79 protein-coding genes, 1 tRNA gene and 1 riboswitch are annotated in these 87,596 nt (G+C 42.3%); of the genes, 31 read left to right on the top strand and 49 right to left on the bottom strand.

Going from position 1 to position 87,596, the window contains the following annotated elements; translation table 11 throughout:
* The coding region (locus M9899_06960; protein ID MCO5113898.1) for a hypothetical protein at positions 1-756 on the top strand (756 nt) is incomplete at its 5' end.
* On the opposite strand, the gene ccsA is transcribed toward M9899_06960, so the two are convergent.
* The 3 genes from ccsA to M9899_06945 are packed head-to-tail and all read right to left on the bottom strand — an operon-like array spanning position 743 to position 4,625.
* Positions 743-2,416, bottom strand: coding sequence for a cytochrome c biogenesis protein CcsA (gene ccsA, locus M9899_06955; protein ID MCO5113897.1), 1,674 nt, complete (start codon positions 2,414-2,416; stop codon positions 743-745). The genes M9899_06960 and ccsA overlap by 14 nt on opposite strands.
* Positions 2,413-3,807: a cytochrome c biogenesis protein ResB gene (locus M9899_06950; protein ID MCO5113896.1), complete on the bottom strand. Its 1,395-nt coding sequence runs from the start codon at positions 3,805-3,807 to the stop codon at positions 2,413-2,415. The genes ccsA and M9899_06950 overlap by 4 nt, the downstream gene beginning before the upstream one ends.
* On the bottom strand, positions 3,807-4,625 hold the full coding sequence (locus M9899_06945; protein MCO5113895.1) for an N-formylglutamate amidohydrolase: 819 nt from the start codon (positions 4,623-4,625) through the stop codon (positions 3,807-3,809). Before M9899_06945 ends, M9899_06950 begins: the two co-directional genes overlap by 1 nt.
* Before the next feature lie 221 nt (positions 4,626-4,846).
* Here M9899_06945 and M9899_06940 point away from each other — a divergent pair, with 221 nt between their 5' ends.
* Both M9899_06940 and M9899_06935 read left to right on the top strand, forming a co-directional pair.
* Positions 4,847-5,443, top strand: a complete 597-nt coding sequence (locus M9899_06940) for a cob(I)yrinic acid a,c-diamide adenosyltransferase (protein ID MCO5113894.1) — start codon at positions 4,847-4,849, stop codon at positions 5,441-5,443.
* A 4-nt stretch (positions 5,444-5,447) separates the two neighbouring features.
* Positions 5,448-6,566 (top strand): hypothetical protein, encoded by a 1,119-nt coding sequence (locus M9899_06935; GenBank protein ID MCO5113893.1) that lies wholly within the window; start codon positions 5,448-5,450, stop codon positions 6,564-6,566.
* Positions 6,567-6,602: 36 nt separating this feature from the next.
* On the opposite strand, the gene M9899_06930 is transcribed toward M9899_06935, so the two are convergent.
* The 3 genes from M9899_06930 to M9899_06920 form a co-directional block, all read right to left on the bottom strand.
* Complete coding sequence (locus M9899_06930) at positions 6,603-7,265, bottom strand: hypothetical protein (protein ID MCO5113892.1); 663 nt, start codon at positions 7,263-7,265, stop codon at positions 6,603-6,605.
* Between the two features lie 256 nt (positions 7,266-7,521).
* Positions 7,522-9,855, bottom strand: a complete 2,334-nt coding sequence (gene gspD, locus M9899_06925) for a type II secretion system secretin GspD (GenBank protein ID MCO5113891.1) — start codon at positions 9,853-9,855, stop codon at positions 7,522-7,524.
* Positions 9,856-9,864: 9 nt separating this feature from the next.
* A complete protein-coding gene (locus M9899_06920; protein ID MCO5113890.1) occupies positions 9,865-10,809 on the bottom strand; it encodes a PDZ domain-containing protein in 945 nt (314 codons plus the stop codon).
* 206 nt (positions 10,810-11,015) lie between these two features.
* On the opposite strand from M9899_06920, the gene gspE reads away from it, so the two are divergent.
* Genes gspE through M9899_06885 form a run of 7 tightly spaced genes read left to right on the top strand, consistent with a single transcriptional unit; the run spans position 11,016 to position 18,105 of the window.
* The gene (gene gspE / locus M9899_06915) at positions 11,016-12,704 is read left to right on the top strand and encodes a type II secretion system ATPase GspE (GenBank protein MCO5113889.1); all 1,689 of its coding nucleotides are present in this window, start codon (positions 11,016-11,018) and stop codon (positions 12,702-12,704) included.
* 14 nt (positions 12,705-12,718) lie between these two features.
* Complete coding sequence (gspF, locus tag M9899_06910; GenBank protein MCO5113888.1) at positions 12,719-13,936, top strand: type II secretion system inner membrane protein GspF; 1,218 nt, start codon at positions 12,719-12,721, stop codon at positions 13,934-13,936.
* Positions 13,937-13,952: 16 nt separating this feature from the next.
* A complete protein-coding gene (gene gspG, locus M9899_06905) occupies positions 13,953-14,420 on the top strand; it encodes a type II secretion system major pseudopilin GspG (protein MCO5113887.1) in 468 nt (155 codons plus the stop codon).
* A 16-nt stretch (positions 14,421-14,436) separates the two neighbouring features.
* Complete coding sequence (locus tag M9899_06900; protein MCO5113886.1) at positions 14,437-15,120, top strand: prepilin-type N-terminal cleavage/methylation domain-containing protein; 684 nt, start codon at positions 14,437-14,439, stop codon at positions 15,118-15,120.
* Positions 15,120-15,725 carry a type II secretion system GspH family protein gene (locus tag M9899_06895; GenBank protein MCO5113885.1) on the top strand — a complete coding sequence of 202 codons (606 nt, stop codon included), beginning with the start codon at positions 15,120-15,122 and terminating at the stop codon, positions 15,723-15,725. The genes M9899_06900 and M9899_06895 overlap by 1 nt, the downstream gene beginning before the upstream one ends.
* A complete protein-coding gene (locus M9899_06890; protein MCO5113884.1) occupies positions 15,722-16,861 on the top strand; it encodes a prepilin-type N-terminal cleavage/methylation domain-containing protein in 1,140 nt (379 codons plus the stop codon). Before M9899_06895 ends, M9899_06890 begins: the two co-directional genes overlap by 4 nt.
* Positions 16,858-18,105: a type II secretion system protein GspK gene (locus M9899_06885; GenBank protein MCO5113883.1), complete on the top strand. Its 1,248-nt coding sequence runs from the start codon at positions 16,858-16,860 to the stop codon at positions 18,103-18,105. Before M9899_06890 ends, M9899_06885 begins: the two co-directional genes overlap by 4 nt.
* A 101-nt stretch (positions 18,106-18,206) precedes the next feature.
* On the opposite strand, the gene M9899_06880 is transcribed toward M9899_06885, so the two are convergent.
* The gene (locus M9899_06880; protein ID MCO5113882.1) at positions 18,207-18,548 is read right to left on the bottom strand and encodes a DUF393 domain-containing protein; all 342 of its coding nucleotides are present in this window, start codon (positions 18,546-18,548) and stop codon (positions 18,207-18,209) included.
* A 215-nt stretch (positions 18,549-18,763) separates the two neighbouring features.
* Between M9899_06880 and M9899_06875 the strand changes: the two genes are divergently transcribed.
* The 5 genes from M9899_06875 (at position 18,764) to M9899_06855 (ending at position 23,722) form a co-directional block, all read left to right on the top strand.
* On the top strand, positions 18,764-20,467 hold the full coding sequence (locus tag M9899_06875; GenBank protein ID MCO5113881.1) for a pilus assembly protein PilM: 1,704 nt from the start codon (positions 18,764-18,766) through the stop codon (positions 20,465-20,467).
* A gap of 24 nt (positions 20,468-20,491) precedes the next feature.
* Positions 20,492-21,157: a hypothetical protein gene (locus tag M9899_06870; GenBank protein ID MCO5113880.1), complete on the top strand. Its 666-nt coding sequence runs from the start codon at positions 20,492-20,494 to the stop codon at positions 21,155-21,157.
* Entirely contained in the window at positions 21,157-22,161 is a 1,005-nt protein-coding gene (gene gspN / locus M9899_06865; protein ID MCO5113879.1) for a type II secretion system protein GspN, read from the top strand. The genes M9899_06870 and gspN overlap by 1 nt, the downstream gene beginning before the upstream one ends.
* Before the next feature lie 139 nt (positions 22,162-22,300).
* Complete coding sequence (locus M9899_06860) at positions 22,301-22,759, top strand: single-stranded DNA-binding protein (GenBank protein MCO5113878.1); 459 nt, start codon at positions 22,301-22,303, stop codon at positions 22,757-22,759.
* A gap of 63 nt (positions 22,760-22,822) precedes the next feature.
* Positions 22,823-23,722: a porin family protein gene (locus M9899_06855; GenBank protein ID MCO5113877.1), complete on the top strand. Its 900-nt coding sequence runs from the start codon at positions 22,823-22,825 to the stop codon at positions 23,720-23,722.
* A gap of 166 nt (positions 23,723-23,888) precedes the next feature.
* Here the strand turns inward: M9899_06855 and M9899_06850 are convergent, their stop codons facing one another.
* From M9899_06850 to M9899_06800, 11 genes are all read right to left on the bottom strand, one after another.
* Entirely contained in the window at positions 23,889-26,102 is a 2,214-nt protein-coding gene (locus M9899_06850) for a bifunctional (p)ppGpp synthetase/guanosine-3',5'-bis(diphosphate) 3'-pyrophosphohydrolase (protein MCO5113876.1), read from the bottom strand.
* A gap of 90 nt (positions 26,103-26,192) precedes the next feature.
* Positions 26,193-26,441: a DNA-directed RNA polymerase subunit omega gene (gene rpoZ / locus M9899_06845; protein ID MCO5113875.1), complete on the bottom strand. Its 249-nt coding sequence runs from the start codon at positions 26,439-26,441 to the stop codon at positions 26,193-26,195.
* 46 nt (positions 26,442-26,487) lie between these two features.
* Positions 26,488-27,048: a guanylate kinase gene (gmk, locus tag M9899_06840; protein MCO5113874.1), complete on the bottom strand. Its 561-nt coding sequence runs from the start codon at positions 27,046-27,048 to the stop codon at positions 26,488-26,490.
* Positions 27,045-27,920 (bottom strand): YicC family protein, encoded by an 876-nt coding sequence (locus tag M9899_06835; GenBank protein MCO5113873.1) that lies wholly within the window; start codon positions 27,918-27,920, stop codon positions 27,045-27,047. The genes gmk and M9899_06835 overlap by 4 nt, the downstream gene beginning before the upstream one ends.
* Before the next feature lie 32 nt (positions 27,921-27,952).
* Positions 27,953-28,933, bottom strand: coding sequence for a tRNA (adenosine(37)-N6)-dimethylallyltransferase MiaA (gene miaA / locus M9899_06830; GenBank protein ID MCO5113872.1), 981 nt, complete (start codon positions 28,931-28,933; stop codon positions 27,953-27,955).
* A gap of 3 nt (positions 28,934-28,936) precedes the next feature.
* Positions 28,937-30,787: a DNA mismatch repair endonuclease MutL gene (gene mutL / locus M9899_06825; GenBank protein ID MCO5113871.1), complete on the bottom strand. Its 1,851-nt coding sequence runs from the start codon at positions 30,785-30,787 to the stop codon at positions 28,937-28,939.
* 9 nt (positions 30,788-30,796) lie between these two features.
* Positions 30,797-31,804 (bottom strand): hypothetical protein, encoded by a 1,008-nt coding sequence (locus M9899_06820; protein MCO5113870.1) that lies wholly within the window; start codon positions 31,802-31,804, stop codon positions 30,797-30,799.
* Positions 31,805-31,857: 53 nt separating this feature from the next.
* Positions 31,858-32,553, bottom strand: a complete 696-nt coding sequence (gene dut / locus M9899_06815) for a dUTP diphosphatase (GenBank protein MCO5113869.1) — start codon at positions 32,551-32,553, stop codon at positions 31,858-31,860.
* Between the two features lie 171 nt (positions 32,554-32,724).
* Complete coding sequence (locus M9899_06810) at positions 32,725-34,014, bottom strand: insulinase family protein (protein MCO5113868.1); 1,290 nt, start codon at positions 34,012-34,014, stop codon at positions 32,725-32,727.
* Between the two features lie 65 nt (positions 34,015-34,079).
* Complete coding sequence (locus tag M9899_06805) at positions 34,080-38,597, bottom strand: trichohyalin-plectin-homology domain domain-containing protein (GenBank protein MCO5113867.1); 4,518 nt, start codon at positions 38,595-38,597, stop codon at positions 34,080-34,082.
* Positions 38,584-39,747, bottom strand: coding sequence for a hypothetical protein (locus M9899_06800; GenBank protein ID MCO5113866.1), 1,164 nt, complete (start codon positions 39,745-39,747; stop codon positions 38,584-38,586). The genes M9899_06805 and M9899_06800 overlap by 14 nt, the downstream gene beginning before the upstream one ends.
* Before the next feature lie 447 nt (positions 39,748-40,194).
* On the opposite strand from M9899_06800, the gene M9899_06795 reads away from it, so the two are divergent.
* Entirely contained in the window at positions 40,195-42,420 is a 2,226-nt protein-coding gene (locus M9899_06795) for an NADP-dependent isocitrate dehydrogenase (GenBank protein ID MCO5113865.1), read from the top strand.
* Between the two features lie 79 nt (positions 42,421-42,499).
* Complete coding sequence (locus M9899_06790; GenBank protein ID MCO5113864.1) at positions 42,500-43,927, top strand: sodium:solute symporter family protein; 1,428 nt, start codon at positions 42,500-42,502, stop codon at positions 43,925-43,927.
* A 57-nt stretch (positions 43,928-43,984) separates the two neighbouring features.
* Here M9899_06790 and pnp read toward each other — a convergent pair whose 3' ends face one another.
* The 11 genes from pnp to M9899_06735 all read right to left on the bottom strand — a co-directional run bounded on the left by pnp (position 43,985) and on the right by M9899_06735 (position 56,751).
* Positions 43,985-46,093, bottom strand: a complete 2,109-nt coding sequence (pnp, locus tag M9899_06785) for a polyribonucleotide nucleotidyltransferase (GenBank protein MCO5113863.1) — start codon at positions 46,091-46,093, stop codon at positions 43,985-43,987.
* Between the two features lie 139 nt (positions 46,094-46,232).
* Positions 46,233-46,511 carry a 30S ribosomal protein S15 gene (gene rpsO / locus M9899_06780; GenBank protein MCO5113862.1) on the bottom strand — a complete coding sequence of 93 codons (279 nt, stop codon included), beginning with the start codon at positions 46,509-46,511 and terminating at the stop codon, positions 46,233-46,235.
* 395 nt (positions 46,512-46,906) lie between these two features.
* Positions 46,907-48,040, bottom strand: a complete 1,134-nt coding sequence (gene truB / locus M9899_06775) for a tRNA pseudouridine(55) synthase TruB (protein MCO5113861.1) — start codon at positions 48,038-48,040, stop codon at positions 46,907-46,909.
* A gap of 3 nt (positions 48,041-48,043) precedes the next feature.
* On the bottom strand, positions 48,044-48,406 hold the full coding sequence (rbfA, locus tag M9899_06770) for a 30S ribosome-binding factor RbfA (protein ID MCO5113860.1): 363 nt from the start codon (positions 48,404-48,406) through the stop codon (positions 48,044-48,046).
* Positions 48,406-51,246 (bottom strand): translation initiation factor IF-2, encoded by a 2,841-nt coding sequence (infB, locus tag M9899_06765; GenBank protein ID MCO5113859.1) that lies wholly within the window; start codon positions 51,244-51,246, stop codon positions 48,406-48,408. Before infB ends, rbfA begins: the two co-directional genes overlap by 1 nt.
* Before the next feature lie 86 nt (positions 51,247-51,332).
* Positions 51,333-52,808 (bottom strand): transcription termination factor NusA, encoded by a 1,476-nt coding sequence (gene nusA, locus M9899_06760; GenBank protein MCO5113858.1) that lies wholly within the window; start codon positions 52,806-52,808, stop codon positions 51,333-51,335.
* A gap of 16 nt (positions 52,809-52,824) precedes the next feature.
* Entirely contained in the window at positions 52,825-53,364 is a 540-nt protein-coding gene (locus M9899_06755; GenBank protein MCO5113857.1) for a ribosome maturation factor RimP, read from the bottom strand.
* A 200-nt stretch (positions 53,365-53,564) separates the two neighbouring features.
* Positions 53,565-54,125: a GNAT family N-acetyltransferase gene (locus tag M9899_06750; protein MCO5113856.1), complete on the bottom strand. Its 561-nt coding sequence runs from the start codon at positions 54,123-54,125 to the stop codon at positions 53,565-53,567.
* Positions 54,126-54,143: 18 nt separating this feature from the next.
* Positions 54,144-55,664, bottom strand: a complete 1,521-nt coding sequence (locus M9899_06745; protein ID MCO5113855.1) for a SulP family inorganic anion transporter — start codon at positions 55,662-55,664, stop codon at positions 54,144-54,146.
* Between the two features lie 80 nt (positions 55,665-55,744).
* The gene (locus tag M9899_06740) at positions 55,745-56,362 is read right to left on the bottom strand and encodes a hypothetical protein (protein ID MCO5113854.1); all 618 of its coding nucleotides are present in this window, start codon (positions 56,360-56,362) and stop codon (positions 55,745-55,747) included.
* A gap of 53 nt (positions 56,363-56,415) precedes the next feature.
* The gene (locus M9899_06735; protein ID MCO5113853.1) at positions 56,416-56,751 is read right to left on the bottom strand and encodes a hypothetical protein; all 336 of its coding nucleotides are present in this window, start codon (positions 56,749-56,751) and stop codon (positions 56,416-56,418) included.
* A gap of 121 nt (positions 56,752-56,872) precedes the next feature.
* On the opposite strand from M9899_06735, the gene M9899_06730 reads away from it, so the two are divergent.
* From M9899_06730 to M9899_06720, 3 genes are read left to right on the top strand one after another with little or no spacing between them, the layout of a single operon-like run.
* A complete protein-coding gene (locus tag M9899_06730) occupies positions 56,873-58,015 on the top strand; it encodes a hypothetical protein (protein ID MCO5113852.1) in 1,143 nt (380 codons plus the stop codon).
* On the top strand, positions 57,996-58,313 hold the full coding sequence (locus M9899_06725; protein ID MCO5113851.1) for a DUF167 domain-containing protein: 318 nt from the start codon (positions 57,996-57,998) through the stop codon (positions 58,311-58,313). The genes M9899_06730 and M9899_06725 overlap by 20 nt, the downstream gene beginning before the upstream one ends.
* Positions 58,310-59,263, top strand: a complete 954-nt coding sequence (locus M9899_06720) for an RsmB/NOP family class I SAM-dependent RNA methyltransferase (protein MCO5113850.1) — start codon at positions 58,310-58,312, stop codon at positions 59,261-59,263. Before M9899_06725 ends, M9899_06720 begins: the two co-directional genes overlap by 4 nt.
* A 55-nt stretch (positions 59,264-59,318) precedes the next feature.
* On the opposite strand, the gene M9899_06715 is transcribed toward M9899_06720, so the two are convergent.
* Positions 59,319-59,825, bottom strand: coding sequence for an HNH endonuclease (locus M9899_06715; protein ID MCO5113849.1), 507 nt, complete (start codon positions 59,823-59,825; stop codon positions 59,319-59,321).
* Positions 59,817-59,914: riboswitch (purine riboswitch) on the bottom strand. (Overlaps the previous gene by 9 nt.)
* Positions 59,915-60,249: 335 nt before the next feature.
* Positions 60,250-61,014, bottom strand: a complete 765-nt coding sequence (locus tag M9899_06710) for a protein-glutamine glutaminase family protein (protein MCO5113848.1) — start codon at positions 61,012-61,014, stop codon at positions 60,250-60,252.
* Positions 61,015-61,259: 245 nt separating this feature from the next.
* On the opposite strand from M9899_06710, the gene M9899_06705 reads away from it, so the two are divergent.
* Positions 61,260-62,365 (top strand): IS3 family transposase gene (locus tag M9899_06705; protein MCO5113847.1). Its coding sequence is split into 2 segments (ribosomal slippage): positions 61,260-61,521 and positions 61,521-62,365, totalling 1,107 coding nucleotides; the frame shifts between segments, so codons are not numbered across the junction.
* 121 nt (positions 62,366-62,486) lie between these two features.
* On the opposite strand, the gene M9899_06700 is transcribed toward M9899_06705, so the two are convergent.
* From M9899_06700 to M9899_06685, 4 genes are all read right to left on the bottom strand, one after another.
* A complete protein-coding gene (locus M9899_06700) occupies positions 62,487-63,785 on the bottom strand; it encodes a hypothetical protein (GenBank protein MCO5113846.1) in 1,299 nt (432 codons plus the stop codon).
* 61 nt (positions 63,786-63,846) lie between these two features.
* On the bottom strand, positions 63,847-64,572 hold the full coding sequence (locus M9899_06695) for a hypothetical protein (protein ID MCO5113845.1): 726 nt from the start codon (positions 64,570-64,572) through the stop codon (positions 63,847-63,849).
* A gap of 178 nt (positions 64,573-64,750) precedes the next feature.
* Positions 64,751-65,668, bottom strand: coding sequence for a hypothetical protein (locus M9899_06690; protein MCO5113844.1), 918 nt, complete (start codon positions 65,666-65,668; stop codon positions 64,751-64,753).
* Positions 65,669-65,799: 131 nt separating this feature from the next.
* Positions 65,800-66,144: a DMT family protein gene (locus M9899_06685; protein MCO5113843.1), complete on the bottom strand. Its 345-nt coding sequence runs from the start codon at positions 66,142-66,144 to the stop codon at positions 65,800-65,802.
* Between the two features lie 268 nt (positions 66,145-66,412).
* On the opposite strand from M9899_06685, the gene M9899_06680 reads away from it, so the two are divergent.
* The gene (locus tag M9899_06680; protein MCO5113842.1) at positions 66,413-66,892 is read left to right on the top strand and encodes a hypothetical protein; all 480 of its coding nucleotides are present in this window, start codon (positions 66,413-66,415) and stop codon (positions 66,890-66,892) included.
* Between the two features lie 116 nt (positions 66,893-67,008).
* Here the strand turns inward: M9899_06680 and M9899_06675 are convergent, their stop codons facing one another.
* Together M9899_06675 and M9899_06670 are read right to left on the bottom strand one after the other, a co-directional pair.
* Positions 67,009-67,452, bottom strand: a complete 444-nt coding sequence (locus M9899_06675) for a hypothetical protein (protein ID MCO5113841.1) — start codon at positions 67,450-67,452, stop codon at positions 67,009-67,011.
* Between the two features lie 27 nt (positions 67,453-67,479).
* Complete coding sequence (locus M9899_06670) at positions 67,480-67,815, bottom strand: hypothetical protein (protein ID MCO5113840.1); 336 nt, start codon at positions 67,813-67,815, stop codon at positions 67,480-67,482.
* Positions 67,816-67,933: 118 nt separating this feature from the next.
* Here M9899_06670 and M9899_06665 point away from each other — a divergent pair, with 118 nt between their 5' ends.
* A complete protein-coding gene (locus M9899_06665; GenBank protein MCO5113839.1) occupies positions 67,934-68,767 on the top strand; it encodes a LysR family transcriptional regulator in 834 nt (277 codons plus the stop codon).
* Here the strand turns inward: M9899_06665 and M9899_06660 are convergent.
* Positions 68,748-69,035 (bottom strand): YdeI/OmpD-associated family protein, encoded by a 288-nt coding sequence (locus M9899_06660; GenBank protein MCO5113838.1) that lies wholly within the window; start codon positions 69,033-69,035, stop codon positions 68,748-68,750. The genes M9899_06665 and M9899_06660 overlap by 20 nt on opposite strands.
* 51 nt (positions 69,036-69,086) lie before the next feature.
* On the bottom strand, positions 69,087-69,281 hold the full coding sequence (locus M9899_06655) for a hypothetical protein (protein ID MCO5113837.1): 195 nt from the start codon (positions 69,279-69,281) through the stop codon (positions 69,087-69,089).
* A gap of 57 nt (positions 69,282-69,338) precedes the next feature.
* Between M9899_06655 and M9899_06650 the strand changes: the two genes are divergently transcribed.
* The gene (locus tag M9899_06650; protein MCO5113836.1) at positions 69,339-69,539 is read left to right on the top strand and encodes a PepSY domain-containing protein; all 201 of its coding nucleotides are present in this window, start codon (positions 69,339-69,341) and stop codon (positions 69,537-69,539) included.
* Positions 69,540-69,590: 51 nt separating this feature from the next.
* On the opposite strand, the gene M9899_06645 is transcribed toward M9899_06650, so the two are convergent.
* Positions 69,591-70,469, bottom strand: coding sequence for a hypothetical protein (locus M9899_06645; protein MCO5113835.1), 879 nt, complete (start codon positions 70,467-70,469; stop codon positions 69,591-69,593).
* A 163-nt stretch (positions 70,470-70,632) separates the two neighbouring features.
* Entirely contained in the window at positions 70,633-70,752 is a 120-nt protein-coding gene (locus M9899_06640; protein MCO5113834.1) for a hypothetical protein, read from the bottom strand.
* A 124-nt stretch (positions 70,753-70,876) separates the two neighbouring features.
* Between M9899_06640 and M9899_06635 the strand changes: the two genes are divergently transcribed.
* Both M9899_06635 and M9899_06630 read left to right on the top strand, forming a co-directional pair.
* A protein-coding gene (locus tag M9899_06635) for an IS3 family transposase (protein MCO5113833.1) occupies positions 70,877-72,015 on the top strand; the annotation gives its coding sequence in 2 pieces (ribosomal slippage) (positions 70,877-71,144 and positions 71,144-72,015; 1,140 coding nt in all).
* A gap of 220 nt (positions 72,016-72,235) precedes the next feature.
* Positions 72,236-73,312, top strand: coding sequence for a hypothetical protein (locus M9899_06630; GenBank protein MCO5113832.1), 1,077 nt, complete (start codon positions 72,236-72,238; stop codon positions 73,310-73,312).
* Between the two features lie 26 nt (positions 73,313-73,338).
* Here M9899_06630 and M9899_06625 read toward each other — a convergent pair whose 3' ends face one another.
* From M9899_06625 to M9899_06615, 3 genes are all read right to left on the bottom strand, one after another.
* On the bottom strand, positions 73,339-73,641 hold the full coding sequence (locus M9899_06625) for a nucleotidyltransferase domain-containing protein (GenBank protein ID MCO5113831.1): 303 nt from the start codon (positions 73,639-73,641) through the stop codon (positions 73,339-73,341).
* Entirely contained in the window at positions 73,638-74,021 is a 384-nt protein-coding gene (locus M9899_06620; protein MCO5113830.1) for a nucleotidyltransferase substrate binding protein, read from the bottom strand. The genes M9899_06625 and M9899_06620 overlap by 4 nt, the downstream gene beginning before the upstream one ends.
* A gap of 130 nt (positions 74,022-74,151) precedes the next feature.
* Positions 74,152-74,238 (bottom strand) — tRNA-Leu (locus M9899_06615).
* Positions 74,239-74,385: 147 nt separating this feature from the next.
* On the opposite strand from M9899_06615, the gene M9899_06610 reads away from it, so the two are divergent.
* From M9899_06610 to nrdF, 5 genes are all read left to right on the top strand, one after another.
* Entirely contained in the window at positions 74,386-74,784 is a 399-nt protein-coding gene (locus M9899_06610) for a hypothetical protein (GenBank protein MCO5113829.1), read from the top strand.
* A 399-nt stretch (positions 74,785-75,183) separates the two neighbouring features.
* The gene (nrdH, locus tag M9899_06605) at positions 75,184-75,402 is read left to right on the top strand and encodes a glutaredoxin-like protein NrdH (GenBank protein MCO5113828.1); all 219 of its coding nucleotides are present in this window, start codon (positions 75,184-75,186) and stop codon (positions 75,400-75,402) included.
* A 90-nt stretch (positions 75,403-75,492) separates the two neighbouring features.
* A complete protein-coding gene (nrdI, locus tag M9899_06600) occupies positions 75,493-75,945 on the top strand; it encodes a class Ib ribonucleoside-diphosphate reductase assembly flavoprotein NrdI (protein MCO5113827.1) in 453 nt (150 codons plus the stop codon).
* Positions 75,903-78,230: a class 1b ribonucleoside-diphosphate reductase subunit alpha gene (nrdE, locus tag M9899_06595; GenBank protein MCO5113826.1), complete on the top strand. Its 2,328-nt coding sequence runs from the start codon at positions 75,903-75,905 to the stop codon at positions 78,228-78,230. The genes nrdI and nrdE overlap by 43 nt, the downstream gene beginning before the upstream one ends.
* Before the next feature lie 37 nt (positions 78,231-78,267).
* Positions 78,268-79,230: a class 1b ribonucleoside-diphosphate reductase subunit beta gene (nrdF, locus tag M9899_06590; GenBank protein ID MCO5113825.1), complete on the top strand. Its 963-nt coding sequence runs from the start codon at positions 78,268-78,270 to the stop codon at positions 79,228-79,230.
* Positions 79,231-79,318: 88 nt separating this feature from the next.
* Here nrdF and M9899_06585 read toward each other — a convergent pair whose 3' ends face one another.
* The 5 genes from M9899_06585 to M9899_06565 all read right to left on the bottom strand — a co-directional run bounded on the left by M9899_06585 (position 79,319) and on the right by M9899_06565 (position 87,497).
* Entirely contained in the window at positions 79,319-80,092 is a 774-nt protein-coding gene (locus M9899_06585; GenBank protein MCO5113824.1) for an HmuY family protein, read from the bottom strand.
* A gap of 23 nt (positions 80,093-80,115) precedes the next feature.
* Positions 80,116-82,125 (bottom strand): TonB-dependent receptor, encoded by a 2,010-nt coding sequence (locus M9899_06580; protein ID MCO5113823.1) that lies wholly within the window; start codon positions 82,123-82,125, stop codon positions 80,116-80,118.
* A gap of 11 nt (positions 82,126-82,136) precedes the next feature.
* Complete coding sequence (locus tag M9899_06575; protein ID MCO5113822.1) at positions 82,137-83,288, bottom strand: hypothetical protein; 1,152 nt, start codon at positions 83,286-83,288, stop codon at positions 82,137-82,139.
* A 418-nt stretch (positions 83,289-83,706) separates the two neighbouring features.
* Positions 83,707-85,536: a S8 family serine peptidase gene (locus M9899_06570; GenBank protein ID MCO5113821.1), complete on the bottom strand. Its 1,830-nt coding sequence runs from the start codon at positions 85,534-85,536 to the stop codon at positions 83,707-83,709.
* 407 nt (positions 85,537-85,943) lie between these two features.
* Positions 85,944-87,497, bottom strand: coding sequence for a SurA N-terminal domain-containing protein (locus tag M9899_06565; GenBank protein MCO5113820.1), 1,554 nt, complete (start codon positions 87,495-87,497; stop codon positions 85,944-85,946).
* Positions 87,498-87,596: the final 99 nt, after the last annotated feature.

Genomic DNA, 87,596 nt, shown 5'->3' with positions numbered 1-87,596 from the left:
GCATTTATGTTAGCCCTCACCCTTGGGTTTTGGCTGAGTGACTGGATGAATACCCGTTTTGGTGAAACACTTAGGGACACAGGGCGCACCACTGATGAAGCTCCCTTAAACACCTTACCCTTTGACGAAGACCAGTCTGAACCCACCGACAATGCAGAAGAACCTTCGCAGACCAGACCCCTTAAAAAAAGCGAGCCTAAAAAACTGATCGTTCAAGCAGACCCTATCACTACAGTCAAAGGCACCACCCCACTGAGTCCCCAAGACAAAGCTTTATTAAAAGATAAAGGTGAGTTTATGGATAACGAAACTCCCATCAAAAAAGAGGAAGACAGTGGTGAAGACTTTTTTGATACCAAATATGATTTAGGCCATCTCGTGGATAAAAGCTTACAGTCTAAATCCGAACAGGCTTTTAGAGAAAACATGGGAAAAATTATTGAGGCACAAAGTAAGCTGAACCCCACACAAGACTCTTTATCTGATTTGAATCGTTACCAGTTAAATAACCCCAACACTCAAAGATTTGCCATCAAACTGCAACTTCCAGAAAGTGACAGCCGCGAGCAGATGCAGCTGAAATTTCAGTACCGTGAAGCTCCACAGTTTGGGGCCAGTGCTCACCTGCCTGAACTGATTTTACCGCAAGTCACACCTGCCGAAGAAGGCTTCTTTAAGGTAGAGCGCTCAAAGACTTCAGAGTCACCATGGAACAATTTTGATCCAAGTCCTTATGGAGTCTCTACGACGCCTTGATGTGCTTTTCTTTAATAAACCAAGCAAAGCCCACAAGCAAAAAGTGCAAAAGGATAAAGACACTGACATACTCTACACCTCCTGCGCCAAATCCGTAGGAGTGAAGGCCTTTCCCTAGAACATAGTTGACCCCATACCAGGCCATGATCACCAAAGAAAAGGCCGCAACTGCTGAAGCACTCATTCCAAACTGCTTCACCCAGCCCACAAGCTTAGCGTGCAAGACCGCTAAGTAACCCAATAGGGCAATCAAAGCCCACGTCTCTTTTGGGTCCCAGCCCCAAAATCTACCCCAAGAGTAGTCGGCCCAAACTCCACCTAGCACGATTCCTATAGCAAGAAGCAACACTCCAATCTGCACGCTTCGATAAATCGAATCGTTGATGGTTCGGATTCTCTTGGCCCATTTTTTTGGACTTAAAATAAAGTACACCATATTGATGTCACCCAAAACAAAAGCCAAAAAGAAGGCCGAATAGCTGATGGTGATGGTGGTCACATGTGTGCTCAACCAGAAGTTACTTCTAAGTACGGCCTCTAAAGGCTGAATACTAGGATCTAAAATTGTAGGAGCCAAAGACGCCACAAGTAAACCTAAAAAAGCCGCAAGGTTTGCACTTAAAATCGTAAACTTATTTTTTAAATACATCTCTATGATCATTCCAAAAACCATAGCCCCCAGTGGCACCCAAATGACCGTCTCGTACATATTACTGACAGGTGCTCTTCCCGAAATTAGAGTCCTTAAGACAAAACCATAAGCATGAACGCCTAAACCCATAAAAGAAAAGACCCAGCTGATTTTATAAAGCCACTCTTGATTGAGAGTCCATGAAAAGAGAATCCCTAAAAAGGCGACCAAATAAAAAATCCAAGCTAAGCGAAAAGGTCTTAATTTATTATAAGTCAGTTCATAGTCTAAGATTTTTTCTTTGGGATACACTTCAGGATTATGAGCGCGAGCCGCTGTTTTAAAATCCTTAACTGCTGCCGTCAGTGCCACACGGCTGCTTTCGACCTGATCGTTTTGCTGAACTTTATTGGAAATGTACTCGATGAACATCGCAAGCACTTTTGAAAACTTCTCTTGCAGTTCAGGCTCTAGTTCATGAACATGCAGCCAGGTGTCACCTGTCTTGGGAGGCACAAAACGAAAGGCCTCTCCTGATTGAATGTAACGGATGTATCCCACTTGGGCTTCTAATTTTTGTAAGGCTTCAAAGAAAGGATTTAGAGTCTCTTCGTTTTTTCGTTTGTTGTCTAACTCTTGCACCAGAGGTTGTAAATGTTTGGAAGACAGAACGTCTTGCAAAGAAAAGTATTTCTCATCAAGTTCAAACCCCAGTGCTTTTTTTAATTTTAAATTGTCCACCACAATGATCTTATTTTGAATCCACTGTTCTGGGGCTAGCATAAAAGTCAGTAAGATTTCAGAGGCTTCGCGTTTAACCTTAGCTTGTTTTGCATCCTTACTGTCATGGGGTTTAATGGTTCGCTTTCCATGAATCAACTGCAAGGTCTCTTCAGCAAAAGACTGCAAAGGTTTGACTCGTCCCTTATCTTGAATGGCCAATTCATCCAGTGGAGAGGCGGCAAACACAGACTGCGCACCTAACACTAAAAGACTTGTCATGACCATTTTAAATAAAACGGTTTTCATTTCTCACCTACTTTTTTTTTAAAATAAACATCTTTAAACCAAAATAGCATGATGATCCCCAAAAAGATCACCAAAGAGCCTATATACTTTAAACTTCGACCTGGGTCTTTATTCACAGAAAGTACAGAATGAGTGGGTCTTCCTGTTTCATCCTCTTGAAAACTGGATTGATAAAATGTCAGTCCATTTTTTTTAAAAGGTTCGTTCATAGAGATCACATGAGTCTGCGGATCAGCATCAATAGAGATCGTGCTCTCATAGGTCATGGCTCTGTTGGTCCCTTGATAGCGGCCTACAGAAAAATCTTGCAGGTGCATGTCAAAGCCAATGTCATAACGCAAACTGCCCCACACAATCACATTGACTCTGTCCTTTTCAAAAATTTTTAAAGGAGCATTTAGCCCAATGTCATACTCTTCACCTTTATAGCGAACCTTGATGGCGTTCACGGCTACGGCTGAATAAGTATCGCGCGGTGTATAGATGGTGCGAACATCTGCTGTAGGTAAAAACTTAAGCACACGAATTTTAAAATCCATCCACCCTGTGGTGATCACTTGGCCTTCTTGCCATTTTCCTGTCGAGGTAGGTTTAGACTTATCTTTTTGATAAACTTCATAGAACAGCTCATCACCTTTGGCTCTAAAGATGATTTCATTTTCATCTGTACGTTCATAGTCGGCACCCGCAAGAGTCACACTGGCTGGACCCATTTGAAAATTATCTTTTAAGTTTTTACGATCTTTAAATAACCAACCCGATTGATTGGCCATTGAGCCTTCAAGCAGAAATTGCACAGCAGGAGTATAACTCTCCACGCTCTGTTCGGGCAAAGCTTGTCCAGGCACAAGGTCTCTTTGGGAAATCGCAAAATGATGATAAGCTAGGACCTCAAGATCGCCTTCAGAGAGTTTAACTTTGTAAGGAGCTTTAGAAAATTTATGGTGAAAGAAGTCCACAGGCTCTTGGTGGAGCAAAGAGTACTCGCTACCATCCATAGAGGTGTAAACAGAAAACTCATTTTGTTGCAAAAGCACATAACGATTTTTTCCGCCCACCTCTAAAATCATGCTGCCATCAATTCCAAACACATAAGTCAGCACCGAACCAAATAACAAAATCAAAATTCCCACGTGAGCCAGAACAAAAGCCACATGATGCCGTTTCCATGGCCAGCGATCAAAAAGAACGGCGGTAATATTGACCGCAAGTAGAGCCAACACCATCCACATCCAAAAGGAATGATAAATCAATTTTTGTGCATAGACCCTGTCGTACAAAGATTCATAGATGGTCCCCATGGCAGAGATCACACCCAGTCCTAAGATCACCACCACAGCCAATCGAATGGAGGCCATAAAATCAAAAATCTTTTCTAGCCATTTGATCATTAAGAAATATCCTTCATCCCTTGAGAAATTAATTCTATAGCCTGAGCTAACTTTTCTTGAGTCTTAGTAAAACCTTCATTTTTTTGTTTTGTATTTTCATCCATGTACAAATCACGACGCAGTTCGACCTGCACACAATGCTGTCCTTGCTCGGGTTGACCATAAGTTTGGGTAACACGTCCCCCAAAATATGGCCAATTATATCCCACATCAAATCCTGCTTGCGAGTAAGAATCAATAATCAATTTCACAAATTCAGGAGCCGCACTTTGACCCTTTTGATCACTCACTACAATCTCTTTGCGACGCTCCCCAGGGTCTCGATGAATGCGACCTGTGGGTTCGCCCACTGAAGGCATACTGTGTAAATCAATATGATAAACTCTCTCATCTGGAGAATCCTGAAAGAACTGCGCATACTTGGCCTTCACATCATTATGAAATTCAGAATAATAATTCTGTAAAAGTTTTTCATAGAACTCAGGCGAAATGGGTTCTTTTACCAGCACATCGCCTTTTGTAGTCACTTGCCAAATGAGTCCCGAAGGAAAAGTCCCCGCAGGATTTGCATGTCCCTTGACTGTAGATTGATCCACATCCCCAGGTAAGCGATTGGCATCAGAAAAATAACGATGCCAACGTGCACAGATCAAAGGCAAATCTAATTTTTGTAGGACAGGACGATAAAGCTGATCGACATAACGATCCACATCACACATTAAAACCGTTTCGTTTAGATCTTGTAACCAAGTGACTTCTTTAGGTACGGCTTCTCCTGAGTGAGGAGAAGACAAAAATAATCTGAGATCCTTCATCATGACCTTCCTACGTGTCCCACAGGGGTTTTCTAATTTAAAACTAGGTCACCTTACACTAAGTTTAGGGGATCGAAAAGATGGAATGAGCCAAGGTCCACGACTGAGAAGCGTGTCATTAAAAGATGGGAGCTTTTGTGCTAAAATGATCTTTAGAAGTTGATGTTTTTGGGCACTTTTGTAAGCTAGCAAAAGTATCAGTGTTAAAAAACAAAAGGCGGAATATGAAAGTCTATACCAAAACGGGCGACAAAGGCTCCACCTCACTGCTGGGTGGAAGCCGAGTTCCTAAAAATCACATCAAACTTGAAGCCTATGGAACGGTGGATGAGCTTAATTCTTGGCTTGGCAAAGTCAGGAGTGAGCTGCAACAATCCGTGGCACCCCCACCACCTTCTCCTCCTACTACCTCTTCAGCATCGTGGCCCCACGAGATCAACGACCTTCTTAAACGCATTCAATCCGAATTATTTTTATTGGGCAGTCACATTGCTTGTGCCACAGATGAACATCGTCAAAAATTTCAGCTGGCCGACTTTTCCTCTGCGCTGGTCCAAAACCTAGAGCAACAGATCGACCTTATGGATCAAAGTCTGCCTGCGCTTAAAAACTTCATTCTCCCTAGTGGACATCCTGCGGCTGCCAGTGCACACATCGCCCGCACTGTATGTCGACGCGCGGAACGTCTGATCTATTCCATCGAAGACCATAAACCTATATGGATCGCTTACATCAATCGCTTAAGCGACTACTGCTTTGTGCTGGCGAGATATATCAACTTTCAAGCTCAGGTGGCCGAAACATTGTGGGGAGCTGACTAAATTCATGGATATTCGAAAAGCGGTGACATTTGAAGATTACAAACGCGTGGAAGAGTTCTTAAGTCACCAAGTGGTTCCCCCACCTCCTATTGGCATCAAACACACCTTCAATCAGGGTTACCAAAATTTTTTAAATATGGTCAGTCCCGATCATGAAACATGGTATTTAAGTCACGAAGACAGTGTGAGTGCAGTTGGGTCTCTGTTGTTTAAAAAAATGATCATCGAAGGTGAAGAGCAAAATGTGGGAGTCACCAGTTTTATGAGGGTCAAACCCGATGCTAAATCCACTCTGCTTTGGACTAAAAATCTTTTACCGCAGTTTACTGAAAGCATGCAAAAGCATAACTGCAAATATATTTTTTCTTTTACATTTCACTCTTTAAGATCAGAAGTTCGTAGATTCAGACAAGCAGTCAAATTGCGAGATGAGATGCCTCGTTTTTATCTTGTGCGTAAAGCCAGTTACATCAATCTACACGGGCGCATTCCTTGGCGTTCCAAAGCTTTGAAGTCCGTGCATATTCGTAAAGCGACTCTCTCAGACATTCCACAGATTTTAGAATTCACCAACAGACAGCAACTGGGGCGTCAGCTAAAAGAAGTGTGGGATGAACACCGACTCACAAAACTGATCGAGCAAGGTTCTCACGATCGCAATTCATTTTGGATTGCACTGGATTTTAATGAGCACGTTGTAGGGCATTTCTTACCTCTTGAACTGGATCATTATCGCTCTGACATCATGTTAGAGGTCACCCCTGAAGTGGAAAACTATCACTATATCCAAAGGTTCTTTTCTTGGTTCAATTTGGCCACTCCACCCCCTAAAAAGAATCAACCTATTCCCAATTTATATCTGTCTAACATCGAGGCTTCCAATCAGGATATTTTTGAGACCTTACTTCGACACGTATATAAATTTATCCGCAAGAAAAAAGAGATCATCAGCTATACTCACTTTGCGGGGAACTTGATCTCTCGTCCGCCAAAGTGTTTTATGTACGGGGGCCTACCTATGGATTTTTATTTGATCCTGCCTCCACAGGAGAACCCTCCAGAATTTTTAAAATCTTATTGGCTGGCACCAACACCAGAATTTGAGGCACTCACTTTTGCTTAAAACAGAATTAAAGAATGAGGCTCTCTGTGAACAAAGTTATAGAATCAAGCTCTCTGTGAATTCTGGCATTTGCCCATTTGTTTGAGCGAAATCAAAAATCGGAACAGAGTTTTGATCTAAGAGAGTTTGAATCTGTGTAGAGTGACCTAAACTTAAATTATAAATGTCTGCATTTTCAAGATGGCTTTCCACGATTTGATTTATATCTGTGCTGATTTCCAATAATTTAAGTCCACAGTCTGATTTTCTAAAAATACGATACTGATTGGATTTACTAGGGGCAAGACCAATGAGTCTGATTTTATTTTGTGCTTCTTGAGAATACGCTTTCACAGCAGAACTCTTTTGCACCATCTCTTCGAAACTTAACTTTTTTAAATACACCAGATCGGCTTTGGTATTATCTAAAGAAGAAACCACGTATTTGAATTTTAACCCTTTAGCCTCTAAACGACACAGCATTCCCAGTTGAACAATGTCAGTCAAAAGATCAAAGACCTCTTTATGGGATTCAAAAAACTCTTCGCTACGATAAAAAGCATTATGAAAAGATAAAGATTTTACACCCTGTAATCTGTCCCAGACTTTTTGGGCTTTGCTTAAATAGTCATAAATTTCTGGAATTCTTACAAGGTTTTGGCGAATCAAAGAGGACTTCATAAAGACTTTATCACCAAATATGACAGCCGTATCCTTCAATGTTCTTCTCCCCGCAACCAAAATAGCATCTTGAGGCTGAAATAAGAGCTTAAGTCGCCCTCTTATAACCTCTTACTTGACCCATAATATGACAGAAGGCCTTTGAAACAAAGGCCTTCTTAAGCTTGTGAAATTTTTAATCTCTGGATTGAAGAGCTTACAGTAAAGCGTATTCTCAGAGAGCTAGATTTATAAAAACGATGCTGATCAAACCTTTACCGCAAAATCTAGTAACGCTCTTCGTTGAGTGCTAGATTTATAAGGACTCCCCTCCTGGAGATTCAGAAAAGAAGTCTTCAAAATCCTCGTCTTGATAACCATCATCAGAAGTACCTTCATCAAAAGGGATGTCTGTATTGTCTGGAGTGTTTTGAATTTCCCCATCCCAATTGTCATTAGGATTTAAGGGGTTGGCCACTCGGCTCAGCTCATCCACTTTGGCTCCGTAAGGATCCACACCACGAGCTTCTTTTTTGATAAAGTCAATACGTTTATCAAGCTCTTCTTTGACTAAACCTTGCATGACCGCAGGGTTTTTTACGATCTTAGGTGTGATGAACACCACAAGGTTCTTTTTACTGCTTGTCACTTTACGCGATCTAAAGAGCCAACCTAAAATGGGAATGTCTCCAAGCAGAGGAACTTTACTGGTGACCACGGCGTCCACATCATTGATCAGTCCCCCAAGCACGGCGGTGTCAGAATTGTTCACCACAATATTGGTTTCAATCCCTTTCTTTTCAATGATTCGGTTTTCGTTTTCATCCACACCACCAGGTTGATCGACAATTTGATTGAGCTTTAAGCGCACACTGTCTGAACCTGGGTTAATAGAAGGTGTAATCTCCAGTTTGATTGTTGCCGTCTTAGAAATAATATTGTTTTGAACCATGTTGTTCATGGTTGTTGTCCCACTCTTAATGGTGAACTCCTGTCCCACTTCAATCACGGCCTTCTCGTTATCCATAGCCACAATCTTAGGCGTAGACAAAACATGTCCAATACTTGAAGTCTGAATCATTTTAACTAAACCCAGAATAGAGGTCACAGAGAAAAGTTTATTTGTAGCAAGGTCTTTATATAAAAATTCTGTCCCAGCGCCAAAGGTGAACACACCCCCACCTGAAGGGTTATTCGTAGGATCTAAAATCTCAGCTAAAGCATTCGTCGTTCCTTGGAATCCTTGGCGAGCCACAATACTTTGTGAGCCATCGGGTTGCTTTTCACCAGGAATCAAGTTGAACGCACTCACCCCAATTTCGCGGGTTTTGTTCAAGTCAATTTCCATAATGATGGTTTCCACAAACACCTGATCTCTAGGAATATCAATCTTAGACAGAATGCTTGAAATGCGCTCATAGTCTTGCTTGCTAGCCGTGATGATCAAACTGTTGGTGTTTTTATCTGCACGAATTACCACATCATTCTTAAAGATCGCCGCAGAAGATGTAGGTAGAGCTGTTTCTGGTAAGACCATCATATTGTTATTAGCGTTACGACCTGGAGTGTTTTTTTCTGCAACTTTTTTAGACTCCTCAGCAATACCACTTAAAGTCTTTTCAATGTCTTCAGCATTGGAGTGCTTCACGTAATACACATACACTCCACCTTGGGCATCAGCATTGATACTGAAGTCCAATTGCTTGATCAAACCTTTCGCTTTTCCAATACCCTCTTGGTTCCCCACAACAATCACTGAGTTAGTACGTGGATCAGAGGTGACAAAAGACAGGTTCACAGAACTTGAAACTCCACTGTCGGTTTGGTTTCCTGCTCGACGGAATCTAGGCACTCCCCCGCCTGCACCAAATCTATTGTTACCCTCACCCTTATTGATGATGTCATTGATCAGGTCAGCAATATCTTTGGCCACAGCATACAAGATCGGGACCACTTCCATCTTTTCTTCAAACCCAGGAACATCGAGCTGTTCAATGATTTTCACCATACGATCCACGTTAGAACCATAATCCGAAATGATTAAAGAATTGGTGGGTTCATAGGGTTTAATGTCACCGTCTCTAGAGTATAAAGATCTTAAACTTTTATCTAACTCTGAGGCGGGAATATAACGAAGCTTGATGATCTTTGTGATCATTTGATCCGAGTTCGGAAAGTAAGCCCCAGAATAGGTCTCAATGCTGTCCTTAAGAGCTTCTTTGGCATTGACCACTTTTAAAAAAGGTCCGCTAGGAACCACTGTGATCTGGTTAATCGCTAAAGCCGACAAGAAGGCCTTATAGGCTTGAGCCACAGTGATCGGGGAACGGGCAATGATGGTGATCTTTTTACTGCGCACCGTAGGGTCAACAATAAAGTTTTTCCCTGTAAGTTCACTCATCACCTTCACTAGGTCTCTGATGTCCACATCAGGATAATCAAAGTTTTCAATCAGATCAGGGTAATTTTTATCCGTGATGTCTTCAGGATGGGCGCGGCTCAGAGGTACACCACCTGGTGACACGGGCACAGCAGCCTCTTCCGTATCTGGTCGATATTGATTAGGATCGTTAAATTGTGCGTGAGACACACTTGTCCCCACGAACAGAACAATGGCACTGAGAGCGCACATCCACATTTTGGCTAACATTGGATCCTCCTAATCCGAAACATTATAACTCAATTCTTGGTTACTGCCGTTTCTCTGAATACTGATTGAAACCTTATCCACAGAATCAACCTGGTTCTTTAACATTCCAAAAATTTCTAAAGCTTTATTGGCTGACGAAATGTTTTCGCCATTCACTCCCGTGACCACATCCCCAGGTTGCAATCCCAAAGTTTGAAACAGACTGCCTGGCGCCATACGTGTGATCTTAAAGCCTGTCATCTCGCCTGTACGCGGATCAATATGAGGAACCGCTCGAGCTGTACGTGCTAGACTCATGTAATCGTCCAACTGATTTTTCACATCCATACGATTCACTGTGAATTCATTGCCCTTGCGATCAATTTTAGGTCCACCTGCATTCATCACAGGCATCTTCGGAGCTTTACTGCGTTCTGCAATGATCTGATCTTCTGGGATCTCGATGTATTCTAAGCGTTGATTTTTTAAATTTCTAAAGACCACTCGTCGTCTAAAGATTCCTAAAACTTCAGCTAAGTCCTTTAAAGGATCGCCCACTTTGACGGCATCGGGTTCACTCTCTCCTTGCAAAAGCATACTGGCAATAGACCTGTAGGGGTTTGCATGCACAATGGTTCCTAGTAATTGAATTGGTAAATCTGTTTTCACAGGACCTGACTCGTTATCAACCTCAAGTCCTCCATCACCCGCTCCAATAGGAGGAGGAATTAAGCCATCAGCATTGAAAAGGTTGCGATCAGGAATGATTCTGTACTTATCAGGTGGTGTGGGTGTTCTTTGACTAGGCCCCCCCGCCATTCTCATGCTGGCACCAGCGCCTGTGGCAGGAGACTTTTGACCTTCCAAATACATTTGCATACGAATGACAGCAAGATCTGCCAGAACAAATGCGAGCAGAATAAGAAATATATAAATGTAAAGTCCTTCAAAAGGAGGTCTTTTTGTTTTACTCAAAGATGCGCGCCTCGTTGTTAATGTCTAAAGCCTCAAAAGTTTCTCTCAAACTTTAGTATTACACTCCCAAATAGATTACCAACTTATTGCCAGTAAAAAAAGTTTTAAGTTACACCAGACCATGGTCGTGTTACTTTTTTTTGGTCCCATTCTGGTCACACATGTAGGGGCTTTTCTTTTGTGAAGAATTAAGACACAATAGCCCTATGGCCAAAATGTCCCTTGATCAAATTTTGCTCCGAAGCACTAGCTTAAATAAAACACAGCTAGACTCCTTATTTAGGACTCGTCTTGCTAATGGGCAAACTCTCTTTAATGAACTCGAAGGCAAATCACTTAAAACTGCCGACGAAATAGTCAAACAACTTTGTGGTCTATTAAATTTTGAATATATGGAGGACATTCCGTACAACGACATTTCTGCTGATCTTGTACGCGATATTCCTATTAACTTCGCCAAAACCCATGAAGTTTTACCTTTTAAAGACGAGAAGACACATATTAAAGTTTTGGTGTCCAATCCTTTAAACTATCGCGTTCTAGATGATCTTAAAGTGATCTTTGGTCGTCCCGTAAAATCTATTGTGACCACAAGCCCTGTGATCAAAGAGGCGATCAACAAAGTTTATGAAAAAAGTACGGCTAACTTCAAAGGTTTAGAGGATATTGCTCAAGAAGAGTATGATCTTGATGATCCTGTGATTGATCTTTTAGATGCTGACGAAGACGACGCGCCTGTGATCAAACTGGTCAACTCTTTACTGTTCCGTGCCGTCAAAGAAAAGGCTTCAGATATTCACATCGAACCCTACGAAAAAGACATGGTAGTGCGGTTTCGTATTGATGGTGTGCTCTTTGATATTTTTAAGCCACCCAAAAAATTGCAAAATGCCATCACCTCTAGAATTAAAGTGATGGCCAACCTTAACATTGCAGAAAAGCGTCTTCCTCAAGATGGTCGGATTCCATTAAAACTTGCGGGAAAAGACATTGATGTGCGTTTAAGTACCGTGCCCACCGCTTTCGGAGAGCGCATCGTGATGCGTTTGCAAGACAGGTCCAATGTGATTTTAGATTTAAATCAATTAGGATTTTCTAAAGAGTCGCTGGTGCAGATTGATAAGGTGCTGCAAAAGACCTACGGCATTATGCTGGTCACAGGTCCTACGGGTTCGGGGAAGTCCACCACCCTTTACTCCTGCTTACAAAAGATCAACACCGTGGATAAAAACATTGTCACAGTCGAAGACCCTGTGGAACAAAGAATTCATGGCGTAGGTCAGATTCAAGTCAATCACCGCATTGGACTGACCTTTGCTCAAGGACTGAGAGCCATCTTACGTCAAGACCCTAACATCGTGATGGTGGGGGAGATTCGTGACCTTGAAACCGCAGAAATTTCCATCAACGCTTCTCTTACGGGTCACTTAGTGCTCTCGACCATTCACACCAACGACTCTTCTGGGGTGTTTCCCCGTTTGATTGATATGGGGTGTGAACCCTTTCTGATTGCCACTTCTCTTTTAGGTGTGATTGCCCAGCGTCTGGTGCGTGTTCTTTGCCCTAATTGCAAAGAGCATTATGAACCTACAGATGCTGAGCTGACCTCTTTAGAACTTAATCGTTCTGATGTGATAGGGGCCAAGTTCTGTCGTCCCGTAGGGTGCTCGCAATGCAATCAAAAAGGTTATTTAGGTCGTACCTTGATTCAAGAATTTTTGCTTGTAAATGATGAGATTCGTTCCTTGATCATGACTCGTGAAGATGGGGGAACCATTCGCAAACAGGCTATTAAAAACGGAATGATCACCTTTAGAGAGCATGGGATCAATAAAGCTATGGAAGGTGTGACTTCCATCGAAGAGGTTCTCGCTAATACACAAGTAGACACCTAAGGAGCCGTCTTTAAATGCCGATTTTTGAATACAAAGGAATCAACAAACAGGGACGCACGGTCAAAGGCCAAACTGACGCTGAGAATATTCGTGCGGCTCGTTTAAAACTCAAAAAAGACGGGATTTTTGCCAGCGAAATTAAAGACAAAACCAAAAAGAAAAGCAAAGGCAGCACGGCTACTGGCTCTAATGCCAAAGTGAACATTCAAGACCTATCGCAAACTACACGTCAGTTGGCTACACTGCTTAAAGCTTCCATTCCCCTAGTCGAAGCCTTAGGAGCCGTTGCAGAACAGTCTGAAAACCAAAAATTAAAATTGGCTTTTGCAGATATCCGCAATTTTGTGAACGAAGGGGGAAGTTTCTATAAAGGACTTTTAAAGTATCCCAAGATTTTTAATAAGATTTATGTCTCTATGTGTGAAGCGGGGGAAATGTCAGGAACTTTGGATGTGATTCTCATTCGTCTGGCCGAATTTTTAGAAGCACAGCATGAGTTAAGCAGCAAAGTTAAGTCTGCTATGATTTACCCCAGCATTATGATCAGCTTTACCATTCTAGTGATGATCGGTCTTTTTGTGTTCCTTGTGCCTAAAATGCGTGAAGTGTTTGATGCCGAAGAAGGACTGGAACTGCCATGGATCTCACAAGTGGTTTTTAATTTAAGTGATTTTGTTGTCGCTAACTGGTTGGGAATGCTGATTCTTATTGGTATTACTGTCGCCATCTTCATCTCGTGGAAACGCACTCCAAAAGGCGAAGAATCTTGGGACGCCATTGTCTTAAACTTACCTGTCATTGGAAAATTAGCCCGTATCATTGCTGTGAGTCGCTTCACTCGAACCCTCTCTACCCTACTGGCTGGGGGTGTGCCTATGCTAAATTCCCTAGCCATAGTGAGAAACGTGGTGAACAATGAAGTTCTGGCCAAAGCCGTGGACAAAGCCCGCGAAAACATTCGCGAAGGGGAATCCATTGCGGGTCCTTTAAAAAAATCAGGACAATTCCCCCCTATTGTGATCCACATGATCAACGTGGGTGAAAAAACTGGCGAGCTGGAAAATATGCTCAACCAAGTCAGTGACGCCTATGACTTTCAAGTCAAAAACGAGATTGAAGGGCTCACCTCTTTATTAGAACCTGTGATGCTCATCATGATGGGTGGCGTTATTGCTATCGTGGTTTTCTCAATCATTGTTCCAATGTTTGAAATGCAAAACTTTGCAGGCTAATATACATAAGACAAAAATGAAGTTTATCATAATATACACACTCGGAGGATTTACTGTGCAAAAAAACAAACCCACACTATCTCAACAAGGTTTTACTTTAGTCGAAATCATGATCGTTCTGGTGATCTTAGGCGGTCTTATGGCCTTATTATTACCCAACGTGACAGGTCAAAGAGACAAAGCCAATGTGCGTATGACAAAAATCTCTATGGGTAAAGTATCTACTGCTCTTGAATCTTTTTATGGAGATTGCAACCAATACCCTACCTCTTTAGATCAACTTATACAAAAACCTAGCGAAGATGTGTGCGACAACTGGGGCCCTACACCTTACATGAGAGGCGGCAAAGATCTTAAAGACGCTTGGAATAGAGATTTTATTTACGAGCTTGAAGGTGGCGGTTTTGTTTTGAAATCTTTTGGCAAAGATGGTCAAGAGGGTGGATCGGGTTATGACGAAGACATCTCTTTTGATGAAATCTAACAGTTAAAGGACCTCCATGTTTAAGAAGTCCACAGCTTACCCGCTTTACTCTTTGTTTAAGAACAGTAAAGTCTTTTCCGCTGTGGGCTTCACTTTAATGGAACTCTTAATTGTTCTGTTGATTGTGGGCGGCATTGCCGCCATTTTAGTTCCTACCATGTTTTCTAAAAGCGACCGTGAGATTCGTGCGGAAGTGCGCAGATTTTCACTTATGGCGCGTGAGATTCAAAATCAGGCTCTTCTAAAAAATGCCACTTATCGTTTGGTGTTTGATATCGAACCTCGTACACAAAGGACTTTTTATTGGGTGGACACAGCCCCACAAAAAGTGCTTTTAGATGATCCCGATGAACGGCTCAAATTCATTCAAAACCGCAAGGATATGCGTGAAGATCAAGAAGAAGAATATCAAAAGACCAACCCCTTTAAGGTGGATACGAAGTTCACTCCCCCTAATGGCAAAGATTTTCCTGGAAACCTCGTAGTCAAAAAAGTTCAACTGCAAGGGATTAAAGAGGATTTCACCGAGGGTGAGATCGCCATTCATTTTTTCCCTGAAGGCTTAGTTGAGTTCGCCGTCATTCAGGTTCAAACTGATGATGAGGCCCTTAAATGGACTCTGGCCACAGTCCCACTGACTGGAGCCATCAATATCTTTGACGGGCATATTGATATTGAAGAGCTGGAGGATCAAAAGTAGTGACCTGTACTTCTCAAAAAAAACCAATTTCATCTGGTTTCACATTAGTAGAAGTTTTAATTGCCGTGGCCATTCTGGCCACTTTATCTGCTTTGATTGCCAGCAGTTGGTCAGGTAACGTGCGCCGTTATCAAAAGTCTAAAATTAAAGAAGAAGTGGTTCAACTTTTACAACTTAAAATGCTCGAAGTGGAAGCCCGTTATGGACAAGATGTTCCTTCCTTACCTATTGAACAGTTGCAAAGCGGAACTTTTGAAGGCTCGCGGTATGAAGATTATCGTTGGGAGTGGGAAGCTAAAAACATTGAACTTCCTGACCTCACCTCTATTGTCAACACAGACGGTGAAGACCAAATGCTTGTGGCCGTGATGTCACAATTCCGAGATTACCTTGTGGCCTCGATCAAAGAAGTCAAAGTGACTGTGATCTATCAAAAGGGCAATATGGAACCCCTAAATTTTGATATTGCCACTTACTTCGTGGATTATGATCGCAACCTCACTATGGGACTTCCTGGTACAGGCGGGGGCAATGGTCTTCAACAAGGACTGGGTGGGGCATTAGGTGGAGGAAATCAAGGCGAAAGCAGCGGAGGTGGGTTTTGAAGGGGCCTAATGTTATATTTTTTACTTCCTCTGCAAAGCCCTACGCTTCCCTCCGCGCGCTACAAGGTTTTACTCTGATCGAGTTGATGATTGCGCTGACGATTTTAGCTTTTTTAGGTTACTTCACCAGCGAAATGATGAAGACGACTACACAACGCAGTCAAAAGATTCGCATTGAAGTGGAGCAGTCCAGAGAACTTAAAGCCGCAGCCCGCATCATCAAATCCGATATTAGTCGTGCCTTTAACACCAGAGATATTTACATTGCAGTTTACAACGAAGCCCAAAGAGAACGCATTCGTGAATGGCAGAAAAGCCAAGTGAATCAGGGGCAAACACAACAGACTAATCCCAATGATGGAAGCGATCCTGACCCCAATGATCAAGGTGCTGGTACTGGGCCCCAAAACCCTCTTCCTCCCCCAACTTACGAACCACGCGAAGAACTGATCGTCACCCAATTTTTAGGCGAAAAAAATAAAATTGATTTTACCTCCGTAAGTGGTGTTAAAATTCGCAAAAACGTCAAAGCCAGTGACCTTGTTGAGGTGGGATATTACACCGACACCTGTCGTCGCAGGGCCAATCGCAACGAAAGTACAAATTGTTTATGGCGACGTCTCTCCTACTTTTTGGACGGCGAGGTCAATGTGGGGGGCGATGCCAGCGTTTTGCTTGAAGACGTCACCAGATTTGAACTTAAATATCTTAGGGTGCGTGGTGAAAATATTGAGTGGATTGAACGATGGATGTCAGACCAAAACGGAGACGATGTCACCCGTGACTCTTTACCTTTAGCCGTACAACTTGAACTGGAAATAGAACGCGCTCTGGATAAAACAGGTCAAAATAAAAAGACCTTTGATATCATCAGTTATATCCCAATTTACTTTACTAATAATGTGAATGTAAAAACCATCATTCAGATGAACTCGCAAGGCAATCCTCTTGAATCTCCTTTAGCCCCTGGGGCCGCGGGAGGCAACACAAGCCCACTCGGAGGAGGACCAGGGATTGTTCCTCAAAACGGCACCTCCCCTTTTGGGCAAGGCCTGCAAAGAAACAACCAAGGCGGAGGTAATTTTACCCCCCGAAGACTTTTTCCTGGCAGTGGTACAGGAGGAGGCGGAAGATGATTTCACAAAATAAGGAAAACCAAAAAGGTGTTGCGATCATGATGGCCGTGTTTTTTGTGGCCTTGATGAGTTTTGTGCTGTTTGAAATCTCAAAAGAAACACTTTATGTTTCTATTGTGTCCTCGCAAGATGTGCATGAACTGAAAGCCTATTATGCGGCCAAGGCTGGCTTAGACGTGAGCCTCTTAAGAGTTAAGGCCTACCAACAGGTGCGCAATCAAATGGACCAACTCGGAGATGCAGCAGCTGGCTATGCACAAAAAGTAGATATTCTCTGGCAGTTTCCCTTTGTATGGCCACCTGTACTTCCTGATGAAGCAGGTATGGTGGCACAAAGCCAGCTCAACGACGCTTTAGCTGAAACCTTTTTAAAGAAAGTGCAGTATGCTCCTATGATTGAAGATATGGGGGCTAAAATTAACATCAATAACCTCGCCTCACCCTCTGAGGCCTTAGCACAAGCTACTAAGACTCAACTTTTAGAAGTCTTCAGACGCAAGATCAACGAAGACGAAGAGTTCTCTAGCCAATACGTCATCAACGAGATCGAAGAGATGATTGATCATCTGACAGACTGGATGGATGCAGGCAACGAATCTTTACGCGGAGGAGATGAGTCGTCTTACTATTCCTCACTAGGCGAAAAGAACTTGCCTCCTAATTTATTCTTTAAAACCAAAGAAGAAATGATGCTCGTACAAGGAATGAAAGAGGACATCTATCAGGTGCTTGAAGCCAATGTCACCATCATGGGTAACCCTGGTGTGAATATTAACCAAGCTGAAGAAGAGGTCTTATTGTCCTTAGACCCCAATATGACTCCTGAAATTGTTAAGGAGCTGATCAAACGCCGACAGGATCCTGAACACGGACCCTTTAACGAGTCTTTATTTAAAGGATTTGTAGAAAGTTATTTAGGCACTTACGCTAGTTTTAATCCCAATAAGATTCCTATTGTGTATTCGGCAGTCGCGAACTTTAAAATTGAAAGCACGGGCAACTCAGGACGCATCAGCAAAACCATCGAAGCCTATGTCTTTGATCAAAATGCTCTGCTTAACGACACCGTAGCACAACTTAAAGAAAAAGAAGAGAAAGAACAAGGAGGAGCCCCACAAAGTGGAACGGGTAACGACCCCCAAACTCCAGGCAGCAATCCCACCACTGGAGGGGCGGCAACTCAAAAGACTCCTCGGAATATTCCCAAAGGACCACCCACTGTCGTATTTATGAAGGTGTACTGAGCTTAATACGCATAGAGTTTGCTGGCGACTACCTTACTGTTTAGGGGTGCGGCCCCTCTCTCTCTGTCACGGTCAAAACACTGATTGAGACCCTTCCCTGCCTAATTTAAGAAGTAGACTTGCTGCTCTAGCGTGGGCAGCACACAGAAGTTCTTTTTCCCCCAAAGATGACGAGTGCAAGAGATGAATCTATAAACCCCATCACGCAAAAACCGAGGGACAAAACGGAAGTAAGCCGCCCAAGACAGTAGCGGGTCACATAAGGAAAAGAGATACAGAGCCGCAGTGGATCTGATTAAAATTTGATCTGTTTGGGTTTTCACCACCAAAGTGTTTAAACTACGGAGCAAAGGACTCTGTTCCCCCAGAGTCCTACGTGCCGTTTCGCCTTGTAAAGGGGCAAAATAAAATAGTCCTTTGTTACGCTTTAAAAAAAAACTCACCCACGCATTACAAAAACCACAATCCCTATCATAAAAAATGAGCACAGAGTTGTTTATAGCGCGGCCCTTGTCTCCAAAATTCATAGTGTCATTATGCCTAGAGGGCTCCCGATAGCCAACCCATGGTCTAGGTCTAGGCAATAACGCATTATTTAAAAATCAATAATGAATCTCTGAATAATTCTGCTTATACTAAAGGACAGAGGGTTAAATATTTGAAAGTAGTTGGAATAGACATTGGTTCATACAGCATTAAGGTGGTCGAGATCAAAAACTCGAACCAGCATATCTCTATTCTGAGTATGCAGGAGTACCCCCTCAGTGTCGATCCCACTAAAGACACTGCCATTGAGGTCATTGAAATTCTAAGAAAAGTTTCCGCTCATTATTCAGTGGACCCAGAAGTGAATTATGTCTGTGGCTTACCCTCACGACAGGTAAGCATTCATAAAATCATTCAACCCCCTGCTCCTCGTTTTAAAATTTTAGAGAGCATCCCTTTTGCTTTAGCTGATGTTTCGCCCTTAGACCCTGATGAGTCTTTGCATGATATTCGTATTTTAAAGACCCATCCCAATGGGCATGAAGTTTTAGCGGTAGCCAGTCGTAGGGAAAATATTAAAAAACTTTTGCAAACTCTAAGTGATGGTGGCATTGATCCCAGCGTCCTAACGGTGCAAGGGATTGCTACGAATAATATTTTTGACAATGTCTTTGCACCACCCCTTAAAGATCCTACACCTGTTGAATTTGAAGATCTTGACTTTGAAGATGAACAACCTCAGTCCCAACAAAGCTCTGAGCCTTTAACACCTAAAGAGTTCACCGCAGGGGAAGCCATTTTAACTTTGGGACATCTTTCCACCACCCTTATCGTGCGCCGAGAAGGTGAATTGATTGAATGTCGCGAGATCAGTTGGGGGGGGCACGATCTGATCACAGCCCTTTGCAATGAATATAAGATCCATTACTTAGAAGCAGTACAGATGCTCCACAAGTCTGGTGTGTTGATCCTTAAAGATCAAAGCCCTTCACCTGAACTGGGACGTTTATCCAATGTTCTTAAGGGGGCTATGATTCCTTTGTTAAAGGAACTGCAAATCTCCTTACTGGAAATCAAAAGCAAATACAGTGTGCAGGTGCGCGCAGTGGGATTACTAGGTGGAACTTCTCGTCTGCGTAACGTAGGACCTTATCTTACTCAGCATCTTCAAATTGCCACCAATGTCATCACCAGTGTTCATCAGTTCCCAGAACTGAATTTTAAAGCCGAAAATTCTCCGATCGCCCACATGACCTCATTAGGAATGGCCCTCGAGGGCTTACGCAAACCTCGCAACCCTGCTTTGGACTTACGTAAGCAAGAATTTTCTATCTCCAATGAAAACTTAAAAATCTTTTTTGAAAAATGGTCTTACACCCTTCGCCTCTTAGCTGTGGTTTTTATCCTGATGCTGGCTTGGGGAATCATGCGTTCAAAATGGAGTTATGAACTTTCTGAGCTGGCCCTAAAGAAAATGAAAGACGTAGGAAGTGAAGTGACAGGTTTACCTAAGGCTCAGTCCAATGTGAGCAACCTCAATCGCTACATTCGTGACTCCAAACAACGCCAGGATCTTCTAGCTAAACTGCAAAATATGGAAAAGTACCAGCAGGCGTCTTACTTTCTTCGGGAACTGCACGCTAAGGCCCCTCCTCGCGGTCGGCTTAAAATTGACATTGAATCCTTGAACATTGGTGATAAAAAACTTTTTATTTCAGGTTACGCAGAAAGCACGGCCCAACTTCTGTCTCTTGAAGAGACTCTGAAGTCTTTATCCTCACAAAATAAAATTGCTAAACGCGCAGTCTCGGGTCAAGACAGCCAAGGGCGCACCCCTTTTGAGTACGAAATTGTTATAAATCCTCTGCCAAGATAAAAACAGGAGCAACGAGAGTACACGATGGCATTTGAAAACATATCTGACCAACTTAAGGAATCTGTAAACACACTGAAGTCTCGTGTGACGGAGAGTGAGCTTTACAATAGATTCCGAGAGTTTTACTACACCCTACCCACTCGTCAGCAGACCTTATTAAAAGTGGGAGCTGTACTTGTAGTTTTATTTGTTGCCGTTAACATTCCTTTGCAACGCCTCAAAGAGTCCACCTACAATATGAACCATTATTCTGAGCGCAAAGACATCATCCGCAGAATCAAAACCATTGAGAAGCAAAAGGCCTCATTGTCTTTTTCTCCTGAGATGTTTAACTTTTCCAGATTTACCAGTGAAGCGGAAGGACGACTGATGTCGGTCCCTGTGACTCGTGAACAGATTAAAATCCAACCCGCCCAACCCGTGCAAAATTTGTTTCCAGCCCAAGCCCATGTGGAAACCTTTGAGGTCAATTTAAACAAACTTAATGTCAGACAACTGGCCCATAGCATGCGCGTACTTGAAAACATGAATGACTCACTGATCGTCACAGGTGTTCGCACGCAGGCCGATTCCGAAGACCCTCACTACCATAATGTTAAACTTTATATCACCAACTTTGCAGTTCCAGAGACAGCCCCTGTTGAGACTCCCCCAGCAGGACGTTCAAGTCGTGGGCGAGGGCGTAATTGATGGAAGATTTAAGAACCTACATCCTTCAGCCTATTATTAACGTATTTAAATTTCATAAATTTAAAATATTCTTGGTCTTCTTCTTTACGTTGATCTTTATTGTGGTCATGTTCCCTTATCGTGAAATCTCAGAGATCATCTCTAACCAAATCAGCAAGGCCACTCGCAACCAAGTCCAAATGTCTTTTGAAGATATCGGACTTAGTCTTTACCCTTTTGGAATTTCAGCAAAAAACGTGTACATCGCTACCCCTAATTTGACCACACCACTTTTTGTGCAACGAGTGTACATCACTCCCTCTATCCTTAGTCTTTTAAGTCTTAAACCAGGAGGGTCTTTTCGTGCGGAAAACATCTGGGGTGGGAACATCACCGCCACTCTCACTCACCAAGGTCAAGGGCACTCCAATAACAAAGACTCTAAGGTGGCTCGCATTGAACTGGCTTTGGATAAAATAGATGTGGGTGAAGTTCTAAACTGGATGCAAGCTCCTGCCAAACTCTCAGGCAAGATTTCTGGCAAAAGTGACTTACGTTTGGACCTGATGGCTTTAGATCATCCTCGTGGAAGTTTTAACTTTAGTGGCACCAATGTAGAGCTCCCCAGTGTGATTTCTATGCAAGGGATGGACTTAATGCTCCCCGAAGGTCAGTTCAAACGCCTAGCCCTTGTAGGGCAATTGCAAAACGGCAAAATGAATCTCACCGAAGGCGCACTAGGACAACCCAATGATGTCATCTATGGCAAGGTCAAAGGGCAAATGGACTTAACGACACGTAAGATGGGGGCCTCTATCACTTTTGTCCCTGGCCCCTATGATTTCAATTTTGATCTGAATTTTAATAAAGATGCCGAATCGAAATTAGGCACCATGATCGGAACGGTTTTACTGAATAATAAAGGTGGGCGAAGTGCGACTCTAGATGGAGGAGCGCGTTACATCTTCTCGCTCTCGGGCTATCCGAGAGGAGTTCCGTCCTTTCAGCCTTTAAATCAATTTTAAACTGCCTATTTTTTGTCACTTTTTATGCAGACTTCTGTCATTGCCTTGCGGTGATTTTGGGCGTTAAGCATTAAGCTTTTGCTTTTCAGAAAAACCCATAGGACAACTATATACTACTCTTCATTGCAAAGGGGGAACTATGTCTGGAGTGAATAAAGTTATTATTATTGGTCGTCTTGGAACTGATCCTGAAACAAAAACCGTATCCACAGGAAGTGCCGTGACTCGTATGAGTGTCGCAACAAGTGAAAACTGGGTGGATCGTGATGGTCAAAAACAAGAACGTACAGAGTGGCACCGTATCGTGGTTTGGGGCAAGCTTGCTGAAATTTGTGGGAAGTACCTTTCCAAAGGTCGTCAGGTGTTTGTAGAAGGTCGTTTACAAACTCGTTCTTGGGAAGACAATCAAGGTCAAAAGAGATACACCACGGAAATCGTAGCCACTAACATCCAATTCTTAGGGGCACAAAACTCAGCTTCGGACTCTATGGGAGCTTCATCTGGTAGCACTTATGGTGGTGGCAGTTCCAACTCCAACCCTTTTGATGACTTTGGTCCAGAGCCAAGCTTCGATAGTAGCGAAGAAATTCCGTTCTAAATTGATCTTATAGATCTTTTTTGATTCAATTAAAGGTGGATGTTTACCATTTAGGAGAGCAACATGAGGTCCACCTTTGCCCGCACGCAAAATCTAACGATTTTATTTATTTTTGTAAGCCTGTTTTTATTTAGCGTACCCAGCTTTGCAGCCTCTGTTGCAGCTGTTAAAAATAATAAAGTTTTAGTTAAAGGGAACGTTCAGCGCGGAAAACTATATTACACCACCTACAATGGGAAACGAACTGGTGTGATTAGAATCACAAAAGTGCAAGGCAACAAAGCTATCGGGATGCTGCTCAAAGGAAAAGCCATTAAAGGCGCAGAGCTTGCTCTTCGTCCTTCAAAGAAAAAATCAAACGTAGCCAAAAAAGCCGCTTACGAGCAGTACTCTTACGATGAGGGTGGTGGCAAAAAGAAAGCCATCCGACGTAACAAAGAGTTGGCTGTGGGTGGAGTACTGGGAATGGTACAAAGTTCTGCCAATGTGAGCTTTAACACTGGCGAAAAAGCCTCTTTAAGTGGAAGTGGTATTAGTATCAAGGCCATGGGAGATTACAGTCTCACCAATCACATCTTCCTTAGAGGATATGTGGGAACACAACCTTTTGAGGCCAAAGAAGGCAATAGAACATGTATTGGAGTGGTCAATTGTGTGATGTCCATCAACTATTTAGCTGCCGACATTTGGGGGCGCTATATTTTTAACCCTGACTCCAACATGAGATTTTGGGGTGGTGTAGGCGCAGGTCTTTTATTCCCTCTTAACACAGGCAACACCAACGCCGTAGTCAAGAGCGACATCTCTAGCACCATGGTCTTTCAAGTGGGCGGTGGCCTTGACTGGTTCATTAACGATAAGTTTTTTATTCCCGTCTTAGCCGAGTACAACCTCATTCCACCTAGTGACGATGTGAAGACGAGCATGATCTCTATCCGCGCAGGCCTCGGGATGAAGCTCTAGTCCTTTTAGTTGGGGTTTTGTTTTTAAGTATATATTCAAAATGCTCAGACAGTGACGTTTGGCATGCCTTTGCATTCGCAAAAGCACGCCAAGCCGAACTCGCATTTTGATTATATACTTAAAAACAAAACCCCAACTAAAAGGACTAGAGTCTTCTGTAGTAAAGTTAAGTGGAGGCGATTCTGGTTACACCTATGACGTCTGGGATTTTTTGTAGGTCGTTCATAACTTCTGCGAGGTGAGAGGTGTCTTTGACGGTGACGTCGAATAAACATATTGCTTTGTTGTCTCTGGTGGTGCGGATTTGGGCGTTGTGGATGTCGACACCTCTGGCGTTAAAGGCTTCGGTCATACGTATCAGTAGACCTCGTTTGTCTAAGCTGATCACTCTTACTCGCACTGTTCTTTGGATTTGATCAGGGCCTTTGTTCCACGCCACGTCTACACGACGGGCTTGATCCATTTCGAAAGCTCTGGGGCAATCCGCACGGTGAATGGTGATCCCACGTCCTAGAGTGATAAAACCAATAATACTGTCTCCAGGAATGGGGTTACAGCATTTTGCATAATGCACTAAGAATTCATCCATCCCATCCACGGTGACCAGTGAAGAGGTCTTTTTACGTTTTTGAATCGCAGATTTAAACGCCTTTTGAATGAAAGTCTCTTCAGCCTCGGGTTCTACAGTGGTGGGAGCAAAAGCTTCCACCACAGCTTTGGGAAGAATTTTTCCATAACCCACTTGCACTTTAAATTCGTCTAAAGTGCTACAACCCCTGTCTTTCATAAATTTGTCAAACTCGGGCTCTTTTGCCAATTTTGTGAGGTTGAGTCCTGCCCGTTTTAAAGTTTTATCTAAAAGGGCCGCTCCCACCTCTAAAGCTTTTTTGCGCTCTTCGGTTTTAATATAAGCACGAATTTTGGTTTTGGCTCTGGAGGTGACACACATCTTGAGCCAGTCTTTAGAGGGTTGCTGCACTTTTGAAGTCAAAATTTCAACAAAGTCCCCGTTTTGCAATTTGTATTTTAAAGGCACACCTTTGCCATTGACCTTTGCACCCACGCAACGAATGCCCACCTCTGTGTGCACAGAAAAAGCAAAGTCTATAGGTGTGGCCCCTTCGGGAAACTCTTTAACATCCCCATTAGGGGTAAACACATAAATTTCACTTTCAAAAAGATCTGACTTGATGTTTTCTAAAAATTCATTGGAGTCGTCTGTCTGTTGGTGTAAGGCCACAAGATCACGCAACCAATTGAACTTTTCAATAGAGTTCCCCGTCGAGCCACTGCCTCCCCCAACAGAATCCCCTTCCTTGTACTTCCAGTGGGCGGCAATCCCTTGCTCAGCGATCAGGTGCATCTCTTCTGTGCGAATTTGAATTTCTAAACGATTGCGATCAGGGCCAATCACAGTAGTGTGCAGACTCTGATAGTTGTTGGCCTTGGGCATGGCAATAAAGTCTTTAAACCGCCCAGGGATAGGACGCCAAATGGCGTGAATGTGCCCCAAAGCTTCATAACATTCAGAAATGGTCTGCACAATCACTCTAAAGGCCAGAACATCAAACACCTGTTCGTATTCGATATTGCTTGAGACCATCTTTTTATGAATCGAGTACAAGTGCTTGGGGCGACCCGTAACACGAAATTTAGTTTTTAATCTTTTAACCAGTTCCTTTGAAATTTCACGCTTTACATCCTCGATGTACTTTTCGCGTTCATTTTTTTTCTGCTGAACCTTTTGCACCAAAGCATAATAAGATTCGGGTTGAGAGAACCTAAAGCTTAAATCCTCAAGTTCCACCTTAAGCCAGTTGATCCCCAGACGGCTGGCAAGAGGAGCATAAATATCTAATGTTTCTTTAGCGATGCGCTCTTGCTTTTCAAAAGACATGTGGTGCAGGGTGCGCATGTTGTGCAGACGGTCCGCCAGTTTTACTAAAACCACACGCACGTCTTTACCCATAGACACAATCATTTTGCGAATGTTCTCGCCCTGCTTTTCATGGGTGTTTCTAAACTTCATCTGAGAGATCTTTGTGACCCCATCCACAAGATAAGCCACCGAGTCCCCAAAATTTTGTCGAATGTCCTCTAGAGTGGCTTCAGTGTCCTCGACGGTGTCGTGCAAAAGACCCGTGGCAATGGTGTCCATGTCCATGCGCAAATGGGTCAAAATGCCTGCTACCCCCAAGGGATGGGAGATATAGGGTTCTCCACTGCGTCGGATTTGACCCGCGTGAGCCTTTTCTGAGTACTCATAGACTCGACGTAACCATTCAATATTTGCTTTGGGATGAATGTAGCGAACAAGCTCGCACAGCTCGTCGATATTTTCTGGAGAATAGTTTCTGTCCTTTAAGTTCTCAGGCTGCATTTAATCCTTCATGATTAAACTACCTATCGGTAATATTTCAAAATCCTCAAGTATAATCAAAGAGTTAAGGACTTAAACTGAATCTAGACTTTAAGCTCTTTTTGAAAGATCGTTTTCAATCTCAAGCGCAGGAGTGGTCTCTACCCATTGCTTTTTATCAAAACCCACAGCACCCGTAGCCACTTCTCTAAGGGCCGTGACCACTTGCTTGTTGTTGACCTTTCTGATGGAGGGCTTAGCACCTTTAAGCAGCTGCTTGGCTCTTTTAGACACTAAAAGCACTAGAGCGAATCGATTTTCTACTTTTTCTAAACAATCTTCTACCGTTACACGAGCCATTAAGGACCTCCAAAGCACTATTAAGTAGCATTGTTTATTAAAGATTTCAACCGTTTAAGTAGGAGTCTAAGATGGTTTTAAACTGCTCAAAAGCCACCTCAAAGTCATCATTGACGATACGGTGGGTGAACTCATGGGCTCTAGCCATTTCTTTTTCTGCACTTTGCATGCGCACATCAATGTCCGTAGGCAGTTTGCCCTCTCGTTTGATGATCCTCTCTTTGAGCACGTCAATGCTAGGAGGCTCGATAAATAGGCTCAAGCATTGAGGAAATTTGTTCCTAAAGGTCTCTGCCCCCTGGACATCAAGGTCCATGATCACCCCATTGCCCTTCTTCCAATTGTCACGAATTTGGTCCCAAGGGGTGCCATAGTAGTAAACATGCACGGGGGCCCACTCTACAAAAAACTCTTGGGCAATCAGTTCTTTAAACTTAGCTTCAGTGACAAAATGGTAGGGACATCCTTCGCGTTCGCCTGTGCGCATTTCGCGGGTGGTGTAAGTGATGACGTCCTTAAGATTTGGAAAAATCTCAAGTGCTTTATCAATAAAAGTATTTTTTCCTGCTCCACTAGGAGCTGCTACCACCACGATCTTATCTGTCATTCTATATTCTGCACCTGTTGACGTATTTTTTCTATTATAGCCTTACCTTGCAAAACCTCTCCCGTTATTTTTACAGAACTCGACTTTGATCCCACGGTATTCATCTCTCTAAAAAGTTCTTGAGCATAAAAATCTAATTTCTTGCCTTCTGGACTCTTCGCTTGGACTAGGTCTTTGCACGCACGGATGTGCTCTTTTAAACGCACCAGCTCTTCTTTGATGTCTGACTTATCAATATAAAACAAAATCTCTTGTTGCAGTCGCATGGGGTCTACATCTTCTTTGAAGTTTTTAATTTTATCTTGTAAACGCTTTTGCACCTCGTCGGGCAGATCTTGGGCTAAAGCTTCAATGCGACCACGGATGGCTTCAAGTTCTGTTAATAGCCCAAGCACTTCCTGCTTTAGGGCCAGGCCCTCACGCTCACGCTCCTGTTCAAAGCTTGTAAGTAGAGTTTGCAGGGCTTTGAGAATATTTTTTTTATCCCACTTGATCTCTTGTCGCTGCACCTGCACAGCACCTGAAAGCTTTAAAACATCCGCAAGCTCTATATCTGATTTGAGTTTTAATTTTTTAGCTAACTTTTGGGATTGCTTCAAAAAAGATTCGGCTATGTTGGCATCAATAAATGTGTTCTCTCCGCGATCTGAGGAGGTGTCTTTTTTGTAGTACATAAACACATCCACTGATCCTCTATGAATTTGGGACTGTACCAGTTTACGCACCTCAATTTCGTATTCTAAAAACTCAGGCACCGTGTGCAGACGAAACTCAAAGAAACGATTGTTTACACTTTTGATTTTAAGTTCTATTTTTTTGCCCGACGTTTTGTGTTCTACAAAGTCTGTCGCAAATCCTGTCATACTTTTCATATTGCACTTAACCTGTTTTAAGTTTTGTACCTTTAATCCAGGTATTGTTCAAGCTGCTCTTCCATCCACAACATGGCTTTGAGTTCGTCTTTTTGTGAATGAAACCACACCACATCAGGATCAGAACGAAACCAAGTCATCTGTCTTTTAGCAAGATTCATGGTGTTTTTCACAATCAGTTCATACAGCTCGTCCTGGGTCTTTACACCTTCGCCTTGAATGAAATCCAAAGTCTCTTTATAACCCACACTTTGCAAAGGCTTCCACTGCTTGTTTTTCACCTTTTCATCCAAGGCCTTCACTTCATCAATCAGCCCTAAGGTGAGCATCTTGTGTGTGCGTTCTTTGACTCTTTCTAACAATTCATCTCTTTCCACATACACCCCTAACTTAAACGCAAAGGCCTCAGTTTCAGCTTCGAGGTGATTCTTTTTTTGCTCTTGCATGTGCTCATGAAACTCTGTCATGGTTTTGCCTTCAGCCAGAAACAACTGAATGGCACGATCAATGCGATAAAGATCATTGACTCCGATTTTGGCCAAGTACTCTGGGTCATGCTCTTTTAAAAACTCTAGCTTCTTTTCTTTGGGCCAACCCTCGTGTTCACGAGGCAAATCTGCGGTCATCGAGTCTTGCGCCACAGGAAACATACCCGTCTCTAAAGCTCGAATGTAAAATCCACTTCCACCTACGATCAAAAGCGGACGTACGCGAGGTAAAACCGACGAAGTTGAAGCGTCACTCACAAGCAACTGGTCTTCAAATTTATGATAACGTCTTACAAACTCACCCGCAGTGAACTCTTCTTCAAGATCACAGATTCCAAAAAGATGATGGGGGACTTTTTCAAAGTCAGCCTCTGAAGGATAAGCCGTACCAATTTTTAAATCTTTAAAAAACTGTAAGCTGTCTGAATTGATAATCAATCCTGAAAATTTTTGCGCCAAAGCAAGTGCTAGGCCAGATTTTCCTGAAGCTGTTGGACCTACTACAAAAAATCGTTCCCAATTCAAAACTCACACCCTTCTAAAAAAATCAGTCTCTAACTTTGTAAATGGATATCTCACAAACACAGGTCGTCCATGGGGACAATAACTAGTTGTAGGAAACTCATCCATAGCATCCAGCAGAGCTTCCATTTCAGGTACTGATAAAATTTGACCCGCACGTATTGCCGAATGACAGGCCATGGTGGCAAACATATCTGCTAGCACATCTTCAAAAATAAAACTGGTTCCGTGTTTTGCCATCTGTTCCATCATCACATCCAAAGTTTTAACAATAGAACTGTCTTTGAACATCAATGGGGTGGCCACAATCTCTATCTGTGTGGGACCACTTTGCTCAAAGGCAATCCCGAATTTTTCTATATTGCTTTTTTCTGCAAGCAACAGCTCCATAAAGGCTTCACTTTCTAGAGCATAACTTAAAGGGATAAGATGATTTTGAGTTTCTAAGGCTCGCCCTTCTTTAAAGGCCGTCCATAGTTTTTCAAATAAAAATCTTTCGTGAGCCGCATGCTGATCGATCAGCACCATTTCTGTTTGGTTTTGGGTCACAATATAGGTCTTTGCCACCTGCCCCACCACTTTTAAATGCGTCCACTTGGGAGTATCACTCTCCCCTACAGCATCTAAATGTGTCCTCTTGGGAGCAGCACTAGTCATCGTCACAGAAGAAGGCCAACCCAGAGGAGCACCCCTTTCATCTATAGCACCACCACCATCAGAATTTTGTCTCTTCTGCGCGTAAGGGGTAGAACGATAAGCCGCGAGTCCAAACTCTTCTTGTTTATATGAAGTCTCTGTGGCAGGTTTTTGGTACTCATGCTGGGGGGATTGCAACTCGTCTTGCTCTTCAGTTTGGGGCATCAAAAAGTCTTGTCGCCACGGACTGCGCTCCACTAAATCTAAAAGTGTGTTTCTGACAGCTCTATAAATGCTTGAAGGGTCTTGAAACTTCACTCGGCTCTTTGTGGGATGCACATTCACATCAATCTCTTCAGGCGGGACATCCACAAACACGGCTCCGATAGGAGATTCACCAGGGAGCAAGGCATTTTGAAACCCATCACGCACAGCCGCCAAAAGGCTAGGCTCCTGCACCCATCTGTTTTGCACAAACAGCCAGATCTTCCGTGTGGATTTGGCCGTCTCATGAGGTGGGGCAAAATACGCCCTCACTCGAACCCCTCCATAATCTGCCACAGACTCATAAAGGTCTTGGGTCTTTAAAATGTCTTTGAATCGAGACAATAAAGGGGACCCACTAGGCCAAATGAATTCCAATTTGTCATTATAGAAAAACTTAATTTCTGTCTTTGGCGAGCTTAATCCGTAGGCATAAATTACTTTGCGAATTTCAGACACTTCATAAGCATCCGTCTTTAAAAACTTCTTTCGCGCGGGCACATTGTCCAATAACCCTTGGATTTCTAAAGTAGTTCCTACTTCATGTTGTGATTCAGTTTTTTTCTGTATCTTACCAAAATGGCTTTGGATTTCGTAAGCACTATGTCCGTTGGCGCGAGACCTAAGTGTCAGATGACTGACAGACGCAATACTGGCCAGGGCTTCACCTCGAAACCCAAAAGTATTCAGAGTCCAAAGATCTTTCATTTTAGAAAGCTTACTTGTAGTGTGCCTTAAAAGAGCAATTTCTAAATCTTCAGCAAGAATGCCTCGCCCATTATCTTTGATCTTAACATCCCGTCCTCCGTTTTTAACATGGACCTCAAGGGACGTGGCCCCAGCGTCTAGACTGTTTTCAATCAACTCTTTGACCATGTGAGCAGGACGCTCTAACACTTCACCTGCGGCAATCTGGTCAATCACATCGTCAGTAAGAGGCTGGATTCGAGAAATCATGGACTTAATTTAAAGTCTTTTCTGGATTCCTGCAAGAACCCCAAAATAACGGGACTTTTCCCAGTAGTATTTAGGCTCTAGTCGAAAGGCAAAGCCTCCCAGTTCATACCCTACGCCCAGCATCACTACTGCCCCCAGACGGACATTTTGCGAATCCCGCTGCTCACCTAAATAGTTGAATTTGTAGGATGATGCAGAAACAAGGGGGCCAAGCCCTCCATAAATCGCACCATTGTTCAGAGGCTTTAACATAAAAGGCATCGTCAGATCGGCCTGCACCAAAAAGCCTGACGCATCTGTAGAGAAGTCTTCAAAAAACTGAGGTGCTCCCACATGCACATTCACGTTGATATCCAGCAAAAAGTTTTTAAAGATCCAGTCCGTGCCTGTGAGCTTAATCCCCGCCATCCACTCTTGCGAGGACTTTGTTCCTTCCACAATCTTTTCTGAGTACTTCACCATTCCTAAATTTAAGCCCACATATTTACGAAAAAAAAAGGGACCTAAGTTTTTAGGTCCTGTCTTCTGAGGTTGAGAGATTTGAAAACCTGAAGAGTCTTCTTTAGGTTTTGTCTTCTCTTTAGACTTGGATGTTTTAGTGGAGCCTCCATCTTTAGATTTAGCCGCTGCTTTGGATTTTCGACTTTTTTTAATGGGTGCTAAGTCTTTTTTTTTTGCATCTTTTGCTGAGGAATTCTGACTGGTGCCACCTAAGCTTCTGACCTCAGTGTCTAGGATATACCCATACACCCCTTTACGCAGACGAATCTTATGAAATAAACCTAAACCCGCCTCGCCCACAATGGTCTTCCGTGTGCCATACACTTGTTTTTTTGCAGGCAACTGATAGATGACTGGAGAGTCAAAATCGGGACGTTCATAAACCACGGCTACAGGCTTCACAACAACCAATTTGACCACACTCGCGTAGAGTGGTGTCTTAGGCATAAGCACCACAAAAAGGCCAAGCCACACTGTCAGTAAAAGCGTTTTTCTTTTGAAGCCAAATATAACCATAACGCCTGCCATATCTCTATTATGACGGTCCTAGACGTTGGGGGTCAATCCCTTTACTTGGTTCCTGTACTCCCAAAACCACCCTCACCACGAGCGGTATCCGAGAGCTCTTCCACCCATTCAAATTCGGCCTTGATTACAGGACAGATCACAAGCTGAGCAATACGTTCTTGGTCTTCAATCACCACAGGTTCCGCCCCAAGATTGATCATGATCATTTTGATTTCACCACGATAATCGGCATCAATAGTTCCTGGAGTGTTCACCAAAGTTAAACCTTTTTTCAGAGCCAGACCACTTCTTGGACGGGCTTGAATTTCGTACTCCACAGGAATTTCCATGGATAGACCTGTAGGAATCAAAACTCTTTGATTGGGTTCAATCATCATGGGTTCACTCAGTTGCGCACGCACATCCAATCCACTGGCTCCAGCAGATTCATATTTGGGCAATTCCCCTTTAAAGTGAGGCCAAGTTTTTATCTTTACAGGTATGGTCTTTTGAAAATCCTGCTGCTGACGAATAAAATCTGAAACCATCGTTTCTATAAAACTTGTGATCTGTTTAAGATCAATATCTTTAGCCATACTTCCTACCTTATCCACCAAAGAGGATACATCAAAACCTTTACCGCTTTCTTCTTCGCCTTCAGATTTATTTTTCACATTTGCAACCACATCCACGAAAACAGACTCTGCGGTTTTTGCTACCGTTTTGATTCCTTCTGAAATTTTATCTACATCAATCATGATTCTCCCTCCACGGACTTCTTCGGGACGACGGCACACATCTCTATGCGGCCTCAATAAACCTAGAACCTAGAACCTAGAACCTAGAACCTAGAACCTAGAACCTAGAACCTAGAACCTAGAACCTAGAACCTAGAACCTAGAACCTAGAACCACATTAGTGCAGTGATTTTAAAAATCAAACCTAAATTTCTTCAAAGCCTCTTGTTCTGCTTTGCTTCCTTCGCCCATAACTAAAATTGAACTTTTTGACGCTTCCCAATGGGTACGCACAAAGGCTTGCACCGACTCTAAAGAGACCTTTTCGATATCTTGTAGAACTTTGTCCACAGGACGGTACGTCTCAAAAACCATCTCATTGATTCCAATCGAATTCATACGACTTTCCAGATCATCGGCACCCATAAGAATAGATGAGGCCACTTGAGTTTTATAAAGCTCTAACTCTTCCGCTGTGAGTCCATTTTGTTTAATGTTTTTAATCTCATCGTTGATGATGCGAGCAATAGGTAACACTTTATCCGCTGAGGTCCCTAAATAAATGGCCAGCGATCCCCCCTCTTTAAAGGATTGCAAATAACTGTAAACGCTATAAGCCCAACCCTGATCCTCACGAATGCTCTGATACAGCTTAGAGGTCATCCCTCCACCTAGGGCTGCGCTCAAGATATACGCTTCAAACCTAAGATCGTTAATAAAGGCTGTAGAGGGAAATCCAACAATCATGTGTGTCTGTTCTGATTTTTTATGTTCCCAATCATAGTGACCTTGGTGAGTGAGTTCAGGCAAAACCAACGGGCAAGGGTAGCTTGAGTCATCTTGAACTTTTGTATATTGATCTAAACCCTGATCTTTCAAACTTTGTAGCACCTCATCATGAGAGATCGCACCCGTTACTGAAAGAATGATTTTTGAGTTTTTATAGCTCTCTTGGTAATACTTTAAAAGCTGATCACGATTGATCTGTGATAAACTTTCTTTGGTTCCTAAAATATTACGACTTAAAACATGTCCTGTAAAAGCACGTTCAATGTACTGATCAAAAATACAGTCCTCTAAGTTGTCCTTGGACATGTCGATCTCTTGTTGGACCACTTCGATTTCACGCAAAAAATCTTCTTCAGGAAAACTGGCCTTAAACACCAAATCAAAAAGCGTTTTCACACTCAAATCAAATCCCTGTCGGAGAGTTTGAACAGTGTAACAGGTGTACTCCCTAGAGGTGTGAGCATTGATCTCCCCCCCTACTTTTTCAATATTTAAAACCAAATCTAAAGCTGAACTGCCCTCGGTGCCTTTAAACACCATGTGCTCTACAAGATGGGCCATGCCCATTTGTCCCTCAAGCTCATGCTTGGTGCCACTTTCCACATAAAGACCAATATAAACTGTATTGGCCCAGTTGTGCTGTTCTGTGACCACACGAATTCCATGCTGAAGAGTGCTTTTTTGAAAAATCATAGAAATAATCTACCACAGCACCACCCCAAAGAAAGACTTAAGGCAGTGCTATAAGATAAATTTAATCATTGGCGAAGGGTACGTGTAATCTGTGGCGCGCGCTCAGGTACAGCATAAAGCCCAGGAAAGGTCGGCAGCATCTTTTGATACACTTTTTCCAAATGCGAGAGCGAATAGTTATACTTTTCGTGATCCGCAATGACCTCACCTTTAGAGTTCACTTCTTTGGCTTTGATTATGCGAACAAAGTTATCAAACTCACGCTGACCACGCAGTGATAATAACCATACATGGTTAAGCAAATTGTTCTCATCCAACATGTCTCCAGCGGTAAAATGCTGAGTGACGTAGTAGTAGTCTTCCATTACGGGTTTAGCATCATCAAACACCTCACCCCCGCATATAAATAGACCACGAGCCAGACTACTTCTGTAATCCACACCACGTCTTTCGACACCGTCACGCACTCTGAGCATGGACATATTGATGCCGTCAATAAACTCAGGAGTAAATTGCGCAATGGCACACTTTTCATGCTCTTTAAGAGTGATTTCAATTTCTGCTTTTTGCACCACCAAAAGTACGGCCGTATTGACACTTGTACTGGTAGTCATGCTCACACCCTCAGCACTGGTCACCGTACCTTGGGCGATGACGAAGTTGCCCACAGCTGACACAGCTCCAGCTCCTATGCCGCCTGTAAGAGCGCCTACACCTGTAGAAATAGGACCTAAAAGTGCCGCACCGTTAAGACCTAAAGTGTAGGCTGAACTGATATCACCATAATTAGCGATACTAAAATCCATACCTATGTTTAAGTTGATATTTTTACCCGCAATATGTTTATTACGACCCGTTCTGACCGCACGATAGCGTCTATCAAAGGCCACACCACCAGTAAACACAACCTTATCTGTCTCTTCCACAAAATGTATTTTGGAAAAACAGTACTCCAATAAATACTCTTCAGACGTCTTCTTGGGCGGGTTCCAAAAACTCTCACTTTCATCAAGTAAGTTTTTCGATCTTAAATGTCTCATCGCATTTTGCGTGAGTGTGTGACACAATTTCACGCCATCGACCAGATTCATCTCGCGCAGACCTGTGTCCAACCAACGACTGACGTCTTTGTGATCAAAGGTCACCTCATCGGCCTCCACCTTATTGCGCATATAATCTGCGGCCGTATGCAGGTAACGGTTGCCAATACCACGAGACGCATAAGGCACGCCTGTTTCCCACAAGTTGCTATCATCAAAGAAGCTTCCCAAAAGCCCTGTAGCCTTTTCCCATAAGGGTTGTAAGGTGTTTTCTCGTAATATCTGCTCTGTCACCTTGTTTAACTTATGTAAAGGTTTAACGTAAAAGTAACGTTGCACAAGATCTTGGGTGGGAGAAGCATTAAGCATTCCCAAAAGAGTTTTAGAAATCAGAGTGTTTTCTTTGGTCTCTTCAAAACAGCTTTCACCCTGACCGTACTCACAACCTTGCTTAAACTTTTTTAATGGAATGTCCTTTAAAGACACATAGTCTAAGTTGTAACGCTCAACAAAATTAGCCAGTTGCGAGAAGGCTCGCATTTCTTTTTGGTAGTGAAGTTCATTTTTAATATGCAAATCAATAATGGAATCCACGTGCTTAAACTGTTCAGCAAAAGGCTTAAAGGAATCATGATAAGCAGACCCTTCAAACTCCGAGTTGTCTTCATGGTCTAACTTCACAACATCATCGCCTTGAGTGACATCTTGAGAACAGTATCCTGTATCACACTTGATCTCATCAATGGTGTCGGTGGGACGCAGTTCTGACATATTGTCGTTTTCCACTAATGTACATGGACCAATAAATGTTCTGCGTTCAAGACCTGAATCATTGCGATAATAGTTGAGGTCAATCAATGGCGCTACAGATGTTGTGGTGTAGTTGTTTAGCTGTAAACCCTTAAGATCATCATAGCCCACCATACTGCCCAGGCCATAATCATCCATAAAGATCTGCATCATACCCAAATAATCAGCATAACTAGGTTTTGTTGATAAATGCTCTAGTGGAATCTGACTTAAGACACCACTGCCTTGATTTGTAAGTTGAGCGTTTGCCCACTTTTGATCCCATTTTTCCCAGTACTCTTTCATACGTTTTTCAAGACGATCCATCTCATCACGAGCTTTTTTAAACTTCGCTTCAAATTCTTCACGCGATAAGCGCATATTTTGCTCATAAACTTCCGCAGAATTATTACGAGCATGGTCGGCTAAACGCGATACGAGTTTTTCTAATAAATTGGCACGCTCTTCGTATAAACGAGACTCTTCATCACGCTTTTCACGTAACTTAGCCAGTTCCAATTCCATCTCATCTCGAAGTTTTTTGACCTCTTCTTCATACTGCGCACGCTTTTCAGCCAAGAAGGCTTTTTTATCTTCTTCGCTCATGCCCTCAGCATTAAACTCTAGATAATCTTCAAAAATCTGACTCATATGATCATTGACCAAGTTGTCACGAATCAAACGGTTTTCATCAATGGTCTCAATCTGCACCATAATGCTTGATCTGATACTCATCATACGAATATCACGCATAGAGAACTCTAAAGGGGTTGTGATACGACCTGCTTGGACACGCACAAGTTTTTTAATGACTGTGGTGTACTCGCCCTTTTGCGAATCTTCGTTAATGCCATCCATATGTAAAGTATGTCGACCCTGATCATCCACATACAGTCGAGTGTTATTTTGAAAAGGATCAATATAAAACTTTACCAAAGCCACTTTAACTAGATAAATACCATCACGTAAGGGCTCAAACTTTCGACCGTCTTTAATGGTGAATCTTTGCACCAAAGGGTCTAAAGCCATCACCACCGCTTTTTTTACGTTTAAAGTTAAATATTCATCAATTACATATCTAAAACGAATGGTCTGATATCTAAAGGCGTCGATCACAAACATAGGTTTGCGCACATCATCTTTGGCCAAGGCTTCAAAGTCAGCCTCGCTGTTACGAGTATCACGACCAAAAGTCCATCCTTCATCCCAAGGGTTGAGACCCAAGGTCAGTTTCTGAGTGTTGGTTGACGCCACTTCAGTGACTGTAAATTGCGGAAAGAAGTACTGCTCAGGTTTATAATAAGCATGTGAAATCTCATCAGACCACACCAGCATCCCGTACTTGTCAGAGGTCACACTCTCTTCAACAGAGAAGTCATTAAAGTGTTTCTTAATTTTAAAATTCTGGTACACCACGGGGGCACCAGTAATAGAGTCTGTGACAATCGTAGAAACACGATACACCACTGTTCTGTGCGTACTGGTTTCACCACTTTTAATACGCACAAATCTGGCATCCATCAAAGAGTAGTCCACAGGCGGCAGGTCCTTGGCAATCCCTGTCTTTTTTAAGTCTTCAAAATTGGCCGCCGACTTTACAAACTCAGCATAATCAAAACGGGTTTGTGATAAGTGTCCTGCGATTTGAGTGGCGCTTGTTTTACCAAGAAGCTCCATAAATCCGCCCACATTATGCAATCCTTGATAAGGTCTGATCTTAACAGGGGCATGTACAGGTTCAATTTTGAGTGCCAACTGCACTTGTCCCATATGGATCTGTCTTTTTAAATTAAAATCCATAGTCAAAGACAAACTGCCGTTTCTCTCAACATTGACCACCGAAGGTAAAATTCCTGGTGTTAAGAGTGCATGTTGTTTAGAGTCTTCACCTATATAGTTACTGATCAGTTGCGCATAAACTTTAAAACGACCTGTAGAAAGAGGAAACTTCACAGGCTCCCCACGCAAATTCATCGCTTCAACAAATAGCTGAGTGCGTAGGATCATCTTTAAAGTTTTCCCGTCTTTGATGTTTTTTACAGGAATCCACTGCACATTCAGTTCAGGATCAATTTGCAATTCAGTCGACTCATAACCACGACTGAAAAGTCCAGACTTCTCGGGGTCGTCATCAATACTTTCATCAATGATACTTTCCTGGGCAATATTACTACGGTTTAAATCCACCACTTCAGAGCCAATATCACCACGATACTCAAGCCAGGGGTTCACACCTAAACTGACTTCTACCTGTCCTTTATAAACTCCGACACCTTTAATGATACGAGTCTTTTTCAGGTAAACTGAGTCTGCCATAAAGTTAAAGTGTTGGGTCTCTTTCCAATTCACACAACCCAAATCATCGGTCTTTTCACTGTAGGAAGTGCCATCGGGTTTAATGATACGGAACTCTTGACCACTGGCCAGGGGCGACTGTGTGGTTCTGCCAATCAAACAAGCACGAAATTCATAGGTCTTCTGTGTAGGAAAACTCCACACTTCACTACTTTTCTTTTCAATTGAGCGACCTTGTATTTCTAAAAGCCTAAAGTCACTAGCTTTAGCTCCTGCCACTTGACTAGAGGGCTGCTTCGTTCCACGAAGACATCCAGTTTGTAAAACAGCTAGGGATACAAGGACTAGAAATAGTCCCTTGCAATTAAAATATTTTTGCAAAGACAACCCTTGCTTACTTACTGTGTAAGAAGACAAACCAAGATCTCGGTGTAAGAACAACGCTTTAAAACTTAACACTAGGCAACTCCACCAAAAACTCAAAGGCATTCAATTTGTTTTGAATAGGATCAGGCTCAATCAGATTGGCATTGACGTAGCTGGCTTTCACACTGAGTCCTAATTTTTGAAAATGAACTTTTAAACTGTAAAACATCCCTTCACGATTATTACGCCCCAACTTCACAGCACTATAAAGTGCAGGTACGGAATCTGACTCTGCATAAAAGTACGCCAACTCAGGAGAGATGATCATGTCCTTAAAGAACAGATCAAAAGCCAGCCCCGTCCATTGAGATCGACTACGATCACTTGGGGCTTCGAGGTTATCAATCACTTGGATCTGCAAGCGATTCTTAATTTTATCGTGCAAATCTAAATCCAATTGCAGGTTCTGGGCAAAGCCATCAAAAGCATAAGCAAAATAAGACTCTGATGTGGTGTCACCAATCACCTCGTTGCCTAAACGTCCACTTTGAAAGGCCACAACCGAAGGAAGATTTCTATATGTGAAATGATGAACCGTGGCGCTGAGCTTGGCCCAATCTAAAGGTTTCCAACTGACATCTACACCTTGCGTGGCAAAAGTAGGCAGAGACTCCTCTCCTGTGCGGTCCATCTCTAGACTTACAGAATTAGGAATGCTGTATTGAGCGCGAAAAAGCACCTCTGTGTTTTCACCTTGCCAACCACTTTTTAGCATCGCTCCAGGGAAGGCGCGATCTTCATCCACCAGCATGATCGAATTAAGCTGACCTTGATCCAAGGCTCCTAACTCTAAATTGAACCACGGTGAAGGCTCATAGGAGATCACGAGTTCATTTAAGTTCATGGTATTAAAAGAGGGATCATCAAAACGCGCTTGCACGCGTGCCGTGCTTAAACTCAAAGAGCCACGTGCACGAAACTTAAAATCGTCACTAAGATGTAATTGAAGTTTAGGTTCTAGGTACAGCTGAACGAGTTGAGATTTATCTTGTCGCTCGTCAAAACTGTAAGCCCGAAAAGATGAGGCGATTTCAGCTTCAGTTTTTTTAAGAAGTTCACTGGTTAAAGTTAAATTATGGGTTGTTGGAGACGAAGCGGACTCTTGCGCCGCTAAGCTTCCTGTGGTCCACAAGAGACTTATACATGAACAAAACCAAAAAAATCTACGTACATATACCAACACTAAATCTTGTCCTCGTTTTCCTTTTACTCAAATGTGACTTCTTCTCAATTTCGTGCACCGTCCTTCCCAAATTCTAGGCGACAGTGCATTAACTAGTATTTTTCTTATAAGTCAACTCTCAACACATTTGTGTTGATCATTTCATCTTTGCCCGAAAGCGCACTTCCCTAGCGCCTTACACGTTTTTGAGAACCTTTCATACTTTCTCAAAAGACTCAGAGAGACTTTTACTCTCCCTATCCAAAGACCAAATGGACTTACAAAATGCCACAGGTTTTTAAAGCAAGTTTTATTCCTTTTTCTGAGGTATTTTTTCACGGTTTTGAGCCCAAAAATGTCACTTTTCCCTCTATTGGGCAGGTCATTATGACTTTTTAAACCACTTAATATGAGTTAGATTAAACCATCTTAAACACCTATTTACGTAGCCACTTAAAGGGAGATTTTATGTCTGAAAAGATCAGTATCAAATACACTAAAACCGATGAGGCTCCATTCTTAGCCACCCACTCTTTGCTCCCCATTGTGAAAGCCTTTTGTAAGCCTGCGGGGATTGATATTGAAACCAAAGACATCTCTTTAGCAGGACGTATTCTGGCGCAGTTCCCAGAACTTCTGACCCCACAACAAAAGGTGGAAGACGCCTTGTCAGAACTCGGAGAGCTTGCAAAAACCCCAGTGGCCAACATCATTAAACTTCCCAACATAAGTGCCTCTGTGCCTCAGCTTAAGGGGGCGATCAAAGAACTGCAAAATAAAGGCTATGCCATTCCTGATTTTCCTGAAGAGCCTAAGAATGAGGCCGAAGTGGCTATCAAAGCCAAATACGCCAAAGTTTTAGGAAGTGCTGTGAACCCTGTTCTGCGCGAAGGCAACTCTGATCGCCGCGTGGCCAACTCCGTGAAGCTTTATGCTAAATCTCATCCCCACAGACTGGGCGCATGGAGCAAAAACTCTTTATCCCATGTGGATCACATGACCGAAGGCGACTTCTACTCTTCTGAAAAATCTTATGTCTGCCCAGAAAGCACAACCGTTAAAATTGTTCTTAAAGATCAAACAGGGCAAACCCAAGTGCTTAAAGAGTCCTTGCCCCTACAAAAAGACGAAGTGATTGATGCCTCCACCATGAGTGTGGCAGCTCTGAAACGTTTTTTTGAACAGGCCATTGCCGATGCCAAAGCCAAAGACGTTCTGTTCTCTTTGCACTTAAAAGCCACCATGATGAAGGTCTCTGACCCCATTATGTTTGGCTATGCTGTGACCACTTTCTTTAAAGACACCTTTGCCAAATATGCGGATGTGTTTGCCGAGTTAGGAGTCGACCCTCGCAACGGACTAGGTGATGTGTACAGTAAAATCACAAAGCTCCCTGCTTCTGAACAAGAGGCGATCAAAAACAGCCTCACAGAAGAGCTTAAGGTTCGCCCTGCTCTGGCCATGGTGGATTCAGATAAGGGTATTACTAACTTACATGTTCCCAGTGATGTGATCATTGATGCCTCTATGCCCGCAGCCATTAAATCTTCAGGTCAAATGTGGGGAGCCGATGGCAAGCTTCATGACATGAAGGCCACCATCCCTGATCGTTGTTATGCGGGCATTTATCAAGAGGTGATTTCTTTTTCTAAAGCTTACGGCGCTTTTGATGTGACCACTATGGGAAGCGTTTCTAACGTGGGCCTTATGGCACAAAAAGCCGAAGAATACGGCTCTCACGACAAGACTTTTGAAATCACCACAGATGGCGTGGTGCAAGTGATCGACCAAAAAGGCCAAGTGATCTTTGAGCACAAAGTTGAAAAGGGAGACATTTGGCGCATGTGCCAAACCAAAGACATCGCCATCAAAGATTGGGTGAAGCTAGCCGTAGAGCGCGCTCGCCTCACTCAAACTCCTGCGGTCTTTTGGCTTGATCCCCAAAGAGCCCATGATGCTAACTTGATTCAAAAGGTAGAGGCCTATTTAAAAGATTTAGACACTCAAGGTTTAGAAATTAAAATCTTATCTCCTGTAGACGCTATGGGATTTTCGCTCACCAGAGTGAAACAAGGCCAAGACACCATCTCTGTCACGGGCAATGTCTTACGCGATTACTTGACCGATCTTTTCCCTATTTTAGAACTAGGTACAAGTGCCAAGATGCTCTCTATCGTGCCCCTACTTGCTGGTGGCGGACTTTACGAAACAGGAGCGGGTGGATCAGCTCCTAAACACGTCCAGCAGTTCCTTGAAGAGAACTACTTGCGCTGGGACTCCTTAGGGGAATTCTTAGCCATCGCCGTCTCGATTGAAGATGCTGCGAATAAGTACAAAAATTCCAAAGCCAAAATTCTGGCTCAAGCTTTGGACACCGCTAATGGAAAAATTTTAAATAACGATAAATCTCCTGCAAGAAAACTCGGAGAGCTTGACAATCGAGGCAGTCATTTCTATTTAGCACTCTACTGGTCAGAAGCTTTAGCTACGCAGAGTGAAGATTTAGAACTTCAAAAGATCTTTACACCTGTGTTCCAAGAATTGTCGGGTAAGGAAATTCAGATTCTGTCAGAACTTACCAGTGTTCAAGGAAAGCCAGTGGATATAGATGGTTACTACTTTGCAAACGAGGATAAAGTGTCCACCGCAATGCGGCCGAGCTTAACATTTAACCAAGTGATCGATCGACTGTAGCTCTTAATGAATTTCAGTCGATTCGGCTAACTGCTCTCAATGGGGGTTACTGAGTGATGAGATCATTAAGAATGTCGAAATGAACACGTTCTTTATTGTGGCTCTTGTTCTATATTTAGCTGTGCTTATGGGCATTGCTATCTTTAGCCAAAGAAAAGTTCATAACGAAGAAGACTTCCTGATTGGTGGACGCAGCTTCAACCTGTGGGTCACCACCTTGTGCCTTTTTGCCACATGGTTTGGAGCAGGCACATTGATTGCCGCCACAGACGAGGTGGCGGAAGCGGGCCTACGCGTAACCGCCTTAGAACCCGTAGGAGCAGGATTTTGTCTTATTCTAGCTGGGATCTTTTTCGCTAAACCCCTATGGGACCTTAAGATCACCACCTATTCTGATTTTTTTAGACAGAAATTTGGCAAGACGGCCGAGAGTCTTTCTGTGTTCATCAATATTCCTATCTATGTAGGCTGGGTGGCCGTGCAGTATATGGTCTTAGCCAATATCCTGCATATCTTCTTCCCCAGTGCTTCGATTTCGCTGCTGATCTTTCTGGTCTGCTTTGTAACTATGCTGCTCACACTGATGGGAGGGCTCTGGTCTGTGAGTCTTACAGACAGCTTCCAACTTGTTCTTATCATTCTGGGCCTAGTGTATCTTCTATTTAAGGTCTTATCTTTAAGCGAGTATGGTCCTTTAGAGTTACTCAGTTTCGTGCCAGAGGAACAAAAAGTATTTATACCTACGGATAAAGCCAAATCTTTATTCGGATGGGTCTCACTTTTTAGTATTGCCGCCATTGGTAACCTCACTGGCCAAGACCTTGCGCAAAGAATATTCTCTGCAAACAAACCCAGCACCGCTCAAAAAGGATGTATCATTGCAGGTGTCACATACTTGATCATCGGCTGTATTCCTGTCTTTTTAGGGCTTACAGCAAAACTGACCATGGGACAGGTGGATGGCCCTATCATTCCTATGCTGATTAAAAAATTCTTAGACCCTGTCTCTGGGACCATTTTATCTATCACTATTTTTTCTGCCGTAGTTTCCACTATCACCGCAGCTTTACTGGCCCCAGCCAGTCTACTGTCCCACAACTTTTTAGTTCAAAAGTTTCCCAACCGATCCAAACTACAAATCTCAAGACTGAGCGTGGTGTTCATTGCTCTGATCAGTCTTCTAACGGCTCTTGCTGGTGAAAATGTATATTCTCTTTTAGAAAACAGTTACGCCATTGGGCTTGTAGCCTTCTTTGTTCCTGTAGTGATGGGGCTTTTTACTCGTTTCCACGATGAACTGGCCTGTCTTGTGACTATTGTGCTCTCTACCGCCATTTGGTGCTTGGAGTTCATTGTGGGTGGAGATTTCCCTTATGCTCTTTTTGCCACACTCATTGGATTTCCAATTTACTTTGCGACGTATTACTTAAAGAAAAAGTGGTCGTCTTTTAAAATCCGTAACCAAGACCCACAGCCCACTGAAGCCTCTGCCGCAGAAAGCATTTAAAACATCTACCAGCCCCCGCGCATTAAGCTATTGAGGCTGGTTCAGTTCATTTTTTCTTTAGTGAGGAGCTTTTTCTAAAAGCACCTTACGGCTAAGTTTAATACGACCAGAGCGATCAATATCTAAGACTTTCACTTCGACATTGTCCCCTTCATTTAACACATCCGTGACGTTTCTTACTCTTTCATGGGCAATTTCAGAAATGTGCAGTAAACCACTTGTGTTAGGAAGAACTTCCACTAAGGCTCCGAAGTCTAAAATCTTAACGACTTTACCGTTATAAACCTTGCCGACTTCAGCCTCAGCACAGATGTCATTGACCATCTGAATGGCTTTCTTGGCCATTTCAGGATCAGTAGAAGCAATGTTGATCTTACCAGAGTCTTCAATGTCGATCTTCACACCTGTAGCTTCGATGATAGCTTTGATCATTTTGCCTCCAGGTCCAATCACTTCTCTGACCTTGTCTGGCTTGATCTGGATGCTTTGGATTCTTGGAGCATACTCAGAAATCTCTCCACGAGGTGTAGAGATAGATTTTTCCATTTCATTTAAAATGTGATTACGACCTTCTTTAGCTTGGGCTAAAGCCTGCTCCATCACAGAGAAAGGAATAGAATCAATTTTGATGTCCATCTGTAAAGCTGTAATGCCTTCACGAGTTCCTGCCACTTTAAAGTCCATGTCTCCTAAGTGATCTTCATCACCTAAGATGTCAGACAGAACGGCAATGTCGTTGCCCTCTTTAATAAGACCCATAGCAATCCCTGCCACATTGCCCTTCACGGGTACACCCGCATCTAAAAGCGCAAGTAAACCTGAGCACACAGTTCCCATTGAACTTGAGCCGTTACTTTCTAGCACTTCACTGACGATACGGACTGTATATGGAAAGTCAGAATAATCAGGAAGGATCGCTTTTAAAGCACGCTCCGCTAAAAATCCGTGACCAATTTCACGACGAGACTGTCCACCCATACGGCCTGTCTCACCAACGCTGTAAGGAGGGAAATTATAATGAAGCATAAATTTACTGCGTCTTTCCCCAGCTAGAGTTTCCATTGATAGCTCGTCGTCTTTAGTTCCTAAAGTCACTGCACCGACCACTTGAGTTTCACCGCGAGTAAAGAATCCAGAACCATGGGCACGAGGTAAAATCCCGTGCTCACATACGATGGGACGAATCTGTGTTGTCGTGCGACCATCAATACGAACTTTTTCACCAATCACCATTTGGCGAGCCCCATTGTACTTCATCTCTTCAGCGATGATGCTCACGTCCTTAGTGATTTGGGCGATTTGATCTTTATCTGTGACACCTTCAGTGAATTTCGCAATGGCTTCCTCTTTCAGTGCCCCTAAAGTGCCATATCTTTCTTTTTTATCGCGCAACTTAAGACCATCTAAAGTTCTTTGTTGTAAGAAGTTGATGTATTCTTTAGCTTTAGACTCTTCCACTTTGTACGGTGTAAAAGTGCGCTTTTCTTTTCCAATTTCTTTTTTTAATTCATCTTGCACATCAAAGAAGGGCTTCATCGCGGCATGGGCTGTGGTTAAAGCTTCTAAGGCTGCCGCCTCAGAAATAAACTGGGACTCCCCTTCAACCATCAAAATACCTTGGCGTGTTCCTGCCACAACAAAATCCAATTCGGAACCTTCAAGCTCGGCATCAGAAGGGTTGATTAACCACTGGCCGTTTTTACGTCCAATTTTAATCGCAGCGGTTGGTCCATTAAAAGGGATGTCACTGATATGAAGAGCCGCTGAAGCTCCAAAGCTGGCTAAAGTTTCAAGTGGGAATTTTCCATCTGAACTCATAACTGTAGCCACAACTTGAGTTTCGTTTTGGTAACCTTCAGGAAAACAAGGACGAATAGGACGATCCAAAAGTCTTGAAGTCAAAGTCACTAAAGTTGTAGGACGTCCTTCACGTTTAAAGTAGCCTCCAGGAATTCGACCTGCGGCGTACATCTTTTCAGTGTACTCTACTGTCAGTGGGAAAAATCCCATATTGCTTTCTTTTTTAGATGAAACCACAGTCACAAGCACTCTGTTGTCCCCTGAGGACACCACCACAGAACCATCGGCTTGGCGAGCCCATTTGCCCGTTTCAATTGTGATCTCTGCATTTCCAGACTTAAAAGTCTTTGTTGTAATATTAAACATTATTATTCTCTCCTAGGGATTCTCTACCCTTTCATATTTTCATTATTTTTTCTTATCTCTTATGTTGCAGGGTAGATTTCGATCTGTCTAGAATCTTCGCAAAAAAGCCCCGATGACTCGAGGCTTTCTGTTCTGATCTTTATTTTCTGATATTAAGCTCTTCAATCAATTTAAGGTATTTGTCTTCGTTCTGGCCTTTTAAATAATCTAACAATTTACGACGACGATTGACCGCTTTTGTAAGACCTTGTCTTGAGTGGTAATCGTGCTTGTTATTTTTAAAGTGCTCAGTCAGTCTTAAAATTCTAAATGTCAAAAGAGCCACTTGCACTTCTGTACTTCCAGTATCTAATTCTGATGTTTTGAAATGATTTACGATCTGCTTTTTTTCTTCTAACGACAATAAACTCTTAGCCATGGGTACTCCTTATAGTTTTTGGCTATACCTATCCGTTAATACAACTGACCTCAAAGCCGTAGGCAATTCGAACCTCAAAGTCATACCCCCTTCTATGCCCTTTTTGCCCAAATCTCAAGGATTTTCCCTGTGTGGGGCCCCAGCCTTAGAGATTTTCTAGTTTAAATTCCTATATACCTTCGAAAGGGCCGCAACCGAGACGGGTGCAAAGCGTCTTCGGCTTTCGTCATAAGTTTTGAATTGAAATTTAGCTTGGGTGAAACCCCTTTGGGCCTTCACCCAAGCTAAATTTCAATTCAAAACTTATGCCGCAAGTCGGATACGCATTGCTCACTTCGGAGGTCCCTTTCGAAGGTATATAGGAATTTAAACTAGAAAATCTCTAAGGCTGGGGCCTAATTAAAGACTCTTAAGAGTTTGGGGCGGGGCTGGTCGTGGCGGATGGTGATGAGCGCTTTAAGTTTGTCGCCTTCGCCTGTTTTGTGGGTGAAGATACGGATAAGTTGGTCTTTTTGAGTGCGTAAGACTTCATGCACCTGAGGTACAAGCCTTTTTTCTAAGGAGTGGGCGATTTGGCCGTTTTTCATCAGGCGCTCTTCAAAGCTGTCCAAACGATAAAAGCGGCCTGAGAGGCACTGCTCGATGGGGATAAAATACGAAGATTTTTGAACTTCATCTAAAAAAGCCTCTAAAGCTTGATCTGTTACTGATTCCCTCGGTTGTGATGCCAGAGGCGCGGCTTTTCTTGTCTCTTGTGTCTGAGAAGGGGGCGTCATCAGAGTTTGTATGCGTGAGCTTAAGGGGGCGGCTGGGATCTGGGTGGGCTGTGGAGGTTGTGATTCTTTGCGATGGATCAGTGAGACGCCCTTCTCTTCAGCCAGCTTGGTGAGGGCTTCGAGGCTGATGCTTTGGCTTAGATCAAAAGGGCCTGAGCTTTGTCGCACAAGAGCTGTCATTGTGGCTCCTACGCCTAAATCCTCACCCAGTTGACCGACCCAAGCTCGAATGTAGGCTCCTTTTTCGCAAGCCAGTTTCACCTTTAAAGACTTAGGGGAAACCTCTACCACTTCTGAGCTGTAAAACCTCATGGTTCTTATAGGAATGTCGACCTCTTGTCCTGAACGAGCGTATTCGTAAAGTTTACGGCCATGCAATTTCACGGCAGAGTAAATGGGGACAGGAAGCCTTAGGTCACCCACTAGTTTTTGAGCGGCTTCAGTGATGGCCGTTTGATTAAGGTCCATACTTTCTGAGCGAAACGTCACTTCCCCTTCGGTGTCCAAAGTGTCTGTGGAATATCCAAAATCCATTTGGGCCACATAACTCTTATCATCAGCGGTGATATAGGGTGAAAGCTTGGTCGCCTCGCCGAGCAAGATCACCAGTAAACCTTCAGCCATGGGATCTAAGGTCCCTGCATGCCCTACTTCTTTAGTTTTAAAGAGTCGACGAACACGCGCCACAACATCATGGCTGGTAAAACCTTTCGGCTTATCGATCAATAAAACTCCACGCAGAGCTGCGGACATCCATCATTCCTCTGTTGAAGGTTTACTTTCTTTTAAAATCTGACTGACTTTGACTAACTGATCTACAGTATGATCGTTGATCCATTTCAATTTGGGTAAATACTTCATGCGAATCTTTTTAGAGACTTGATTTTGCACATCTACGCGCACCACCTCAAGTTCTTCCATCACTTCTTCGGCGGCCTCATCAGGAAATACACTGACAAACACTTTTGCAGTTCTTAAGTCACTAGAGACTTCAACGCGAATGACAGAAACCAAAGTTCCACTATCAAAATACAGCCATTCAGGCAGAACCCCACTGATGATTTCGCGGAGTTCTTTTTCTACTTTCTGTACACGTACAGATTTGCTGTTAGTGCTCATTAAATCTCTCTTGCCACTTCTTCATGAGTGAAGGCTTCAATGATGTCTTCGACTTTGATGTCGTTGTAGTTTTCTATTCCGATACCACATTCAAAACCACTGGCGACTTCTTTAGCATCATCTTTGAAACGTTTTAAGCTAGAAAGCTTACCTGTGTAGATCACCTTACCTTGGCGCACTAAGCGGACCTGGCTGTTACGATTGATCTTACCTTCGGTAACAAAACATCCTGCAATGACACCCACTTTGGGAATCGAGAAGATGTCCCTAACCTCAGCTTTACCTTGTTCTTTTTCAATGATTTCTGGAGTAAGAAGACCCGACATGGCTTTTTTCACTTCATCCACCATTTCATAAATCACTTGGTAACACTTGATCTCTACACCCTTTTGTTTAGCCACATTCGTAGCCGCAGAGTCAGGGCGCACATTAAATCCCAGCACAATTCCACCCGCAGTGCCTGCAAGAAGAACGTCAGATTCACTGATGCCCCCTACGGCAGCATGGATGTACTTGACCTTAACCTCTTCACTTTCGATTTTATTAAGTAGACCCTTAATGGCTTCAATACTTCCTGCCACATCCGTTTTGATTACTAAAGGTAATTCTTTTACATCACCCAATTTCACTTTGGTGAATAAAGAGTCCAAAGTCATAGTCTTAGCAGGTTGATTTTGCACTTCCTCTTGTCGACGCAGTTCTTCTGCTCTTAAATCCGCTAACTTTTGTGTCACGGTTTCATCTTTACAAATATCAAAACGATCCCCTGCTGAAGGAGTCTCAGGAAGTCCCGTGATCTCTACAGGAATACCAGGTCCTGCTTCTTTCACCACTTTTCCTTGGTCGTTCATCATTTGACGAACTTTACCCGCCACTCGTCCTGCACAAATGTAATCGCCTGTTTTTACAGTCCCGTCTTGCACCAATAAAGTGGCCACAGTACCACGACCTTTTTGTACACTGCTTTCAATCACAATACCTGTACCTGAACGCTGTGGGTTGGCTTTAAGTTCTAAGACTTCAGCCACTAAATGAATGTTCTCAAGAATCTCTTTGATCCCTTCACCCTTAAGTGCAGAAATATAATTATAAATTGTAGTTCCGCCCCATTCTTCTGGGATCAATTCAAACTCTGTGAGCTGCTGCTTGATACGGTCAGGGTTAGCGCCTTCTTTGTCCATCTTGTTGACAGCCACAATGATAGGTACACCCGCTGCTTTAGCGTGGCTGATCGCCTCTTGAGTTTGTGGCATCATTCCATCATCTGCAGCCACCACAATGATGGCAATGTCTGTCACATTGGCACCACGAGCACGCATCGACGTGAAGGCTTCGTGTCCTGGGGTATCAATAAATGTCATAGGTTTATCGCCATCTAACATCACCCTGTAGGCACCGATGTGCTGAGTGATTCCACCCGCTTCACCTTTCACCACGTTGGCATTACGAATCGTATCTAACAAAGTGGTCTTACCGTGATCCACGTGACCCATCACTGTCACAACAGGAGGACGAGACACAGGCTCTGCATCCACACCACCAAAGGCCACTGTCTCCACAAAGTTCTCTGAGGTCTCTTGCACATTTTGGGCTTCCCAATTGAACTCAGGAACAATTAAAGCCACGGTATCAAAATCCAGTTCTGTATTTGGAGTGGCCATCACACCTTGAGCCATCAGCACACGAGTGAGCTGCGGAAGCTTAACTCCAATCTCTTGAGCCAGTTGACTCACAGTCGTGGTTCCAAAGATGCGCACGACACGCTTATGTGCAGCTGGAGTTGTGATTTGAGTCTTCTTTCCTGGTTCGTTAGAAACTTTTTTCTTTTTAGGTTGGAAAACTGCTTCGCGTTTTCTAAAGTCAGAAGATTTAAAGGCTGTAGGTTCTTCCAGTCCACGGAAAGATACAGCTCCTTCTGCATTAGCACCAGTTGCTGGACCTGCTGCTCCACCCACTTTTTTCTTTTTATTAAAGTCTTCTCTCTTATTGCGATCAAAATCATCTGCAATGGGAATCATAGGTTCTGCAGCCACAAATCCTGTTCTGATATTTCTAGCGCGATTTCCCGTTGCGGTGGAGCGAGGTTTTTGACCTGCATCCGTAGTACCGCCAGAAGTCCCACCAGACATATTTCTCACACGCGAAAGATCCATTCTGCCAATGATGTTCTTCTTGGTGATCAGTGTCTTTCTTGAAGGTTTTTTCACTTCTGGGCTACTGTCTGCACCTACATCTTCTGCAGATGCTCTAGTTTGTGAAGACTCCGTATCACCTGAAACGGCCTCGGAAGTCGAAGTGGTTTCAGGGGCACTCATCGTCTGCGTCGCAGGTCTATTAAGGTCTTCGGCCTTCATGATTTTGATATTGCTGTCTGCGGCAGTTGCTTCGTCCTCTTGACCTGATCTGCGAATCACCAGACGGCGTGATTGCTGTTGCTCTTCTTCAGCCTGTGTGGCTTCTGCTGCGGCCGCTGATTTCTTAGTGACCACCTTCGTCGCTTTTTTAATGGCATCACCACTGCTGTCTTTTTTAGTCGCCTTCTTCTTTGTGGTGGCCTTCTTAGTACCCGAAGCTTTTTTTGTCGCTGTCTTTTTGGTACCTGATGCTTTTTTTGTTGATGTTTTTTTAGCACCACTGGCTTTTTTCTTAGTGGTTTTCTTTGCCGCTGGCTTTGCAGCCTCACCCTCATTCAATCGAGTTTTGATCTCTTCAATCAGTTCATCACTTAATGAGGCCATATGGTTTTTAACAGGCAAATCCCACTCTTTGATTTTATCCATCAAAGCTAGGGTTTCCATCCCAATTTCTTTTGCGAATTCAAACACTCTTGGTTGACTCACTAGACCTTCCTTTTTTCTTCAACGTTTCTCATGTTACCTGCGTGTCTTTTGCTACCTGAATACATCAAGGAGTTCTCCTCACGGATTTACTCTTCCTCAGTAGCCTCATCAACACTGCTTTCTTCTAAAGAAGCCGCTTTAGCCTCTTCCTCTAAAGCCAGCGCCGCAGCATCTTCACTGCCTTTAAGCTGCGCTAGCTCTTCTTTAAGTCGTTCCTCAGCCGCAGATTTTGCATCTACACTGGCCTTAGACTCTGATCGCTCTGCAGTCGTGGGGGCTTGAGGAATAGTTTTTCCTTCTTTTTCAAATTTTTCTAAAACTTCAATAGCTGAAATTCTTAAATCATCAGCCTTATCTTCATCTTCATAACCTGGAATGACCTGCAGCATCTCCACTTCAGAGTCGGCAATGGCTTGCACTGAACCAAATCCTGATTGGAAAATGCTATGAGCCATAGTCTCTGTCATATTAGGTAAGTGCATAAGGTTAAAAATACTTTGCGCTGTTCTTGCGGCAGAGTCAGATTCACCTAAGATGTCTAACTTCCAACCTGTAAGTTTGGCTGCAAGTCTTACGTTCTGACCTTTTTTACCAATGGCTAAGCTTAATTGATTATCTGGAACCACAACTTCCATCTCGCGGTTGTCTTCATCCATAAACACTTTGGAAATTTCCGCAGGCTGCAAAGCATTGCACACAAAAGTTACTGGATCTTCATCGTAAGGAACGATGTCAATCTTTTCTCCGCGCAACTCTTGCACCACGTTTTGCACACGACTTCCTTTAACACCCACACAAGCGCCTACTGGATCAATCGAAGGATCGTTACTTTTAACAGCCATTTTGGCTCTTTGGCCTGGCTCACGCGCGGCACTGATCAATTGAATGATACCATCTTCTACTTCTGGAACTTCGGCTTCAAATAACTTCATCATATAACGTCCATCGGCTCTAGACATGATGATCTGTGGACCACGAGTGGTCTGGCGCACTTCAGTGATATACCCCTGAACGCGGTCTCCTGGTCTGTAGATTTCACCTGGAATCTGTTCACGAGGTGGAATATAGGCCTCTGTACGACCCAAATCAACAACAATGGCCCCACGCTCGACTCGTCTTGCAATCCCAGAAGCGATTTCACCCTTACGCTGTTCAAACTCACCAAAGATAATCTCTCTTTCAGCGTCACGCACTTGTTGAGTGATGATCTGTCTGGCCAACTGAGCCGCAATACGACCTAGATCTGTAGCCTCCATACGAATTCCGACAGAGTCACCTACTTGTACACCAGGGTCTAAGTCTTCTGCTTCACTGAGTTTAATTTCAACTTCTTCATCAATAAAATCTTTGTCATCAACAACTTCTTTAAATTCAAAAAGTTCAACTTCACCACTCTCTTCATTATATTGAGCTTCAATTTCGCGGTAAGTTCCATATTTCTTAATCGCAGCAGCAAGCATACCTTGAGTCACAGCATTGATTACGATGTTTTTATCAATCCCTTTTTCTTTTCCCAAAGCCTCAATCAGACGGCTCATATCAGAAAAAACACCTGTAGACATAATTTACCTCTTCTTTTTAATTTTTTGCTTTCTTTGCTTTTTTAGCATCTTTAACTTTTTTAATATCTCTACCATATTCAAAAACCAGTTGAGCTTTATGAATGCTGTCAAATGGCACTGTAATACTTTCCAGTTTTGAGTTTTCAATATTTGTAAACTCGATCTGTCCCTCAGGGGACACACCAGCGACCTCGGCTTTAAAGGCTCTTAAATTTCCAAAGGCAGCCGTGTCAGCGTCGGCTTTGATGCTGACTTTGGCTTTCTCTCCGATAGCTCCTTCAAAATGCCAAAGTTTTTTCAGTGCACGCTCTAGACCTGGGCTTGAAACTTCCAAATCGTAAGCTTCACCAGGAATCACATCTTCCACATCCAGCAAAAGATTTAAGCCCCTTGAGACATTCACACAGTCATCAATGGACACAGTTCCACCGTCCTTATCAATGGTCACCACCAACTTGCGTGCCGTTTGCTGGAATTCAATATCGTAAAGACGAAAGCCTTCACGCTCTACAATTTCATTGGCCATGTTTTCTAATGTTTCTAACAGTGTAGACACTCGTGCTACCTCATTTTCTTCGTCTCTAAAAAGTGGTGCTAAAAAAAAGAGGGTCCTTTCAGGGACCCTCTCCGTAAAACACCTTATAGAGTATCTCTATCTATAGCAAAACCCACGGGCTATGGCAAGGGTTCCTCCCCTCCTCAAACATCATCACTGGCCCCCCATTTGAAGAAGTCCAGCATTCACAAGTGACATTTTTACAATAGCTTTAGCCTATAATTAAAACCATGGCGTCCCTGTCCATAATAGTCCTTACGCTTATGCTCGTTTATAAAACCTAGGGATTCATAAAGCCTTATTGCTGCGGTGTTGCGTTCTTCTACTTCCAGCCAAACTTCTTTAAACAGCGACTCCTTTAGAGCCCGTTGACAGAGGTTGAACAGCAGTTCTTTAGCCCACCCCTGACCGCGAGCTTGGGGAAGGGTGAAGATATAATCAATCTCACAAATCTCTTCAAAGGTCCTAAACCAAACACAAGACTGAATCTCACCCTGATCTGAGACCATAAATCCTACTTCAAGATAAGGTGAAGGGTTTGTGGTGGAGGACTGGGGTTGAGGGCGACCTTGCGGCCCTTCTCCTGTGACATTTGAAGTCTGGGGTTGAAGACGTAGCCATGATGGAACTTCAGTCATTTCAGCTAAGGCTTGCAGCCTCAGTATCCACTCTTGATACGGAGCCGAGGTCTGCATTTGTAAAGCATTGAGAACCATAAATTTCATAAGGGCAAAGCTATCGTCTTTGCCCTGACTCGACAATCCCCAATACGAAAAAAATCAAGGAGCCAGTTCTTCTAACTGCTTCATATTTAAAATTAAACCCGTCGAGTGGCTTTCATCAGCTTCAGCATCCGCCACTGTCATGGTCAGTGTGACCTCTTTCCCCGCAGAGCGAGCAATTTCGCACCATGTATGAATTTGGTCTTTCACAGCCGCATCCATAAACGACAACCCCGACAGATCAACGCAGCACACGTCACTTTCTATGCTTGCCAAAGCTTTGGAAATTTTAGGAATACAGATGAAACTGGCCACACCTCGAACTTTAAGTTCAGTTCTTTGTTCTGTCTGCTTAACATCAATATAAAGTCTTGAAGTTTTAATAGCCAAAAGAAAGATTGAAGTTAAAAACCCTAAAACCACTCCCGCTAAAATATCTATGGCAAAGACTCCAACAATGGTGACCAGATACACCGCAAATTCAGTGCGATCTTGCTTCCAAAGTTTAGGGATTGCGGTCACATCCAGTAGCTTCATCCCTGTGACCACAAGAATCGCCGCAAGTCCTGCAATAGGAATATAATTAAGAAGTGAAGGTAACCCAAATACGAACAGCAGTAACCAAAGACTGTGCATGACGGCTGAGTAACGTGTTTTTCCTCCAGCTTCAATATTGGCTGAACTTCTCACAATCACTCCAGTAATGGGTAAGGCTCCCAAAAGTCCTGCAACAAAATTACCAAGTCCTTGTGCACGAAGCTCTTTATTATAATCGGAACCTACTTTTTTTGCCATACGATCCGTAGCCACCGCCGAAAGCAAAGTCTCCGCACTGGCCACAAGAGCAATCCCTAAAGCAGACACCAAAAGCCCTGAAGAGAATAGACCTAACTTGTCCACACTGATCACGTTAAGCCCTTCCCAAACATTGGGTGGAATCTCAATAAATTTCACGTCAGTAAACAGCCATGCCGCCATAAACGTCGCCACAACCACTCCCACCAGAGATCCTGGGAGTTTAGACGAAATACTTTTTGGCAGATAAGCCCAAGTATAAATCAAACCCACAATCACAAACAGCAGTCCAAAAGCATGGGGCTTTTGTATCACTCCTTGCGCAAGAGCTTGTGGGATCATCGCTAGATTTTTAAACCCACTTCCTGTCGGCTCCACTTCAAGACCTACAAGCATTTGACTGATTAAAATCAAAAGACCAATTCCACCTAACATCCCTTTAATCAACGCAGGTGAGCTGGCCCTGAAAAAATCTCCTAAACGCACAACCCCAGCAAGAAACTGTAAGGAACCTATGATAAGACCTAACCAAACTAAGCTTCCCAATCCAAACTTCTCTACAAACTGAAAGACCATCACCGCAAGTCCTGCAGCTGGTCCGCTCACTTGTAAAGAAACTCCCGCAAAGGGGGCAATAATCAAGCCCCCAATCACTCCAGACACAATCCCTAAAAGGGGTGGCACACCTGAAGCAATTGCAATACCTAGACACAAAGGTAAGGCCACCAAAAACACAACTACAGAAGCCGTAACTTCTTTTAAAAACACTCTCTGAAACGACATAAAAACTCCTCAATAGATTTTGTGAGTGTAAAATAAAATGCAAATACAACACTAAAAGAAAATACTAAATATTTTCTTTGTTAAGAGACAGAATCCATTGGACTTTCTAATTCTAAAATTTCACGAAAGTTTTTCTTGTACACCACCTCATGTGTGACAAAATCAAACACCCAACCCCACATATGCAATTCACCAGTTTGTACTCTTTCTCGCACAAAGGGATAGCTGTAGATGTTTTCCAATTGCTTACTCACATTCCAGCGAGAAAGCTCATCGGCACACTTGATATGTTTAAGTTCATGCTTATGGGTCTCTTTAAAATTTGAAAGTGATTTTTTGACCAACGGCATGTGATTTAAATTTTCCACATCCATAATACCTGCCATCGCCCCACAGCTTAAATGACCACATACAATAATCTCTTTAATATTTAACGCTACAATACCATACTCAAGAGTCAGGGCCTCGTTGGGTATATGTTTAGGATCATAGGGAGCAATCAAATTTCCTGCCGAACGAATGACAAATAACTCTCCTGGCCCAGATAGAGTGAACTCTTGCGGGCTTAATCTAGAATCAGAGCATGTCACAAACAACGTGCTTGGACTTTGTGATGTAGCAAGGCTTTCATAAACATCTTTAACTTCGTGAAACTTTTCTTTTCGATACACTAATAACTTGGGATACAGTATTTCCATACTTCAACCTCCATAACAGAATTAAGTTCATAATAAATAATTTGCTTTATTTATTATGAACGTTCTGGAGGTGGTAAAATAATCTCGGAATATGAAGGGGAAATTTGGGCGGTCAAATACCGCGTTTTAGACATTTGTTTTAAGTGCATAAAATCAAATGCAGAATCACAATGTTGATCTTCTTCTTCCACATTAGATGACACACTTGTATTATTAGTTTCTTCTTCGGTGATAGGTTCAGGGGAAGCTTCATCTATTAAGATAGAAGCAAGGTTGTTCTGGCCTTGAGCTAAGTCCGCTACAACTGACTTCTGAAGCTCAAGCCAAGACGCGCAAATGGTGACGTTGGCAAAAAAACATGCCCACAGAAATCCTAAAGCCACAAACATTCGCAATCTTAAACCCTTCACAGCACATATAATACAATAAAATGGGTGACTTCACAATTTTTTCTCATTAAAAAACACCTAGGTCCAACTGATACAATTTTAATCACGATGAAGGTAGAAAATGAGACACCTTATTACTTGCTTAAGCCCAAGATTTTGCTTGCTCACCACTTTTATTCTTCTCGGGGGCTGCAGCCTTCTGCATTCCAATGCTCAAGACAGCTGTTTGGAAAATCGAGCCACCATTGATATTGGTTCAGGGTCTAGTAAGATTCTTGTGGCCACAGTGAACACCTGCATCCATAAAATCGAAAAGATTCTTCATCAAGAGGCAACTAGTCTCAAATTCAAAGAAGCTTTAAAGACTCACAAAGGGGCCCTGCCAGAAGCTATGCTTAACGAAAGCATCCAAACACTCAATCAATGGAAGATTACAAATAAAAGATTTAAAGTCTTACATTATGAGGCCGTGGCTACTGAAGTGTTCCGACAAGCCACCAATGGAACGCAATTTATAAAAACTCTGTCAGAAACGACATCTATTCCTATTCGAATTATAGATCAACAAGAAGAAGCTCAACTAGGATTTTGGGCCGCTATCGCTTCTAGCGAAAAGTCCGTTCACGAAGTGGTGGTTTGGGATATCGGTGGCGGAAGCATGCAAATGATCTCCTATGATCCGAGCGGCCACTACCTCTTTTATATGGGTCAAATGGCTTCGGTAAGCTTTAAAGATCAAATCTTGAAAAAACAAAAAGCTGTGGCAACAGCAAAATCGCCAAATCCACTAGGGAAAAAGTTAGCCACAGAAGCAACGCTTATCGCCGAAAACTTCGCTCACAAACAGGTCCCTGCAAAAATTAAAGAGGAATTAAATAAAAAATTGGTGGTTGGAATTGGTGGTGTACACAGTAAGTCCATCAAAACTCAAGTGTTAGCAACAAAAGATACGCCCCACGTTGCACACCGCTCATCTTCTCAAACTGCAAAAGGAGTAAAGTCAGATCAGAAAGATATAGAATCTTCTGCTTTTAGTTTTTCTCAAGATGATCTCAAAAAGACTTTACTAAGCAGAGCACATTTTAATGATGATCAACTGGCTAGTGCTTATCCCGAAACTGATGTCACTAATTTGGCATTGGTCTTAGGGTTTATGAAGGCTCTACATGTTCCCCAAGTCGAAGTGATCTCAACCGATTTGACTTCTGGGATTCTTTTAATGTCACTCTCTTCCACACATCAAAATGACCACCACAAACATTGATACTTTTTTAAAAGAAGAAGGTTCAACTGCTGTGACCTTAAGTCTTTACGTTCAACCAGGTGCGAGCAAATCAGAGTGGTCAGGGCGTTATGGCGAGCATCTTAAATTACGAATTAAAGCCCTTCCTGTGGAGGGACAAGCCAATAAAGAGGTGATTGCTTTTTTGGCCCAGTTCTTTGAGTTAAGCAAATCACAAGTAGAACTTCTGAAAGGACAAAGTGGCCGTCTAAAAAAGTTAAAACTGCATTTAAGTAAAACCGAAGCCCTAGATAAACTTAAACCCTTCTTTACAGCATGAACGAATTTGAACGATATTTTTCAGAATTATACTCCGATAAGTGGAATGAGCTTTATCAAAGCCTGCAAGCCGAGGAAAGGCAAATTTGCTTTTCGGCATTTGAAACCCAGTCCCCTTCTGAATCATTTACGATCTCACAGACAGCAACCACAGCTGCATCAGCTCCCAAAGATTCACACACGGCTTCGATCAACCCGTCCTTTTTATCGCTGTTGCAGATTTTAAAAAATTTAGATCATTACGCGTTTACAGATCATCAACAAGCCAGCTTACGCCACGCTGATGGTCACATTCAAAACTACATCCTTGATCCCGCATCTCTGGCTCCTGTAATGGCTTTAAACATAGAACCTTCAGATCAAGTTTTAGATCTTTGTGCGGCTCCTGGCGGGAAGTCTTTGGGCATTTTGAGTCAGCTAGGCCAAGAAGGCTCAATGATATGCAATGACTCTTCAGAAAGTCGGTCGCATCGCTTAAGAAAAGTTCTAAAGCAGTACACACCCAAAGACCACCTCGCCACTTACAAAGTGCTTAATAAAGACGGAACCAAGTTTGGGTTTTATTTTCCCCAAAGCTTTTCTAAAATCTTAGTGGATGTCCCTTGCTCTTCTGAAAGACATCATATCCATCAGAACAATACAGAGGGATGGAACTTAAAGACCAGTAAACGTCTGGCACAGAAACAGTACACACTCCTATGTGCCGCCCTTTTATGTGCACAAGCTGACGCCCATATTGTGTATTCCACATGCAGCATCAATCCCATCGAAAATGACGATGTGATCGCTAAGTTTTTAAAAAAGAAAAAAGACCACGTAGAACTTATACCCGCACCCTCTTTTGACGAACTAGGCTCCTGCCCCACAACTTATGGACAAATGATCCTACCTCACATCAAAGGATACGGGCCCATCTTCTACTGCAAATTAAAAGTCACATCCCCATTATAGCAATATCAGCTTTTGGAATTTGCAAAAGCCTTGCCCAAAAGCTTTGGCGGATTATTTATAGCGTGGGGATATCGCAGCCGCTTTTAAAATTGTGAGACTGGAGCACCTGAACTACATTGTTCTTTTCAAGCAAAACAGTCTCAACTGCTTCTTCTTGTGTGATCTCACCTCGTCGTAACGACCAATAAATTTGATTTTCAAGATTGGCTCTGGTGGCCTTCACTAACACATGTTCAGGCCATAAATTTTCATCTGTATTGCTTCCCCCGATAGATAAGGGGATCAGATGATCAATGGTATATCTATGTTGGCAAGATTTAGGGATTCGATATTTAGCATAAATCTGTTTTTTTCGAGAGCTACTTACATTTCTATAACAATAAGGAATTTGCTCGTAATAACGGTACTCTTTAAAATCAGGATCACTGACTTCACAAATATGCCCAGGAGTCATATCCCGATCAGGAATCAAAGGAAAAGCTTGTGAAATTTGTGGGAGAATAAGGAATAAACTAAAGAATACACTACTAGCGACACGACAAAACTTTTGAACACAAATCATCTAACCCCTCTTAGTCAGCCTTTTATGGTGGCTTGTAGAAACGTCGAACCTTATTTCCGACATATAAGAGTTTCTAATTAAAGGATCAGAGCATTCATCACTGGGGTCAAATCAACTCTCTGTTAAGCAATATCTTTTAAGACCAAAGACCAGTAAACTAATTCATATTTATAAACTCAGACTCTTTGCACTTTCGGAAAGGGTTTTGGAATTTAAAATATAATTCTAGATATACTTTCAAATGGTCCCTCCGAGGCGAGCAATGCGTATCCGACACGCGTTGGCCTGTGGGGCCGAAAGGGCCCAGAGGGTAACGCGTGCCGAAGACGCTTTGCACCCGCAATCGTCTGGGGCCATTTGAAAGTATATCTAGAATTATATTTTAAATTCCAAAACCCTTTCCGAAAGTGCAAAGAGTCTGAGTTTAGTTGATGGTGGTTTGATGGGTGGGACTTGAGGCTGTGGGGTGTTGTCTTAGAAGTCTTTGGTGACCGCTCCAGTCCTTACTTAGAGCATCTTTCATCATTGAGGTTTCCCAATTTTCAAATTGAGTTTTTGCAGGTTGATCGGGGCCTTGTCTCATCATAGAGTACATGTTTGTGCTTGAAACTTCGTAGGCTGATGGTGACAATCCGTCAGTCATTTTATTTTTCCATGTGTTATAGGGAACAGGTTCAGAGAATAAAGAGAGATCAAAGACGTACAGTTCATCTTTGCCATTTTTTCTTACACATACGGCAGGAGCGGTGTGGTAGCTCCATGTGTGATAGTTTCCTAAAATATCTTTGGCGTCTAATACAACACGTGAACCATCATCTACAAAATCATCACGCATAAAAGATGGGGCTCCCGCGCCGTAATGGACTTCATTTACAGCTTCAACAAAAATTTTAATGGTAGAAATATTATATTTGCTTTTTAAAATTTGAGAAATCTGGTGCCCTCGAGCATCACAATTGTTATTGGCATTCAAATATGGAATTTTATATTTTGGATTCTTAAGCTCATTAAAAAGTTTAACTGCATCAGAATGAGACATCAAACTGATAGGATCTTTGCTGTTCACATTTTGCACAGTATAGCCATCCTTAGTCGGATTCTTACACGCATTCGGATCAAGTGCCCAAGCATTAACAACTAAAATCTGTCCTAAGATCAAATACATTAGGTTAAACGCCAAATGTCTCATACATACCCCCAATATGAGTCTTTGTGTTCCACTATCACTTGCAAAAAAGGCACCACCCGACCCATTCCAAAAATGAGACACTCCCCTTTACGTTTTGAGTTTGTAAGCTCTTAGAAGTTTAAAACTTAAATAGAATTTGCGATATATCTTCGAGCAGCACTAGCTGACCTCCTCCCCAAAAAGAAGGCCATGGGTATCTTTAGAAGCGTCGTGACAAGTGGTCCTTAAAGCCCTAAGGAGGATAAATGAAAAAAACAAGATACACAGAAGAACAGATCGTGCACGCCCTTCGCAGAGCCGAGTCTGGCGAACGAGCCAAGGAAGTTTGTCGTAGCCTAGGAATAACCGAGCAAACTTTTTATACATGGAAGAAGAAGTATGCAGGGTTAGGGATAAGTGAGCTACGCAAGCTAAAACAGCAAGAAGACGAGATTCGTCGTTTAAAGAACCTAGTAGCAGACCTCATGCTGGATAAACAAATGCTCCAAGAGGTGGTTCAAAAAAAGCTCTAAAACCTGCTAAGAGACGCGATCTTGGTCAGTGGTTGGTCAAGAATTTTCGCGTGAGCCATCGTAGAGTTTGCAGGTTATTGCGTCTGGCTCGGTCAACATATGACTATAAGAACCACCCTAGAGATGATCGTGCAGTTCGGGAAAAGATCATCAGCATAGCGCAATCAAGGCCACGTTATGGCTGTCCACGCATACATGTCTTACTTAGGCGTGAAGGCTGGAAGGTTAATCACAAAAGGGTTCATAGGATTTATAAGGAAGAGCAGTTATGGGTACGCACCAAGAAAGTTCGTCGCAGAAAATTTACAACTGAGCTAAGAGTTACACCTCCTACCCCGACCAATCTTAATCAAGTTTGGACAATGGATTTTGTGCATGACCAGTTGATTGATGGCCGTAAGATACGGATGTTAACCATAGTTGATAAGTTGAGTCGAGAAAGCCTAGCAATTGATTCTGGGTATGGCCTTAAATCAGAACAGGTTATAGAAACACTAGAGCGTTTAAAAATTTTCAGAGGAATTCCAGAGGTTATATGTGTAGACAATGGGAGTGAATTTACATCAAAAAAACTTGATCAGTGGGCTTATATAAATGAAGTAAAGTTACATTTTATTAGACCTGGAAAGCCTACAGAAAATGGGCACATAGAATCGTTTAACGGTAGACTTAGGGATGAGTTTTTAAATGCAAATCTCTTTTCAAGCCTTGAGGACTTCCAAAGAAAGGCGGAAAGATGGCGTATAGAATATAACAATTGGAGACCTCATTCATCAATAGGCAACTTGACACCAAGAGAATTTGCTAGGAGAAGAATGAATAAACAGACCGCTTGTTAATGCGTTGTCACTCAGAAAGATACTGGCTTTGTCGATGGGGATAGATCATAGCTATGAGATAGTCTCTTAGTATTTGGTTCATACTTCGGGGGCAGGTCACAAGGCGTAGACCTCACACTGCTTATTTGTTTTTGCGTGAGGGAAGGCCTGGGATGTTGCCGCCAGGTCTTATGGGAATGCCACCCTGTCTATCAGCAAGATAATGATGTATGGGGTAACTTGTTATGTTTTTGGTATCATCCAAGTTGCCGTCGGGCTTTACGCCGCGAAAACAAAAAAGATAAAGCTTAGATTTTTCGCCTCTTTTTGCATCTGTGGGTACGTTTGGCAAATAAGATGAGGGAGTAAAATAGCGCGTGGAAGTTTGAGGTAAGGTTTTTTCTTTGGGTGGGCCGTATCCTGAAGGATCGTTACAATTACAAGATGTTCCTGGAGAACATACTTTTACTTTATAATTTCTGTACGGAGAATTTATGATAAATTTTCGATCCAATGAACTTGTCCAGTTTCCATTTGAATCGGGATGATCAGCTCGAATTTGAAATTCTGTGTCGGGATCAGGAAGCGGGCACCCTTCTAACTTTGTATCCAAAGTACAGTTCTTATAACACTTATGTAAACCCGAAACATCAAAACCAAAGTTCTTCATTTTGTGCTCGGCCTGTCCTGTCTCATTGTAAACACAGGTGCCCATTTCACAAGGCTCTGGGCGCTGACTGTCTGCCAAAACATTTCCTGAGTTTAAAATCCCTACCAACTCATCGTTTCTGAATAAACCTGAGCCCGAAGCCCCGCCTGTGGCTGAACAGCCAGAAAACTCTACAGCGTTCCCCCATACAAATGCGCCCGTCATTAAAGGTACACTGGGCCCCATATTGCACTCTCCACTGCGAAGTACAGGGTTTATCCCTTGAGAAGGGATACTTACCAAGTCGTACTTTTTATCTTTTTGCAAAGGAGTTTTAGAAATTCGTTTAGCTTCAATCCCCTTGTCGCTTAACGCTTGATAGGACGTATTTAATTCTAAAATGGCAATGTCTGAGCGGTTGCGCGTAGAGTACAATGGCTTAGACACCGTGGCCTTTACTCTCGACTTGGGGTCCATATTATGAAACATATCAAAGGTGACACTCATCGCATTAGTTTTTACACAATGTCCGTTTGTGATCGCTTGAGCATTTTTAGTGGGGTCATTGCACTGAGGAATTTGAAATACTGTAGTGGTACACCCACCATCGCCATTGTCCAACCGCCCTACCCCACGCCAAGCTGCATTTCCCTCTTTGCCCACTATAGGCCAGTGTACATCAGGATGATTAGGGTCATCTGGTAAGACATTCCCATGCTTATCATAAAACGTAGTAGGTTTGACATCATCACCTAAGCCTGGAGCCAGCTCGTCTTGAGCGGCCACAGACATACTAAATCCAAGAATGATTGTAATGTAAAAGGCTAAGCGCATATGATCATTGCCAAGCAAATCATTTACTTCCAGGTCCGTAACAGCCTAAGAATGGTCTTTTCAAATTAAAACCCACCATGGGGTCAATCACACCACGACGACCTTTAATACCGATGTGTCCATATTTGTGACCACCAGAACTGGTGACTTTACCACCTTTATTAAAAACACAAATCGAACCCTTAGGTGCAGATTGATAACTTGAATATTTCTTTAAACCTGATTTAGCCAACTGACTGTTAGCCATATACGCAGCAACACCACTTAATCTCAATCTTCCATTAGCATAAGATTTATTGCCATTCACCACAGCTTTAACACCACGGTAGCAGTAAGTGGTTCCACCTCTTTTTTTAGGTTTGGTCCTTTTCCCAGCAAGCTCAAAGTCAATAGGGATATTGTACTCTCCGATCTCGCCTGTTTCACGATCATAAGGCAACACTGTGATCTGCTTACAGTTCACTTGATTTGGTTTCCAGTTTACAGGAACCACATCATCAGAATCACCTTGATATATAAAGGCATTCCCTTGATCATCAAAATAAATTTCAGTTCCGTATTTATAACTTTTTCCATCAATGGTCGTGTCTCTATTAAGTGCAATAAAGGAGTCGTTTTCCACGCATGCACGCTGAACAATACCACCACTAATATTTGTATTTACGCCATCACCAACACTTATTTCATCAGATGGAGTTAGGGCCGCAAAAGAAAAACTAAACAGAAAAAGGACTTTAAATAACATAACTTCTCTCCCCTCTATATTCTAGAATATAAGAATTTAATCTTGGGGCACAAGACCATAAAGCGAAAAGTTTTTTTAAATCTCAATAGTTGCGAAATGAGACAATGACCGTCTCATTTCGAGACTGGTCTTTAGTAAGATATAAGGACTTTATAACAAGTGGCAAGGTAAGACATGTTTATTGAACTGACCAAGTTGCATTAGAGGGGTTAATAGATAAAGTCTTAAGCTCTCTTAAAACATTAAGCCCAATGATCATATCTACATCAAAACCAATGGATTTTTTAAGGTCCGTAAAATCCATAACCATCGAATAGGGTATAGCTATTCTTTTTTGATCGATCTCTATAGTACTGATAAAAACCATTTTATTTTGAATAACATTGGAATTCGTGTCTTTCACATCGTTGTGACTTGTACCCAAAGACGTAAAGAATTGAGGAAGGCTTTCGACTAGATGACCGCTAACAATGGTGAGTCCTGCACCCGTATCCAACATGGCCCTCACTTCGACCTCCTGGTTTGCTTTGATCAATTTAATCTTAACAAATACATGTCCACTGCTATCCACTTGGTACTCATGGTTTAGAACCTCAGTCCCTTCAAAAATTGAAAAGGTCTGTTCTTGGAAATCTATTTTAAAAGGACGGGTCATTAAATGGTTTAAACCTAGAAGATGGTTTCTGCTCACCCGCTGAGGACAATTTAAAAACAAGGAATCCTTCACAGATACAGGTCCAAAGCTCACTGGGTTAGTTGATGTCACAACATTACATTTTGCAGAGATTCCACTTACACCGACATAATCAATTTGATTGATCACATTTAAGTCTTTAGTTTCTTCGACTGAAAATACAGAAAATGGAGCCCCCATATCTAACTTACACGATTGATCCATTCCCTCTAACTGGCAGGGGATCAGAATTTCACCAGCACCATAGATGGTTTTAGAAATAGTAAGAGGGGTACTTTGAGCTTGTGCATGACTGTTTATGTTTAGAAAAAAACAACAGAGAGCCGTAAATATAAAATTCATTTTTTTCAAAAATAAAGACGGGGCTTCATCTTTCAAGGCTTTTGACACAAGCTTATACATAACAACTCCTTATTCTTCAGAAGTTGCAAAAATAGGTCCCTTTGGTTTGCCTCTAGCTTTTAACCCACATACCTATACTGCCGAAATCCTAAACACCCAGACAGTTATTGCCAATTAGGCTCCCACATACTTTAAGCTTTAGGCATATCTCGAAAGATAAAAAAGGCTGCTAAAACTAGACACACTGAGGCCATTAAAAAGTTTTTAGTTAAGGGAACTTTCATATACAAAAGACAAAACCCCGCAAAGACCGCCATGGTTAAGACCTCTTGGATCACTTTAAGTTGAGGTAAAGTGAAATGCTGAAAGCCCAAACGATTCCCTGGAACCTGAAAACAGTATTCAAAAAATGCAATTCCCCAACTAATGATGATCACAAACCATAAGGGTTTATGGTTAAAGTTTTTAAGATGACCATACCAAGCAATAGTCATAAATATATTTGAGATTAACAGAAGCAAAATCGGCTTATACATACCACTCCTTTTGAGGAAAACACCCAAAGACCTTTGTCTCAAAATAAAACAGCTCTGAAAAGTCATACAAGTATAAAATCTCTGAAAAATTATACAAAATACAGCTGGCCTAAAACAGCTATCCTGAAAATTTTCAGGGAAACTGCCCTGTTTAAATCATGAACATCTGTTCTATAAGTCTATCTATTTTTTTTTCAAATCCAATATATATCTTTAAAGCTGGCATCTTATCTGCATTTTATAGATGAAAGTTTTTATTGGGGGAATCATGAAATACGTACTTTTTACTTTTATATTTGCCTTATCAAATATAAGTTTGGCGCAAAATTTTGACAACCAAAGTTACCACGACTGGCTGATCAACATGGGCTACAAAGGTCAAAGCGTGCAAGATCAAATTTTAGAGTTATTAAAAGATGATGATTTACAAGTTTCGCACAATTTAAAGTTTTTAGATTGTAAAGGCCAAATTCTTCTCATGAAAAAAATCAAAGAACTTGCTCATAAACAAGAAGACATTGAGTTAAAAAGGCAAATGTACAAGTACATCAATAAACAAGGCAAAAACTGTATCGATATCAAAAATATCTCTCGAGTTTACAATGAAGAGTATGGCGAAAGACCTAAAGACGAAGACTTTGATGATAATTATAATGAAGAAATTGAATCTTTACTTAAAAGCATCAATGAAGAGCCTTTCCGACCACGATCGTATGAAGACTCCAACTCTTCATATACCGTAGACTAAATGCAGGTTAGATTTTGCGCTTATTACAAGTGTAAATAAATCTTACCCCATAATCTGGGTATAAAAAAGACTCCTGAAAAGGAGCCTTTTTTGTTTTGTGTTTAATAAAAAAAATTTTAGTCGTGCCCCGTAAAGCACTCGAATGTTCCTGTTTTTACTGAACCTGCAAATCCACCCATAGTGAACTTTTCAAGGCGAGGGCTATCGTCATACAGTCCAGTCAGAACGTATCGTGTCCCTACAGGACCGCTCATTGATTTGCCCATCACGATCTGAATTTCTACGATGGTGTCACCATCTACTTTATAATTTTTAGCCGTGATGTTGGGATTAGGATTAAGCCACTCGGCATCTAGGCTTCCTAATTTCATATTCCAGTTTGTCCCTACTGGACCACTGTAGTCATCAGCACCTTCAGTTGAAAGCTCTAATTCGTATCCTTCAACTTCCCAGTTATCCCAGTCGACAGATTGACCACATCTCACATAAGTATTTGCAAATACAGATGAAGACCACAAAACAACGATTGCGCTTAAAACGCTTGTTCCTAATGCTTTCATAGAACCCCCTTTGGGAGGCTATACCAACTATTCTTGGGGGGTGCAATGGAATTTAACAGTGTGTAGGGCTCTATCGCCATAAATTGTGACAGACACCACATTCCCACGACCATCCTGCTCCAAAGCCCCTTCAGCTTTGATCCCATTTACAAATCCCACACACTCCCTAAAATCACAGATCAAATCAGCCACCACAAATATCCCTTGAGCTCTCACATGCCAAACCCAAGTCGCCGCATTTTGCAAGTGATCCACGCTGGCGGTTTTCCAATTTGACACCCCTGTGGGTTCACATGACATCTCGGCATGAGCCACAGACGTCAAAGATAAGGCCATAAGCACCAAAAGTATTTTATTTTTCATATCCCCTCCATCAGTTTAAGAACGTTTTTATTAAACGTCTTTTGTATCTTGATTTATATAAGAATAAAGTTTATTCGTATAATCCAAATTAACTTATTATTTAATAAGGTAAATACCTATGAAATATAGAATGAAAGACTTAGAAAATTTTGCCGCCACAGCCAGTTGTTCGACAATGGGCGAAGCCTCACGAAAATTAGGCATCAGCCAACCCGCACTTTCTGAGTCCATCCAGCGTCTAGAAAGCGATTTAGGTTCAGCCGTATTCTATCGTTCACGCTCAGGCATTCAGCTCACACCTCGAGGACGGCTTTTCTTTTCGAAAGTGAATGACCTGCTTTACACCGTCAAAGACCTAGAAGCCGAAGAGGGTTCACAGACCGTCTTTGGTCAACAGTCTATGTCCTTAGGTTGTCACATTACGGTGGCCTCTTATACGCTTCCACTGGCTTTATCAAAGCTAAAGACCACAGCTCCCGATTTTAAGGTCGAACTTAAACACGATTTGTCTCGTAATATTCAAACCGAGGTCCAACGTGGTCGCATTGATTTAGGAGTGGTGATCAATCCTGTACAGGTTCCAGACCTTGTGATTTCTAAACTAAGCATAGACACCGTTGCTGTGTGGTGCAGTGAAAATCGCAAATCTGATGAAGACACTTTGATTTACAATCCGCACTTGTTTCAATCCCAAGCCATTATCAAGAAATGGAAAGGTCGACCTCAGAAAACAATAGAAACAGATGGGCTGGAACTGATCTGTCGTCTGACAGCTCAAGGACTGGGACAAGGAATTATTCCTGCACGTGCGGTTAAACTTTCAAAAGAAAGATTAAAACCACTGACTTCTCTTCCTACTTATAAAGATGAGATTGCACTCATTCATCGTCCTGAATTTGGTAAAGCCAAAGCCGAACGGCTGTTGCTTGAGGCTATTCGTTCGGCGTTTTAAACCATTTCTTAGCACTGGGACGGCGATGGAAGCAGCCTGGCCAGCAGCACGGACGACGCTTGCCTTTACTTAGATCTTCACATGCCCTTTGAATTCGTTTCTGACGTGTTTCTGCTTTTTTAGCTGAAGTCACCCAACATATCCATTCATTACGGGCAAGGGGCGTGATCTCTTTCCATGCCGCTTGCGCCTTTGTTACAGACGCAATCGCTTTTCGTAAATCCACAGGCATACTGTGCAGTGGTCCCACCACCTTGTCCTTTGTCATCTCTCTATTTTAGAAGCCCACCTATCTTTAAGACAATATATTTGTGCAGGACTAAAGAGGAGCTTGCTGGATCTTGCCTTTGCATAAAGAGTCTACGTGTGTCCATATTAAATGTTGCGACGCTCTTAATACGTTAAGCTCTTCTAGTAGCTGATTTTCTTTGGCTGTAAAAATCTCTAAAACTTCTATGTCTCTTGCAAATAAGCCATCAAGATTCTGGATGGCAGCAATAATACATTCAGACACGCCCTCAGGCATATGACCTATTACCAAATCCAAGTTGATGGAGGAACGGGTGAGGTTGTGGGTATTGGTGTTGTTAGATCATCTCTTTTAATATCTCTTCACGAAGGAACATTTTGGTTTGGAAATTGGGGAAGATATATTATTGCTTTGCCAATGGCCCTGTCGCTTTTATTTTTAAGCATTTCTGGAATCGTCTTGTATTTTCAGCCTGCACTTTTTAAAAGATCACTTCAAAATAAAAAAAGAGTTAACCTTTAGTTAACCCTTTTAAATCTATAAACTTATTTAATAGATCAATTGTTGTAATGATTAAAAATTATAACGTCCACCAATATTAAGTCCAAAAACATAACCGCTGTCTATACCAACACCATCTGTATCGAGTATGCGTTCATAAGCGATTGACCCAAGAAGTGAAAACCCCGTAGCCATTGGCACACGTGTATAAAATGTTAGCCCCAAGAAATCGGTAGAACCATTTACGTCATCACCGTAAAAGAATCCTGCTAAAGGGGTATCGGAGTTAGTTCCGCCAATTCCTGAGTGACTATAACTAATCTGACCACCAAAAATCATATCTGCAACTATGCGTTCATAAAAAGCACTAATAATAGCGCTGCCTTTTTTGTTAATATCATCATTAGAGCCTTTTAGCTTTCCATCAGTTGAAAATAAGCCGTAATCTAAGGCTAATCCAACAAATGCATTTTCAAGGGTCCACAAGTAACCTGCGCGCAATGCTAAATTAATACTGCCATCAGTTCTGTTGCATTCATTGTCGCAATCAAGCTTACCTAGTAAGCCTACACCTAAATTAGCTCTGGCAAAAAACTGTCCTACGCCTGCTTGCATCTGATACTTAACGCCAAAGTTGAAAGGATCAAGTCCTTTTGCTGTCAAAATCCCAGCAAAATCTAAATCGCCATAACCAATATTACCATAAGCTGCAAGGCTATCTGATAGTCCAATTTCATATGCAAGTTTAATATTAAGATCTTTAATTGAAACGCTTTCTCCTGTTATGCTTTCAAGTTCAACGGCATGATGTCTAATTGATCCTTGAATAAAAGATTCGTCAGCTCCAGCTTGATAGAAAAATTCTGATTTAGTTTCATTTGCTTGTGCACTAGTAATAAAAAAACCAGTCATAGTACTTAAAGCAAAGGCTAAAGTTGTAAAAAATTTCATAGTCCCCCTTAAAAAATAATTAAATTTACCTATTTGTCTCTAAATTGTGACGGTTGTTAGTAAACAAATCAACAACAAAGCGGCAATTCCAATTGGACTTATATTTAGTTTTTTCCACAAATTATATGTTTTTCTTAAAAGATTTTACGTAAGTAATACGCCGTCATGTTTTTCTTTTAATTTCTCGCCTTTTGTCCTGATCAAACTTCAAATAGGTGTTGCAATTCACACATGGAATTGGGGTCTCGCCCTGAAGGTAAGACTCTACAAAAGGATCAATCACTTTAGATTGAAACTCACTCTCACAATTTAAAACATAAAATGGAATATCTAAGCGATCTGACCTGCTCCCCAAAAGTTGAGCCAAAAAGTATGATAAACTAGGGCTTAAAAATGGGAGAAAGAAGATGCCACGAGGAAAAAGGGTTAAGGCAGAAGAAATCGTATCAAAACTTCGTCAAGCAGAAGTGATGTTAGCAAAAGGCACAGCGCTAGAGCTAGTCTGCAAGCAGTTAGAAATATCACCGCAAAGTTACTACAGATGGCGCAAAGAATACGGTGGCCTTGAAATAGATCAAGCCAAGAAGCTAAAAGATCTTGAGCGCGAAAATGCAAGGCTTAAGAAGTTAGTTGCAGATATGGCCCTAGATAATGCGATGTTAAAGGGCATAGCTTCGGGAAACTTCTAAGCCCTGCAAGGCGGCGTAAGGCAGTAGATCGCTTTATAGAAAAGTTTAAAGTATCAGAGCGAAGAGCTTGCAGGGTAATCAATCAGCCAAGATCTACACAAAGATTAGAGTTTATAGAAAGCAATGAGGATCAGCTTATTAGATTAAGAGTTATTGATCTAGCTAAGAAATATGGAAGGTACGGCTACAGAAGAGTATGGGCATTATTAAGACTTGAAGGGTTTAATGTGAATCATAAAAAAGTTTATAGGATATGGCGAGAAGAAGGTCTTAAGGTTCCTGTTAAACAGCCTAAAAGAGCAAGGCTATGGCTTAGCGATGGATCATGCATAAGAAAAAGACCTGAGTACAGGAACCATGTTTGGAGCTATGATTTTGTTGAAGATCAAACTAATGATGGCAGAAAAATCAGGATGCTGACTGTGCTTGATGAATTTACAAGGGAGTGCTTAGCAATAAGGGTTAGAAGGCGGCTTAACTCCAAGGATGTTGTGATGACAATATCAAAGTTGTTTATCCACAAAGGAATACCTGAATATATAAGGTCTGATAACGGAGCTGAATTTACATCAAAGTTTGTAAGAAATTGGTTAAGTATAATCAATGTGGAAACACTTTATATCCATCCAGGAAGTCCGTGGAAAAATGGTTATAATGAATCATTTAATGGAAGATTAAGGGATGAGTTTTTAAGTAGAGAATTATTTTACACGTTAAAAGAAGCTCAAGTGTTAATTGAAAGATGGCGAGTAGAATATAACACCGTAAGGCCACACAGTAGTCTTGGATATAAGCCCCCAGCTCCTGAAACTTTTACGGTAAAAAGAGAAGATCTTGCTATGCAGATAGTCTCTTAGTATTTGGTTCATGCTTCGGGGGCAGGTCAGCATTTTAGCCCCCCATAAACTTAAAAAGGACTATGCTAAGTTTGTCCTTTCAAAGCAAACTTCAATCCCTATTGGTGCGTCGCATTTACTTTGGAACTATTCGTTATTCACCTCCTCTGGAAAGAGAACGGTTGCCGTTACTTTGAGTGTGGGATATGGACTATTAACAATTCCACTAAAGGGGTTAATCATGAAAAAATGGACCACTCACTTCACTTTATTATTAGTGACAGCGTTTGCACTTCCGCAGTCTTATGCCTCAGCCCCAAGCTTTGAACTCTATCAACTTGAATCTAAAGTGTATTTAGAAGAAACCACAGATCTTTTGGCTGGAATCATCAGCTATGAAAGACAAATTCAACAGGCACATAATTCCAACATGCTAGGCTTTATGTCTGGTGGCGGAATGGGAGAAGATCTTTTTGGTGAAATGGAAATCTTTGGCAGTTCACTGACTCAAATCAGCAGTCAAAAATATGCACGACAATACTTTGATAATGGCAAAACCATTTTCTCCAGCCCCATTTTTTATTATGACGACTTGATGCTTGAGCGATTTAAAACGGCTAAGCTAAACGGTGACACGCAAGTGTCTACTTTTGGAGAAGCTCTAGAACAGCTTTATGCGGCTCAAAAAGAAGTTCAAAACATAACAAAAAAATCGGCGCAGATCTTAAAAGTAGATGACCACGAAGGTCGACTCTATATGATCTTTTCCAACATATCTCGAGGCCCTCAAGAGAACGATAATGGCTACTTAAGAATTTATGATTTTTTTAAAGGCCAATTTGTCACTCAAGCTATTGAGCTTTATAACCTGTACTATGTGCGCAGTATTGATCTCGGAGACCATTACATTCGAGTAGATATAGGTTACCTCACAGAAAGCGGCAACCACCCCAGTTACTTCAGTTTAGTTGACGGAAGCGAAGTGGGATGGCTCTCAGGAATGTGGTCTTCTGCCCACATCAATGACAACTACCGCAAAAGCACTGTTGTAAACGATCAACTTAAAAACCATGTCCTACCTTTAACTTCAGACACCTTCATTACTGGCGAAGACCAAACTATTTCTATCCTTGATCGAAAAACCCTCGCCGTAAAAGAGCAGCTTATACTCAACACCCTTCCGCAAGGTCACTACAGTGAAACGGTCAAGAGAGCCGATCGTATCCACGCTGTCTACCCTTTAAGAACTCAAGAGGACCAAGAGGTCTATTTGGTGGGAACACAAAAAGAAGTGATCTTCTTTTTAAAGAAACTGTGATTCTTTTGGAGCATTTAAAGTGATGTTTACACTTCAACTCTATCTTTCATAACACTGGGTCGGTAGCTTTGGGCTAGATTTTCAGATTTAACTAAATCAATTTTATAGGGAAAGTTAGATTCCTCAAACAGTTCTTTAATTTGAATAATTATAATATCTTTATCGCTGCTCACATTTCCCTCTAATAAAATATCAATATCAGAAAACGGATGATTTTTACCTGTAGCACGAGATCCAAAAACATAAACTTTAAAACCCTGACCTTTCAAAGGTTGGATCAGGTTTTCTTGTAAAAATAGAAGATCCGATTCTTTAAGTCCAAATTTCATGATGACTGCTTTAATTTTTGTAAAAGCTCTTTGGCAAAAGGCAGAAAGCTTAAAACTACCAAATAAACTTTTTGGGCCACATCTTCGTCATAAGTGTGAGAGGTTTCATTTCTTGCATCTATGAATTTTAGCCAAGACTCAGGATCTTGAATCAAATTATTACGAGCCATCTCACGAATAGCAGGTTTGGCTGCCGCAGTGGCTGAGCCTAAAATTTTCATCGAGGTTTTCCAGCTCAATTCAATAGAAAATTCAAATCTTTGAATCACAGCATCTCTAAATGCTTTTTTTTCTATGTCTGTTTCAGCTTTTTGATGAAGCTCAAGAGCTTCTTCTAAAGACTTAACCGCTTTCTCGAGTTCTGTAGTTGAAACACCCATACTCACCCACCTCGCCCCATCATTCAACTTCATCAGCAAGGATGTGTAAGCACACGACTAGCTCTCAGAGCTCTAAGCTCCGATATCTGATCTCCGAGCTCAGGAGCAAATTCCTACAAGAATTTGCGATTGGTGCCCTCGGGGAGACTTGAACTCCCACGCCCGTGAAGGCGGTGGATTTTGAATCCACTGCGTCTACCAATTCCGCCACAAGGGCCTTGTGATGAATCGAACTAAGAAATTAGGCGAAATCCCTAAGAGTTGCAACGATTTTTAAAAGTTTTTAGACCAGTCCCCCTAGTCAGAAATGCAAATGCACCTATACAATCAAAACATGTCACACCTAAAATCCTTATGCCTGCTTATGTTTCTGTTGTGGGGAGTCCCATCCCAAGCCGCTCCTGCCCTTCCCAGCCCTATTTGCCTAATTCGTGGTCAAATTGAAGGCTTAAGCACCCGCGTTTTTGAATATGACCCTGTCCTACTAAAAAACTCAAAGCTTCCTGTCACTCATACCTACCATGATGTGAGCCTCAAAGTTCTATTTAGTGCCTTAGCCAAAGATCAGCAAGGCGACTGTAAAAAAATTCTTACTCATCAAACTTTTCAACTTAGAAACAAACAAGACCAACTGAAAAAGGGCCAGTGCATTGAAGCCCACACACAATTCTCAGGCGATGAGTTTGTCATTGGCCAATGGCTTTTTGAAATCAAACAGTTGCCTATCGCTGACTGCGCGTCTAAGAAAAATAAAAAAAATTGACTTAAAAATTTGAATTGTAAATTGCAACTGCTCAGATCAGTGGCACCTATTGCCCGCTTCCTAGACTTTCATCAAGGGTCAAGCCTCTACTTGAAAAAATAAACGCAAAAGGTCCAGTACTAGAACGCATTTTTTTATCACTAATTGTGTGGACATAAAACAATAGCTTTACTCACAGGACAGTAGTCGCCGCTGATGTTCAAAATTTTGACTCGCGATTTTGACTTAGTAAAATCCTAGTGCTTACAAATCTATCAAAAAACACTAGGTGTTGACACAAAAATCAATGGAAATACCATATCTAGTGTGAGGGGCTAAAAAAGAGAGTATGTCCCCTTACAACCTCCCACTAGGGACCACACACAAAACAGAACAACTATAACAACAAAGGAGTATTTCATGTCTGTGATCGTTTATAGCCAACCCGCCTGTGTTCAATGCGTTGCTACTTATAAAGCCCTTGAACAAAAAGGCATTAAATTCCAAATTGTAGACCTCACCTTGGATGATGAGGCCATGCAAAGGGTAAGAAACTTGGGCTATAAACAAGTTCCTGTTGTCATTGCTGGCGATGACCATTGGTCAGGATTTAGACCCGACAAAATCGGATCCCTATAATTTGGATTATTTTTAACAACGTGGGACACGGCCCAAGAGCCCTGTCCCTAATGACAGGATTTTGAATCACCTTAATTTGGAACAAAAACGATGACCCCACAACCTTTACTTGTTTACTATTCCAGCCGTTCGCAGAACACCCATCGGTTTATCACTAAACTGGGACTGCCTTCGGTGCGTATACCTGAACAAGATGCAAACTCCGCACAAGTGGAGTCCGCGCTAGAAGTATCTACACCCTACGTTCTGATTGTTCCGACCTATGCGGGACACGACGGAACAGGGGCCGTTCCTAAACCTGTGATTCACTTTCTGAATAACCCCAACAACAGACGTTGGATCAGAGGAGTCATTGCCTCTGGAAACAGAAACTTTGGACAATTTTATGCCTTCGCAGGTGATGTGATCGCTTCACGCTGCAAGGTTCCTTACCTATATAGATTTGAATTAGCTGGCACTGATGAAGATGTCATAAATGTAAAAAATGGAGTAGAAAAATTATGGAAATCATGGACACAGAAGCAAGAGCGCATAGCCCTGTAGAACAGGCACCACCCCAAGCTCATACTGACGCCCCCACTACATCTCAGGCGTCCACAGACACCAAGGTCGCAAAACCTAACGCTAAAGCCACAAAAAAAGTCCCTGTAAAGGCAAAAGCACCAGAAGTAACACCTGTTAAAAACACAGAACCTCATAAGTCTGAGGCCATGTCAGCCCTCACGGATTATCATGCTTTAAATGCCATGCTTAATCTGTATGATGAAAACAACCAAATTCAGTTTGATAAAGACAAAGCCGCAGCAAGACAGTACTTCTTACAGCACGTCAATCAGAACACCGTCTTTTTTCATAACCTTAAAGAAAAACTTAACTATCTTGTGACGGAAGGATATTACGAAAAAGAGGTCTTGGATCAATACAGTTTTGAATTTGTGTCCTCTTTATATGATCATGCCTACGAAAAGAAATTTCGTTTCCAGACTTTTTTAGGAGCTTTTAAATATTATACGGGCTACACCCTAAAAACGTTTGATGGCAAACGCTATCTGGAAAGATACGAAGACCGCGTGGTCATGACTGCACTTTATCTCGCTAGAGGTGACGAAGCCCTTGCTACTCACATGGTGGATGAAATGATCGCAGGTCGCTTCCAACCTGCCACTCCTACTTTTCTTAACGCAGGCAAAAAGCAACGTGGTGAACTTGTCTCTTGTTTTTTACTTCGCATGGAAGACAATATGGAATCCATCGGCAGGTCCATCAACTCGGCCCTTCAACTTTCAAAGCGCGGCGGAGGTGTAGCCTTCTTGCTGACAAACATTCGCGAAACAGGAGCACCGATCAAACGTATTGAAGGACAGTCTTCTGGTATTGTGCCCATTATGAAACTTCTAGAAGACGCGTTTTCTTACGCCAACCAACTGGGATCACGTCAAGGAGCTGGAGCGGTTTACCTGAATGCCCATCACCCTGACATCATGAACTTCTTAGACACCAAAAGAGAAAACGCCGACGAGAAGATTCGTATTAAAACTTTATCTTTAGGGGTGGTGATTCCAGATATCACTTTCCAATTGGCTAAAGACAACGAAGACATGTATTTGTTCTCACCTTATGATGTGGCTCAGTACTACAAAAAGCCCTTTTCTGAAATCTCCATCACTGAAAAGTACTATGAGATGGTGGACAATCCCAAAATCAGAAAAAAGAAAATCAACGCCCGAAAGTTTTTTCAAACTCTAGCCGAAATTCAATTTGAATCAGGTTACCCTTACATCATGTTTGAAGACAATGTGAATCGTGCTCACCCTGTTTCAGGCAAAGTCACTATGAGCAACCTGTGCTCTGAAATTTTGCAGTCGGCTGAAGAGAGCACTTATAACGCTGACTTAAGCTACGAAAGTATGGGGACCGATATCTCTTGTAACCTTGGATCTTTAAATATTGCCATGACCATGGAGTCTGAAGATTTTGGTAAAACCGTAGAGGTTGCGATCCGCGCTTTAACAGCCGTATCTGATATGAGTGACATTGAATCCGTTCCTTCTATTGCTAAGGGCAATAGCGACTCGCATGCCATTGGTTTAGGACAAATGAACTTACATGGTTATTTGGCTAAAGAGCGTATTTTTTACGGCTCCCCTGAAGGCATTGATTTTACTAGCATGTACTTTTACACCATCACCTACCATGCCCTTCGCGCATCCAACCAGATTGCCATAGAAAAGAAATCGACTTTTAAAGGTTTTGAAAAATCAAAATACGCCTCAGGAGAATTCTTTAATAAGTATACCGAGAAAAAATGGGAGCCCAAAACTGAAAAAGTTAAAGCTTTGTTTGACAATGCAGGGGTGACGATTCCCACGCAAAAAGACTGGGAAGAGTTAAAACAGTCTGTCATGGCCCACGGGATTTATAACCGTTATTTGCAAGCAGTGCCTCCTACAGGGTCTATTTCTTATATCAACAATTCCACATCTTCTATTCACCCTATCGCTTCAAAGATCGAGATTCGTAAAGAAGGCAAGGTGGGACGCGTGTACTACCCAGCACCCTTTATGACCAATGACAACTTGGAATATTATCAAGATGCATACGAGATTGGTCCTGAAAAGATCATCGACACCTATGCCGCCGCCACAGAACATGTGGATCAGGGTCTGTCTTTAACTTTATTCTTTAAAGACACCGCCACCACACGGGATATTAACCGTGCGCAGATTTATGCGTGGACAAAAGGCATTAAAACTATTTACTACATCCGTCTTCGACAATTAGCCCTTGCAGGAACTGAAGTGCAAGGCTGTGTGGCGTGTAGTTTGTAAACGAACTTAAGATAAAATAAAAAAGAGAGACAAGAAAATGAGTACATTTAAAAATATTAAAGCCATCAATTGGAACCGCATTGAAGATGAAAAAGATTTAGAGGTCTGGAACCGTCTGACTGGAAACTTTTGGCTTCCAGAAAAAGTACCCTTATCTAATGACATCCCGTCTTGGGCCACCTTAAACCCCATGGAACAGCAACTCACTATTCGTGTGTTCACAGGTCTTACACTACTAGACACTATCCAAAACACCGTAGGGGCATTAGAGCTTGTTAAAGACGCTGTCACCCCTCACGAAGAGGCTGTTTTAACCAATATCTCTTTTATGGAAGCCGTTCACGCTAAGTCTTACTCTTCTATCTTTTCCACCCTATGTTTAATGAAAGATGTGGATGAAGCTTACAGATGGAGTGAAGAGAATGAGTTTTTACAAAAAAAATCAGAGCTGATCCTGACTGAATATTTAGCTGACGATCCTTTAAAGAAAAAAATCTCAAGCGTATTTTTAGAAAGCTTTTTATTTTATTCTGGGTTTTATCTTCCCATGTACTGGTCAAGTCGTGCTAAACTGACAAACACCGCTGACCTTATCCGTTTGATCATACGAGACGAGGCCGTGCATGGATATTACATTGGGTATAAGTTCCAAAAGGCTTATGAGAAACTTCCTGAAGCTCAGCAAAAAGAACTCAAAGACTATGCTTTCTCTCTGTTATTTGATCTTTACGAAAATGAATCCAGATACACAGAAGATTTGTATGATCCCGTAGGTTGGACTGAAGATGTGAAAAAGTTTTTGCACTATAATGCCAACAAGGCGTTGATGAACTTAGGTTTTGAACCTCTGTTCCCTGCGTCTGTCACTGACGTCAACCCTGCGATCTTAGCCGCCCTTTCCCCCAACGCAGATGAAAACCACGACTTCTTCTCAGGTTCAGGTTCTTCTTATGTGATTGGCAAAACCGTGGTGACTGAAGACGAAGATTGGAACTTCTAGCAATCACCAACGCGTATTAGAAGCCATCAGTCTAAGGTTTCTTATATTGATCTACACATGTTGAAATTCAAAAAAGTCCCTTAAGACATTAAGGGACAACAAAACCTGCATCATGGAAGGCTTGCTCTTCACCACCGTTTACGTACGCCTCCATAAGCAGATCATATTTGGCAAAACCAAAAGCGCCAAAGAAGTCTGGGTTTCTGTACAGAAAGGCACCTTGAGTAGAACCCGCTCCTGCTGATGGACTGTTTAGCAACACATCCGTTCTTTTAAACCCTAAATCCCAGTCCGCTTTAGTAATAGCCACTTCTGCCGTCATGTGTGTCACTTGATTTGTATCAAGGTTTAAGAAGACATAGGTGTTCTTCTCGTCACACTCAGGCACGACTCCACCAATGGGATCACCACATCCAACGGCGGCAACAGATACTGTTTTCACTACACCATCAGGACGTTGAACGCGAAGCTCGTAGTGGCCTGCCTCTTGTGTGGTTTTAGAATAGTAATCAATGATCTGCACCTTATAGTACTGTCCAGCAGAACCTGAACGGATCGCATACACATCAAAAAGTGGATACACTCTATGATTAAGCATATTGTAACTGTACCACTTATAATCTGAAAATAGCGTATCTGTAAAAACCAAGGTCGAAGCTAAAACTTCAGGGCCTGTGATCACCACCATCTCATCTGTATCTTCTGCACTAGTGACATCTTCATTCTGGGTAGCTGACTGTTCCCCATTTGCTCCGCCTGATGAAGGAGGAAGGGTATTATTAGATTTAGACTCTAACTCTCCGCACGCTGTGAATGTCATAAGAATGACTGATAAAATTTGAATCTTTATCCTTTCTTTCATGGTTTTATCCTTTCTTTCTAAACTTACATATTTGCAAAGTTGATTCCAATATAAAACTGTCGACCCATCACAGGACGATTATCAAAGGCCAACATTTCCCCGTCCTTAGCAGGATTACGAGTAACATCGAACATATTTTCTACCCCTGCATACAACTTCAAACGTGGATCATACTGATAATTCAGCATCAGATCCAAAACCGAATAGGACTGTGAAATGTCCGTGTTAGAGACATTTACGTACTCATCACTTTGATATCTAAATATCCCTGACAGCATCAATTTGCTGTTTGCCTGCCAATGGGCTCGTAATTTATAAATGGTTCTGGGCCTTAGAGGCACTTCAGTATTTTCGTTTTGATTGATGGACCTAGAAAGAGTCACATCTTGTTCGATGGTCCATTTTGCAAAAGGCTGCACGGAAGCCGTGAACTCCACCCCTCGAGTCTGCACATTTTCAATATTACCGTAAGTGAACAGCATCGTACCATCCGAAGTTGTCCCTTCAATCACACTGACCATGTCACGCACATTATTTAAAAATCCATTCATGTGAAAAGAAAACTTGTCTCGATTGATCAGTTCAATACCTAATTGATAACTGACCGACTGTTCAGGTTGAAGATCTGTGGAACCTTCAATGATGTATCCTGCAAGGGCACGGTGGTCCATATAAAAGAAGCGCTCTCTTAATGTGGGCACTCTATATCCTACACCAATAGACCCACGGATGTTGCTCTGTATGTCTTCAAACCATTTAGGTGAGTACATAAAATTCATTGAAGGCGTGACTTGCGAACCAAAGTGGCTGTCATATTGCCCTCTCACACCAGGAGTGAATTCCGTGTTTTTATATTTTAAACTGTGTTGGGCGTAAGACTCTACCGACCAAAGTGTTTTTCTATCCACTTCTTTATTCGATGCAGAGCCTGAAGAGTTATTCACCACATTGTCTTGATCTAGGAACTGGTACCGATACTGAGCCCCAATTGTGGTCTCTTGGTTAGGGAAAAACTCGACGTCGTACTGAGTTTCAAGCATCACAGTGTTGAGATCAGCACTTTTTTCATTTTCAACATAAGAGGTTGCGGGGTTATCATTGAGCACCAACCTGTCTACCACTTGGGAATAAAACAACGTCGTTTTTAAATTTGATCCATTATAAAAGCTGTAGTTGTTGCCTAAAGTGTAAGTCTGCGTGGTGGTGTAACTTTCGTTTAAAATAGGCACATACCCCATTCCACCCACAGGTGCGGAGACGGTTTTACTTAACTCTTCATCTATAAGTTGAGCATCTAGGCTCACTGTCATATTTTTGTTGAACTTTTTGGTCAGATTGCCTGAAAGATTATGTCTTAAAGTCTCCCCCACGTCTTGCGCAACGGTAGAAGGATCTAAATCAATCACACCTTGACGGCGATGACCAAAGGACAACTTATACAAAAACAAATCCGAAACACCACCAGAGACATGGGCGTTGATGACGTTAGGTAAAGTCCGCACAGAATCCAATTGCTCGTCAGAGGTATAAAGATTTTTAAGATCCAGTGAGTAAGCCGTGCGTTCTGTAGGTCTTTTGGTGATGATGTTGATCACTCCGCCCATAGCTTGACTGCCATAAAGCGAAGACGCTGCCCCTTTGATCACTTCCACGCTTTCGATGTCGTTTACAGACATCTGAGTGAGATCATAACCTGAAGATGAGATTTGCAACTGAGGGATACCATCAATCAGCACCAAGACCCGATCGTCACTCAAACCTTGAATCACAGGAGCTTGTCCTAAGCGCCCTGTCAGATTTTGCAAGGTCACACCTGGAATATTATCTAAAACTTGCGACACATCAGAGTGATGATTTCTTTCGATGACCTCTTTGCCTACATGTTCAGTCTTCACAGGTGAGTTGGTGAGAGACCTAGCACGACGGGTGCCTGTAAATACGACGGGCTCTATCTTTTCTTCTACGCTTTCAGCAGCAAATGTCTCTACACTTGCTAAAGCTAAACATAAAAGAACAAGAACCCATCTTAACATTCTACATCCAATCAGTTTTTGCGCACAAAAGAGTCAATGGTTTTTGTCGCGTGAGTTTTATATACATTGGCGTCGGCTTTAAAATCTTTTTTGTCTTTGCTGTCTTCCACAATTTGATTGGCAAATTCGAAGTGATATTTGTAAAGTTTTTTATCTGCAACTTCATCTGCTAAACTAAAAGCTTTGGTCTTTTTGATCACATCATCCCAATGCTTACGGACGCTGGCCCAGTAAGGAGCTGTTTTATTCCAGTACTCTTTACCTACACTGAAATCATAATCCTTAATGCGTTCGTATCTATTAAAACCAATTTCACGAGTAATATAACCTGTGGGTTTTTGAGTTTTAGGGTCCACCACGACTTTGACGTTATCCTGTTCATGATACCAACCTGTAGGAGTGACAGTGACACGATTTTTAGAATCTAGGGCTTGATAATCGGATCTCTGAGTGTGCTCTCGACGTGGTAGAGGGCGCCACGCAGATTCGGCGTCCCAAGTAGAAAAGTCAGGTGTGTGAACCCATTTTCCTACAGCATTGTATCGTGGAGAATCATCCACTTGGTACACAGCTTGAACCCAAGCTCCTCTCCATTGCGCTGGTGTTAATTGAGTTGTTTTCCAAGACATGTTGCCCACAAAAGTCAGCATGTCTTTGGCTTCATAAGTCCAATCTTGTCTCCAGTGCTTGACCACATAAGGCTCTGTTGTTTTTCCAGAGTCCTCTTTCATGGTCATCACTAAAATGTGCTGTAAGCTGATAAAGTTGTCTTTGACCTCTAAAGGAAAGATGTACTCTGTGGCCCAAGAAAAATACGGTTTATCTAAAGCTTGTGATTTATCAAAAGCAAAAGTCTCGATAAATTCAAAACTCACTTTGTAATCACCCACTTGCGCTAGGATGGCTTGGCGATCTTTTTCTTTTTTGGTTTTAGCCTCTTGAATGGCTTGAAAGTATTTCGAACCCGTGTCGTTATCCATCACGACGTCAGCTCCACTTGTGCTTCCACCTCTAAAATCTTCTTTGCCAAGATGAGGTTTAATCAAACGACCCACAGCCTCTTCTTGATTTGCAGCTTGTTTTTTAGGTGTACTTTGACACCCACTTACAGCAAGGCCTAATACACTTACACATAGAAATGTGACGTTCATATAAGCTTTCATACTTCCACCCCTTTTTTGTTGTAGCCATTTGTGTTTATTTAGACTTCTTCTACAATACTTTTAAGGGTTTGTAGACAAATTCTTAGGAATTGAGCGTATTTTGCCTTGAGTGCAGATAAATGAAAACGTGTTGATTCTTGATTCACACTCTGCAATAAAGTGCAAAACCGTTTGTCTTTTTGTGGGCTTGACTCGCCAAGATTTTGAATTTGAGTTTATGAGTTCTAGAAATGACTATTTTGTGATCTCAAGTCAGAATCAGACTTTAAGTATTAAAGCCATAAAAAAATACTCGCCTCATTAAAGCGAGTATTTTTAAAATTTGTCCTTTGAAGGTTCAAGCTTTTAGCCACATGTGCAGTACAAACTCAAGATTGGCGCTTATCATCGACTTGCGCCATCACCTCTCTTAAGGGGATTAAGACCCTTTCGCCTTACCGCCTTCTACCTCTGCACCAGAGTCAAACTGGATACCCATATATCCTGATTGGTCTTTGCGCACCACTTTGGCCGAAGACACCACAATTTGCCCCAACTTAGATTTGATTCTTAGAGTGACGTTAGAGAAAGACTCGGCATTTTTAAAGGCCTCACGATCATCATCAGTCAATTGGATACCAGCGCCTCCTGCAGACCAACATAAGACCTGCACAGGAACCACAAATCCGCGATCCGTGACAATCTGTCCACGCATAAAGATACGCTGACGCTCTGAAGCTCTGCGATCATGCTGACGGTAACGATATTTAAACCCTAAGGCTAAAAGCACAGGGGCGGCTAACAGAACAAGAGTGAGTGGAGAAGGATGTCTAGGTTTATTTTTTTGTCCTAGATTAGAGTTCGCATCTGTATAAAGCTGTCTGACAGTACCACAACCAAATCCTTGAGCTACAAGATCGCTCGACGCTAAATCACGTGAACCCATCTTATAACTTGGAGAGTAGTAAGGCTGATAGGGAGCCTCTTTATTGGAACTCTTAGCATAAACCACGGCTTCACGAGCATCCATACGTCGATCATCTTCCACACAAAACTGCACTGGTAAGCTCGTACAACGAGTCACTGAAGGACTAGACTGTAAAATCTTTTCTTTGATCTGATAACCTGTAAGCCCTGGAGCTTCACGAATCAACATAGCGGCAAGACCCGCAATAAACGGAGCCGCCATACTGGTTCCTGATTTATAATAATACTCACGGCCTGTACCCGTGGGCACAGTACTGTAAATGGCTATACCTGGGGCCGTCACATGTACTGATTCTGCTCCATAATTTGAAAAATCAGCTAAACGATCGTAGTTATCTACAGCAGCGACACTGATCATACTAGGAACATCATAAGAGGCAGGATACATGGGATTTAAATCATTATCTGTTCCATTATTTCCTGCTGCAGACACAATGATCACACCTTTATTATAAGCGTAAGTCAGAGCCTCATGTAGTGCAGCACTGTAGTTTCTGCCCCCCCAAGAGTTGTTGATCACTCGTGCGCCATTATCAACAGCGTAATAGATAGCTTCAATCGCATTAGAAGTCTTTCCCACACCCTGAGCATCAAGGAATTTCAAAGCCATGATCTGCACTTTAGCGGGTGGCGCATTATTAGGTTTAAAGTTATTGATCTCTTCGGATACCCCTACAGCAATCCCCGCCACATGGGTTCCGTGTCCAGTTCCTTGAGCAGGATCATCCACATTGGGGTTGTTCTCAATAAAGTTCCAGCCGTGAATGTCGTCTCTGTAACCGTTACGGTCATCATCATAACCGTTATGATTTAATTCCCCAGGATTCGTCCATAAACGACCTGTATTTTTAAACACCCTATGATTGACATCCACACCTGAATCTAAAATGGCAATAATAGGAGCCTCGCCCCCACTATTTCCAGACTGAACGCTCCATGATTCTACAACACCAATCGCCGCAGATGTCGCAGAGTAAGCTTGTTGATTGGAATAAAGATAGTAATTGGGTTCGGCGTATTCGACTTCTGGATCTTCTTTTAGTCTTTGCAAAACATCGTACACAGAATCTGAAGTCTTCATAGAAAACTGATGAAAGTTCCCAGAACGCCATGCCTTCTGGTGGGTCAATTGCGCATTTGCTGCGGCCTTACCCAAAGACCTAAAGTCTGATTTAGGGGATTTAAATTTGACAATAATCTCACCTGGAGCAAAGTCCCCCGACTGTGCTACAGACATAAACGGCCACAACAATGTCACAATCAAAACTGCTAATATTTTCATACTAAAGTCTTGTCGGTGACTTCAAATAAAGTCCTGAGCACTCAAAAACTTTTTTAGCCAAAAATATGTCATTTTGAGACAAAAATGGAACAAAACACCCCCTGACTTAGAATAGAACACTATCCTAAAACCTGTGAACTTTTACCTCTACAACACGGCAACACTTCTACTGAGCTGGCCCCTTCGTGGGGTGTGTTTTGGGAATTTATTTGTATATACTCAAAATGCTCAGACAGTGACGTTTGGCATAGCTTTGCGTTCGCAAAGCTACGCCAAGCCGAACTCGCATTTCGACCATATACAAATAAATTCCCAAAACACACCCCACGAAGGGGCTGCGCCAAACTGGAAGGGTTTGGCGTGCGAAGTCTAAAAATTTAGAGGTTAAAACTTCTTAGGGGTTTTTATTAGTTTCTTTGTCTTTGTTCCATTTCTTCTTGAAGAGCTGGGTTCATGTCTACTTTGAAGTTTTTCATTTGGGCGTCTAACCATTGAACTAAAGCCACTGTGTCGCGCTTAGGCTCATTCATGTTTTGCATCATAGGAGAAGATACATTGCTTTTGTCTAATGTGACTTTACCGCGACGAAGTAAATATAATTTTTCGTCAAAAGGAATGAGTGACGGAAAGACCTCTTGGTCTTGAGTTAAAGACAAGACGCTGGAAACGATTCTTTCTGAAGTGCCAATTCCTGGGATGGCGTTCACATCTAAGCCCATAACTGGAGTGCTGATCCATTGTAGGTCATTGTCTTTAAGAACTGTTTCGATGTCTTGTATTTTTTTGTCTCTTAAAAGCCCTCGGATTTGGTCAAAAGTGGCCTGAGCTTTTGTGCTGGCCACTAGGTTTTTAGCTACGTCCAGTTTTACATCTTCAAATTGAGTCTTCTTAGCTACTTTTTTCTCTTCAATCAGAAGGCGCATCCAACCTGCATCAGTTCTAAAAGGACTTGAGATTTTTCCCACCTTCGTATTAAAGGCCACATCATCCCATTCAGGAATATAGGTCCCTCTTTCCACATAACCTAATTCGCCCCCTTGGGCCGCCGTGGGGTCATCTGAATGCTCTTTGGCCTTTTCGGCAAAGTTCTCAACTGTAAGAGTCTGTGAAATTTCATCCAATCTAGTTCTGGCGTCTGCAAAAGACTGCGGGCTGCCGTCCTCTGCTAGGATCAAAATCATCTTGGCCTTTACAGAATCTGGAACGGTGTAAAGATCTAAATTTTTAGAATAATGGTCTTTTGCTTTTTTAAGCTGACTGCTGTCCTGTAAAAACTGTGTAGCCTCTTCATCTGTCACGGTCATACGGGCTTTAAAGTCCTCTTCAGCCAAAGTCACATAGTCAAACTGAAAACGCAGGTCCTTCATCCCCTCAGTGACTCGGTCCTCAAGACTGTTCTTTTTAAAAGACTCTGCGAAGAGGTCTTGCACCAGCATATAACGCAAGTCTTTTCTAAAGCCTTTTTCAAAATCTTCAGCCGCCATACCCATGTTGGCCAGAAACGCGTAGTACCTGTCTCGTTGAAAGCGACCGTCTTCTTTTAAAAAATCTAGATCAATAATCGCCTTAGAGATCATACCATCTGGGATGATAAGCCCTTCTTTATCTTGAATGGACTCCATGATCTCTTTGTTGACCATGGCACTGATGGCCTGCTGCTGCATTTGTCTACGAATCATATTGATGACGTAATCATTACCAGAATTGAGCATCCCACCCATGCTTTGCTCTACCATTTGCATCTGTTGGCGATAAGTAGACACGGGAATGACTGAGGAGCCCACACGAATGGCGACACTGTTTCCATAAGACCCCCCACCCATCATGCCTGGATCCATAAAAATGAAGGCAAAAATGATCATGGCAAAGACCGCACCAAAGAAAAGCAGTGCAATTGGGTTCTTACGGTTTTTATCGGGTCGACGAAGCTTCTCAAAAATTCTTCTAAAGTTCTTAGACATGGTTTGGCCCTCTTGTGTTAAATCTCAAAATATTTTGCTACAGTTTTTGATTTTAGCAATTAAATTAAACTATAATATGAAAATCATAATTGCGCTTTG

The organism is Pseudobdellovibrionaceae bacterium, from assembly GCA_023954155.1.
Classification (GTDB): Bacteria; Bdellovibrionota; Bdellovibrionia; order Bdellovibrionales; family UBA1609; genus JAMLIO01.
The sequence above is the reverse complement of the archived record's forward strand: the minus strand, read 5'-3'. Positions and strand labels throughout refer to the sequence as shown.

Excerpts from the sequence above, each read along its gene's own strand:
- ccsA (MCO5113897.1), bottom strand. The coding sequence starts at position 2,416 with ATGAAAACCGTTTTATTTAAAATGGTCATGACAAGTCTTTTAGTGTTA.
- M9899_06950 (MCO5113896.1), bottom strand. The coding sequence starts at position 3,807 with ATGATCAAATGGCTAGAAAAGATTTTTGATTTTATGGCCTCCATTCGA.
- M9899_06945 (MCO5113895.1), bottom strand. The coding sequence starts at position 4,625 with ATGATGAAGGATCTCAGATTATTTTTGTCTTCTCCTCACTCAGGAGAA.
- M9899_06940 (MCO5113894.1), top strand. The coding sequence starts at position 4,847 with ATGAAAGTCTATACCAAAACGGGCGACAAAGGCTCCACCTCACTGCTG.
- M9899_06935 (MCO5113893.1), top strand. The coding sequence starts at position 5,448 with ATGGATATTCGAAAAGCGGTGACATTTGAAGATTACAAACGCGTGGAA.
- gspD (MCO5113891.1), bottom strand. The coding sequence starts at position 9,855 with ATGTTAGCCAAAATGTGGATGTGCGCTCTCAGTGCCATTGTTCTGTTC.
- gspE (MCO5113889.1), top strand. The coding sequence starts at position 11,016 with ATGGCCAAAATGTCCCTTGATCAAATTTTGCTCCGAAGCACTAGCTTA.
- gspF (MCO5113888.1), top strand. The coding sequence starts at position 12,719 with ATGCCGATTTTTGAATACAAAGGAATCAACAAACAGGGACGCACGGTC.
- gspG (MCO5113887.1), top strand. The coding sequence starts at position 13,953 with ATGAAGTTTATCATAATATACACACTCGGAGGATTTACTGTGCAAAAA.
- M9899_06900 (MCO5113886.1), top strand. The coding sequence starts at position 14,437 with ATGTTTAAGAAGTCCACAGCTTACCCGCTTTACTCTTTGTTTAAGAAC.
- M9899_06885 (MCO5113883.1), top strand. The coding sequence starts at position 16,858 with ATGATTTCACAAAATAAGGAAAACCAAAAAGGTGTTGCGATCATGATG.
- M9899_06870 (MCO5113880.1), top strand. The coding sequence starts at position 20,492 with ATGGCATTTGAAAACATATCTGACCAACTTAAGGAATCTGTAAACACA.
- gspN (MCO5113879.1), top strand. The coding sequence starts at position 21,157 with ATGGAAGATTTAAGAACCTACATCCTTCAGCCTATTATTAACGTATTT.
- M9899_06860 (MCO5113878.1), top strand. The coding sequence starts at position 22,301 with ATGTCTGGAGTGAATAAAGTTATTATTATTGGTCGTCTTGGAACTGAT.
- M9899_06855 (MCO5113877.1), top strand. The coding sequence starts at position 22,823 with ATGAGGTCCACCTTTGCCCGCACGCAAAATCTAACGATTTTATTTATT.
- M9899_06850 (MCO5113876.1), bottom strand. The coding sequence starts at position 26,102 with ATGCAGCCTGAGAACTTAAAGGACAGAAACTATTCTCCAGAAAATATC.
- rpoZ (MCO5113875.1), bottom strand. The coding sequence starts at position 26,441 with ATGGCTCGTGTAACGGTAGAAGATTGTTTAGAAAAAGTAGAAAATCGA.
- gmk (MCO5113874.1), bottom strand. The coding sequence starts at position 27,048 with ATGACAGATAAGATCGTGGTGGTAGCAGCTCCTAGTGGAGCAGGAAAA.
- M9899_06835 (MCO5113873.1), bottom strand. The coding sequence starts at position 27,920 with ATGAAAAGTATGACAGGATTTGCGACAGACTTTGTAGAACACAAAACG.
- mutL (MCO5113871.1), bottom strand. The coding sequence starts at position 30,787 with ATGATTTCTCGAATCCAGCCTCTTACTGACGATGTGATTGACCAGATT.
- M9899_06820 (MCO5113870.1), bottom strand. The coding sequence starts at position 31,804 with ATGGTTATATTTGGCTTCAAAAGAAAAACGCTTTTACTGACAGTGTGG.
- dut (MCO5113869.1), bottom strand. The coding sequence starts at position 32,553 with ATGATTGATGTAGATAAAATTTCAGAAGGAATCAAAACGGTAGCAAAA.
- M9899_06810 (MCO5113868.1), bottom strand. The coding sequence starts at position 34,014 with ATGATTTTTCAAAAAAGCACTCTTCAGCATGGAATTCGTGTGGTCACA.
- M9899_06795 (MCO5113865.1), top strand. The coding sequence starts at position 40,195 with ATGTCTGAAAAGATCAGTATCAAATACACTAAAACCGATGAGGCTCCA.
- M9899_06790 (MCO5113864.1), top strand. The coding sequence starts at position 42,500 with ATGAACACGTTCTTTATTGTGGCTCTTGTTCTATATTTAGCTGTGCTT.
- pnp (MCO5113863.1), bottom strand. The coding sequence starts at position 46,093 with ATGTTTAATATTACAACAAAGACTTTTAAGTCTGGAAATGCAGAGATC.
- rpsO (MCO5113862.1), bottom strand. The coding sequence starts at position 46,511 with ATGGCTAAGAGTTTATTGTCGTTAGAAGAAAAAAAGCAGATCGTAAAT.
- truB (MCO5113861.1), bottom strand. The coding sequence starts at position 48,040 with ATGTCCGCAGCTCTGCGTGGAGTTTTATTGATCGATAAGCCGAAAGGT.
- rbfA (MCO5113860.1), bottom strand. The coding sequence starts at position 48,406 with ATGAGCACTAACAGCAAATCTGTACGTGTACAGAAAGTAGAAAAAGAA.
- nusA (MCO5113858.1), bottom strand. The coding sequence starts at position 52,808 with ATGTCTACAGGTGTTTTTTCTGATATGAGCCGTCTGATTGAGGCTTTG.
- M9899_06745 (MCO5113855.1), bottom strand. The coding sequence starts at position 55,664 with ATGTCGTTTCAGAGAGTGTTTTTAAAAGAAGTTACGGCTTCTGTAGTT.
- M9899_06740 (MCO5113854.1), bottom strand. The coding sequence starts at position 56,362 with ATGGAAATACTGTATCCCAAGTTATTAGTGTATCGAAAAGAAAAGTTT.
- M9899_06735 (MCO5113853.1), bottom strand. The coding sequence starts at position 56,751 with ATGTTTGTGGCTTTAGGATTTCTGTGGGCATGTTTTTTTGCCAACGTC.
- M9899_06730 (MCO5113852.1), top strand. The coding sequence starts at position 56,873 with ATGAGACACCTTATTACTTGCTTAAGCCCAAGATTTTGCTTGCTCACC.
- M9899_06725 (MCO5113851.1), top strand. The coding sequence starts at position 57,996 with ATGACCACCACAAACATTGATACTTTTTTAAAAGAAGAAGGTTCAACT.
- M9899_06720 (MCO5113850.1), top strand. The coding sequence starts at position 58,310 with ATGAACGAATTTGAACGATATTTTTCAGAATTATACTCCGATAAGTGG.
- M9899_06715 (MCO5113849.1), bottom strand. The coding sequence starts at position 59,825 with ATGATTTGTGTTCAAAAGTTTTGTCGTGTCGCTAGTAGTGTATTCTTT.
- M9899_06710 (MCO5113848.1), bottom strand. The coding sequence starts at position 61,014 with ATGAGACATTTGGCGTTTAACCTAATGTATTTGATCTTAGGACAGATT.
- M9899_06700 (MCO5113846.1), bottom strand. The coding sequence starts at position 63,785 with ATGTCTGTGGCCGCTCAAGACGAGCTGGCTCCAGGCTTAGGTGATGAT.
- M9899_06695 (MCO5113845.1), bottom strand. The coding sequence starts at position 64,572 with ATGTTATTTAAAGTCCTTTTTCTGTTTAGTTTTTCTTTTGCGGCCCTA.
- M9899_06690 (MCO5113844.1), bottom strand. The coding sequence starts at position 65,668 with ATGTATAAGCTTGTGTCAAAAGCCTTGAAAGATGAAGCCCCGTCTTTA.
- M9899_06685 (MCO5113843.1), bottom strand. The coding sequence starts at position 66,144 with ATGTATAAGCCGATTTTGCTTCTGTTAATCTCAAATATATTTATGACT.
- M9899_06680 (MCO5113842.1), top strand. The coding sequence starts at position 66,413 with ATGAAATACGTACTTTTTACTTTTATATTTGCCTTATCAAATATAAGT.
- M9899_06675 (MCO5113841.1), bottom strand. The coding sequence starts at position 67,452 with ATGAAAGCATTAGGAACAAGCGTTTTAAGCGCAATCGTTGTTTTGTGG.
- M9899_06670 (MCO5113840.1), bottom strand. The coding sequence starts at position 67,815 with ATGAAAAATAAAATACTTTTGGTGCTTATGGCCTTATCTTTGACGTCT.
- M9899_06665 (MCO5113839.1), top strand. The coding sequence starts at position 67,934 with ATGAAATATAGAATGAAAGACTTAGAAAATTTTGCCGCCACAGCCAGT.
- M9899_06660 (MCO5113838.1), bottom strand. The coding sequence starts at position 69,035 with ATGACAAAGGACAAGGTGGTGGGACCACTGCACAGTATGCCTGTGGAT.
- M9899_06645 (MCO5113835.1), bottom strand. The coding sequence starts at position 70,469 with ATGAAATTTTTTACAACTTTAGCCTTTGCTTTAAGTACTATGACTGGT.
- M9899_06630 (MCO5113832.1), top strand. The coding sequence starts at position 72,236 with ATGAAAAAATGGACCACTCACTTCACTTTATTATTAGTGACAGCGTTT.
- M9899_06625 (MCO5113831.1), bottom strand. The coding sequence starts at position 73,641 with ATGAAATTTGGACTTAAAGAATCGGATCTTCTATTTTTACAAGAAAAC.
- M9899_06620 (MCO5113830.1), bottom strand. The coding sequence starts at position 74,021 with ATGGGTGTTTCAACTACAGAACTCGAGAAAGCGGTTAAGTCTTTAGAA.
- M9899_06610 (MCO5113829.1), top strand. The coding sequence starts at position 74,386 with ATGTTTCTGTTGTGGGGAGTCCCATCCCAAGCCGCTCCTGCCCTTCCC.
- nrdH (MCO5113828.1), top strand. The coding sequence starts at position 75,184 with ATGTCTGTGATCGTTTATAGCCAACCCGCCTGTGTTCAATGCGTTGCT.
- nrdI (MCO5113827.1), top strand. The coding sequence starts at position 75,493 with ATGACCCCACAACCTTTACTTGTTTACTATTCCAGCCGTTCGCAGAAC.
- nrdE (MCO5113826.1), top strand. The coding sequence starts at position 75,903 with ATGGAAATCATGGACACAGAAGCAAGAGCGCATAGCCCTGTAGAACAG.
- nrdF (MCO5113825.1), top strand. The coding sequence starts at position 78,268 with ATGAGTACATTTAAAAATATTAAAGCCATCAATTGGAACCGCATTGAA.
- M9899_06585 (MCO5113824.1), bottom strand. The coding sequence starts at position 80,092 with ATGAAAGAAAGGATAAAGATTCAAATTTTATCAGTCATTCTTATGACA.
- M9899_06580 (MCO5113823.1), bottom strand. The coding sequence starts at position 82,125 with ATGTTAAGATGGGTTCTTGTTCTTTTATGTTTAGCTTTAGCAAGTGTA.
- M9899_06575 (MCO5113822.1), bottom strand. The coding sequence starts at position 83,288 with ATGAAAGCTTATATGAACGTCACATTTCTATGTGTAAGTGTATTAGGC.
- M9899_06570 (MCO5113821.1), bottom strand. The coding sequence starts at position 85,536 with ATGAAAATATTAGCAGTTTTGATTGTGACATTGTTGTGGCCGTTTATG.
- M9899_06565 (MCO5113820.1), bottom strand. The coding sequence starts at position 87,497 with ATGTCTAAGAACTTTAGAAGAATTTTTGAGAAGCTTCGTCGACCCGAT.